At 66.9% G+C, this 115,343-nt stretch carries 100 protein-coding genes, 3 tRNA genes and 1 pseudogene (1 of these 104 running past the window's edge); 56 read left to right on the forward strand and 48 right to left on the reverse strand.

The window, feature by feature from the left end:
* Positions 1–148 precede the first annotated feature (148 nt).
* Entirely contained in the window at positions 149–646 is a 498-nt protein-coding gene (locus ACZYVJ_RS14850; protein WP_463831710.1) for a DinB family protein, read from the forward strand.
* Between the two features lie 44 nt (positions 647–690).
* Entirely contained in the window at positions 691–1,050 is a 360-nt protein-coding gene (locus ACZYVJ_RS14855; RefSeq protein WP_463831711.1) for a nuclear transport factor 2 family protein, read from the forward strand.
* 78 nt (positions 1,051–1,128) lie between these two features.
* On the opposite strand, the gene ACZYVJ_RS14860 is transcribed toward ACZYVJ_RS14855, so the two are convergent.
* Positions 1,129–1,211 (reverse strand) — tRNA-Leu (locus tag ACZYVJ_RS14860).
* Positions 1,212–1,464: 253 nt separating this feature from the next.
* Between ACZYVJ_RS14860 and ACZYVJ_RS14865 the strand changes: the two genes are divergently transcribed.
* The 7 genes from ACZYVJ_RS14865 (at position 1,465) to pknB (ending at position 11,240) form a co-directional block, all read left to right on the forward strand.
* A complete protein-coding gene (locus tag ACZYVJ_RS14865) occupies positions 1,465–3,102 on the forward strand; it encodes a DUF3662 and FHA domain-containing protein (protein ID WP_463831712.1) in 1,638 nt (545 codons plus the stop codon).
* 124 nt (positions 3,103–3,226) lie between these two features.
* Complete coding sequence (locus tag ACZYVJ_RS14870) at positions 3,227–3,694, forward strand: FHA domain-containing protein FhaB/FipA (protein ID WP_007771646.1); 468 nt, start codon at positions 3,227–3,229, stop codon at positions 3,692–3,694.
* Positions 3,691–5,199, forward strand: coding sequence for a PP2C family protein-serine/threonine phosphatase (locus ACZYVJ_RS14875; protein ID WP_463831713.1), 1,509 nt, complete (start codon positions 3,691–3,693; stop codon positions 5,197–5,199). The genes ACZYVJ_RS14870 and ACZYVJ_RS14875 overlap by 4 nt, the downstream gene beginning before the upstream one ends.
* A complete protein-coding gene (locus tag ACZYVJ_RS14880; RefSeq protein WP_463831714.1) occupies positions 5,196–6,605 on the forward strand; it encodes an FtsW/RodA/SpoVE family cell cycle protein in 1,410 nt (469 codons plus the stop codon). Before ACZYVJ_RS14875 ends, ACZYVJ_RS14880 begins: the two co-directional genes overlap by 4 nt.
* On the forward strand, positions 6,602–8,080 hold the full coding sequence (gene pbpA, locus ACZYVJ_RS14885) for a D,D-transpeptidase PbpA (protein ID WP_463831715.1): 1,479 nt from the start codon (positions 6,602–6,604) through the stop codon (positions 8,078–8,080). Before ACZYVJ_RS14880 ends, pbpA begins: the two co-directional genes overlap by 4 nt.
* Positions 8,077–9,363 carry a serine/threonine-protein kinase gene (locus ACZYVJ_RS14890; RefSeq protein WP_463831716.1) on the forward strand — a complete coding sequence of 429 codons (1,287 nt, stop codon included), beginning with the start codon at positions 8,077–8,079 and terminating at the stop codon, positions 9,361–9,363. Before pbpA ends, ACZYVJ_RS14890 begins: the two co-directional genes overlap by 4 nt.
* Complete coding sequence (pknB, locus tag ACZYVJ_RS14895; protein ID WP_463831717.1) at positions 9,360–11,240, forward strand: Stk1 family PASTA domain-containing Ser/Thr kinase; 1,881 nt, start codon at positions 9,360–9,362, stop codon at positions 11,238–11,240. The genes ACZYVJ_RS14890 and pknB overlap by 4 nt, the downstream gene beginning before the upstream one ends.
* On the opposite strand, the gene ACZYVJ_RS14900 is transcribed toward pknB, so the two are convergent.
* Entirely contained in the window at positions 11,218–11,904 is a 687-nt protein-coding gene (locus tag ACZYVJ_RS14900) for an aminodeoxychorismate/anthranilate synthase component II (RefSeq protein ID WP_463831718.1), read from the reverse strand. The two genes, pknB and ACZYVJ_RS14900, sit on opposite strands and share 23 nt — an antisense overlap.
* Positions 11,905–11,952: 48 nt before the next feature.
* Complete coding sequence (locus tag ACZYVJ_RS14905; RefSeq protein ID WP_463831719.1) at positions 11,953–12,696, reverse strand: DUF881 domain-containing protein; 744 nt, start codon at positions 12,694–12,696, stop codon at positions 11,953–11,955.
* Between the two features lie 129 nt (positions 12,697–12,825).
* Here ACZYVJ_RS14905 and crgA point away from each other — a divergent pair, with 129 nt between their 5' ends.
* On the forward strand, positions 12,826–13,107 hold the full coding sequence (gene crgA, locus ACZYVJ_RS14910) for a cell division protein CrgA (protein ID WP_463831720.1): 282 nt from the start codon (positions 12,826–12,828) through the stop codon (positions 13,105–13,107).
* A 155-nt stretch (positions 13,108–13,262) separates the two neighbouring features.
* Complete coding sequence (locus ACZYVJ_RS14915) at positions 13,263–13,688, forward strand: PH domain-containing protein (protein ID WP_463831721.1); 426 nt, start codon at positions 13,263–13,265, stop codon at positions 13,686–13,688.
* Positions 13,689–13,711: 23 nt separating this feature from the next.
* Here the strand turns inward: ACZYVJ_RS14915 and ACZYVJ_RS14920 are convergent, their stop codons facing one another.
* Positions 13,712–14,260: a peptidylprolyl isomerase gene (locus ACZYVJ_RS14920; protein WP_463831722.1), complete on the reverse strand. Its 549-nt coding sequence runs from the start codon at positions 14,258–14,260 to the stop codon at positions 13,712–13,714.
* 124 nt (positions 14,261–14,384) lie between these two features.
* On the opposite strand from ACZYVJ_RS14920, the gene cwsA reads away from it, so the two are divergent.
* Positions 14,385–14,819 carry a cell wall synthesis protein CwsA gene (gene cwsA / locus ACZYVJ_RS14925; protein ID WP_064883130.1) on the forward strand — a complete coding sequence of 145 codons (435 nt, stop codon included), beginning with the start codon at positions 14,385–14,387 and terminating at the stop codon, positions 14,817–14,819.
* Positions 14,820–14,823: 4 nt separating this feature from the next.
* Here cwsA and ACZYVJ_RS14930 read toward each other — a convergent pair whose 3' ends face one another.
* Entirely contained in the window at positions 14,824–16,038 is a 1,215-nt protein-coding gene (locus tag ACZYVJ_RS14930; RefSeq protein ID WP_463831724.1) for a cytochrome P450, read from the reverse strand.
* Positions 16,039–16,233: 195 nt separating this feature from the next.
* Between ACZYVJ_RS14930 and ACZYVJ_RS14935 the strand changes: the two genes are divergently transcribed.
* Positions 16,234–16,800, forward strand: a complete 567-nt coding sequence (locus ACZYVJ_RS14935) for a TetR/AcrR family transcriptional regulator (RefSeq protein ID WP_463831725.1) — start codon at positions 16,234–16,236, stop codon at positions 16,798–16,800.
* Between the two features lie 4 nt (positions 16,801–16,804).
* Here the strand turns inward: ACZYVJ_RS14935 and ACZYVJ_RS14940 are convergent.
* The 9 genes from ACZYVJ_RS14940 to dnaA all read right to left on the reverse strand — a co-directional run bounded on the left by ACZYVJ_RS14940 (position 16,805) and on the right by dnaA (position 28,008).
* Positions 16,805–16,877: transfer RNA gene (locus ACZYVJ_RS14940), tRNA-Ala, on the reverse strand.
* Between the two features lie 148 nt (positions 16,878–17,025).
* A tRNA-Ile gene (locus ACZYVJ_RS14945) sits at positions 17,026–17,099 on the reverse strand.
* Positions 17,100–17,170: 71 nt separating this feature from the next.
* Positions 17,171–18,061, reverse strand: coding sequence for a DUF3566 domain-containing protein (locus ACZYVJ_RS14950; protein ID WP_463831726.1), 891 nt, complete (start codon positions 18,059–18,061; stop codon positions 17,171–17,173).
* Positions 18,062–18,137: 76 nt separating this feature from the next.
* Positions 18,138–20,657: a DNA gyrase subunit A gene (gyrA, locus tag ACZYVJ_RS14955; RefSeq protein ID WP_463831728.1), complete on the reverse strand. Its 2,520-nt coding sequence runs from the start codon at positions 20,655–20,657 to the stop codon at positions 18,138–18,140.
* Between the two features lie 42 nt (positions 20,658–20,699).
* Positions 20,700–22,733, reverse strand: coding sequence for a DNA topoisomerase (ATP-hydrolyzing) subunit B (gene gyrB / locus ACZYVJ_RS14960; RefSeq protein WP_463831729.1), 2,034 nt, complete (start codon positions 22,731–22,733; stop codon positions 20,700–20,702).
* A 256-nt stretch (positions 22,734–22,989) separates the two neighbouring features.
* Positions 22,990–23,547, reverse strand: a complete 558-nt coding sequence (locus ACZYVJ_RS14965; RefSeq protein WP_463831730.1) for a DUF721 family protein — start codon at positions 23,545–23,547, stop codon at positions 22,990–22,992.
* Positions 23,544–24,701, reverse strand: coding sequence for a DNA replication/repair protein RecF (gene recF, locus ACZYVJ_RS14970; protein WP_463831731.1), 1,158 nt, complete (start codon positions 24,699–24,701; stop codon positions 23,544–23,546). The genes ACZYVJ_RS14965 and recF overlap by 4 nt, the downstream gene beginning before the upstream one ends.
* Positions 24,702–25,901: a DNA polymerase III subunit beta gene (gene dnaN / locus ACZYVJ_RS14975; protein WP_463831732.1), complete on the reverse strand. Its 1,200-nt coding sequence runs from the start codon at positions 25,899–25,901 to the stop codon at positions 24,702–24,704.
* Positions 25,902–26,472: 571 nt separating this feature from the next.
* Positions 26,473–28,008, reverse strand: coding sequence for a chromosomal replication initiator protein DnaA (dnaA, locus tag ACZYVJ_RS14980; RefSeq protein WP_463831733.1), 1,536 nt, complete (start codon positions 28,006–28,008; stop codon positions 26,473–26,475).
* Between the two features lie 598 nt (positions 28,009–28,606).
* Here dnaA and rpmH point away from each other — a divergent pair.
* The 9 genes from rpmH to ACZYVJ_RS15025 all read left to right on the forward strand — a co-directional run bounded on the left by rpmH (position 28,607) and on the right by ACZYVJ_RS15025 (position 35,052).
* Positions 28,607–28,750 (forward strand): 50S ribosomal protein L34, encoded by a 144-nt coding sequence (rpmH, locus tag ACZYVJ_RS14985; protein WP_003874369.1) that lies wholly within the window; start codon positions 28,607–28,609, stop codon positions 28,748–28,750.
* Between the two features lie 23 nt (positions 28,751–28,773).
* Complete coding sequence (gene rnpA / locus ACZYVJ_RS14990; RefSeq protein WP_463831735.1) at positions 28,774–29,133, forward strand: ribonuclease P protein component; 360 nt, start codon at positions 28,774–28,776, stop codon at positions 29,131–29,133.
* Positions 29,130–29,477 (forward strand): membrane protein insertion efficiency factor YidD, encoded by a 348-nt coding sequence (gene yidD / locus ACZYVJ_RS14995; RefSeq protein WP_463831737.1) that lies wholly within the window; start codon positions 29,130–29,132, stop codon positions 29,475–29,477. Before rnpA ends, yidD begins: the two co-directional genes overlap by 4 nt.
* Entirely contained in the window at positions 29,461–30,555 is a 1,095-nt protein-coding gene (gene yidC / locus ACZYVJ_RS15000) for a membrane protein insertase YidC (protein ID WP_463831739.1), read from the forward strand. The genes yidD and yidC overlap by 17 nt, the downstream gene beginning before the upstream one ends.
* 79 nt (positions 30,556–30,634) lie before the next feature.
* Positions 30,635–31,201 (forward strand): Jag family protein, encoded by a 567-nt coding sequence (locus ACZYVJ_RS15005; protein WP_463831740.1) that lies wholly within the window; start codon positions 30,635–30,637, stop codon positions 31,199–31,201.
* An 80-nt stretch (positions 31,202–31,281) separates the two neighbouring features.
* The gene (rsmG, locus tag ACZYVJ_RS15010; RefSeq protein ID WP_463831741.1) at positions 31,282–32,022 is read left to right on the forward strand and encodes a 16S rRNA (guanine(527)-N(7))-methyltransferase RsmG; all 741 of its coding nucleotides are present in this window, start codon (positions 31,282–31,284) and stop codon (positions 32,020–32,022) included.
* The gene (locus tag ACZYVJ_RS15015) at positions 32,019–33,023 is read left to right on the forward strand and encodes a ParA family protein (RefSeq protein WP_463831742.1); all 1,005 of its coding nucleotides are present in this window, start codon (positions 32,019–32,021) and stop codon (positions 33,021–33,023) included. Before rsmG ends, ACZYVJ_RS15015 begins: the two co-directional genes overlap by 4 nt.
* Before the next feature lie 23 nt (positions 33,024–33,046).
* Complete coding sequence (locus tag ACZYVJ_RS15020) at positions 33,047–34,033, forward strand: ParB/RepB/Spo0J family partition protein (protein ID WP_463831743.1); 987 nt, start codon at positions 33,047–33,049, stop codon at positions 34,031–34,033.
* Between the two features lie 266 nt (positions 34,034–34,299).
* Positions 34,300–35,052, forward strand: coding sequence for an acetyltransferase (locus ACZYVJ_RS15025; protein WP_463831744.1), 753 nt, complete (start codon positions 34,300–34,302; stop codon positions 35,050–35,052).
* Between the two features lie 3 nt (positions 35,053–35,055).
* Here ACZYVJ_RS15025 and ACZYVJ_RS15030 read toward each other — a convergent pair whose 3' ends face one another.
* The 10 genes from ACZYVJ_RS15030 to ACZYVJ_RS15075 form a co-directional block, all read right to left on the reverse strand.
* Positions 35,056–36,276 (reverse strand): N-acetylmuramoyl-L-alanine amidase, encoded by a 1,221-nt coding sequence (locus ACZYVJ_RS15030; RefSeq protein ID WP_463831745.1) that lies wholly within the window; start codon positions 36,274–36,276, stop codon positions 35,056–35,058.
* A 132-nt stretch (positions 36,277–36,408) separates the two neighbouring features.
* Entirely contained in the window at positions 36,409–36,762 is a 354-nt protein-coding gene (trxA, locus tag ACZYVJ_RS15035; protein WP_007769743.1) for a thioredoxin, read from the reverse strand.
* Positions 36,759–37,769 carry a thioredoxin-disulfide reductase gene (gene trxB, locus ACZYVJ_RS15040; protein WP_463831746.1) on the reverse strand — a complete coding sequence of 337 codons (1,011 nt, stop codon included), beginning with the start codon at positions 37,767–37,769 and terminating at the stop codon, positions 36,759–36,761. The genes trxA and trxB overlap by 4 nt, the downstream gene beginning before the upstream one ends.
* 90 nt (positions 37,770–37,859) lie before the next feature.
* Positions 37,860–38,630: a hypothetical protein gene (locus tag ACZYVJ_RS15045; RefSeq protein ID WP_463831747.1), complete on the reverse strand. Its 771-nt coding sequence runs from the start codon at positions 38,628–38,630 to the stop codon at positions 37,860–37,862.
* A gap of 70 nt (positions 38,631–38,700) precedes the next feature.
* Positions 38,701–39,288 carry an RNA polymerase sigma factor SigM gene (gene sigM / locus ACZYVJ_RS15050; RefSeq protein WP_463831748.1) on the reverse strand — a complete coding sequence of 196 codons (588 nt, stop codon included), beginning with the start codon at positions 39,286–39,288 and terminating at the stop codon, positions 38,701–38,703.
* A 79-nt stretch (positions 39,289–39,367) separates the two neighbouring features.
* The gene (locus tag ACZYVJ_RS15055) at positions 39,368–43,012 is read right to left on the reverse strand and encodes a lipid II flippase MurJ (RefSeq protein WP_463831749.1); all 3,645 of its coding nucleotides are present in this window, start codon (positions 43,010–43,012) and stop codon (positions 39,368–39,370) included.
* Positions 43,009–45,417 (reverse strand): hypothetical protein, encoded by a 2,409-nt coding sequence (locus tag ACZYVJ_RS15060; RefSeq protein ID WP_463831750.1) that lies wholly within the window; start codon positions 45,415–45,417, stop codon positions 43,009–43,011. The genes ACZYVJ_RS15055 and ACZYVJ_RS15060 overlap by 4 nt, the downstream gene beginning before the upstream one ends.
* Positions 45,414–46,148, reverse strand: a complete 735-nt coding sequence (locus tag ACZYVJ_RS15065; protein WP_463831751.1) for an NUDIX hydrolase — start codon at positions 46,146–46,148, stop codon at positions 45,414–45,416. Before ACZYVJ_RS15065 ends, ACZYVJ_RS15060 begins: the two co-directional genes overlap by 4 nt.
* Before the next feature lie 85 nt (positions 46,149–46,233).
* On the reverse strand, positions 46,234–46,533 hold the full coding sequence (locus ACZYVJ_RS15070) for a hypothetical protein (RefSeq protein WP_463831752.1): 300 nt from the start codon (positions 46,531–46,533) through the stop codon (positions 46,234–46,236).
* A 370-nt stretch (positions 46,534–46,903) separates the two neighbouring features.
* Complete coding sequence (locus tag ACZYVJ_RS15075; RefSeq protein WP_463831753.1) at positions 46,904–48,397, reverse strand: putative alpha/beta hydrolase; 1,494 nt, start codon at positions 48,395–48,397, stop codon at positions 46,904–46,906.
* Between the two features lie 172 nt (positions 48,398–48,569).
* On the opposite strand from ACZYVJ_RS15075, the gene ACZYVJ_RS15080 reads away from it, so the two are divergent.
* The 4 genes from ACZYVJ_RS15080 to ACZYVJ_RS15095 all read left to right on the forward strand — a co-directional run bounded on the left by ACZYVJ_RS15080 (position 48,570) and on the right by ACZYVJ_RS15095 (position 52,988).
* Positions 48,570–50,012 carry a CCA tRNA nucleotidyltransferase gene (locus tag ACZYVJ_RS15080; RefSeq protein ID WP_463831754.1) on the forward strand — a complete coding sequence of 481 codons (1,443 nt, stop codon included), beginning with the start codon at positions 48,570–48,572 and terminating at the stop codon, positions 50,010–50,012.
* Positions 50,013–50,036: 24 nt separating this feature from the next.
* On the forward strand, positions 50,037–50,546 hold the full coding sequence (locus tag ACZYVJ_RS15085; protein ID WP_463831755.1) for a pullulanase: 510 nt from the start codon (positions 50,037–50,039) through the stop codon (positions 50,544–50,546).
* Positions 50,547–50,572: 26 nt separating this feature from the next.
* Positions 50,573–52,543: a putative alpha/beta hydrolase gene (locus tag ACZYVJ_RS15090; protein WP_463831756.1), complete on the forward strand. Its 1,971-nt coding sequence runs from the start codon at positions 50,573–50,575 to the stop codon at positions 52,541–52,543.
* A gap of 115 nt (positions 52,544–52,658) precedes the next feature.
* Positions 52,659–52,988, forward strand: a complete 330-nt coding sequence (locus ACZYVJ_RS15095) for a DUF2563 family protein (protein WP_463831757.1) — start codon at positions 52,659–52,661, stop codon at positions 52,986–52,988.
* A gap of 200 nt (positions 52,989–53,188) precedes the next feature.
* On the opposite strand, the pseudogene ACZYVJ_RS15100 reads toward ACZYVJ_RS15095, so the two are convergent.
* Positions 53,189–53,308 (reverse strand): annotated as a pseudogene (locus ACZYVJ_RS15100) (hypothetical protein); the annotation flags it as partial.
* A gap of 1,303 nt (positions 53,309–54,611) precedes the next feature.
* Here ACZYVJ_RS15100 and ACZYVJ_RS15105 point away from each other — a divergent pair.
* The 7 genes from ACZYVJ_RS15105 to eccCa all read left to right on the forward strand — a co-directional run bounded on the left by ACZYVJ_RS15105 (position 54,612) and on the right by eccCa (position 65,709).
* Positions 54,612–54,869: a hypothetical protein gene (locus ACZYVJ_RS15105; RefSeq protein ID WP_463831758.1), complete on the forward strand. Its 258-nt coding sequence runs from the start codon at positions 54,612–54,614 to the stop codon at positions 54,867–54,869.
* A 397-nt stretch (positions 54,870–55,266) separates the two neighbouring features.
* The gene (locus ACZYVJ_RS15110; RefSeq protein ID WP_463831759.1) at positions 55,267–55,686 is read left to right on the forward strand and encodes a hypothetical protein; all 420 of its coding nucleotides are present in this window, start codon (positions 55,267–55,269) and stop codon (positions 55,684–55,686) included.
* A gap of 1,435 nt (positions 55,687–57,121) precedes the next feature.
* Complete coding sequence (locus tag ACZYVJ_RS15115; RefSeq protein ID WP_463831760.1) at positions 57,122–57,823, forward strand: DUF5631 domain-containing protein; 702 nt, start codon at positions 57,122–57,124, stop codon at positions 57,821–57,823.
* A 187-nt stretch (positions 57,824–58,010) separates the two neighbouring features.
* Positions 58,011–58,862, forward strand: a complete 852-nt coding sequence (locus ACZYVJ_RS15120) for a hypothetical protein (protein WP_463831761.1) — start codon at positions 58,011–58,013, stop codon at positions 58,860–58,862.
* Positions 58,863–59,134: 272 nt separating this feature from the next.
* Positions 59,135–60,001, forward strand: coding sequence for a transglycosylase SLT domain-containing protein (locus ACZYVJ_RS15125; RefSeq protein ID WP_463831762.1), 867 nt, complete (start codon positions 59,135–59,137; stop codon positions 59,999–60,001).
* 2 nt (positions 60,002–60,003) lie between these two features.
* Positions 60,004–61,491 carry a type VII secretion protein EccB gene (gene eccB / locus ACZYVJ_RS15130; protein ID WP_463831763.1) on the forward strand — a complete coding sequence of 496 codons (1,488 nt, stop codon included), beginning with the start codon at positions 60,004–60,006 and terminating at the stop codon, positions 61,489–61,491.
* Positions 61,492–61,494: 3 nt separating this feature from the next.
* On the forward strand, positions 61,495–65,709 hold the full coding sequence (eccCa, locus tag ACZYVJ_RS15135; protein ID WP_463831764.1) for a type VII secretion protein EccCa: 4,215 nt from the start codon (positions 61,495–61,497) through the stop codon (positions 65,707–65,709).
* Here the strand turns inward: eccCa and ACZYVJ_RS15140 are convergent.
* Together ACZYVJ_RS15140 and ACZYVJ_RS15145 are read right to left on the reverse strand one after the other, a co-directional pair.
* Complete coding sequence (locus ACZYVJ_RS15140) at positions 65,690–68,545, reverse strand: MMPL/RND family transporter (protein WP_463833002.1); 2,856 nt, start codon at positions 68,543–68,545, stop codon at positions 65,690–65,692. The two genes, eccCa and ACZYVJ_RS15140, sit on opposite strands and share 20 nt — an antisense overlap.
* Positions 68,538–68,918 (reverse strand): hypothetical protein, encoded by a 381-nt coding sequence (locus tag ACZYVJ_RS15145; RefSeq protein ID WP_463831765.1) that lies wholly within the window; start codon positions 68,916–68,918, stop codon positions 68,538–68,540. Before ACZYVJ_RS15145 ends, ACZYVJ_RS15140 begins: the two co-directional genes overlap by 8 nt.
* 132 nt (positions 68,919–69,050) lie before the next feature.
* On the opposite strand from ACZYVJ_RS15145, the gene ACZYVJ_RS15150 reads away from it, so the two are divergent.
* Together ACZYVJ_RS15150 and ACZYVJ_RS15155 are read left to right on the forward strand one after the other, a co-directional pair.
* On the forward strand, positions 69,051–70,268 hold the full coding sequence (locus ACZYVJ_RS15150; RefSeq protein WP_463831766.1) for a sensor histidine kinase: 1,218 nt from the start codon (positions 69,051–69,053) through the stop codon (positions 70,266–70,268).
* A complete protein-coding gene (locus ACZYVJ_RS15155) occupies positions 70,250–70,930 on the forward strand; it encodes a response regulator transcription factor (protein ID WP_463831767.1) in 681 nt (226 codons plus the stop codon). Before ACZYVJ_RS15150 ends, ACZYVJ_RS15155 begins: the two co-directional genes overlap by 19 nt.
* 4 nt (positions 70,931–70,934) lie before the next feature.
* Here the strand turns inward: ACZYVJ_RS15155 and ACZYVJ_RS15160 are convergent, their stop codons facing one another.
* The 5 genes from ACZYVJ_RS15160 to ACZYVJ_RS15180 form a co-directional block, all read right to left on the reverse strand.
* Complete coding sequence (locus ACZYVJ_RS15160) at positions 70,935–71,195, reverse strand: hypothetical protein (protein WP_463831768.1); 261 nt, start codon at positions 71,193–71,195, stop codon at positions 70,935–70,937.
* Positions 71,196–71,379: 184 nt separating this feature from the next.
* Positions 71,380–72,720, reverse strand: a complete 1,341-nt coding sequence (locus tag ACZYVJ_RS15165) for an aromatic ring-hydroxylating oxygenase subunit alpha (protein WP_463831769.1) — start codon at positions 72,718–72,720, stop codon at positions 71,380–71,382.
* 11 nt (positions 72,721–72,731) lie between these two features.
* On the reverse strand, positions 72,732–74,492 hold the full coding sequence (locus tag ACZYVJ_RS15170; protein ID WP_463831770.1) for an N-acyl-D-amino-acid deacylase family protein: 1,761 nt from the start codon (positions 74,490–74,492) through the stop codon (positions 72,732–72,734).
* 129 nt (positions 74,493–74,621) lie between these two features.
* Positions 74,622–75,758, reverse strand: a complete 1,137-nt coding sequence (locus tag ACZYVJ_RS15175) for a phosphotransferase (protein ID WP_463831771.1) — start codon at positions 75,756–75,758, stop codon at positions 74,622–74,624.
* Between the two features lie 101 nt (positions 75,759–75,859).
* Positions 75,860–76,480 (reverse strand): TetR/AcrR family transcriptional regulator, encoded by a 621-nt coding sequence (locus ACZYVJ_RS15180; RefSeq protein WP_463831772.1) that lies wholly within the window; start codon positions 76,478–76,480, stop codon positions 75,860–75,862.
* Positions 76,481–76,604: 124 nt separating this feature from the next.
* Here ACZYVJ_RS15180 and ACZYVJ_RS15185 point away from each other — a divergent pair, with 124 nt between their 5' ends.
* Together ACZYVJ_RS15185 and ACZYVJ_RS15190 are read left to right on the forward strand one after the other, a co-directional pair.
* The gene (locus tag ACZYVJ_RS15185; RefSeq protein WP_463831773.1) at positions 76,605–77,741 is read left to right on the forward strand and encodes an Rv3169 family protein; all 1,137 of its coding nucleotides are present in this window, start codon (positions 76,605–76,607) and stop codon (positions 77,739–77,741) included.
* Positions 77,738–78,823: a phosphotransferase family protein gene (locus tag ACZYVJ_RS15190; protein ID WP_463831774.1), complete on the forward strand. Its 1,086-nt coding sequence runs from the start codon at positions 77,738–77,740 to the stop codon at positions 78,821–78,823. Before ACZYVJ_RS15185 ends, ACZYVJ_RS15190 begins: the two co-directional genes overlap by 4 nt.
* On the opposite strand, the gene ACZYVJ_RS15195 is transcribed toward ACZYVJ_RS15190, so the two are convergent.
* Both ACZYVJ_RS15195 and ACZYVJ_RS15200 read right to left on the reverse strand, forming a co-directional pair.
* A complete protein-coding gene (locus tag ACZYVJ_RS15195; protein ID WP_463833003.1) occupies positions 78,824–79,294 on the reverse strand; it encodes an ATP-binding protein in 471 nt (156 codons plus the stop codon). It lies immediately after the preceding gene.
* Between the two features lie 32 nt (positions 79,295–79,326).
* The gene (locus ACZYVJ_RS15200; RefSeq protein ID WP_463831775.1) at positions 79,327–79,704 is read right to left on the reverse strand and encodes an STAS domain-containing protein; all 378 of its coding nucleotides are present in this window, start codon (positions 79,702–79,704) and stop codon (positions 79,327–79,329) included.
* Between the two features lie 359 nt (positions 79,705–80,063).
* On the opposite strand from ACZYVJ_RS15200, the gene ACZYVJ_RS15205 reads away from it, so the two are divergent.
* The 3 genes from ACZYVJ_RS15205 to ACZYVJ_RS15215 all read left to right on the forward strand — a co-directional run bounded on the left by ACZYVJ_RS15205 (position 80,064) and on the right by ACZYVJ_RS15215 (position 82,806).
* Positions 80,064–81,206 (forward strand): catalase family peroxidase, encoded by a 1,143-nt coding sequence (locus tag ACZYVJ_RS15205; protein ID WP_463831776.1) that lies wholly within the window; start codon positions 80,064–80,066, stop codon positions 81,204–81,206.
* Positions 81,203–81,775 (forward strand): cytochrome b, encoded by a 573-nt coding sequence (locus ACZYVJ_RS15210; protein WP_463831777.1) that lies wholly within the window; start codon positions 81,203–81,205, stop codon positions 81,773–81,775. The genes ACZYVJ_RS15205 and ACZYVJ_RS15210 overlap by 4 nt, the downstream gene beginning before the upstream one ends.
* Positions 81,776–81,912: 137 nt before the next feature.
* Positions 81,913–82,806, forward strand: coding sequence for a fructose bisphosphate aldolase (locus ACZYVJ_RS15215; protein WP_463831778.1), 894 nt, complete (start codon positions 81,913–81,915; stop codon positions 82,804–82,806).
* A gap of 1 nt (position 82,807) precedes the next feature.
* Here the strand turns inward: ACZYVJ_RS15215 and ACZYVJ_RS15220 are convergent, their stop codons facing one another.
* Positions 82,808–83,884 carry a DUF190 domain-containing protein gene (locus ACZYVJ_RS15220; RefSeq protein ID WP_463831779.1) on the reverse strand — a complete coding sequence of 359 codons (1,077 nt, stop codon included), beginning with the start codon at positions 83,882–83,884 and terminating at the stop codon, positions 82,808–82,810.
* A gap of 86 nt (positions 83,885–83,970) precedes the next feature.
* Positions 83,971–84,567: a TetR/AcrR family transcriptional regulator gene (locus tag ACZYVJ_RS15225; RefSeq protein WP_463831780.1), complete on the reverse strand. Its 597-nt coding sequence runs from the start codon at positions 84,565–84,567 to the stop codon at positions 83,971–83,973.
* Positions 84,568–84,738: 171 nt separating this feature from the next.
* Between ACZYVJ_RS15225 and ACZYVJ_RS15230 the strand changes: the two genes are divergently transcribed.
* Genes ACZYVJ_RS15230 through ACZYVJ_RS15240 form a run of 3 tightly spaced genes read left to right on the forward strand, consistent with a single transcriptional unit; the run spans position 84,739 to position 88,594 of the window.
* Complete coding sequence (locus ACZYVJ_RS15230; RefSeq protein ID WP_463831781.1) at positions 84,739–86,961, forward strand: acyl-CoA dehydrogenase; 2,223 nt, start codon at positions 84,739–84,741, stop codon at positions 86,959–86,961.
* A gap of 9 nt (positions 86,962–86,970) precedes the next feature.
* Positions 86,971–88,179: a thiolase family protein gene (locus ACZYVJ_RS15235; protein ID WP_463831782.1), complete on the forward strand. Its 1,209-nt coding sequence runs from the start codon at positions 86,971–86,973 to the stop codon at positions 88,177–88,179.
* 4 nt (positions 88,180–88,183) lie between these two features.
* Positions 88,184–88,594, forward strand: coding sequence for a Zn-ribbon domain-containing OB-fold protein (locus tag ACZYVJ_RS15240; protein ID WP_463831783.1), 411 nt, complete (start codon positions 88,184–88,186; stop codon positions 88,592–88,594).
* 1 nt (position 88,595) lies between these two features.
* Here the strand turns inward: ACZYVJ_RS15240 and ACZYVJ_RS15245 are convergent, their stop codons facing one another.
* On the reverse strand, positions 88,596–89,573 hold the full coding sequence (locus ACZYVJ_RS15245; protein WP_463831784.1) for a LacI family DNA-binding transcriptional regulator: 978 nt from the start codon (positions 89,571–89,573) through the stop codon (positions 88,596–88,598).
* Positions 89,574–89,860: 287 nt separating this feature from the next.
* Here ACZYVJ_RS15245 and ACZYVJ_RS15250 point away from each other — a divergent pair, with 287 nt between their 5' ends.
* Genes ACZYVJ_RS15250 through ACZYVJ_RS15275 form a run of 6 tightly spaced genes read left to right on the forward strand, consistent with a single transcriptional unit; the run spans position 89,861 to position 96,159 of the window.
* The gene (locus tag ACZYVJ_RS15250; protein WP_463831785.1) at positions 89,861–91,216 is read left to right on the forward strand and encodes an amidohydrolase family protein; all 1,356 of its coding nucleotides are present in this window, start codon (positions 89,861–89,863) and stop codon (positions 91,214–91,216) included.
* Between the two features lie 2 nt (positions 91,217–91,218).
* The gene (locus ACZYVJ_RS15255) at positions 91,219–93,552 is read left to right on the forward strand and encodes a CaiB/BaiF CoA-transferase family protein (RefSeq protein ID WP_463831786.1); all 2,334 of its coding nucleotides are present in this window, start codon (positions 91,219–91,221) and stop codon (positions 93,550–93,552) included.
* A 1-nt stretch (position 93,553) separates the two neighbouring features.
* On the forward strand, positions 93,554–93,895 hold the full coding sequence (locus tag ACZYVJ_RS15260) for a hypothetical protein (RefSeq protein ID WP_463831787.1): 342 nt from the start codon (positions 93,554–93,556) through the stop codon (positions 93,893–93,895).
* Positions 93,885–95,081: a thiolase family protein gene (locus ACZYVJ_RS15265; RefSeq protein WP_463831788.1), complete on the forward strand. Its 1,197-nt coding sequence runs from the start codon at positions 93,885–93,887 to the stop codon at positions 95,079–95,081. The genes ACZYVJ_RS15260 and ACZYVJ_RS15265 overlap by 11 nt, the downstream gene beginning before the upstream one ends.
* Positions 95,078–95,512, forward strand: coding sequence for a Zn-ribbon domain-containing OB-fold protein (locus ACZYVJ_RS15270; protein ID WP_463831789.1), 435 nt, complete (start codon positions 95,078–95,080; stop codon positions 95,510–95,512). The genes ACZYVJ_RS15265 and ACZYVJ_RS15270 overlap by 4 nt, the downstream gene beginning before the upstream one ends.
* Positions 95,509–96,159: a MarR family transcriptional regulator gene (locus ACZYVJ_RS15275; protein ID WP_463831790.1), complete on the forward strand. Its 651-nt coding sequence runs from the start codon at positions 95,509–95,511 to the stop codon at positions 96,157–96,159. Before ACZYVJ_RS15270 ends, ACZYVJ_RS15275 begins: the two co-directional genes overlap by 4 nt.
* Here ACZYVJ_RS15275 and fadD1 read toward each other — a convergent pair.
* The 3 genes from fadD1 to ACZYVJ_RS15290 form a co-directional block, all read right to left on the reverse strand.
* Positions 96,098–97,783, reverse strand: a complete 1,686-nt coding sequence (gene fadD1, locus ACZYVJ_RS15280; protein ID WP_463831791.1) for a fatty-acid--CoA ligase FadD1 — start codon at positions 97,781–97,783, stop codon at positions 96,098–96,100. The genes ACZYVJ_RS15275 and fadD1 overlap by 62 nt on opposite strands.
* Positions 97,784–98,205: 422 nt before the next feature.
* Positions 98,206–98,976, reverse strand: a complete 771-nt coding sequence (locus ACZYVJ_RS15285) for an SDR family NAD(P)-dependent oxidoreductase (protein WP_463831792.1) — start codon at positions 98,974–98,976, stop codon at positions 98,206–98,208.
* 39 nt (positions 98,977–99,015) lie between these two features.
* Positions 99,016–99,846 (reverse strand): alpha/beta fold hydrolase, encoded by an 831-nt coding sequence (locus ACZYVJ_RS15290; protein WP_463831793.1) that lies wholly within the window; start codon positions 99,844–99,846, stop codon positions 99,016–99,018.
* A gap of 67 nt (positions 99,847–99,913) precedes the next feature.
* Here ACZYVJ_RS15290 and ACZYVJ_RS15295 point away from each other — a divergent pair, with 67 nt between their 5' ends.
* Positions 99,914–100,522, forward strand: coding sequence for a TetR/AcrR family transcriptional regulator (locus ACZYVJ_RS15295; RefSeq protein WP_463831794.1), 609 nt, complete (start codon positions 99,914–99,916; stop codon positions 100,520–100,522).
* A gap of 118 nt (positions 100,523–100,640) precedes the next feature.
* Positions 100,641–103,889: an ATP-binding protein gene (locus ACZYVJ_RS15300; RefSeq protein ID WP_463831795.1), complete on the forward strand. Its 3,249-nt coding sequence runs from the start codon at positions 100,641–100,643 to the stop codon at positions 103,887–103,889.
* 69 nt (positions 103,890–103,958) lie between these two features.
* Here ACZYVJ_RS15300 and ACZYVJ_RS15305 read toward each other — a convergent pair whose 3' ends face one another.
* From ACZYVJ_RS15305 to ACZYVJ_RS15330, 6 genes are all read right to left on the reverse strand, one after another.
* Complete coding sequence (locus ACZYVJ_RS15305; protein WP_463833004.1) at positions 103,959–104,585, reverse strand: TetR/AcrR family transcriptional regulator; 627 nt, start codon at positions 104,583–104,585, stop codon at positions 103,959–103,961.
* A 9-nt stretch (positions 104,586–104,594) separates the two neighbouring features.
* Positions 104,595–105,884: a lipase family protein gene (locus ACZYVJ_RS15310; RefSeq protein ID WP_463831796.1), complete on the reverse strand. Its 1,290-nt coding sequence runs from the start codon at positions 105,882–105,884 to the stop codon at positions 104,595–104,597.
* A gap of 183 nt (positions 105,885–106,067) precedes the next feature.
* On the reverse strand, positions 106,068–106,877 hold the full coding sequence (locus ACZYVJ_RS15315) for a polysaccharide deacetylase family protein (protein ID WP_463831797.1): 810 nt from the start codon (positions 106,875–106,877) through the stop codon (positions 106,068–106,070).
* 260 nt (positions 106,878–107,137) lie between these two features.
* A complete protein-coding gene (locus tag ACZYVJ_RS15320) occupies positions 107,138–108,529 on the reverse strand; it encodes an alpha/beta hydrolase (RefSeq protein WP_463831798.1) in 1,392 nt (463 codons plus the stop codon).
* Between the two features lie 172 nt (positions 108,530–108,701).
* A complete protein-coding gene (locus ACZYVJ_RS15325; RefSeq protein ID WP_463831799.1) occupies positions 108,702–110,990 on the reverse strand; it encodes a heavy metal translocating P-type ATPase in 2,289 nt (762 codons plus the stop codon).
* Positions 110,987–111,199, reverse strand: coding sequence for a heavy-metal-associated domain-containing protein (locus tag ACZYVJ_RS15330; protein WP_463831800.1), 213 nt, complete (start codon positions 111,197–111,199; stop codon positions 110,987–110,989). Before ACZYVJ_RS15330 ends, ACZYVJ_RS15325 begins: the two co-directional genes overlap by 4 nt.
* A 192-nt stretch (positions 111,200–111,391) precedes the next feature.
* Here ACZYVJ_RS15330 and ACZYVJ_RS15335 point away from each other — a divergent pair, with 192 nt between their 5' ends.
* Positions 111,392–111,862, forward strand: coding sequence for an SRPBCC family protein (locus tag ACZYVJ_RS15335; RefSeq protein WP_463831801.1), 471 nt, complete (start codon positions 111,392–111,394; stop codon positions 111,860–111,862).
* Here ACZYVJ_RS15335 and ACZYVJ_RS15340 read toward each other — a convergent pair whose 3' ends face one another.
* A complete protein-coding gene (locus tag ACZYVJ_RS15340) occupies positions 111,863–112,423 on the reverse strand; it encodes a pyridoxamine 5'-phosphate oxidase family protein (protein WP_463831802.1) in 561 nt (186 codons plus the stop codon).
* Between the two features lie 162 nt (positions 112,424–112,585).
* Between ACZYVJ_RS15340 and ACZYVJ_RS15345 the strand changes: the two genes are divergently transcribed.
* Together ACZYVJ_RS15345 and ACZYVJ_RS15350 are read left to right on the forward strand one after the other, a co-directional pair.
* Positions 112,586–113,197, forward strand: coding sequence for a TetR/AcrR family transcriptional regulator (locus ACZYVJ_RS15345; protein ID WP_463833005.1), 612 nt, complete (start codon positions 112,586–112,588; stop codon positions 113,195–113,197).
* A gap of 69 nt (positions 113,198–113,266) precedes the next feature.
* The gene (locus ACZYVJ_RS15350; protein ID WP_463831803.1) at positions 113,267–113,752 is read left to right on the forward strand and encodes a YkgB family protein; all 486 of its coding nucleotides are present in this window, start codon (positions 113,267–113,269) and stop codon (positions 113,750–113,752) included.
* Here ACZYVJ_RS15350 and ACZYVJ_RS15355 read toward each other — a convergent pair.
* Positions 113,714–114,340: a TetR/AcrR family transcriptional regulator gene (locus tag ACZYVJ_RS15355; protein WP_463831804.1), complete on the reverse strand. Its 627-nt coding sequence runs from the start codon at positions 114,338–114,340 to the stop codon at positions 113,714–113,716. The two genes, ACZYVJ_RS15350 and ACZYVJ_RS15355, sit on opposite strands and share 39 nt — an antisense overlap.
* 134 nt (positions 114,341–114,474) lie before the next feature.
* Here ACZYVJ_RS15355 and ACZYVJ_RS15360 point away from each other — a divergent pair, with 134 nt between their 5' ends.
* Positions 114,475–115,098, forward strand: coding sequence for a TetR/AcrR family transcriptional regulator (locus ACZYVJ_RS15360; protein ID WP_463833006.1), 624 nt, complete (start codon positions 114,475–114,477; stop codon positions 115,096–115,098).
* Positions 115,099–115,189: 91 nt separating this feature from the next.
* A protein-coding gene (locus ACZYVJ_RS15365) for a flavin-containing monooxygenase (RefSeq protein ID WP_463831805.1) crosses the window boundary here: on the forward strand, positions 115,190–115,343 show its beginning. The gene runs 1,646 nt beyond the window's last position; the window shows 154 of its 1,800 coding nt (coding positions 1–154); it begins with the start codon at positions 115,190–115,192; the stop codon falls past the right edge of the window.

Genomic DNA, 115,343 nt, shown 5'->3' on the forward strand with positions numbered 1-115,343 from the left:
CTCGGTGTGCGCGCCCGCAAAGACCGGAGACTCGGGAATGGATTAGTCTAATTGCCGCCGGGCGCAACACCTTTCGAACTCTCCAATTCGGCGTCGCAAGCGCCATCGTTTCGCACGATGTGCAACACCGGTCTGAAATGATGGTCTCGTGACGGACCCCTGCGCGGGCTGTGGTTTCACCTATGACCTGCGGCAAGCCGCGACCGCCTGCGACGACATCTGTGCCGCCGCGGCCGAAGTTGTTGCACTTCTGTGTGATAGTGGCATCGACATGCGGCTGCGGGCACGACCCGACTTGTGGTCTCCGCTCGAGTATGGATGCCATCTGCGCGATGTGCTGCTCGTGCAACGCGAACGGGTGCTCGCGGCGCGGCGCGTCAACGGCGCCGACTGCGCGTCCATGGGCCGCGAGGAGCGCGCCGCGCACGACGGCTACAACGAGCAAGACCCCATCGCGGTCGCCCGCCAACTCGGCGACGCCGCAACGCTATTCAACAATGTGCTGGCACGGCTTGCAGCTGACGACTGGGATCGCACGGTGGTCTATCACTATCCCGAGACGAGTGAGCGGTCGTTGCGCTGGGTTGCGGTACACACCGCACATGAATTGCAGCACCACCTTCTCGACATTCGGCGCCAACTATGAGCCGGAGCCGCAAAGACACCCGACCCCGGCGCTACAGTGCCGGCATGAATGTCGATGCGGTCGCTTTCAGCGAACGGTGGGTGCACAACTGGAACGCTCACGACGTCGAGGCTGTTCTCGTCGACTTCCACGACGACGTCGTGTTCACGTCGCCAGTGGCCGCCAAACTCTTCCCGGAGACGCGCGGCGTGGTCCGTGGTAAGACCGCGTTGCGGCAGTACTGGACCGAGGCCGTGGCACGCATTCCGAATCTGCGGTTCTTCGTTGACGGCGTCTACGAAGGCATCGACACGATCGTCCTTGCGTACCGCAACCAGAACGGCGACTCGGTCAACGAGGTCTTGACCTTCCGGAACGACGCGGTCATCGAGGGCCACGGAACCTATCGCCTCGCCGGCTTCTAGCGCTGCGCCGCATCCGCCCGCAAACACGAAAGTCACGACCTCTTTCGAGGCCGTGACTTTTCGTTGAACCGCTCAGTGTGGGCGAAGGGGGACTTGAACCCCCACGTCCCGAAGGACACTGGCACCTGAAGCCAGCGCGTCTGCCATTCCGCCACTCGCCCGGAAAAACAACCGGTGGACCATATCACTCTAATGGCCTGATCCCCGAACTGCCGAAGCGGGCCCCGAAGCTGTACCGCACCGCGCACCCGTCGGCCCACACCTGCCTGAGCTGGGCCGATGCAATTCTCACGATTTCGGAAGTGCCGCGGCGGCATGGTGTCCCGATACCATGCGGAAGTGATCCAGCACCGGTGTGATTCGTTTGCCGTCCACGGGCAATACCTCAAGGCAAGTGCACGCGAACGGTAGGACATGAGTAGCCAACGGGGGCTGGTTGCGCGGATTGAGCGCAAACTGGAGTCGACGGTAGACAATGCCTTCGCCCGGGTATTCGGTGGATCGATCGTTCCGCAAGAGGTCGAAGTGGTGTTATGCCGCGAAGCGCGTGACGGGGTCCAGAAGCTTCACGGAAATCGCCTTTTGGCCCCCAACGAATACATCATTACCCTCGGTATGCACGACTTCGAGAAGGTGAGCGCCGATTCGGATCTCACGTCGAGCGCTTTCGCGAAGTACTTGGCTGACTACATCCACGAACAGGGGTGGCAAACGTATGGTGAGGTGGTCGTTCGGTTCGAACAGTCGTCGAACCTGCGCACCGGCCAGTACCGCGCCCGCGGTGCTGTCAACCCCGATGTCCAGCCCCGCCCGACGGTCGACGACCCCGTCCGGCCACAATCAAATAACGCGTTCGGCGAAGAACGAGGAGTAGCGCCAATGACTGACAATTCTGGCTACCGCGGGGCTCAGGGGCCGGGGCGATCCGGCGACGAGTATTACGACGACCGCTACGGGCGTCCGCAGGACGACGCGCGCGGTGGCCCGGACCCGCAGGGAGCACCCGACCAGCGGGGTGGATACCCACCCGAGCAGCAGGGCTACCCACCTCAGCAGGGCTACCCGCCGCCCCGTCAACCCGAGCAGGGTGGCTACCCGGAGCAGGGCGGCTACCCCGAGCAGGGGCACGGCGGCGGCTATCCCCCTCAGCAGGGCTACCCCGACCAGCGCGGCTACCCCGACCAACAAGGACAGGGCGGCTACCCCCCACAGCAGGGCTACCCCGACCAGCGCGGCTACCCCGAGCCGGGACAGGGCGGCTATCCGCAGTCCTACGAGCAGCGTCCGCCCGCTCCTGGCGGCTACGGCGGCCAGGGCTACGACCAGGGTTACCGCCAGGGTGGCGGCTACGGCCCTCCCGGGGGCCAGCAAGGCGGCGGTCAGCAGGGCTACGGCGGATACGGCGACTACGGTCGCGGTCCGGCGCGCCAGGACGAGGGCGGCTACGCCCCGCCCGAACACCGACCCGGCTACCCCGAGCAGGGCGGCGGGTACGACCAGGGCTACCAGCAGGGCGGCGGCTACGGCCGCCAGGACTACGGTTCCGCCGAGTACACCCAGTACTCCGAGCACGTGCAGGGCGGAACGTACGGCGGCCAGGCTGGGGGCTACCCCGAGGCCGCCAGCCCCGAGTACGAGTACGGCCAGCAGGCTGAGTACGGGCAACAAGCGGACTACGGCCAACCGGCTGACTACGGCCAGCCCGCCGACTACGCCCAGCCGGGCGGTTACGGCGGCTACGACCAGGGTGGCTACGGCGCAGGCGGAACCACGATCACCCTTCAGCTCGACGACGGCAGCGGCCGCACCTACCAGCTGCGCGAGGGGTCCAACATCGTGGGCCGCGGGCAAGACGCCCAGTTCCGGTTGCCCGACACCGGCGTGTCACGGCGTCACCTCGAGATCCGCTGGGACGGTCAGGTCGCGCTGCTGTCCGATCTGAACTCGACCAACGGCACCACGGTGAACAACGCACCGATCCAGGAGTGGCAGCTGGCCGACGGCGACGTGATCCGCTTGGGCCACTCGGAGATCATCGTCCGGATCCACTAAGCCACTGGGCTTAACGCTGCCGTGCTTCGCCCCGTGTCGTCCGCCGTCCAAGTATCGTGACGTAGCCGATGTGCTCGGAGTCACGGGCGCCAGGGATGCGACGCTAGGACGGAAAGGACGCCAGATGCAGGGACTGGTACTGCAGCTGACGCGCGCCGGATTTTTAATGTTGCTGTGGGTATTCATCTGGTCCGTGCTGCGAATCCTCCGGACCGACATCTACGCGCCCACCGGTGCCGTCATGGTGCGACGCGGTTTGGCACTGCGCAGCACGCTGTTGCCGTCGCGTCAGCGCCGGCACGCGGCCCGCTATCTGGTGGTCACCGAAGGCGCGCTGGCGGGGGGACGCATCACGCTGAGCGGACAGCCGGTGTTGATCGGCAGGGCCGACGACTCCACGCTGGTGCTCACCGACGACTACGCCTCGACGCGGCACGCCAGGCTGTCGCAGCGCGGCTCGGAGTGGTACGTCGAGGATCTAGGATCGACCAACGGCACTTACCTTGACAGGGCGAAGGTGACGACTGCGGTAAGAGTTCCGATCGGAACCCCGATTCGAATCGGCAAAACGGCGATTGAGTTGCGCCCGTGACCCTGGTCCTGCGATATGCCGCGCGGAGTGATCGCGGCCTGGTGCGTTCCAACAACGAAGACTCTGTCTATGCCGGCGCACGGCTGCTCGCGTTGGCCGACGGCATGGGTGGCCATGCCGCCGGCGAGGTGGCATCCCAGCTGGTGATCGCCGCGCTGGCCCACCTCGATGACGACGAGCCCGGCGGCGACCTGCTGGCCAAGCTCGACAATGCGGTGCGCTCCGGCAACGCGGCCATCGCCGCACAGGTGGACGCCGAGCCCGAGCTGGAGGGGATGGGCACCACGCTCACCGCGATCCTGTTCGCGGGCGACCGGATCGGGATGGTGCACATCGGCGACTCGCGCGGCTACCTGCTGCGCGACGGGGAGCTGACCCAGATCACCAAGGACGACACGTTCGTCCAGACCTTGGTCGATGAAGGCCGCATCACCCGGGAAGAGGCTCACAGCCACCCGCAGCGGTCGCTGATCATGCGGGCGCTCACCGGTCACGAGGTCGAGCCGACGTTGACCATGCGCGAGGCGCGCGCCGGGGACCGCTATCTGCTCTGCTCGGACGGATTGTCGGATCCGGTGAGCGACGAGACCATCCTCGAGGCCCTGCAGATCCCCGACGTCGCCGAGGCCGCATACCGCCTCATCGAGTTGGCGCTGCGCGGCGGCGGCCCGGACAACGTGACCGTCGTGGTCGCCGATGTGGTCGACTACGACTACGGGCAGACCCAGCCGATTCTCGCCGGCGCCGTATCGGGCGACGAGGATCAGATGACCCTGCCCAATACCTCGGCCGGACGCGCCTCGGCGATCCGTCCCCGCGACGAATCCGCCAAACGCGTTGCGCCGCAACCGGAGACGCCGAATCGGCCACGCTGGTCGCGCCACAAGATGTACATGGCCGTCGGCCTGGCCGTGCTGCTGGTGTGCGCGGGTCTCACCGTCGGATGGTGGGTCATTCAACGCAACTATTACGTCGCCGAATACAGCGGCAGGATCTCCATCGTCCGCGGGATCCAGGGCACCCTGCTGGGCATCCCGTTGCAGGAGCCCTACCTGGTGGGCTGCCTCAACGCCCGCAACGAGCTGTCCCTGATCAGCTATGGGCAATCCGGTGCCCACCCCAGTTGCCAGCTGATGACGCTGCAAGACCTGCGCCGCCCCGGACAAGTCCAAGTTCAAACCGGACTGCCGGGCGGCAGCCTGGACCAGGCCGAGTCACAGCTGCGGCAACTGTTGGCCGAATATCTGTTGCCGATCTGTCCGCCTCCGCGCGCGACGTCGCCGCCCGGCCCACCGGGCACCCGCAGCGGAACACCAGAATCCGGCACCACAGCATCGCCAGCACCACCGACCACCAGCTCTTCGAGCGCCAGCCCCTCACCGAGCACGAGCGCCAACGGCCCCGCGAACTCTGCGCCGGCAGGTCCGACGACCACGTCACAGACAGTCACCGCGCTTCCCGGGCCGCCACCTCAACCGGGCATCGATTGCCGGACGGTGGCATGACGACCCAACTTCAGCCGCCGGTCGCGGTCACGCCCCCGTTGCCTACCCGGCGTAATGCCGAGTTGCTGCTGCTGGGCTTCGCCTCACTGATCACCGTCGCCGCGCTGCTGATAGTCGAGGCCAACCAAGAGCGCGACCTGCACTGGACCGCGATCAGCTACGGGCTGGTGTTCCTCATCGTCTTCGGGTCGGCGCACATGGCCATCCGGCGCTTCGCGCCCTACACCGATCCACTGCTGTTGCCGGTCGTGGCATTGCTCAACGGCCTTGGCCTGGTGATGATTCACCGGCTTGACCTGGTAACCAATCAGCTCAGCGGTCGGCACCACCCCAGCGCGACCCAGCAGATGCTGTGGACCCTGATAGGCGTGGCGACCTTTTCGCTGGTAGTCACGTTCCTGAAAGACCATCGGCAACTGGCGCGCTACGGCTACATCTGTGGACTGGTCGGGCTGGTCTTTTTGGTGATCCCCGCCCTGCTGCCGGCATCGCTGTCCGAGCAGAACGGCGCCAAGATCTGGATTCGCTTGCCGGGCTTCTCAATTCAGCCCGCCGAGTTCTCGAAGATTCTGCTGCTGATCTTCTTCTCCGCGGTGCTGATCGCCAAGCGCGGCCTGTTCACCAGCGTCGGCAAGCATTTCATGGGACTGACCCTGCCTCGTCCTCGTGACCTCGCGCCCCTGTTGGCGGCGTGGGTGATCTCGGTCGGCGTGATGGCGTTCGAAAAAGACCTCGGCACATCGCTTTTGCTGTACACGTCGTTTCTCGTGGTGGTCTACCTCGCGACCCAACGCTTCAGCTGGGTCGGGATCGGCCTGGTGCTGTTCGTCGCGGGAAGCGTTGTCGCGTACTACATTTTCGCCCACGTCCGGGTCCGCGTGCAGATGTGGTGGGACCCGTTCTCCGACCCCGACGGCAGCGGCTACCAGATTGTCCAGTCGCTCTTCAGTTTTGCCACCGGCGGGATCTTCGGGACCGGCCTGGGTAACGGTCAGCCCGATACCGTGCCGGCCGCCTCGACCGACTTCATCATCGCCGCGTTCGGCGAAGAACTGGGGCTGGTGGGCCTGGCCAGCATCCTGATGCTCTACACGATCGTGATCGTGCGGGGCCTGCGCACGGCAATCGCCACCCGCGACAGCTTCGGCAAGCTGCTGGCCGCGGGCCTGGCGTCGACGCTGGCCCTTCAGCTGTTCATCGTCGTCGGCGGGGTAACCCAGCTCATTCCGCTGACCGGGCTGACCACGCCGTGGATGTCCTACGGTGGCTCGTCCTTGCTCGCGAACTATGTGCTGCTGGCCATCCTGGTGCGCATCTCGCACAGCGCCCGTCGCCCTCTGCGCAGCCGCGCACGCAGCGCGCCGGCGATCGCGGCGGCCGGCACCGAGGTGATCGAGAAAGTATGAACGCCTCCCTGCGCCGGATCTCGGTGACCGTGATGGCGTTGATCGTGTTGCTGTTGATCAACGCCACGATGACGCAGGTCTTCGCCGCCGACTCCCTGCGTGCCGACCCGCGCAACCAGCGGGTCCTGCTCGACGAGTATTCGCGCCAGCGCGGCCAGATCGTGGCCGGCGGCCAGCTGCTGGCCTATTCGGCCGCCACCGACAACCGCTACCGCTTCCTGCGCGTCTACCCCAACCCCGCGGAGTACGCGCCCGTCACCGGCTTCTATTCACTGCGTTATTCCAGCACCGGCCTGGAACGTGCCGAGGATCCGCTGTTGAACGGGTCCGACGCGCGGCTCTTCGGGCGCAGGCTGGCCGACTTCTTCACCGGGCGTGACCCGCGCGGCGCCAACGTCGACACCACCATCAAGCCACGCGTCCAGCGCGCCGCCTGGGACGCGATGCAACAGGGCTGCGGCGGTCCGCCGTGCAAGGGCGCCGTCGTGGCCCTCGAGCCGTCGACCGGCAAGATCCTGGCGATGGTGTCCTCGCCGTCCTATGACCCCAACCTGCTGTCGTCGCACGATCCCGAGGTGCAGGCGCAGGCGTGGCAGAAGCTGCGTGACGACCCCAACAACCCGATGACCAACCGGGCGATCTCAGAGACTTACCCGCCCGGGTCCACCTTCAAGGTGATCACCACCGCGGCCGCGCTGCAGGCCGGGGCCTCCGACACCGAACAGCTGACCGCCGCCCCCTCCATCCCGCTGCCCAACAGCACGGCGACTTTGGAGAACTACGGTGGGGAATCGTGTGGAAACGAGCCGACGGCGACGCTGCGGCAGGCCTTCGCCCTGTCCTGCAACACCGCGTTCGTCCAGCTCGGCCTCCTCACCGGGTCCGACGCGCTGCGCAACATGGCGCAGTCGTTCGGGCTGGACAGCACACCCAGCGTCATCCCGCTGCAGGTCGCGGAGTCGACCGTGGGGATCATTCCGGACGCCGCGGCGCTGGGAATGTCGAGCATCGGCCAGAAGGATGTCGCCATGACACCCCTGCAGAACGCGGAAATCGCCGCGACGATCGCGAACGATGGGGTGACGATGCAGCCCTACCTGATCGACAGCCTCAAGGGGCCCGACCTGACCACCATCAGCACCACGGCACCGTATGAGCAGCGGCGCGCCGTGTCGCCGCAGGTCGCCGCTAAGCTAACAGAGCTGATGGTCGGCGCCGAGAAGGTCGCACAGCAGAAAGGGGCCATTCCCGGCGTGCAGATCGCATCGAAAACTGGTACCGCAGAGCATGGCAGCGATCCGCGGCACACCCCGCCGCACGCGTGGTACATCGCTTTCGCGCCCGCACAGACCCCGAAGGTCGCTGTGGCGGTGTTGGTGGAGAATGGCGCCGACCGCCTGTCCGCGACAGGGGGTGCACTCGCCGCGCCGATCGGACGGGCTGTGATCCAGGCTGCGCTACAGGGAGGACCATGAGCCCGCGAGTTGGTGTGACGCTGTCTGGCAGATACCGCCTGCAGCGCCTGATCGCCACCGGCGGCATGGGTCAGGTGTGGGAGGCGGTAGACAGCCGGCTGGGCAGACGCGTCGCGGTCAAAGTGCTCAAGCAGGAGTTCTCCCAGGACCCCGAGTTCATTGAGCGGTTCCGCGCCGAGGCGCGTACCACCGCGATGCTCAACCATCCCGGGATCGCGGCGGTCCACGACTACGGCGAAAGCCAGCTGGACGGGGAAGGCCGCACCGCCTATCTGGTGATGGAGCTGGTCAACGGCGAGCCGCTGAACTCGGTGCTCAAGCGCACCGGCCGGCTGTCGCTGCGCCACGCACTGGACATGCTCGAGCAGACGGGACGCGCGCTGCAGGTGGCACACGCCGCCGGGCTGGTACACCGCGACGTCAAACCGGGCAACATCTTGATCACCCCGACCGGCCAGGTGAAGATCACCGATTTCGGTATCGCAAAGGCCGTCGACGCCGCACCGGTGACCCAGACGGGGATGGTGATGGGTACCGCCCAATACATCGCCCCCGAGCAGGCCTTGGGCCACGACGCCACCCCGTCCAGCGACGTGTACTCGCTGGGAGTCGTTGGCTACGAAGTTGTTTGCGGCAAGCGGCCGTTCACCGGTGATGGCGCGCTGACGGTGGCGATGAAGCACATCAAGGAACCGCCGCCGCCGCTGCCCTCGGAGCTGCCGCCCAATGTGCGCGAACTCATCGAGATCACGTTGGTGAAGAACCCCGCGATGCGGTATCGCAGCGGGGGGCCGTTCGCCGACGCCGTGTCCGCGGTGCGCGCCGGTCGTCGTCCGCCGCGGCCCAGCGCGACACCGCCTGCGGGCCGGGCCTCGCCGGCGGCCATTCCGTCCAGCCCGACGACCCGCGCGGCCGCGGTCTCGCCGAGCCGAAGCGCGGCCCCCCGCCGGTCGCGGCCGACCACCGGCGGGCACCGTCCACCCCCGGCCCGGCGCACCTTCTCCTCGGGTCAGCGCGCGCTGCTATGGGCGGCCGGGGTGCTCGGCGCGCTGGCGATCATCATCGCGGTGCTCATCGTCATCAATTCGAAGGCCGACCAGCAGCAACAGCCACCGACGGTGACCGACACCGGCACCCCGCCCGCCTCGGCGCCACCGGCGCCGAGCAAGACGCCGAACGGTTCGGGTGCCCGGCCCGAAATGCGACTCGATTGGCCGGATGACGGGACAATAGGGGCTTCCGGCTTCCACAACGTGCCGGCCCGACACGGAACACACCAATGACCACGCCGCAGCACCTGTCCGACCGTTACGAACTGGGCGAAATCCTCGGCTTCGGGGGTATGTCCGAGGTTCACCTGGCCCGCGACGTTCGTTTGCATCGCGACGTCGCGGTCAAGGTGCTGCGCGCGGATCTGGCCCGCGACCCCAGTTTCTACCTACGCTTCCGGCGCGAGGCGCAAAACGCCGCCGCGCTGAATCACCCGTCCATCGTCGCGGTCTACGACACCGGCGAAGCCGAGACACCCACGGGGCCGCTGCCCTACATCGTCATGGAGTACGTCGACGGTGTGACCCTGCGCGACATCGTGCACACCGATGGGCCGCTGCCGCCGCGCCGGGCGATCGAGATCATCGCCGACGCCTGCCAGGCGCTGAACTTCAGCCACCAGAACGGCATCATCCACCGCGACGTCAAGCCGGCCAACATCATGATCAGCACCACCAACGCGGTCAAGGTGATGGACTTCGGTATCGCCCGGGCGATCGCCGACAGCGGCAACAGCGTCACCCAGACCGCCGCGGTGATCGGAACCGCACAGTATCTCTCGCCCGAGCAGGCCCGCGGCGACACCGTCGACGCCCGTTCCGACGTGTACTCGTTGGGCTGCGTTCTTTATGAAATCCTCACGGGCGAGCCGCCTTTCACCGGTGATTCGCCGGTTGCCGTTGCCTACCAACATGTTCGGGAAGATCCCGTCCCGCCGTCGCAGCGGCACGAGGGCATCTCGGCCGACCTCGACGCCGTGGTGCTCAAGGCGCTGGCCAAGAATCCGGACAACCGCTATCAGACCGCGGCGGAGATGCGCACCGATCTGATCCGGGTGCACAACGGCGAAAAGCCCGAAGCGCCAAAGGTGCTCACCGATGCAGACCGGAGCTCGCTGCTGGCTTCGGCTACCGGGCCCGCCGGCCCGTCGCGGACCGATCCGCTGCCGCGTCAGGTGCTCTCCGACGCGGGGGAGGACCGCAGCGTCGGCTCGGTCGGCCGCTGGATCTTCGCGGTCGCCACGCTGGCGGTTCTGACGATCGTTGTCGTCATCGCCTTCAACACTTTCGGCGGCGGCGCCCGCGACGTGCAGGTGCCCGACGTGCGCGGGCAGGTGTCCGCCGACGCCATCGCGGCGCTGCAGAACCGTGGCTTCAAGACCCGCACCCTGCAGAAACCGGATTCCGCGATCCCGCCCGACCATGTCATCGGCACCGACCCGGGCGCCAACGCGTCGGTCAATGCGGGCGACGAGATCACCATCAACGTCTCCACCGGGCCCGAACAGCGCGAGGTGCCCGACGTGTCGTCGCTGAGCTACTCCGACGCGGTCACCAAGCTCAAGGCTGCTGGATTCAGCAAGTTCAAGCAGGCCAACTCGCCGTCGACCCCGGAACTGCTGGGCAAGGTGATCGGAACCAACCCGCCGGCCAACCAGACTTCGGCGATCACCAACGTCGTCACCCTCATCGTCGGCTCCGGCCCGGAGACCAAGCAGGTCCCCGATATCGCGGGCCAGAACATCGACATCGCGCAGAGGAACCTGACCGTCTACGGCTTCAGCAAGGTCACCCAGGTGCAGGTGGACAGTTCCCGCCCGGCCGGCGAGGTGATCGGCACCAATCCGCCCAAGGGACAGATGGTTCCGGTCGATTCGGTGATCGAAGTGCAGGTGTCCAAGGGCAACCAGTTCATCATGCCCGACCTGTCCGGCATGTTCTGGACCGACGCCGAGCCACGGCTACGCGCGCTGGGCTGGACGGGCATCTTGGACAAGGGCGCCGACGTCGACGCCGGTAGCGCCCAGTCCCACCGGGTGGTGTATCAGAACCCGCCGGTCGGCTCCGGGGTCAACCGGGACGGCATCATCACGCTGAAGTTCGGTCAGTAGCCGTCGGGTCGGCCGGGAAATACGGTCGCACCGCGGCGTGCACGTCATTTTCGAGCCGGCGCACCAACGTGTCGTTGCGCTCCCATCCGCAGTCGGCGAGCCAGTTCGCCAGCATCCGGTGGCCACCCTCGGTCAGGATCGACTCCGGGTGGAACTGGACACCGTGAATCGGTAATTCGGTGTGGCGCACCCCCATGATCACGCCGCTCTCGGTGCGGGCCGTGACCTGAAGCACCGGTGGCAGCGACTCGGGCAGGATGGTCAGCGAGTGGTAGCGAGTCGCCGTAAAGGGGTCCGGAAGTCCTTGCAGCACACCGGTATCGCCGTGGTGGACGCTGCTGGTCTTGCCGTGCAGCAGCTCGGGGGCGCGGTCGACAACGGCGCCGAATGCGACTCCGATGGCCTGGTGCCCCAGGCAGACCCCGAGCAGCGGGGTCCGTTCGGCGGCACACGCGCGAACCATCGGAATCGATGCGCCCGCGCGTTCCGGGGTCCCCGGCCCCGGACTGAGCAACACCCCGTCGAACTGGCGGGCGGCGGCGGCCTCGTCGGAGAGCCGGCTGTCGTCATTGCGCCACACTTCCGCGTCCACACCCAGCTGACCGAGGTACTGCACCAGGTTGAACACGAAGCTGTCGTAGTTGTCGACGACCAGGATCCGCATCGTGCCAGGTTACCGTCCGCCCGCACTCGCGCCGCTGGTCACTAGCCGTCAGTAGCCGATCGGGCCGTTGGGCTGCGCGAAATGCAGCCGGTCGGGCTCGAAATGACCCACGACCTGCACGTCGGGCTTGACCTCTTCGGTGTAACCGAGGCCGAAGCGAACAACGTACTGCTTGTACAGGATTACCAGGGGTGCGGCCGCGAGGGCGGCCTGCATGGCCGCCGCGTTGCCGATCGCGGTGATCGTGTACGGCGGGCTGTAGGTGCGCCCGTTCAGCAAGAGGGTGTTGCCGACGCAGCGCGGCACCGAGGTCGCGATGATCCGCTGGTCTTGCATCTGGATTGCCTCGACGCCGGCGCTCCACAGCGCGTTGAGCACGGCCAGGATGTCTTGCTGGTGCACCACCAGGTCGTCCGGCGAGGCATCGCGGGGGAAACGGCCGTTGGCGTCGCGCTGCGCGTCCGCGAGGGTGACCAGCATGCCGGGCCCGTGCACCGGGGTCATGTCCGCCTCGCCGGCGAGCTGGCTCGAGCGCCGCAGCATGGCCGCCAGCGCGGCATCGGACGACCTTCCGTGGGCGGCGTCGATCTTGCTCGCCAGCGCCTCGCGTTGGGCGTTGAGACGATTCACCGACGACTGCGTCTCGCGGACCAGGTCCACCAGCCGCGGGGCGTCACTGCGGCGGATTTCGGCGCCCCCGGAGACGCCGTGGGTGGCGGCGAGCAGCAGTCCGGCCAGCAGACACACGACCGGGACGCCCAAGCGCCATGGCGACCGGCGCGTCTGGATCATCGCCTCTCCATTTCCTGGTCACCGCTCCAGGTGAGTTAGTCTCGTAGCCAAGCTATGGGTGCAGCTGCAGTGTTTATCGTTGCACCCCGTCCCGCTCACCGTGTCGTTGAGGTAATCCGCGAGGTAATCATGCCCAAGTCCAAGGTCCGCAAGAAGAACGACTTCACCGTCGGTGCGGTCAGCCGCACCCCGGTGAAGGTCAAGGTCGGACCATCGAGCGTGTGGTTCGTCGCGCTGTTCGTCGGTCTCATGCTGATCGGCCTCGTCTGGCTGATGGTGTTCCAGTTGGCCGCCGTCGGGAGCCAGGCACCGGCTGCGCTCAATTGGATGGCCCAATTGGGTCCATGGAACTACGGGATCGCGTTCGCTTTCATGATCACCGGTTTGTTGCTCACGATGCGCTGGCACTGAGCAGGACACTCGCCATAATGAATTCATTTTTGGCCTGATCTGTGACTGCGTCAGCAACTTTGTAACCACCCAATCACACGCGTGTGATTTATCCCCACTGTTGATAGCTGATGTGGATAACTGCATAGGCCGTGGTCGGAGGGGCTAAGGAGCGCATGCAGCAAACACAATGGCAGCCGCACACGGCGGGAATCGCTGGTTGTGGAGCCGCGGGTGTTGTGATGGCTATCGCCGCTGTGACCGTGGTCACAGACCCGCCGGGGCGCATTCTGGCGGGCGTTGCCGCGGCGGGTCTGATCTTGTTTGCCGGCGTGTCGTGGCACGCGCGTCCCAAGCTGGCAATCACGACTGGCGGCCTGATGCTCCGCGGCTGGTTCCGGACGCAGGTATTGCAGCATTCCGACATCAAGATCATCCGCATCATCGAGTTCCGCCGCTACGGGCGCAAGGTGCGGTTGCTCGAGATCGAGACGGCCCACGGCGACCTGGTGCTGTTCTCCCGCTGGGACCTCGGGACGGATCCGCTGGAGGTGCTCGACGCGCTCACGGCAGCGGGCTACGCGGGCCGCCAGCAAGGCTGATCGGCCCGCGGCTTACCGCCGGCTCAGGAGATGGTGATCGACTCGATGACGACCGGCTCGGTGGGACGGTCGTTGCCGTCGGTGCCCGTCGTCGCGATCGCCTCAACAACCTTCTGCGACTCGGGGTCGGTCACCTCGCCGAAGATCGTGTGGCGCCGGTTCAGGTGCGGGGTTTGACCGACCGTGATGAAGAACTGCGAGCCGTTGGTACCCGGGCCTGCGTTCGCCATCGCCAGCAGGTAGGGCTTGTCGAATTGCAGTTCGGGGTGGAACTCGTCGGCGAACTTGTAGCCGGGGCCGCCGCGACCGGTTCCGGTCGGGTCGCCGCCCTGGATCATGAAGCCCCGGATCACCCGGTGAAAGACCGCGCCGTCGTAGAACGGGCCGGACGAGCCTCCCGATGCGTTCTGCGTCGAGTACTCCTTGGTGCCCTGCGCCAGGCCGACGAAGTTGGCGACGGTCTTGGGCGCGTGGTTTCCGAAGAGGGCGACCTTGATGTCGCCGCGGTTGGTGTGGAGCGTGGCGGTAGCAGTCTGAAAGGGGCTGTTGGTCACGGCAACAGAGTCTGCCACTACGGGCGGGCGTTGCCGCACGCGGTGTCACCCAAGGCGACGCCGACGTCCCTATGCTGGCAGTCTGTTCGAATACCGGGCCGGCTTCACGGCAGGCCCTACCCACGGGACAGGAAGGCGACAGATGAGCGCGAAGACGGATTCCCGGCTGACCCCGCGGCAGCGACTGGCGCGTGGCCTGTCCTATTCGGCGCAGGGACCGGTGGACGTCACCCGGGGAGTGGTCGGCCTGAGTGTCCAGTCCGCGCAGTCGACCGCCTCGCAGCTGCGTCGCCGGTATCAAGAGGGGCGGCTGGCGCGAGACCTCGCCGCGGCGCAGGAAATCCTGGCACAGGAGCTGGCCGCCGCGCAGGAAGTGGTCACGAGCCTGCCCCAGGCGCTGCAGGACGCGCGCCGCGCGCAGCGTCGCGGCAAGCGCCCGTTGGTCTTTGCGGGGGTCGCCGTCGCGGTGCTCGCCGGGGGCGCCGTCGCCTTCAGCATCATCCGGCGCTCCGTGCGGGCGAAGCCTCAGGATCCCCAGTCGCGGCCGCCGAGCGTCGACGTGCAGCCGCGTCCCTAGGGTCTCAGCGCACAGCCAGCTGCAGCCGTTCGCGGCGCCGGACCAGGATGCTCGGCAGCCAGTCGCCGATGTCGGCCGCGTCGATCCACGACGTGCGCTCGAGCAGCATCCGCAGCACGATGTGGGCCTCCAACCGGGCCAGCGCTGCACCTACGCAGAAATGCACGCCCTTGCCGAAACTCAGATGGCTCTTGGTCGCGGTGCGGTCGAGGCGGAATTCGTTGGGGGCTTCGACGTGTGCCGGGTCGCGGTTCGCCGCTCCCCACATCAGCAGCAAGTGTGCGCCACCCGGCACCTCCACCCCACCCAGTGTGGTGTCGCGCCACACGTGGCGGTAATGACCGCGAAACGGCGCCTCGAAGCGCAGCGTCTCTTCGATGAAAGCGCTTAGTAGTTGCGGGTTTTCGCGAAGCTGCTGTTGGATCGCGGGGCGGTCGGCTAGAACGCCCGCCGCGCTACCCAGCAGCGATGCCGTCGATTCTCCGGCGGCACTGAAGAGGGTCAGCATGATGCCCAGCGCCGGCAGCTGCTCAATTTCGCCCGACGCGTAGCGTGCGGCCAGGTCGGATATCAGCGCCGATTCTGGCTTATCGCTTGCCTTTTCGAAATGCTCCAGCACGTAGCCGCCCAGTTCCATCGCGGCCAGTCCGGCCAGTTCGAGCTGTTCGGCAGCGACAATCCCGTCGAGCAACGCGGTGGTGGCGTAACCGAGCCGGATGAGTTTGTCGACATCATCATCGGGCAGACCCAGCAGCTTGCAGACCACCATCATGGGCAAGCGGTTGGCGATCGCGCTCATCCATTCGATCTGACCATCGCGCAGATTCTCCTCCCAGAGACGGTCCGCGGTCTGAGCGGCGAACTCTTCGATGACCCGAATTCGCTTGGCCGACAGGTGTGGCAGCAGGATCTTTCGGTGCATCGCATGAATCGGATCGTCCGCCGTGGCCAATGCATGCATCGGGGTCCCCGGCGCGCCCATGTCGAACGGGGTAACGGTGCCGTCTTCGTGAAAAACCATGGTCGCCGTGAGGTTCGACGAAAAATCTCCGACCCGATCGACGGCGTCATGCACCGCATCCCAACCGCATACCGCGTAGAACACCGAATCGCCGATGCGGTGCACCGGCGCCTCGGCGCGCATGCGGTCGTACAGCGGGTAGGGGTCCTGGATCGCCTCGCCGCTGAAGAACGGGACCGCACTGTCCAAGACCGTCATGCGTTCAGGCTCGATGCAGCTCGCCGCAGCGTCAACGGGATTCCGATAAGTTGAGGAACCGTGGCGGCCGGAGTCGACGACGGACGACCGCGCATACCCGTCACCAGCAGCCGATTCGCCTGATAATTTTTGCCCCTGATTTCTCACGCTGCGAGAAGTATTTCTACATCGTGCAATGTGGTGGAACATGGGGGGATGCCGGGTGACGACTGGTTGGTGGGCCGCGATCGCGGCAGCGAGGCCGCCGAACGGATCTACACCGCGGCGGCGGACCTCATCGCCCGCCGTGGATACGACGGATTCACGATCGAGGCCTTGGCAGCCCGGGTGCACTGCTCGCCCGCGACGATTTACCGGCATGCCGGCGGCAAAGCGGCCATCCGCGACGCCGTCGTCGGTATTCAAGCGGCTCGCATCGTCGACGCCACCCGGGTAGCCATCAAGGACCTTCGGGGCCCCGAGCGGGTCGTGACCGCCACGATTATGGCTTTGGAAAGCCTGCGTTCCGATCCGCTGGCTCAGCTCATGCGGTCGATCCACGCGGCCCCGGTCAGCGATTGGGTTATCAGCTCACCCACGGTGACCGCCCTGGCCGCCGAGATGCTGGGGCCTGGCAACGACGACCCGCTGGCGGGGCAGTGGCTGATCCGCGTCTTCCTGGCACTGTGGGGCTGGCCGCTCAAAGATCCGACCGCTGAGCGCGCCTTGGTGGAACGCTTTCTCGGCTCGTCGTACACCGCCAGGGCGGGGAAAGGGACTTGACTTGTGGAGCCTAGGGGAATCGAACCCCTGACACCCGCCTTGCAAAGGCGGTGCTCTACCAACTGAGCTAAGGCCCCTCATCGTGACTGAGTGGCTGACCTTGGTCATCCACAGCCACGTGCCAGACCTCGACCCCACGTCGTGACCACGCCACCGCTGCCAACACGGCGATGAGTCCCAGTGGCAGTGCGAGCCTTACGCAACGTCTTGACGGGCACATGGTTGTGGGCCTAGGAGGACTCGAACCTCCGACCTCTTCGTTATCAGCGAAGCGCTCTAACCGCCTGAGCTATAGGCCCGTACTCGCGTACGGCCGAGCGACGAGATTACCGCAATCCCCGCCTTACTCCCAAAAGTGCAGCATCCACTGCTAGTCGCGGTCCGCCAGCGTGACCTCGACGCCGCCGATCAGATCGGTCGTCAGGTTGTAGACGAAGGCGGCGATGGTGGCCATCGCCGTCAGCAGCACGATGTTGACCAACCCGATCAGGACGGCGCCGCCGAAAATCGTGCCGCTGGACACCAGTTCGCCGCTGCTGCCGCTGGTGTTGTTCAGCAGGTCGCCGACGTTGCTGTTCAGCTTCGACCACACGCCCATGCCGCCGAGCACCAGGTATAGAAACGCGACGGCGATCATCCAGACGAAGAACAACGCCACCGAGAGCAGCAGCGACACCTTCAACGTGCTCCACGGGTCGATGCGACGGATCTGCATGCTCGCGCGCACCGGGCCCCGCGTCCGCCGGGACACCTGCACCCGGTTGTCGCGGCTCTCCCGTCCCTCCCTCGTTTCGGCGGTGGCCGAACGTCCGGGGCCCGACGAGCTCGACGACTCCGCGGGCCGCTCGGGCGTGGGCTTGCGGTGCGGGCCGCGCGGGACCGGGCCGGACAGATCCGGTAGCTCGCTGGCGTAGGCCTCTGTCGGCGATGCCTCACTACGCGTGTGCTCGGGCTCTTTGGCATGCGACGGGGCGCCGGGGGCCGTGGTGCCGGAGATGAAGCGGTTCAGCCGGGCTTCGACACCGCCGGCCTGACCGGCCTGACCGGAGGGCCGCTTTTCGGTGGGCGGCTCGCTCTGCCGAGGTCCCGGCTGCTGGGGCCGGGCTCCGCCGCCCTGCCAGGGCGGTCCATCCCCACCCTCTTGGCTGCGGCCACCCTGTGCGGGCGGCGCCGCCCGGCGCACCCCGGCACGCTCGACCGAACCATCCCCGTTGGGGCCGTCCCCCTTTTTGGGGGCGCCCGGCTCGTTCGGTGAGGTCACCCCGACTCCTTAGGTCTGCGCGGGCCGCCACGCGGCCCGCATCGTCATCGGGCCGAGTCTAGTGGCTTGGTGCCGGCTACTTGTCCGACTCCGCGGCACCGTCGCTTTCCTCGCCGACTTCGTCCGCGTTTTCTTCCGCGTTGCGGGCGATGGCCAGCAGCGTGTTCTCTTCACCCAGGTTCATCAGGCGCACGCCCTTGGTTTGCCGTCCCGCCTTGCGGACCTGGCCCGCTGCGGTCCGGATGACGCCGCCTCCCGAGGTGATCGCGTACAGCTCGCTGTCCTCATCGACAATCAACGCACCCACCAGCTTGCCACGGCGGCGGTCGTACATCACGGTCAGGACTCCCTTGCCGCCGCGGCCCTGCACCGGGTACTCCTCGATCGCCGTGCGCTTGGCGTATCCACCGGACGTCGCCACCAGAAGGTACGTGCCCTCGCGGATGACGTTGAGGGACAACAGGTAGTCGTCGGTGTTGAACCGCATGCCCTGCACCCCGGAGGTGGCGCGGCCCATCGGGCGCAGCGCCTCGTCGGTCGCCGAGAACCGGATGGACTGGCCGTTGGCCGAGACCAGCAGCAGGTCGTCGTCGGCGGAGCACAGCACCGCGCCCACCAGCTCGTCGCCGTCGCGCAGGTTGACGGCGACGATGCCACCCGAGCGGTTGGAGTCGAAGTCGGTCAGCCTGGACTTCTTGACCAGGCCGTTGCGGGTCGCCAGCACCAGGTATGGGGCGTCCTCGTAGCTGCGGATCTGGATGACCTGCGCGATGCGTTCCTCGGGCTGGAAGGCCAGCAGGTTGGCGACGTGCTGACCGCGCGCGGTCCTCGAGGCCTCGGGCAATTCGTAGGCCTTTGCGCGATACACGCGGCCCTGCGTGGTGAAGAACAGGATCCAATCGTGCGTCGAGCACACGAAGAAGTGCCGCACGATGTCGTCCTGCTTCAGGCCGGCGCCCTGCACGCCCTTGCCGCCACGTTTCTGGCTTCGGTACAGGTCAGTCTTGGTGCGTTTGGCGTAGCCGGTCTCGGTGATGGTGACGACGACGTCCTCACGGGCGATCAGGTCCTCGTCGTTGACGTCACCGTCGGCGGCGATGATCCGGGTACGACGCTCGTCGCCGTACTTGTCGACGATTTCGCTCAGCTCGTCGTGCACGATCGCGCGCTGCCGCTCGGGCTTGGCCAGGATGTCTTCCAGGTCCGCGATCTCTGCTTCGATCTTGGCCAGGTCGTCGACGATGCGCTGGCGCTCCAGGGCGGCCAACCGGCGCAGCTGCATGTCGAGGATCGCCTGGGCCTGGATCTCGTCGATGTCCAGCAGGTCGATCAGGCCGGCCCGCGCGATCTCCACGGTCTCCGACGCGCGGATCAGGGCGATCACCTCGTCGAGCGCGTCGAGCGCTTTGACCAGACCGCGCAAGATGTGCGCGCGTTCGTTGGCCTTGCGCAGCCGGTAGGTGGTGCGCCGGACGATGACGTCGAGTTGATGCGCGACGTAGTAGCGGATCATCTGGTCGAGCCGCAGCGTGCGCGGCACCCCGTCGACGATCGAGAGCATGTTCGCGCCGAAGCTGGTCTGCAGCTGGGTGTGCTTGTAGAGGTTGTTCAGCACCACCTTGGCCACGGCGTCGCGCTTGATCTCCACCACGATGCGCAGACCGACGCGGTCACTGGACTGGTCTTCGATGTTGGAGATGCCGGCCAGCTTGCCGTCGCGGACCTGCTCGGCGATCGAGGTGATGAAGTTGTCATGGTTCACCTGGTAGGGCAGCTCGGTGATCACCAGCGAGGTGCGCCCGCGTGAATCCTCTTCTACCTCAACGACTCCGCGCATCCGGATCGAGCCGCGGCCGGTGGTGTACGCGTCGTGAATGCCTTGCGATCCGACGATCAGACCGTGGGTGGGGAAGTCGGGCCCCTTGACCCGCTCGCGGACCGCGGCCAGCGTGGCCTCTTCGTCGGCCTCGTGATTGTCCAGGCACCAGTAGACGGCTTCGGCCAACTCGCGCAGGTTGTGCGGCGGGATGTTGGTCGCCATGCCGACCGCGATGCCGCCGGATCCGTTGGCCAGCAGGTTGGGAAACCGGCTGGGCAGCACGGTCGGTTCCTGCACACGGCCGTCGTAGTTGGGGATGAAATCGACTGTCTCCTCGTCGATTTCGCGCAGCATCTCCATCGCGAGCGGGGTCAGCCGCGCCTCGGTGTACCGCATGGCGGCTGGCGGGTCGTTACCAGGCGAGCCGAAGTTGCCCTGCCCGTCGACCAGCGGATAGCGCAGCGACCACGGCTGCGCCATGCGCACCAAGGTGTCGTAGATCGACGCGTCACCGTGCGGGTGGTAGTTACCCATCGTCTCGGCCACCGACCGCGCCGACTTGGCGTGGCTGCGGTCCGGGCGGAATCCGGAGTCATACATCGCATAGAGCACCCGGCGGTGCACCGGCTTGAGACCGTCGCGCACCTCGGGCAGCGCGCGGCCGACGATGACGCTCATCGCGTAATCGATGTAGCTGCGCTGCATCTCCTGCTGAATGTCGACCGGCTGGATGCGGTCGACGGAGTCGTCACCTGGCGGCAGCGTGGTGTCAGTCATGTATTCCTCGTTGGTCGGTCAACGGTGGCCGGGTCTGATCGCTCAGACGTCCAGGAAGCGAACGTCCTTGGCATTGCGGGTGATAAAGCTGCGGCGCGCGTCGACATCCTCGCCCATCAGGATGGAGAACAATTCGTCGGCGGCAGCGGCGTCGTCGAGCGTGACTTGGCGAAGCACCCGGACGGTGGGATCCATTGTGGTCTCCCACAATTCCTTGGCATCCATCTCACCGAGACCCTTGTAGCGCTGGATCCCATCGTCCTTGTTGATCTTCTTGCCCGCCTTCTGGCCCGCCTCCAGCAAGCCGTCGCGCTCGCGGTCGGAGTAGGCGAATTCGGGCTCGGTGCGCTGCCACTTCAGCTTGTACAGTGGCGGCTGCGCCAAAAACACGTGCCCGTTCTCGATCAGCGGGCGCATGAACCGGAACAGCAGCGTCAACAACAACGTCGAGATGTGTTGGCCGTCAACGTCTGCGTCGGCCATCAGCACGATCTTGTGATAGCGCAGCTTGGTGAGGTCGAACTCATCGTGGATGCCGGTGCCCAGGGCGGTGATGATGGCCTGGACTTCGGTGTTCTTCAAAACCCGGTCGATACGGGCCTTCTCCACGTTGATGATCTTTCCGCGCAGCGGCAGGATGGCCTGGAACATCGAGTCGCGGCCGCTCTTAGCCGAGCCGCCGGCCGAATCGCCCTCCACCACATACAGTTCCGACTTGCGCGGGTCGGTGGAGCGGCAGTCGGCGAGCTTTCCGGGCAGCCCGCCGAGGTCGGTAGCGCTCTTGCGGCGCACCAACTCTCGCGCCTTTCGCGCGGCGATGCGGGCCTGCGCCGACGACACCGCCTTGTTCACCACGACCTTGGCGTCCGCGGGGTTGGCCTCGAACCAGTGCGTCAGCTGCTCGTTGCAGACCTTCTGCACGAACGACTTGACTTCGGTGTTGCCCAGTTTGGTCTTGGTCTGGCCCTCGAACTGCGGCTCGCTGACCTTGACCGAGATCACCGCGGCCAGGCCCTCGCGGATATCGTCGCCGGTGAGGTTTGGATCCTTTTCTTTCAGCAGCTTCTTGTCTTTGGCGTACTTGTTGACCACCGTCGTCAACGCGCTGCGGAAGCCCTCTTCATGAGTGCCGCCCTCGTGGGTGTTGATGGTGTTGGCGAAGGTGTGCACCGATTCCGAGTAGCCGCCGTTCCACTGCATCGCGATTTCGACCTCGTGGCCGGGGCCCTTGCCGTCGAAGTCGATGATGCTCTGCTGGATCGGGCTCTTGGTGCGGTTGATGTGCTTGACGAAGTCGACGAGCCCACCGGGGTAGTGGAAGGTGCGGTGCTTAACCTTATGCGGCGCAGTCGATTCCGCCGCCTTTTCCTCGGCTGACTTGGGCGCTTCGGCGGTGTCGCTGACGACCTCGTCGACTACCTCCTCCTTGGTCACCCGCTCGTCGGTGAGGTTGATGGTCAAACCCTTGTTGAGGAACGCCATTTCCTGCAACCGGCGCGCGACGGTCTCGAAGTCGTAGTCGGTGGTCTCGAAGATGTCGGAGTCGGCCCAGAATCGGATCGTGGTGCCCGTGCGCTTGGTGGCCTCACCCTGTTTGAGCGTTCCGGGCACGGCACGGTCGTAATACTGGGACCACTCGTGGCCGTCGCGGGCGATGTCCACTTCGAGCCGCTTTGACAGCGCGTTGACCACCGAAACACCGACACCGTGCAGACCACCGCTGACGTTGTAGCCACTGTTCTCACCGCCGAACTTGCCGCCGGCGTGCAGTTGCGTCATCACCACGTCGACGGTGGGGGCGCCGGTGGCGTGCATCGCCACCGGGATACCGCGCCCGTTGTCGGAGACCTCCACGCTGCCGTCGTCCAGAATGCGGACGTCGACCTTGTCGGCGTAGCCGGCCATCGCCTCGTCGACCGAGTTGTCCACCACCTCCCAGATGAGGTGGTGCAAACCACGCTCACCGGTGGACCCGATGTACATACCCGGGCGTTTGCGGACGGCCTCGAGGCCTTCGAGCACGGTGATCGCTGAGGCGCCGTAATCGTCTCGCGCCTTCTTCTTCTGGGCAGCCACGGTCGGAATGCTCTCCTTGGGGTTTCATGCGGGCGGTTCCAGTCACCGCAACAGTCGCATCCTGCCAGTCTAGCGTGAACGGGCGTCCGCACCGATTTTCTGGCCGCGTTTCTGCCCAGCTAACCGCGCCGTGCGCACGATTTCTTTATTCTGGCCGCGTCCCGACGTGCGTCGAGGTGGTCCGCGTCGTCCTGGCGGATTTCAGAGGCCTGTGGCCGAACCCCGCACGGGGATCCGCGGACGGGAATCGAACGCCCTAACCGTAGGTGTCGCGCGGGCCTCTTCCAGCAATATGACGCGGCCCCTTGCGCCACGAGGGCGCGGCCGGCCCCGTGATTCTCAACGACGTCACCACCCCGTTGCCGACGGCGGCGGCGATCTTGGCCAGTAACTGCGACTGAATCATCCGCAACTGGGTGGCCCACGCCGTCGATTCGGCGGCCACGCTCAGCACACCATCGTTGAGGGCGGTCGGCGTCGCATGGTCGGCGATCTGATGTCCGACGACGGTCGCCCAGTTGCCCAGCACGGTGCCCTCGGCGACTTGCGCCGACCAACCCCGTTTTTTCGCCAGGTCACGCGCGAGGCTGCCCAGCGGTTGGGGATCGCGCACATCTGGCCCGGGCCCCGACCACCTGCGTCGTTGGCCCGCCACCCGGCGCGGGGAGGGGGCCACCGCGCGGCCTCGGCCGGCGTCTCTTCCTTGAGCCCGCGCGGCGGCGCGAGCCTCCTCGAGGGTGCGCCGCACCAGATCGATCCCACTCAGCGCACTGAGCGGCTCGGTGGGACGCGGACCGTCATCCGTGCCGGTCATGAGCGCATCTCCGATGCCGGTCCCGAGTCGCTGTCACGCAAGTCGACGTACACCTGCCGAGCCTCCCAACCCGCCGGAACGTCTTCGGGGACCGCCGCGGTGACCAACACCTGTTCGGCCGATTCGGCCACCGTGGCCAGGGCTTGGCGCCGCGCCGCGTCGAGTTCGGCGAACACGTCGTCGAGTAATAACACCGGATCGCTTTCTTCATCGCGCAGTAATTCGTAAGCGGCCAACCGCAGTGACAACGCGAACGACCACGATTCCCCATGGCTGGCAAAGCCTTTCGCAGGCTGGTCGCCGAGCCACAATTCCAAGTCGTCGCGGTGCGGGCCGACGAGGCACATGCCGCGTTCCAGCTCCGCATCGCGGCGCGCGGACAATGCCGCCAGCAAGGCGGCTTCCAGGAACTCGCGGTCGGCACCAGCGATATCCGCCGCGGCCTCGGCGCCCAGGCTGCATCTATAACCGATGGAGGCAACGCGCGATCCCGGCGCCAGCAGCTGATAGGCCTTCTCGACCTCCGGGGCCAGCTGGTTCACCAAATCGATACGGACAGCCATCAATTGGGCACCGTATTCGGCGAGACGACTGTCCCAGACGTCCAACGTGTCCAGTGCGCTCCGATCGCCGCGGTAGCGCCCACCGGACAGCGATTTCAACAACGCCGTGCGCTGCCGCAAGATCTTTTCGTAGTCAGCCCGGACCCCCGCCACCGCCGGCCGGCGCACCGTCGCCAAATCGTCGAGATAGCGCCGCCGGTCCGACGGGTCACCGCGGACCAAGGACAGATCCTCGGGAGCAAACAACACCGCGCGCAAGACCCCGATCACCTCGCGCGTACTGCGCACCGGTGAACGGTTCAGCCGCGCCTTGTTCGCCCGGCCGGCCGCGATTTCCAGATCGACCGCGCACTCCCTGCCCTCGTTGACCACGATCGTGGAAACCACGGCGCGAGCGGCGCCAGCGCGGATCAACGGGGCATCCGTACCCACCCGGTGTGAACCCATGGTGCTCGAATACCACAGCGCTTCAACAAGATTCGTCTTCCCATACCCGTTGGAACCGATGAAGACCGTCCGACCAGGCTGTAGTTCGAGGTCGGCGTGTGCCCAGGACCGGAAGTCGCGCAGTCCCAAATGCCGGACGTACACCTAGCCAGGCAACCGGACGGGCATCAACAAGTAGACGTAATCGGTCGGCAGGGCGCTGTAGGGGCCCGTACCGGTCGGGTGGCTGTCGTCATTCAACGCCGGACGCAGCAACGCCGGCTTACCAGGCGTTGTGAAACCGAACGACACCCGCTCGGAATGGACCGATCCCAGTCCGTCCGTCAGATAAGTCGGGTTGAAGGCGATGGTCAGCGGTTCCCCAACGAAATCGACCGCCAAGTCCTCCTCGGCTCGGCCGACGTCATCGGCGCCGGCGGACAGGCGCAGCGATCCCTCGCTGAATTCCATCCGCACCTGGGCGCCCCGATCGGCCACCAGCGCCACCAGCTTGATCGCCTCGGTCAACTCCGCGACGTTGATGGTCGCGACCGCCGTGTGCTCTGCCGGCAACAGCTGGCGGAACTTCGGGAATTCCGCATCGAGCAGACGGGTGGTGCTGCGCTTGCCGTTACCGCTGATGCCGAGCAATCCGTCCTTGCCCACGCCCGACCCCGCACCCAATGACAGCCGGACCTCGGAGCCGTCGGCGCCCGTCCGCGCGGCTTCGGCCAGCGTCTTGGCCGGGACCAGAACCGCGGCTTCGATATCGGGCGCGGCCGCCGACCAGGTCAGCTCGCGAACTGCCAAGCGGAACCTGTCGGTAGCGGCCAAAACCACCGTGTCACCCGAAATCTCAACCCTGATTCCGGTCAGCATCGGCAACGTGTCGTCGCGGCCGGCCGCGATGGCGACCTGGCTGATCGCCTCGGCGAACAGGTCGGCGGGCAGCGTCCCGGTCTCTTCCGGCAGCGCCGGCAGCGTCGGGTAATCCTCAACCGCCATCGTCGGCAGCGAGAACCTGGCGTTTCCGCAGTGCAACGCCACCCGGTTACCGTCGACGTAGAAGTCGATCGGCTTGTTCGGCAGCGCCCGCACAATGTCGGACAGCAACCGGCCGGATACCAAAACGCTTCCCGGAGAAGCGATTTCGGCTGCCACCTGTGCTTCGGCGGATACCTCGTAGTCGAATCCGGAGATCGTCAGGCCCTCATCGGTTCCCGAGAGCAGCACACCGGAAAGCACCGGCACCGCAGGCCGGGACGGCAGGTTCTTCGCCACCCAGGACACCGCGTCTGCGAAAGACTCCCGCACCAAACGAAATTTCAAGTCGCTGAGGCCAGCCGTTGTCGTCGCCGCGTCCATAGCGTCCCTTCACCTACCCAGCGTTTTCAAAATCCATTGGCTAGCCGCCCCCCGCTAGCACGGGGCTCCGCTACGAACGCTGATGACACGTAATGCCAACGACGAACGCAACGGCAGTCGAAGATCAACCGTAGATCCTCCGGCGCCATCTTGAAAGCTAATCGCAAAGCCCGACAACCCCAGCTGACGAAGGCTTGAAACGACGGCCGTGCACCGTGCGTCCCCAAGCCTGTATTTCAAAGAAGAACCGATGAAGAGATCTCAGTACCAGTATTAAGGCCTGTGCATTCTGGGGACAGCACGGTCTCGGCGCAGCTAAGGGCCACGATCGGGTTGTGCATCGCGGCGTGCAGGCCTGTGGGTGACATGTTGGGCCGATGGGGACGAACGACGGCTGTGCACGCAAGGCTTGTTACTACACCGGCGTTTAATTGCGTTGTGCACACCCCTGCGCACATCCCCTGGGTGTGGCGGATGTGACAGACGGGCATGAAGTTTCTCGAAAAAAATCTCAAGCACGGGCAGCGAAAGCACGAAAATCAGCGCCGGCAGCGCTGGGGGAGCAGAGAACTCAGCGCTTGGAGCGCTGACGGATGCGAGTGGTGAGCTCCTTGACGTGATCAAAAACCTCACGCCGCTCGGCCATCTCGGACAAGATCTTGCGCTGCGCATACATGACCGTGGTGTGATCACGGCCGAATGCCTGCCCGATCTTGGGCAGTGAGAGATCAGTGAGCTCGCGGCACAGATACATGGCGATCTGGCGCGACTGGGCCAGCGCCCGGGTCTTGCCGGGGCCTCGGAGTTCTTCCACGGTGGTATCGAAGTATTCGGCGGTGGCCGCCATGATGGTGGCCGCGCTGATCTGCATGGTGCTGGCATCGGCGATCAGGTCGCGGAGCACAATCTCGGCCAGCGCCTTGTCGATCGGCGTCTTGTTCAGCGACGCGAACGCCGTAACACGGATCAGCGCGCCTTCGAGCTCTCGGATGTTGCGCTCGATGCTGCTGGCGATCAGCTCGAGGACGTCGTCGGGGACCGCGAGCCGCTCCATCTGCGCTTTCTTGCGCAAGATGGCGATGCGGGTTTCCAGCTCCGGGGGCTGCACATCGGTGATCAAGCCCCATTCGAATCGCGTCCTGAGCCGGTCTTCGAGGGTGGCCAACTGTTTGGGCGGCCGGTCGGACGAGATGACGATCTGCTTGTTGGCGTTATGCAGGGTGTTGAAGGTGTGGAAGAACTCTTCCTGAATACCTTCCTTGCCCTCGATGAACTGAATGTCATCGACCAGCAGCACGTCGACGTCGCGATAGCTGCGCTTGAACGCGACCTTGCGGTCGTCGCGAAGCGAGTTGATGAAGTCGTTGGTGAATTCCTCGGTGGAGACGTACTTGACCCGCATCCCGGGGAAGAGCCGCTGCGCGTAGTTGCCGGCGGCGTGCAACAGGTGGGTCTTGCCCAGACCGGATTCACCCCAGATGAACAACGGGTTGTAAGCCCGGGCCGGCGCTTCGGCGATGGCCAGGGCGGCGGCATGGGCGAACCGGTTGGAGGCGCCGATGACAAAAGTGTCAAAGGTGTAGCGCCGGTTGAGGCTCGTCCCGGCGGCGACGGCCGGATCGATCGCGTGTGGACGCTCGGTGAAGTAGTTGGGCCAGCCAGGCTGGTTATCGCTGACGGTTTCGCTGTTTTCGAAAGCTTCCTCCGTCTCGACGGCTGCGGCGTCGGCGGGGAAGGACGGGTCGGATCCGGGGAACGGCTCCGCCGGCGGGATGAGCGCGTCTTCGACATCGTCGGGCGGGGGAGCGATGCGGACGCCCAGTTGGATCTGCTGCCCGAGCCGGCGGCTCAGCGCATCGGTGATGGGAGCCCGCAGATGTCGTTCGATTTCGTTTTGGACAAAACTGCTCGGCACTGACAGCAGAGCAAATCCCTCGACGATGGTCAGCGGGCGAACCAGATTCAGCCACGCACGTTGCTGAGGGGTGAGGGGAGTGACCAGAGTCGTGCGGTTGGCGGCGATGCCGTCTGCGGTGGGCTCTCCGTTGAGTTCGGATACGACCGCATTCCACACTGTTGTGAAACTGGAACCGGGGTCATCGGTCAACGACGCATCTCCCTGGTTCTCGAACATCCCGACCCGAGTTACACACGCTTGGCGACGAAACAACTGTCCACATAGTTATACACAGGTGTGGACAGGGTGATCGTAGGCGAGCCACAACCTACCGGCGACGGCTCGCGATCTCCGCGCTGGAAGAGAACCTCGAAAGGTTGTCTAGGCAGCTAGTCGATCCACCATCCTCGCTTCGTTGTCGAGTGCTGCTTCAGTCTAAAACGACTTCGCAGAAGCTAACAGTTTTCCGTTCGGCTGCCAACAGTTCCGCTGCATTCCAATCGGGTCATTTAGGGTACGTGGGGCTTGCTTCGGCTCGTTATGGTAGCCACGTCGGTGGTGGGTGTGACCGAAACGGGAATCTTTCTTCGGCCCTCCCGGCGGGTCCGTTGTGGGAAGCCAGGTTTGACCAGGCGAAGCCTCGTCAGTACCCTCAAACAGTCGCCCGAAAGTCGGCGATACGGCTGCGACCCGAACCACTTGGGGACCGCGCCGGCCAGCAGCACCAAGACCACCTCCGGTCGAACCGCAGACGAGCCCGATGCGAAACGTCTGAGCGGCCGGATGGCAACACAACGAGGAGAACGTCGTGGCCAAGGGCAAGCGGACCTTCCAGCCGAATAACCGGCGCCGAGCCCGCGTGCACGGTTTCCGCCTGCGGATGCGCACTCGTGCCGGACGTGCGATCGTGTCCGGCCGGCGCCGCAAGGGTCGCCGCGCGCTATCTGCCTGATCGCAACGTCAGGTTTTTCGGCGGTGCTTCCCGCGCGCAACCGCATGACGCGGTCAATTGACTTTGACGCGACGGTGAAGCGCGGGATTCGTCTGGCACAGCCCGATGTCGTCGTGCACCTTCGTCGTGCAGTGGACTGCGACGAAATCAGTGCGCCGCGCGTCGGATTGGTTGTGGGCAAGCCCGTCGGGTCCGCCGTGGAACGCCACCGGGTTTCGCGCCGGCTGCGGCATGTGGTCCGCACGCTGCTGAGTGAGCTCGGCCAATCCGATCAGCTCGTCATCCGTGCACTGCCCAGCAGCCGCACCGCGTCCTCGGCCCGGCTCGAGCAGGAACTGCGCCGGTGCTTACGACGGGTGCCGGCGGCGGGGAGTAAGTCGTGACAGCACTGGCGTGGCTGCGGGTGTTCACCCGTAGAACCGGAAGGGCCGCCGCGCGCGGAGTGATCTTTCTGATCCAGCTGTACCGCCATATGGTGTCGCCGCTACGCCCGGCGACGTGTCGCTTCGTTCCAACATGCAGCCAGTACGCGGTCGATGCGCTCAACGAGTACGGCCTGATTCGGGGGAGCTGGTTGGCTGCGGCCAGACTCGCCAGGTGCGGACCATGGCATGAAGGCGGATGGGATCCGATACCGGACCGCCCCGGAAGCCACGTGAATTGCCAAAACGCCAGCGGCGCTTGGGTTGTCCCAGCGCCGCGAGGGGAGAGTGGATCTTTTGTTTGATTTCTTCAGCCTCGACTTCGTCTACTACCCGGTGTCGTGGATCATGTGGGTTTGGTACAAGTTGTTCGCCTCCATGCTGGGGCCGTCGAACTTCTTCGCCTGGGCGCTGTCGGTGATGTTCTTGGTCTTCACCCTGCGGGCGCTGCTCTACAAGCCCTTCGTGCGGCAGATCCGCACCACGCGCCAGATGCAGGAGCTGCAGCCACAGATCAAGGCGCTGCAGAAGAAGTACGGCAAGGATCGCCAGCGCATGGCGCTCGAGATGCAGAAGCTGCAGCGCGAGCACGGCTTCAACCCGATCCTGGGCTGCCTGCCGATGCTGGCGCAGATCCCGGTGTTCCTGGGTCTGTATCACGTGCTGCGTTCGTTCAACCGGACCACTGGCGGCTTCGGTCAGCCCCACCTGTCGGTGGCGCAGAACCGGCTGACCGGAAACTACGTCTTCACCCCGACCGACGTCGCGCACTTCCTGGACGCCAATTTGTTCGGTGCACCCATCGGTGCCTCCATGACGCAGCGCACCGGTCTGGATGCGTTCACGTTCTTCGACCGACCGGCCGTGATCGCGGTGGGCCTGCCGGTGATGATCCTGGCCGGCGTCGCGACCTACTTCAACAGCCGGGCGTCGGTGGCGCGGCAGAGTCCGGAGGCGGCGGCCAACCCGCAGACCGCGATGATGAACAAACTCGCGCTCTACGTCTTCCCGCTCGGCGTCGTGGTCGGTGGCCCGTTCCTTCCGCTCGCGATCATCCTGTACTGGTTCGCCAACAACATCTGGACCTTCGGGCAGCAGCATTACGTCTTCGGGATGATCGAAAAAGAGGACGAAGCCAAGAAGCAAGAAGTGATCCAGCGCCGTGCGGCCAATGCGCCGGCGCCGGGAGCGAAGCCGAAACGGAATCCCAAGGCCGCTGCGCCGGGTGGGAACGGCTCGTCGACGGCCGACGACGACAGTGATGCGTCCGGTTCCACGGCGATGGATTCCGATGTGGCCGACGGGCCGGCCGCTGACGCGGGCAACGGCCCAACCAACCGGACGCCGCGGCCCGGGGCGCGGCCGAAAAAACGCAAACGCTGATCCGGGCGGAATAGCTATCAGGGCCGCCGGACAGGGCGACCCCAATTGGGCTGGGGCCCATGGAAGAGGGAGAGAAGACATGACAGACGCCGACACCACCGAGCGCGACGTCGATACGGAGCTCGACGCGCAATCGGCCGCTGAGGATGCCGCGGAGTCCGGTTCGGAGGGAATCGATGATCTTGAGGAGCGGTTGGTCGCCGAGGGCGAGATAGCCGGCGACTACCTCGAAGAGTTGTTGGACCTGTTGGACTTCGACGGCGACATCGACTTGGACGTCGAGGGCAGCCGCGCGATCGTCAGCATCGACGGCAGCGACGACTTGAACAAGTTGGTCGGCCGCGGCGGCGAGGTGCTCGACGCGCTGCAGGAACTGACCCGGCTCGCGGTGCACCAGAAGACCGGGGTGCGGAGCCGGTTGATGCTGGACATCGCCAGCTGGCGCCGGCGGCGCCGAGAGGAACTGGCGGCGCTGGGCGACAAGGTCGCGCGCCGGGTGCTCGAATCCGGGGAACGTGAAGAGCTCTCGCCGATGACTCCATTCGAACGCAAGATCGTCCACGACGCCGTCGCGGCGGTCGCCGGAGTGCATAGCGAGAGCGAGGGCGTCGAGCCCGCGCGCCGCGTGGTCGTCCTGCTCGACTGATCCCGCCCAGAGTTACAGCCATGTAGTTCCCGTCGCCCGTCCGGCCTCCGAAGGTTGCAAGTGTGCGCTCCAACTAGAGGATGTTTCACGTGAAACATGTCGGTCCCGCCGATGCCGCGACGGGCCCACCGGGGGAGGGCGCCGGGACCCGCGCCGCCCCCGACTCCGCGGCCGCGATCTTCGGCGACCGGCTCGGAATCGCACGACGCTATGCAGAACTGCTCGCGACCGCCGGGGTGGAACGCGGGCTGCTCGGCCCGCGCGAGGTCGACCGAATTTGGGACCGCCACATACTCAACAGCGCGGTCCTCGGCGAACTCCTGGGCTCGGGCGAGCGGATCATCGATATCGGCAGCGGGGCAGGCCTGCCCGGGATACCGTTGGCGATCGCGAGGCCCGATCTCGACGTCGTATTGCTCGAGCCGCTGCTGCGGCGCAGCGAATTTCTCAACGAGGTCAGCGACGAACTAGGGTTAGCCGTCGGGGTGGTCCGTGGCCGTGCGGAAGAGCCAGGAGTACGCAACCGGTTCGGGGAGAGGGATGCTGCGGTGTCGCGAGCGGTTGCATCGTTGGACAAGCTGACGAAGTGGAGCTTGCCACTATTGCGCCCGGGCGGACGGATGCTCGCCATCAAGGGGGAGCGGGCTTCGGATGAAGTTGAACAGTACCGGCGTGTGATGGCAGCATCGGGCGCCGCTGATGTCAGGGTGGTGACATGTGGCGCGACCTATTTGCGTCCCCCCGCAACCGTAGTTTCAGCGCGACGCGGAAAGCCGCCACACCACAAGCCGGCACGGACCGGGAAGGCCGGAACCCGATGAGTTCTTCACGAGATTGGCCGGTGGCTCCGCAGGCGCCGGCAGACTTTCAGCACGCGGCAGCGCCGGCGAATCCGGACGTGTCCGTACCGCCGCGGGTTGCATCCACGCCGACCGCCGCAACGAATGTTTCACGTGAAACAGCGGACGAATTCGACACCCCGATCGGGGCGGCCGCCGAGCGGGCGATGCGGGTGCTGCACACCACCTACCCGCCGCTGCGCCGGCCGTCCCATCGCCGGGTGTTCACGGTCGCGAATCAGAAGGGGGGCGTCGGGAAAACCACCACCGCCGTCAACCTCGCGGCTGCCCTGGCGCTGCAGGGACTCAAGACCCTCGTCATCGACCTCGACCCTCAGGGCAACGCCAGCACGGCACTCGGTATCACCGACCGCCAGTCCGGCACGCCGTCGTCGTACGAGGTCCTACTCGGCGAGGTCGCCGTGCACGACGCCCTGCGGCAAAGTCCGCACAACGAGCGTCTGTTCTGCATCCCCGCAACGATCGACCTGGCCGGTGCCGAAATCGAATTGGTCAGCATGGTGGCGCGCGAGAACCGACTGCGCACCGCGCTGGCCGACCTGGACAGCCTCGACTTCGACTGCGTCTTCATCGACTGCCCGCCATCGCTCGGATTGCTGACCATCAACGCGCTCGTCGCTGCGCCGGAGGTCCTGATCCCCATCCAGTGCGAGTACTACGCCCTGGAGGGCGTGTCGCAGCTGATGCGCAACATCGAGATGGTCAAGGCCCACCTCAATCCCAAGCTCGAGGTGACCACCGTCGTGCTGACCATGTACGACGGCCGCACCAAACTCGCGGACCAGGTCGCGGAGGAGGTACGCCGATACTTCGGAAGCAAGGTGTTGCGCACGGTGATTCCGCGCAGCGTCAAGGTTTCCGAGGCGCCGGGCTACAGCATGACAATCATCGATTACGACCCCGGCTCACGCGGGGCGATGAGCTATCTCGATGCGAGCCGCGAACTCGCCGAGCGCGATTGACCACCATCCGCGAAGGGACGACCATGACGCAGCCGTTACGCAAGAAGGGCGGCCTCGGCCGGGGCCTGGCTTCGCTAATTCCGACCGGTCCCGCGGAGGGTGACTCCGGGCCGGCGACGCTCGGCCCGCGGATGGGTGACGCCGCCGCCGACGTGTTGATCGGGGGACCGCCGCCACAGGACGCCTCCCCGATGGGAGCGGTCTATCGCGAGATCGCACCGGCGGACATCGAACGCAATCCGCGTCAGCCCCGGCAGGTCTTCGATGAGGAAGCGCTGTCGGAACTGGTGCACTCCATCCGCGAGTTCGGTCTCTTGCAGCCGATCGTGGTGCGGCCCGTCAAGGATTCCGCGAGCGGTGCGCGTTACCAGATCGTGATGGGGGAGCGGCGCTGGCGCGCGGCCCAAGAGGCCGGCCTGGCGACCATCCCGGCCATCGTGCGGGAGACCGGCGATGACGATCTGCTGCGCGACGCCCTATTGGAAAACATCCATCGGGTGCAGCTGAACCCGTTGGAAGAGGCGGCCGCCTACCAACAGTTGCTCGACGAGTTCGGGGTCACCCACGATGAACTGGCCGCCCGCATCGGTCGGTCGCGGCCGTTGATCACCAACATGATCCGGTTGCTCAAGCTGCCGATCGCGGTGCAGCGGCGGGTGGCCGCCGGCGTGCTGTCCGCCGGCCACGCGCGCGCACTGCTGTCGCTGGAGGCGGGCCCGGAAGCCCAGGAGGAGCTGGCCACCCGGATCGTCGCCGAGGGGCTGTCGGTGCGGGCCACCGAGGAGGCGGTCACGTTGGCCAACCGGGGTGGTGCGGCCACGCCGACGGCCCCGCGGCGCAAGCCGATCCAGATGCCGGGTCTGCAAGACGTTGCCGACAAGCTCTCGACGGCCTTCGACACCCGCGTCACGGTCAGTCTGGGCAAGCGCAAAGGCAAGATCGTCGTGGAGTTCGGCTCGGTGGACGATTTGCAGCGAATCATCGACGTCATGTCCCCGCCCAAGGCATGAACTAGGACACCGTGTAATTACGTCACTGTGACACCGGCGCCGTTTTTGTGGGGAATGCACCTGTCCCAGGTGTTGCGGCCCGACGAAATAGCATGCGCATCAACACCTTTCGACCATAGGCGCGTTGCGGCGCCGCAGTGCCGGCCGTTCGGGCCGCCCAACCCCCCGCGGCCACGCCAAAGCTGGCCCGATCACGACCACCTCTCTTATCCTGGAGGGGTTGCCGGTGCAGATCGCGGCAGTACCGCACAGGAGCCAGGAGGCTAGTGTCCGCTCGAATCATGCCGCTACGGCTCGAGGCGTTCGAGCAGCTTCCCAAGCACGCACGCCGGTGCGTCTTTTGGGAGGTTGATCCCGCGACCCTCGGTAAGCAGGACCACCTCGCCGACCCCGAATTTGAAAAAGAAGCGTGGTTGTCGATGGTGATGCTGGAGTGGGGCTCGTGCGGGCAGGTCGCGACCGCCGTCCCGGACGAGCGAAGCAAGGCCGAGCCACCGTGCCTGGGCTACGTGTTCTATGCGCCGCCGCGGGCGGTGCCGCGGGCACAGCGATTCCCCACCGGTCCGGTGTCCGCGGACGCGGTGTTGTTGACGTCGATGGGCATCGAACCCGGGCCGGCGGCCGACGACCTACCGCACGGTTTGATTGCCCGGGTGATCGACGAACTGGTGCGCCGCGGCGTCCGCGCGCTCGAAGCGTTCGGCCGCACGCCGGCGGCTTCGGAATTGCAGGATCCTCGCCTCGTCGCTCCGGACGTGCGGCCAGTGCTGGAAGCCGTCGGCGACTGTTCGGTCGACCACTGCGTCATGGCTGCGGAATTCTTGAAAGACGCGGGTTTCGTTGTGGTGGCGCCACATACGTACTTCCCACGACTGCGGCTCGAGCTCGACAAGGGCCTCGGGTGGAAGGCGGAAGTGGAGGCGGCCCTCGAGCGCCTGCTTGAGAACGCGCATCTGGAGCAGCCGGTGGGCGCTGGGTCCACGACGGCGAATGCGTTGAAAACCACCCAGGGCGGTTAGAGCCTAGGAACCGCCGAGTTGGCTGGTGCGCTCCACCGACAGTTCGTGGGCCAGTAATTCGGCGAAAGTGAATGTGCCAGTTGGCCGGTCGTTCTTGCCCAACAGGTAGAGCCGCTTGACCGCTGCGAGGATTCCCTCGGCGATGGCGTCACGGGTCTGGGTCGAGACCAACATCGAGCGATCCCGCGGGTTGGTGATGTAACCGACGTCAACCTGTACCGTCGGCATCCGGGTCAGGCGCAGCAGGTCCCATGTTCGGCCGTGCGTCCGGCAGTCCCGTAAACCGGTGCGGGCCACAACTTCTCGCTGGATGAAGTCGGCGAGATTGCGCCCGATGGTCGAGACCGATCCATGCGAGTTGCCGAAGTGAAAGGAAGCCACCCCATTGGCGGCGGTGCTGATCTGACTCTCGCAGCGCAGGCTGATCATCAGGTCGGCGCCGACGTTGTTCGCGGTGGCGGCGCGTTCGGCATCGAGGGGACTGCGGCTGACCGGTCGGGACAGGAAGGTCTCCATGCCGATCGCGGCCATCCGTCCCTCCAGGCGGCTGGCCAAGTCCCACAACACATCTGCTTCGCTGACGGGTCCCGACGGGCCCTGCATGATCGTGCCGTGGTCCGCGCCACCGCGGCCCGGATCGATGATGATCCGCTTGCCCGACAGTTTGGGACCGGATGAGCGAACCAGCTCCTCCTCGCGCAGCGCGTGCGGAGATCCGCCGGTGACCCGTGAACTCAAGAAGTGAAAGGAGCGCAACGTTTCCGGGCCGCAGATGCCGTCGGCGGACAGCCCGTACTCACGCTGATATGACATCAAGGCGTTGTGGGTCTGCAACCCGAAGTAGCCGTCGACCAGACCGGTGTAGAAGCCGAGATCCTGCAACCGGGCCTGCAGCGTGGCGACGTCATCGCCGAACAGCGGGGCCCCGAATTGGTGATACAGCGTGCGCGCACCGAGACGGTACGACGCCTCCTTCAGCGCGCGGTAGGTGGCCTCGCCCACGATGCCGTCCACCAGCAGACCGCGATGCTGTTGAAAGGCGCGAACCGCCTGGTCAAGCTCGGAATCGAAAAGTTCGAGGGCCACGTGCCGCCCGGTGTTGAGATCGTCCTCGAGGCTATCCAGCAGGCCCAGTGTGGCCAGCGTTGCCCGGATCTCGGTCACAGCTGCGCTGCGGTCACCACAGCGCAGCGCGTCGCCGTATTCGCGGCGCGGACTCGGCATACCAAGGGCCCTCCGGGACTAACTGACAAGCTCAGATGTAGGCAACAGCTAACCGTATTGTCGCAGACGCTTCGTAAATTCAGGAAAACCCCAGGCCATGCGCGGGGCGTGGGGTGACGATTTAAATAAATGTCAGCCCAGGTCGGGAACCGCGTCCGAGAGCTCACGCAGCAAGGACGCCTTGCCCTTCGCGCCGACGATCCGCTTCACCGGCTGTCCGTCTTTGAACAGGATCAGGGTGGGGATGGAGACCACCTGGAAGTTCTGCGCGGTTTCGGGGTTGGCATCGACGTCGAGCTTGGCAACGGTGAGGTGTTCGCCCCGTTCGCTGGCGATCTCTTCGAGAACCGGCGCAACCATCTTGCAGGGGCCGCACCAGGTCGCCCAAAAGTCAACCAGCACAGGCTTATTGCTGGACAACACGTCGGTGGAGAATGACGCGTCAGAGACTTCTATTGTGGCACCGGCTTTTTCGGCGTCGGTCATTGTGGCGCTCCAATCAATGTGTCGTTACTGCCGGGAAATTCGGTGGCGGCGCCTTGTGCGGCGGCGCTGGCCTCTTCGTGGTCGGCGAGCCATCGTTCGGCGTCGATGGCGGCCGCGCAGCCGCTGCCGGCGGCGGTGATGGCCTGGCGATAGGTGCGGTCCACCAGGTCCCCGGAAGCGAACACCCCCTCAATCGAAGTAGCGGTGGTGCGGCCCTGGACTAGCACGTAACCCTCGGGGTCGGTCTCGAGCACCTCGCGCACCAACTCCGAGCGCGGGTCATGCCCGATCGCCACGAACACCCCGGTCACCGCCAACGTCGACACCTTCCCGGTGATGGTGTCACGCAGCCGCACACCGGTCACGGTCTGCTCACCCTCGACCGCCTCGACCGCCTTGCTCGTCACGATGGTGATCTTGTCATTGGCCTTCGCGCGCTCCAGCATGATCCGCGAGGCCCGAAACTCCTCACGCCGGTGCACCAACGTCACACTGCGAGCAAACCGGGTCAAAAACGTGGCCTCCTCCATCGCCGAGTCCCCACCCCCGATCACCGCAATATCCTGACCCTTGAAAAAGAACCCATCACAGGTCGCACACGATGACACACCGCGGCCCAGCAACTCCTGCTCACCAGGTACCCCCAAATACCGCGCCGCAGCACCCATCGCCAAGATCACCGACCGCGCCCGCACCGTCTCACCCTCAGCGGTCGTCACCGTCTTGACCGCACCCCGCAACGACACCGATTCGACGTCTTCCATCCGCAGATCCGCCCCGAACCGCAACGCCTGCTCACGCATCTGATCCATCAACTCTGGACCCGTGATCCCATCCCGAAACCCCGGGAAATTCTCCACCTCAGTGGTCGTCATCAACGCCCCACCAAACGACGTCCCCTCAAACACCACCGGCGCCAACTGCGCCCGCGCCGCATACAACGCCGCGGTATACCCAGCAGGACCCGAACCAATAACGATCACGTCATGCACTGTGTCGGTGGTCATGAAAACCTTTCAAGCGATTCGTCTCTGGACTTGTGTAAACGCCAGCGTAGGTACGGCTGTTCCCGGGTGTGCGGTACCCATGGGACCACATTAAGGGCGGGGGACCTGGGTATTGGCCAGTAGTCCGGTATCGGCGGCGCTGCAGTTCGGCGATACCGCGAACACGGCCAGGAGGTGCGGGCTGTCGCCGGGTATCACCAGAACGATGCCGGGGCGGGCGTTGATCTCGACGGGGCGCGCCCCGAGGACCTGGGTGGACGCGGGATAGCCGAGACCGGTGAGGCACGATGCGCGCCGCGCCGGGTCGTTGAGCGCGCCGTAGTCGGGGCCGTGGTCGAGCAGGCCGAGGATTTCGTTCTGCGAAAGCGGGATCTCCATCGGCGGCGTCGACACCGTGATGTGCGCGACATCGCCGGGGGTGTCCGGGGCGGGTTCCGGGGCGTGCAGGAGGGCGACGGTCCCGAAGCCGATCGCGGCGAGCACGGCGCACACACCGGCGGCCGCCGCGATGGTGCGGCCGGGGCGGATGTGCGGGCGGGCGGCGTGATCGGCGGGCCCGGTCGCGTCGGTGTACACAGGCTCCGCTGAGCGCAAGGCCGCCGAAATTCGGCTGGTGACCTGCGGGGGAGGGTCGGGCGGCGCGCCTGGGTCGGCACCGGCGGCGGCGACTTCGCGGCGGACCCGATTCAAGGCGCGCAGCACGTCGGCGGCGTGCGGGTCGGCGCGGACTTGGCTGCGGACGCGGGCGGCGGCCTCGTCGTCGAGAATGCCGGCCTGCAGGTCGGCGAGCAGTTCAACGGTCAGCGGTGGGTCTGATCCCGCGCTGCGGTCATCCGCCGCGTCGTTGTCCGCTGCGTTCATCGGACCCAGTGTCCGTCATGCACGCACCGATGGCCACGCTGGCCCGCGGGGGCGGCTGCCGGAGAAGCGGTCAGGCCTGGCCGGCGGTGGCGTCCGGCAGGGCGTGAGCGCCGGCGTTGAGGTAGCCCAGCAGTTCGGCGAGCCGCACCCGGCCGCGAGCGCAGCGGCTTTTGACCGTGCCTTCGGCGACACCCAGCAGGCGGGCGGTGTCGGCCACCGAGTAACCCTGCATGTCGACGGCCACCACCGCGGCCCGCTGCTCGACCGGCAGCCGCATCAAGGCGCGATGCACCGCCATTGTGGTCTCGACCTGAGCCGTGCGATCGGCGACCGGATAGATGTCTTCCAGCGGCACGGTCGGGTGCGCTTTGGTGCGGCGCAGCCGGTCCAGGCAGGCGTTGACGACGATGCGATGTAGCCAGCTGCCGACGGCGGCGTCATGCCGGAACGCGCCGGCACCGCGATGCGCGGAGAGCATGGCGTCCTGCAGCGCGTCTTCCGCGTCCTCGCGGGTGCGGGTGGTCAGCCGGGCGAGCCGGTGCAGGTGCCGCTGGTGACGGAGGAAGAGCTCGCTGAAGGCGTACCGGTCGCCGGCCACATGGGCTGCCAGCAGCTCGGCGTCACTGCGCTCGCGCTTGGCGTTTCTCCCGAAGCCCACGGCCGGACATTAACCAATTGCGTATGGCGCGGCACTTCACTCGCAACTGCTGATGTGAGTGTGTGGAATGGGCCGCGGATCAGGACGCGGCCTGGACCGTGATCTCCGAAAAGCCCGCCTGGTTCTTGCCGCTGGTGGAACCCAGCGTCGAGATCCAAACCAGCAGATTCGACGTCGGCGAGCCGGCCTTGACCGGGATCACGTTGTGGCCGGGTTTGAGCGTGAAGGCCGGTGCCAGGACTGTGGTGTCGTTGAGGCTGGACGGCGTCGCCGAGGAGGCCGCGCGGATCTCGACCTTCGTTCCGTTGCTGGGCGTGTCGATGCTGACCTGGCCTATCACGGTGGGGCTGGGCAGCTGCAAGATCAGCCCCTCACCCTGCTTGAAACTGGGGAATGGGACGGCGTCGGTGTAGACCTCGGTCGCCCAGGCCGTCGTGGGATCGCCGTCGATCGCCTGCCCAGCCGTCCCCGCATTGTCGGCGTCGCCGTCGGGGGAGAAGGCGGTCGCCTTGGTGGGTTTGACGACGCTGCCCGCGGCCGCGGACGGGGCGCTCGACGACACCGACGCGGACGACGACGAGGGGCTGTTCAGCCCGAGCTCGTCCTTGTTCAGGCCACCGCCGACGTTGCCGAAGATCTTGCTCACGATCGACGCCAGCACCAGCAGGGCGACCACGATGACGGCGAGGCCGGCACCGACACCGATGAGCACGTTGCGCCGCCGCCGCGCGAAGGACGCCTGCTCCTGACCGGATGAGATCAGCGCCGTCGACGGCGAGGGCGAATCGTCGATCGGGCCGAGGACCTCGGTGCGGTCGGCGACCGCGGTGGCCTGCTGGAGCAGGTTCAAAAGCGTTGAGGCGCTGCGTATTCCGCCGTCTTCCTGAACCGCGCGGACGGCGACCGCGGAGATCTGGAAGGGGATATCGCGGTCGAGCGACATGGGTTCGACGGGATTGCCCGACGAGTCGCGCTCGGCCGCCGCGAGGCCGCTGCGCACCCCGCTCTCCACGATGGGCCACCGGTTGACCAGCAAGGCGTAGAGCGCGGCGCCGATGCCGCGGATGTCGTCTTGCGGGTTGGCGTCGGGCATGGTGGCCGGGTAGGCCAGCACCACGTCGCCCTCGATGCTGACCCGCACCCGGCTTGGGTGGTCGATCGACAGGGCGACACCGGCTCGGTGGGCCGCGTCGGCGGCGGCGGCCAGCGACTGCATGGCCCGCACCGCGCCCACCGGTGAGGGCGCGGTGTCGGCCACCTCCTGCAGCGAGCCACCGCGAATCCACTCGGACACGACGAGGCCGCCGGAGCCGGTGTGCACAACGTCGAGCACGCGAGCGATGCCGGGTTTGTCGATGCGGCTGAGCCGCAGGGTGCGCGACAAGATCTCCTGCAGGACCTCGCCGGACAGGGCACCGTCCGGATCGACGAAGGTCAGCGCCACCTGCCTGTCCAGCGCGGTGTCCAGCGCCTGCCAGAACTGCAGTGGCGGGGCGCCGCCGTGGAACACCAGTAGGCGGTAGCGGCCGCCGGCGATGCGGGCGCCGGGGACCAGGTGCACGTCGTCTCCGGCCGGATCCGCATGACGTTCGCGCGGCGCTTCGAACGGGGTCGGTGCGCGGCAGACGTCGCCGGGGATGTCGCCGTTGGCCTGGTCGGACGGGCGCGGGGCGGGCCGTTTGGGCTCGCCAACGGCGGGGATGTCGGGCTGGAAGTCGTCGGCGACCGACCGTGGCAGCGGAGTACCTGAGCCTGCGCCAGGCCCAGCGCTGGGGGTTGCGCTCTCCATCGGGCGGTCGGTCACCTCCGGTCCTTTCGCTAGCCGGGCTCGGTTTGCCCGCTCCGGAGGCCTGCGCCGGATCGGCTCCTGGACCGCATTTGCCCCAGGCGGGGACGAATTCCTCTGCTCAGGGTACGTGACCGGGCGCCGGTGAGACGATCGATCCTTGGCACTCGGTTTGCGCGGGCGCGGTCCGCGGCCCGTGATGCGGTAGCGGAGGGCGTCCAGCGCCGCCCGCGCCTCGGGGACCTGTGCGCGCAGCATGACGGCGGCCGTGATCGGCAGCATGATCAGCCCCAGCACCAGCAGGCGAAGCACCGAGCCGGCGCCGCCGTGCTCGGTGAGCCCGTCCAGCCCGAGCAGCCGGTCGATCACGTGGGCGATCAAGCCGGCCAGCATCGACGCGGTGAGCGTCACCAGGATGGTGCGTGCTTCGCCGACGCCGATCAACTGGCCACCGGCCGGCAGCAGCGTGCGTCGCAGCAGGACATAGCCGATGACGGCACCGGCCAGGAACCCGACGCCGTTGGCCAGCCCCAGGAAACCGGCCACCAGCTTGGGGTCGTCGGTGAGGTGCGGCGCCAGCACCGAACCCACGATCTTGACGGCGGTGATGACGAGGATGATGACGATCGGGGTCCACGGCTGTTCGCGCGCGTAGAACACCCGCAGCTGCAGCAGCACCAGGCCGTAGGGGATCAGCGTGAAGGCCGACAGCGTGATCGCGGCGCCCAGGTATCCGGCGTCGACGTTTCCGAAATGGCCGTAGGCGAACAGGGCGCTGCCCATCGCGGGGCCGCCGACGGTCATGAACGCCACGATCGGGATCAGCGTGATCAACGTCAGCCGGGTAGCCAGCGACAGGTCGCCGAGCACGGCCTTGGTGTCGTCGGCGGCGGCGTTGCGGCTCAGCCGCGGCATCACCACGGTCAGCACCGTCACGCCGATCATGCCGAACGGCAGCATCAGCACCAGCCAGGTGTAGTTGTAGATCGCGGGGCCGGATGCCGCTGCGGTGCTGGCGATCTGGTTGCCGACGACCAGGCCGAGCTGGCTGATCAGCACGTAGAGCACCATCGCGGCGGCCATGGTGCCGAAGCGCTTGAGCCGCTGGTCGATTCCCCACAGGGGGCGCAGGTCGACGCGCTGGCGTCGCAGCGCCACCAGCAGCAGCCCGGTCTGAGCGAACACGCCCAGCGTGGTGCCGACGGCGAGCACCAGCAGCTTGGCGTTGCCCATCCGGACGGGATCGACCGACAGCTCGCCGGGAACCAGCGCGTAGACCGCGAGGGTGACCAGCGCGACGAGGTTGTTGAGGACCGGCGCCCACGCGGTGGGCCCAAAGACGTTGCGGGTGTTCAGGATCGCCATGAATACCGACGTGAGGCCGTAGGCGAGGACCTGGGGGAGCAGCAGGTAGGCGAATGCGATGGTCAGCGGCTCGTTGACTTGCGGGTTGCGGCCCAGCATCAACCGCACCAGCAGCGGGGCGGCCACCACCGACAGCACGGTGGCGAAGACCAGCAGCGCCGTCGTCAAGGTGACCAGGCGCCGCACGAACGCCGCGCCGCCGTCGGGGTCGCTCTGCTCGGCGCGCGCCAGCACCGGCACGAAGATCGCGGTGAAGGTCGCCTCCAGCACCAGGGCCGCCACCAGGTTGGGCAGCTGGTTGGCCACCGAGAACGCGCTGGACAACGCGGCGCCCAGGATCGCGGCCAGCAGCACCACCCTGGCGAAGCCGGTGAGCCGGCTGATCAACGTGGCGAAGGCCATCCCCCACGACCGCGACACCAGCGCCGCGTCCGACAGCTCGGGACGCCGACGATCGATCTCGGCGGCAACGGGCGGCAGCGGGCCGGTCGGTGGTGAGCCCGACGTCCGGGAATGGCGCGGCGGATCGGGCAGGCGGTGGTCTGGTTGGGCCTGCCGATAGGCGGGGGTCATACTCGGTGCTCTTGTTCGACCGGCTGGTCGGCCTCGTCGGGCGCCCGGCCGACTTCGGCGGCGTGCCGGGCATCGGGTGGGTCGGGGCGGTCCAGGTCGGCGCGGTCGGGTTGGCCGCGGAAGCGGTGCCACAGTCGGCGGCCGGCTAGCAGGATGAGCACCGCCGCGGCGGACAGCGTAATAGCGAACAGGACCTTGCCGTAGGCGTTGGAATGCACCGACAACCGCACCGGTTCACCCAGCCGCAGACCGTCCGCGGTCCGCAGAGTGACGTCGACGGCGACGCGCTGGGTGAAGTTCACTTCGACCGGAATGCGCAGCGGCAGATAACCCGGTGGCAGTTCGATCTGGCCGACGTCGGTGACGTTCATGCCCGGCGGCGCGTCCACATGCAGCCGCACCCGGATCGGGACCGCCAGCCCGTTGTGCAGCGCCAGCGGCAGCGGGCTGTGCTCGGTGGCCAGCGTGTAGGAGCCGCCCGGGTTGACGATCGTCACCGCGCCGAACAGGTCGTTGACCGTCTTACCGACCACCGCTAGGCGCTGCTGGGCCAGCCCGTTGCGGGTGTCCGGCGGTTCGGACTGGCTCAGCGCGCGCAGCATGTCCTCGCGCAGCGGGGCGGTGTACTGGACGCCGGTCAGCCCGGTGCGATCGTCGGTCATCAACGATGACGTCAGGCCCCACAGCCGGCCGATCTGCCCGGTGATGCCGGCGGTGACGTCGTCGCTGAACTGGCCGCGCGCGGACGTGTAGTCGCCAACCTCCTGCGGGGGTTCGGGGTGGGCTTGCGCAGCCTGGTTGGCCTCCGCGATCACCGCCGGCAGCGGTCGCGGCACCGCCAGACCGGACCGGATGGTGGTGGTCAGCGCGGTCAGGATGACCTGGGCGTCGTCGGCCTGCAGGTTCCACGTCGTCGGCGGGACCAGGATCTGGGTGCGGGGGTCGTCGCGGCGCAGCGCGTGCCAGAAGATCGAGCCCAACGCGTCCTGGCGGCGCGCGGTCACCGAATCGTGTCCGAGCCGAACCGTCAGGGACGAGTCCAGATACGTCGGCACCTCGGGGGTGGTTCCCGCTCCGGCCAGCGCGGCGCCGACGGCGGGGTCGAATGGCGCGGCGACGACCTGCGGGGACAACCGCCGGGGTGCGGTGTCGACGGCGGTCTCGGAGCCCTCCGCCTCGGCGGCCGGCAGGCCGGTGGCGGCGATCGCGACGGTGTTGTCGTTGGCGCTGAGCAGCTTGACCGCGCGGCTGGTCAGCGGGCCGTCGGGCACCAGCGTGACGCCGCGGATCGAGGGGACGTCCAGGATCTTGTCGATGATGCTGTTGGCGCTCGTGGTGGCGATGGCGCTCAGGCCGGGATCGTTGACGCGCTGCACGGCATCCAGATCGGCCTGTGCGTAGGGGAGCGGGGCCACGCAGGTCCGGTGTGCGAGGGCGCGCAGGCGGTTCAGCCATTCGGTCGCGGTGGCCTGTCCGGCGCCCGGGTGGGTGGGGGTGCCGGACAGCTGCGCGGGGGCGTCGGGCGAGTTGGACACGACATAGCCGGCGGTCATCGCGTTGACGGTGACCAGCAGATCCGGGTCGATCGCCAGACACAGCGCGCGGCCGACGGCGCCGTCGGGGTCGACGTCGTGACTGGTGGCGACTTCGGCCGAGGCCAGCAGGATGTCGAGCCGGCCGCCGCTGGCCAGCGAGGTGGCCAGGTCGTCGTCAACCAGCCGCACCGGGATGGTTCCGCCCGGGACACCGGGAGCCAGCCGGGGCCGGTCGGCCAGCGGCCAGAGCATGGTCATCAACACCGGTTTGGAGGTGTCGGGCGCGACGGCCGAGCCCACGTCGTCGGCGCGGTCGGGTGGTACCCCTACCACGGGCAGCAGGAAGCGCGCGTTGTCCAGCCGGGCGGGCGCACCATAGTCGGGCGTGCCGTTGACATTGACCAGGACGGGATAGATGCCGGGCTTCTCCACGCCCAGCGACGGCTTGGTCAATGCGCGCAGCGGGGCCGACAGGGTGAAACCGACCTCCTGCCCGCGCTGGAGTTCGGGCGCGACGGTGAGGAAATCCGCGGCGGCCTGATACCCATCGGTCTCGCCGTCCAGGGTGGTGCGCAACCCCGCGGAGGCGGTGACCGCGCCGGCATGCTCGAGCCGAACCATGACGTCGCGGACCGGACGGTCGCCGATGTTCGTCACCATGCCGCTGACGGTCACGACGGGCGGACTGGTCGTGGTGACCACATCCGGGGTGACTTGATCGATGCGGACGCGGACGAATGGCGTCACCCCGGGCTCGCCCGCATCCGCACGCGGCATCACCGGCCCGGTGAGCACCGCGAGTCCGGCCACGATGGCGAACACGGCGGCGATACGCATCAGGCCGGCCCAATGCAGACGTGGAGCTGTCACGGCCCCGGTCCGTGGCCGTTCTTCCGGCCCGCGGCCGGTTTGTCAGAATGCCGGGTCCGCGAATGGGTCTGCGGGCGGCGCCGCGGCGAGCTGGGCGGCAACGGCGGAAGCGAGGCCGGACCGTCGCTCTGCAGCTTGTCGATCAGCTCGTCGGCCACGCGGGCCAGGCGGCGCTCGTCGGCGTAGGCCAGCCGGGACGGCAGTTCGCCCATCGGCACCCAGGCCACCTCGGCGACTTCGAGATCCTCGTCGGACAGCTCGCCGCCGGAGAAACGCATTAGATAGTGGTGCACGGTCTTGTGCACGCGACGGCCGTCGGTGACGAACCAATAGTCGATGCGGCCCAGCGCGGCCAGCACGCTGCCCCGGATGCCGGTCTCTTCGGCCACTTCTCTTATAGCGGTCTGCTCGGCGGTCTCGCCGAGTTCAATGTGCCCTTTGGGCAGCGACCACAGCATGCGTCCCCGCCGGTCGATGCGTCCGATCAACGCGGCGACCTGCGACTCGCGGGGTCCATCGAGACCGTCGATGACCAGCCCTCCGGCCGAGGTCTCATGGACGGTGCGCAGCTGATCCGGTCCGCGGCGCGACCCCCGGGATCGGCGCGACTTGGTGGCCGTCGAATCACCCGTCACTTGACCGGCGGTTTGATTCTCGGACGAAGTCGGGGTGCCACGGCCGCGGCGGCGCCCCCGGCGCCGACGTGGTTTGCCCTTTTCGCCGTCCGACACCCAAGCGATAGTAGCTGGCACGGCATATTCTCCCCGAGATACTCGCCGCGGATGGGTGCGGGAGGACGCGACGGAAGTCCTGGCGTCAGATCGGACCGATCGCGTGGGCGATAGCCCACGCCGCACCAAAGATAATCAGTGAGAGCGGTCCGGACAGGCTGCCGATGAGCATTCCGCGCCCGATCTTGCCCATCGTTCCAGAGGCCTGCATAACCAAAGCTGCGATCGCCATGTAGATCAGAACGACCGGAAGTACAAAGACAATCGAGTACGGCATGAAGAGCCACGTGGTGAACTCGACGACGAAAATATGTAGCATCGCTACCCCGAAAGTGACCGGGCCATAGCGCGAGTTCAATGCAGGGATTACCGATTCATCGGTCATCACAAGACCTTTCAGCGCAATACCAGATAAGCGTAAACAATCGCACCGACTAGCACTGTCGCGGAAGATCCCGCGACGCTGAGCGCAAGACCGCGGTTACGCGGTGACGAGGACCGCATCAGGAGCGCTGCGAGCGCAAGCGACACCAGTGTGGTGATTACGGCGGCGACGAGCATCCAACTGCGTTCGGTATGTCCGCGTGCGGTCGTGAAGGGCCCCTTGCCTAACACCCACATCGTGGCGAGCAACAACCCTAGGACGATCTGCACGACAAAGGGCGCGGACACCGTCGCCGTGCGCCACGCGCTTGCGTCCAAGTCGCGAACTCGAAGGAAAGACGGCATCGGTGGTCGCTTTCAGTTGATCGTGGTCATGCTGGGACCGCGGTGCCAGTGGGCAAGGTTGGGACGGAAGGGATGTCGGTAACCGAGCCAAAGCCGGTTGCGGGCAAAGGAGCCGGCACATCGTATTTCGTGCTCCACCCACCCGTGTCGAACGGAGCGAATGCCTTGCCGCCGAGGGGGCCCACGTCGTGATGGCCGGGCAAGTTGAAAGCCGGTCCCCACGATCGGCCGGATTGAGCGGGGTCAATCAATACCGTGCGGGTGCCTCCGTTTGGCAAGTCCTGGTACACCTCCAAGGACGGGTAGTCAGTGCGCGTTCCGTTAACTTGCACACCTCCTGCTCCGGGCGTGAAAACGAGGTCGCCGTTGACCGTTACTGTATGGCCCGCAAATGGTCCGGAGGGATCTCCCGTGATCTGGGGGGCGAACGGGTTGCCCGCGTCGTATTTGATCCGAACCGATCCATCGGGAAGTTGCGTCACGCTGCCTTTGGGTATGCCGACTTTCACCTGGCCTGGCCCGCCGGTGGAGTTCTCCTCGACTGAAGGATTCTGCCGTAGCACGACGATGCCATTTTCGTAGTCGATGTATGTGGTGACCTTGGTGTCTTCCGGGTCGAAATTGGCATTGGGTCCCCGGTTGTTCCCAAGGTCTCGCTTCCACGGTGGAAAGCTGGTCACGTCCCGTTGTTCGATCCACTGCGAGGCACGGACCACTCCCTGCCCGGGTACCGGGCGAATCCTCACCACTCGGATCTCCGATTTGGCGCCGTTGAACTTGGGGTCATAGGTCTGCGAATCCAGCGCGGCGGCGGTCTCCCAGTCTGCAGCCGACGCTGGCTCGCGGCCGAAGACCTGCTTAAACGCCTCGATCTGGTTGTGGCGACGTTCTTCATCGCTCACAAAATTTGGAGAATCCTTCGGAACGTCGCCGTCGAAGGCCTGTATGGGTGGCGCGTACCCGTCCTGCTTGCGCAGGTTGGCCAACGAAGTGTGCAGCTGTTGAGAATACTTGCCGCGAATTTGCGTGAGACTCTTCAGCGAAGCCTTGGTGTCGTCGATCGCATGCTTCTCGAGGCCGTCGATGTAGTGGTCGAGCAGCTGTCTCTCCTGGGCCGTTAACTGGGGGTCTTGCTCCAGGTGGACAGCCTCACCGATTTGATCGTCGAGACCTTGAAGCGCGCCTTCGAGCGACGAAATCTCGCCCTTTCCTAATCGTTGGGCCTCGGTCAGTGCGGCTGCGACGTTTTCTAGACCGGCTCCAATTTTGGGCAATTGCGCTGCTTGTAGCCCGAGCAAGGTCGTGGCCCGTCGAACCTCGGCCGAGTCGTTGATCGGATTCTCGCCGTTCTCGTGGGTCCAAGCCTTGTCGAAGCGACTCCGCGCCAGCTGGAATACGGCTTCCGCTTCCCCCGTGGATCGCGCGGCGTTGCGAAACGCTGTCGCAAGGATCGAGATCTGGGCTGGCCGGCCGCTCTGCAATGTGTCGTTAATCTTCCACGGGTCCCCGCCCGCGAACATGATCAGTGCGCCTTTGCTTATGTATCGCAGATGCACCGCACCGTCCCGCCGTTTCACCCTGTCTTTTCGCACGTAACGCTACGGACGCGTCGCTCCGGGTCAATTCACCTTTGATGACGTGCGAGGCTCCTCACAGGGGCTTTTCGCTCACGGCCGACTAGGCTGATCGAACGTGCCAGACGCCGCCCAGGATGCCGACCTGCTGACCGCCGCCGCGGTCGCCCTGAATCGGCATGCGCCTATGCTCGCCGAGCTCGGCTCCGCGTTCGGCGCGGCGGGCCACGAGCTGTACCTCGTTGGCGGCTCGGTGCGGGACGCGGTGTTGGGCAGGTTGAGTCCCGACCTGGATTTCACCACCGACGCCCGCCCCGAGCAGGTGCAACAAATTCTGCGGCGGTGGGCCGACAACCTGTGGGACACCGGGATTGAATTCGGCACCGTCGGGGTCGGCAAGGGTGACCATCGCCTGGAAATCACCACTTTTCGCGCCGACACCTACGACCAGGTGTCGCGGAATCCCGAGGTGCGCTTCGGTGAACGCCTCGAAGACGATCTGGTGCGCCGCGATTTCACGGCCAACGCGATGGCCGTGCGGATCACCCCCGAGGGGCCGGGCGAATTCCTCGACCCGCTAGGCGGTTTGGCGGCGCTGCGCGCGCGGATCCTGGACACCCCCGCCGCGCCGGAGGTGTCCTTCGGCGACGACCCGTTGCGGATGCTCCGCGCGGCCCGGTTCGTCTCGCAGCTCGGCTTCACCGTCGCGCCGCGGGTGCGTGAGGCGATCGACCGGATGGCCCCGCAACTGTCCCGGATCAGCGCCGAACGGGTGGCCACCGAGCTGGACAAACTGGTGCTCGGCGACGACCCGACGGCCGGCATTGATCTGCTGGTGCAGACCGGCATGGGCGAGGTGGTGCTGCCCGAGGTCGGCGGCATGCAGATGGCCATCGACGAACACCACCAACACAAGGACGTCTACCAACACTCGCTGACCGTGCTGCGCCAGGCGATCGCGTTGGAGGACGACGGCCCGGATCTGGTGCTGCGGTGGGCCGCGCTGCTGCACGACATCGGCAAGCCCGCCACGCGGCGCCACGAAGCCAACGGCGGTGTGAGCTTTCACCACCACGAGGTCGTCGGCGCCAAGATGGTCCGAAAGCGGTTGCGGGCGTTGAAGTATTCCAAGCAGATGGTCGAGGACATCTCGCAGCTGGTGTATCTGCATCTGCGGTTTCACGGCTATGGCGATGGAAAGTGGACCGACTCCGCGGTGCGCCGCTACGTCACCGATGCCGGGCCGCTGCTGCCACGGCTGCACAAGCTGGTGCGAGCCGACTGCACGACCCGCAACAAACGCCGGGCCGCGCGGCTGCAGGCCAGCTATGACCGCCTCGAGGCGCGCATCGCCGAGCTCGCCGCCCAGGAAGATCTGGAGCGGGTGCGCCCCGATTTGGATGGCAACCAGATCATGGAGCTGCTCGGCATCCCGGCCGGCCCTCAGGTCGGGGAGGCATGGCGATTTTTGAAGGAGCTTCGGCTGGAGCGAGGCCCGTTGGACAACGACGAGGCAACCGCGGAACTGTTGGCGTGGTGGAAGTCTCGGGGGAACGACTAGACGTAAACGCGCGTCCGAATACGCATGGACTACTGCTTATCTGGCGATAACGGGGCGGCCGCGATTTGGCACGGGCAACCCGACCTCGACCTGGACCACGACGGGCGCTTCGAATCGATCGGGCTGGATTTCGACCACGACGGTCTGCGCGACGACGCTCTCGCGGATCTCGACGGTGACGGACTCGTCGACCACGCCGTGCTGGACATCGACAACGACGGAACCCCCGAGGCGTACTTCACCGACGACGGATCCGGGACGTGGGCCGTGGCCATGGACCGGGGCGGCCAGTTGCGGTGGTTCGGCCTCGACGGTGTCGAGCACACCGGCGGCCCCATGGTCGACTTCGACGGCCACGGGAGCGCCGACGCACGCCTGGTCGACAGCGATGGCAATGGGCTCGCCGACCGGGTGCTGCGCTCCGACGAAACCGGCGTGACCGGATATGTCGACACCGATGGCGACGGCAAATGGAACGTCCGGCTGACCGACACCGACGGCGACGGTCTCGCCGACGGCGCGAGTGCTTTGTGAGGCATTGCTGACGTAGCGACGTCGCAATGTTACTGCGCTACTTGAGCGTTCCCTTCCTGGTTGCCGAGGCCGGCGGTGATCCGTGGTCGATCAACGCCAGCCTGCAAGCCGGTCGCCCGGGGCAGATCTCGACCCTTGCACAGGCTTTCCGCGACGCCGGGGCCAGCACCGCTGAGGCAGATCTCGCGTTCGAGGCGGCCCGGCTTCGGTTCGAGGCGGCGTGGGATCATCAGAACGGCGAGCATCCGATCAATGATGCCGGCGAGGTGCATCGAGTGACCCGGTCACTGGGTCTGCAGGCCGAGCAATTGCCGCGGATCGCAATCGATTTGGAGAGCATCGCCGCAGCGCTGGCCGAGGCCCAGCGAACGTCCGGGTGGTACCTGGCCGCGCTGGAGTACGACCTCGAGGACATCGACGACGAGATTTGCGAGGCCCGCGCCGACGACGACGGCTGTGCTGCCGACGATCTGCGCACGGATGCCGTGGTCGAGACGAAGGCAATCATGCTGGTGCTGCGGCAGATTCGGGAACGGTATTCGACGCTGCTCGACGCTGCTCTAGGCGTCCTCCGGGCGGACGGGGCCGACCCGATGGAGCTGCAGGGTGTGGACGAGTTGCCGGTACCGCTGCAGGATAGCGACCCGGAGCAGGTCAGGCGGTGGTGGGATTCTTTGAGCGCCAGCCAAAAACGGTTGCTCACCGACCAGCATCCCAACCAGTTGGGCAACCTCAACGGCGTACCCGCCGACGTGCGTGACTCGGTGAATCAGGCGGCGATGAATGACGATCTGCGCAGGGTCGAAGACGCTGCCCGCCGGCGCGGACTGGTTCCCTCGACGCTTCGGGATAGCGCACTTAACAACCGAGACACCGATGTCTTCAGCAACCCCGGCGACTACGGGCTGTGCGCCACCGACATCACCCGATACCAGAACGCGGTGAAAACCAACGAGTTCCTCGAACGCGACGAAGGGCATGGCGGGCTCCCCGTCATGCTTTGGGCGTACGACCCGCTGGCGTTCAACGGCAAGGGCAGGGCGGCCATCGCGATCGGCAACCCGGACAAATCCCGCAACACGGCGGTCATCGTCCCGGGCACCAACAGCAGCGTGCGGGGCGGATGGATGTCCGACGGGACGGACGACGCGATCAACCTCTACCAGCAGGCTGCCAGAGCCGACCCCCAGCGTTCCACCGCAGTGCTGGCCTGGATGGGTTATGACGCACCCGAATTCGGCCAACCGCATTGGCAACATGCCATCACCGACCCCTCTGAATTGGAACAGGTTGGCACCCCGTGGCGGGCGAGGCAAGCGGGTGCGCTCCTGGCCGCCGATGTCAACGGCCTCGCCGCGACACATGATGGACCGACTTCAGCACATGTCACCGTTCTCGGACACTCCTACGGGTCTACGACCGTCGCCGACGCATTCGCGAACAGCGACATGCGCGCCGACGATGCGGTGCTAACCGGTTGCCCGGGAGGCGATTTGGCGCGCAGCGCCGCGGATTTCAATTTGGCGCGCAGCAGGCTGTATGTTGGCGCCGCTTCGACCGATGCGATCAGCTGGATCGGCGAGGCGGGCAGCGGCCTCCCGAACGGACTGAACGAGACGCTAGGCGAACCGGTGGGACCGTTGGCCGGGCTGGGCAGCGACCCGGCGCATGCGGGCTTCGGGGCGGTGCGGTTCCGTGCCGAGGTTGCCGGCTCGCATAGCGTCATGCCGTGGTTCACCGACCACTCGCACTACTACGACGTGGGCAGCGAAGCGCTGCACAACATGACTGAGATCGTGACCGGGCATGGCGACCGTCTGGCCGGCGAGGGCATGCTGGCGTCAGACCGAGCCGCGGCGCGGATCGCCGTTCCCCTCCAGGTGCACACCCCCTTGGGGACGGTATCGCTACCGCATATCGGGATCCAGATGCCGATCGCCGTCGATCCGGAATGGGATCGGCCGGCGCGATCGGTCACCAATGGCCATGCGTTTTAGGCGCGGGTCTGCTGGGTCGGCGGTAGTGAATTGACCACTCGCGAATCGGTATTTAGCCTGATCAAAGGGACTATGTCGCGCGTCGAGAATCGGTTGCGACTCGGAAGGAGTGCCGATGTTCGTTGATACAGAGCTATTGCATTCCGGAGGCAACCAGTCACACCGCGCGGGTGGGCACGCCCAGGAGGGCGCCGATCAATTAGCGGGCGGAACGGTGGCATCGGGGATGTTCGGTGACTTCGCCGCGGCCGACGCCTTTCACAGCGCGGTCGCGGCCGCACACGGCCAGCACGTGAAAACCCTTCAGGGCCACAGCGAGACGCTCACGGGGGTGGGCACCAAAGCGCACACTGCAGCCAACGGGTTCACCAACATGGACAAGAACAACGCCACCGAAATGCAGGCGCTGCGACCGAGTTCCGGTCCTTCAACACAGAGCGTCTAAGAGATGCCCGTTACCGACGGCCCGCCTTCACATCCGGGTGCGGGGCCGCATGCCGGTCCGCCGGTGGGGCAGTGGGCCCCAAGCTATCCGGCGATACAGGCGGCACGCTCACGGATGTGGCCGGTGGTTGCTTTGGTTTTTGCGACGTCGCGGTCGTCGGGTTCGAGTGGTACGCCCTCGCCGGCCGCACCCACCTACTCCGCGGCCGAAGCGTCTGCGGCGCACCAGAAGTTGTGTGACGCGTACAAGCTCGCCGCTCGTGCTGTGCAGATCGAGGCGAATGGCAACAGCCCGGAACGTGCGGGGATTGCAACCGTCAACGGTGCGGTGCTCCTCGGGCGAGCATTAAGCGGGACCCCAGCGCTTACGGTAAGTGATCGCAACACCGCCGCGGCACTGGCCGACGCATACACCGATGCCGCGGGCGAAGCTAGCTTGAATGACCCTGTCGCGTGGCAGTCGACCATAGCGGATGTCAACGCGAAGGATGCTGGGATGAAAAGCTATGCGGCCTCGGATGATTTCTTATCCGCACGGCCGCGGTGATTGCTCGTTGCGGGGTTAGCTGGTCAACTATTGAAGCAAAACCTTCGGGATGCGATCCCGAAAGCTTCTGCCCGACATGAGGAGGACGCATGGTCGGCGATTTGCCTCCAGCTCCGGGGGAAGGGCCGACCACCGGCCCACCGCCAGGTTCAACGCAATCGGTGCCAGCGTTTCCCGTGCAGCCACCGCCGCGTCCACGGCCATGGCCGGCCATCGCCTTGGCGGCGGCTGCCGTTGTTCTGGGCGTCGTCGCACTCGTTGTCGGGTTGATCCGGCCTTCAACCAATCAGTCAGTGCCCTCCTCAACTACGTCGATGACACCTTCGTTCACTGCGGATCAAACTGCAGCTGCGCACCAACAGGTATGCGAGGCATACAAACTCGCCGCACGTGCGGTCCAGATCGACACAAATGGAACGAGCCCGGAGCGGGCAAATATCGCCACTGTGAACGGGGCGGTCATGCTCGCACAAGCTGTGAATTCGGCGCCTGCGGTCGCGCCGAATGATCGCGCTGCAGCCCTAGCGCTTGCTGCGGCTTATAGCAATGCTGTCGCGGTGTCTAGTACTGCTGGGGGCGACGATGCGGCGTGGCGAGCAGCAATCAATGACGTAATCGCCAAAGACGCTCCAATGAGGAAGGTGTGCGGCGACGGGTGAGGTTCCGCCCACAGTGGCGCGGCAATTGCTAATGGCCTGGTTAGCTGTTCCACTTTTGGGGACACGCGGCACAAAAGTCTTCGGCGGCCGACGTCGAGCGCCGCTACAGAATTGAGGAGGACGCATGGCGGGGGATTTGCCTCCAGCTCCTGGCGAGGGACCGAGCGTCAGTCCGGCTGGCCCAACGCAGTGGGCCCCTATATTTCCGACGCAGCCACAAGCTCGTGCGCGGACATGGCCGGCAGTGGTGTTGGCCGGAGCAGCCATGGTCGTGGCGATCGCTGCACTGATTGCGGCGCTGACTCGACCGACAGCTATGAAGCCAGCAACGACGAGCACTCCGCCGACGTACAGTGCTGCCGAGGTGTCCACAGCTCAACACCAATTGTGCGATACATACAGACTAGGTGCACGAGCTGTGCAAGTTGATACCAACGGCCACGATGTGGCGTTGGGTCGTATCGCGCTGACTAACGCTGCGGCCATGCTCGATGACGCAGCCGCCAACCCAGCCCTCAGCTCAACTTATCGCGACCCCGCCCATGCTTTGGCCGCGTCATACCGTCAGGGAACGGCAATGGGAAATAGGGACGTCGCGACCGATGCACAGTTTCAAGCCACGCTTGACGACATCAACGCCAAGGATGCAGCGATGAAGAAGGTGTGTGGTTCGTAGTGCTCCTAACGGCTCAGTGAACGGAGCTGGTGCGCAGCCTGATCGCCAGGCCGTCGGCAGGGCGGGCTTGAGGCGAGCAATTCGGGACTTCCGCGGCGCGGTTCAGCATTCATGCAAGGTGCCGCGGGATGGCATCGGAACTCTGGCTCGGCGTAGGTGAATAACCGTGCAGTGAATTGCTGGCGTGCCGTCGCCTGGCGCACCATTGGGATTGACAGTGATTGGGCTACCGGGAAGCGCCGGTGCTCGTGACGAGTAGGGAGTGGCCGTGGCGGGGGAGGTGCCTTCCGGGCTTGCTGGGGAGCCAACTGCGGACCCGCACATGGGGAATTCGGCATCAGCTCGTGCAAGGCGTTCCGGATCTCGCTCAAGCAGATGGCTGGCGATCCTGATCAGCGTGACTGCGGCAGTGGCTGTCGGCGCGTTGATTATTGCGCTGACGCGACCGACATCACCGCAAAAGTCGGCGACCTCTACGCCGCCAACTCATAGCACCGCGGAGCCTTTAGCGGCAGAACGGCGGCTCTGCGAGACCTACAAGGTGGCTGCGCGGTCTGTACAAGTTGATACGAATGGCAGCGACAAGGCGTTCGCGCGCATCGCGCTTACGAATTCCGCCGTCTTGCTTTTCACCGCATCTAACGACCCCGCTCTCAACGAGCAGCACCGCAACGCGGCGCAGGCTCTAGCAACCGCATACCTGATGGATACGGCGAAAAGCAGCGATGGGGCCGCTACCGAAGCCGAATTTCAGGTGGCGGTGGCCGAGGTGAACGCCAAGGATGCTGCAATGAAAAGGGCATGCGGTGGCAGCTGATCTCCCACCGGGTACCTGGACAGCCGCGCTGATCGGGCCCTGGTGGCCAGCACCGTCGACGGGTTTACGCGCCGGCGCTCAACACTGGAGCCAAGAATGCGCGGAGCAGCAGCTGTATTCGCAGAACTTGCGCACCCAGTGGACAGCCTTTGCTGCGAGCAATAAGGGACATACTGCAGACGATCTCATAACCAGATTCCAGCAAGGGGAAAAGCTCCATCTGGATCTTGCCGAGAAGTACCAGACAAAAGCATCCGCGTTGAATGCGGGCGCCGATGCCATCGACTATCTGCGAAGTCGCTTGTCGGACATAGCGAATAGAGGCAATCAAGAAATTAATGAGATCCTCAGTTCAAAAAAGCCACTGCCGGAAAAATTAACGGAAGTGCAAGCCGTCCAAGCTCGCTGCAACGCTGATGCCGCAAACGCCAGCCGCGACGCGCTCGACAAGATGATGGCGGCTACCCAGAAGATCCTCGATGCTGAAGGAATTGGTGGCAACGCGCGGAGCTGGGCGCAGGCAAACGGGTTCGATGTTGGCGATGCCCAGCCGCCGAAGCCGATCAGCGAGGCGGACCTTAATTCAACAGGCGGCGGCGTAGGCGGTGGCGGGGTGCGCGGCGATGGAGGATCGCCGGGTGGCTCGCCAGGGCAGGCTTCGCCATCAGCGGCAGGTGGTGGCGGCATACGCGGTGGCGGGGGCGGGCCGCCAGGGGCGCCGTCGGGTGGGTCCGTGCCGGGCCCAGTCAGTGGGGATGGTGTGCGCGGTAGCGTCCCGGCCGCGAGTTCTCCGGTATCGCCCGCTGGCGTGCAAATGCCCGGCGGCGGCGGAACCGTATCGCCAGGAATACCAGGCGTACACGGCGGCGGAGCGCCAGTGTCACCGGTCGGTTTAGGTCAAGGCGGCCAGCCCGGACTAGGGCAGGCGTTCACGTCCGGCATCGCGACAGGGCAGGCGACGGGCCCTGGCGGTCAAGCGTTTACGGCGGGACCGCTACAGGCAATGGAGGCCGGGGGACCCCAAACTCCACAGGCGACACCGGCAGTGACGCCGACAGTACCGAGCGCGGGGGCATTCATACCGACGGGCACTCCGGTCGACGCACCGCCGGCCGCGTCCCCGGTTCCAGCGGCTACCGGGGGAGGCACTTCCGTGGCGCCGGTAATGACCGGCGCGTCGTGGTCGTCGCCCGCACCGACCCTCGGTGGGGGATCTTCTATCCTATCGGGATCGCTGCCCGCCTATGGTTCCGACCTGCGTCCGCCGGTTGTGGCGCCCCCATCCGTGCCTTCTGCGCCGGTCGGTCCCGTGTCGGGTGCACCCGTAGTTTCTTCGCCGGCGTCATCCCCGTCCGCCGGTGGGCCACTTGTCTCTCCGGTGGAGCGGACGGCCGCCGGGGCTGCCGCGGGTCAGGCAGGCGCTGGATCGTCGACCATGGCCGGTGCATCGGCAGCATCCGCAGCAGCAGGAGCGACCGCCGGCACGGTATCCGCGAGGACGGCCGAACAACAGCGGCTACAGCGGATCGTCGACGCGGTGGCGCGTCAGGAGCCGCGGCTTTCGTGGGCGGCGGGGCTACGAGATGACGGCACCACAACTCTGCTGGTCACCGACCTCGCCGGCGGGTGGATTCCGCCGCACGTCCGGTTGCCCGCCCACGTGACCTTGCTTGAGCCGACAACACGACGCCACGACGCCAACGTGGTGGATTTGCTCGGCGCTATCACGGTTGCGGCTGCCCATCACGCCAACACGTATGTAGCCGAACCGGGTCCCGATGAGCCCGCGCTCAGCGGCGATCGGCCTGCTCGCTCGGCCGCGCCTGACGTCGAGGAGCTCGGGCCAACCCTGGTCGATGCCGTGCGACGCCGGGACGGCCTGCCGCGTATCGCCCAGGCTGTCGCGGCACCTGCGGTGCGAAAAACGGGTGTCCTCGACAGCGAATTCGAGTTGTTGCGCGAATGCGTCGCTGAAATTCAGCACTCTGTGCTGAATGCATACCCTAACCACGACCAAGCGGCTGTTGGGGATTGGATGCTTTTGTCAGCTATCGAGGCGCTGATCGAAGGGCGTGGTTACCTCGCGAATTATCACCTCGCCTGGTTCGAGGCAACCAGTCACCGGAACGCATCGTAGTTGCCCGCAGTTGTCGGGTGAATAGCGTTACCGGCAGTTTGTGCCAAAATTGTCCTACTGGCGCTCGCTGCGCAGAATGGTGCGCATCAAGCGCTGAGGCACTACCAGTGATGGAGGTGACATCGTGAATTACGGCCCCATCAGCAGTGATCTGACAACCACGTACGTGTTAGTCAACGGAGTGCCAGTGCCGGCCCCAAAGCCCGGCCCCGGTCACCCGCCCGATAACTCTCCCGGGGGCGGTTTTGGTGGCGGTGCACTAACCGGCGCCGGCAACGCCGGTGTCCCCAAAGACGCCGCTGACGTCGAGGCCGCCGACGCTGATCGTCGCGCCCATGCCGCCGACGCCGCCGCCAAATTCCCGGCCAACGAAGCCAACAGCCAGCAAGACATGCAGATGATCCAGCAGATGCTGCAGAGCGTCACCGGCGCACTCGGCGGCGCCATCGGCGGCGTCATGGGGCCGCTGACGCAGCTCCCTCAACAGGCGATGCAGGCCGGTCAGAGTGCACTCCAGCCGCTGATGAGCGCGGTGCAGGGCGGCGCCCACGGCGCCGGGCTCGCCAACGACGCGCATCTGGTCGACAGTGTCGGCAGTGGTGGCGGCGCCGGATTGGGCGGGGGTTCCGGCGGCGGTGGTGCAGGCCTCGGCGGTGGCGGCACCACCCCGGCCAGCTCGCTCGGCCCGCCGCCCGTGCCCACTTCGTCCCCGCCGACCACTCCGGCGGGCGCCAAGGCACCCACGATGCCGCCGACCGGTGGCATGCCCGCGATGCCCGGGCAATCCGGTATGACCGGAATGCCGATGATGCCGCCGGGCGCGATGGGCCATGGCGGTGAAGGCGGCAAGAAAGACACCCCGGTCGAGAAGCGGGTGATGGCCCCGGGTGTGCCTAACGGGCAACCGATCAAAGGCCGCTTGACGATCCCGCCGAGCGCCCCGGGCAACAAATCCGGGGAGGCCAAGCCGACCGTCGTCACCAATAGGCCCAACCGCCGGATCGTGATAATGCCGTCCGAGGACGAGCTGAAAGAATAGGACGCGTTCCCAGCCGGCCGAAAGAGTGAGTGGTCGGGCGGTTCGTCCGGCAGTAGTGTCGCTACGTAATCGCGGCCGGGCCGATCCCAAATGTGCGGGTCAAATTGGGTTGTCCGTTATTGACAGCAGAACTGTCGATGCGTGCATGCTATTGGTACGTCTGCAGCGACCGCGGAATACGCGGCCAGGAGGGTGTGGGAGTACGAGCGCGAAGTGTCCGGCAAGGATGCGGCGCCGCGAGGGCGCACAAATGGATCAGGGCGGGGAAGCCGGTGACCGATCCCCTTAAAATTCAAGCGGTCGCGGCACTGACGCGCGCCCACAATCTGTTCGGGGAAGCCACGGCCGGTGACGGCGTCGGTGACGCGCCGGTGCGGACGCAGGCGCAGGCGCAGGCGATATCGCGTCGCAGCGGCGGACTGCCCGGCGCAGCGGCCCAGCGGTCAGGCGCCTCGGTAACGCAGTTAAGCCGGCTGGCCCACACCGACCGGACGCTGGGGCAGGTCATCTCCGCGGCGCGAGCCGATCACACCCACGGCCACATAGCGACACGGGCAACCTTGGACGCAGCCTTGACCGACACGACACCGGCCGTCGATACGCCGCTGGGCCGACGCGAGGCGGCCGCCCGCATGGCGGCCCGGCTGCGGACCCAACATCGGCACGTCGCCGGATCACGCCGGCGGGCAAGGCTGCTCGCGCGCAGGCTGCGACGCTTGCACTACCTACGAGGGCGGTCGATGCACAGCAACCAGGGCAGCGGACGCCCGGCGGTTTTGGCGGCCATCCGTAAAGCCCTGGACATCAAGGGCATTCACAACCCGACGGCTCGCGCTCGCTGGGAACGCGGCATGGACCTGGTGGCGCGCCGCGAGTCCAACTACAACGCCAACGCGGTCAACGACTGGGATTCCAACGCGGCACGGGGCACACCGAGCAAGGGTGCCTGGCAATTCATCGCGCCGACGTTCGCGGCCTATCACCAGCGAGGAACCTCGCGTGACATTCACAATCTGGTGGCGCAGGCGTGCGCATTCATCAACTATGCGATGGGCCGTTACGGGGTGGCCGTCGACGCGTCGAATCTGGCCGATCGGATTCAGCAGGCCGATCCTCACCGAGCGCCCAAGGGGTACTGAGCATGCCGCTGAGTTTGTCCAACCGCGACCAGAACTCTGGGCACCTGTTTTACAACCGTAGGCTTCGCGCGGCGACCACCCGCTTCTCGGTGCGCATGAAGCACGATGACCGCAAGCAAACCGCCGCGCTCGTACTGTCGGTACTCTTGGTGGCGATCGCCTCCGGCTGGATGCTACTGCTGAACGTACTGAAACCCACTGGCATCGTGGGCGATTCGGCGATCATCGGCGACCGCGATTCCGGGGCGCTCTACGCCCGGATCGACGGCCGGCTCTACCCGGTGCTGAATTTGACGTCCGCGCGGCTGGCGACCGGCACGGCGAATCAGCCTACGTGGGTGAAACCCGCTGAGATAGCGAAATATCCGACCGGACCACTGGTCGGCATCCCGGGGGCACCGGCGGCGATGCCGGTCCATCGGGGCGCGACGTCGGCGTGGGCGGTGTGCGACACGGCGGGACGACCGCGCAGCCCCGAACGGCCGGTGGTGACCTCCATCGCCGGCGTGCTCGACGGCTTCGACCGCGCCACACCGTTGAGCGACGACGCCGGGGTGCTGGTCACGTTCGAGGGCAACACCTTCGTGATCTGGGGCGGCAAACGCTCGCAGATCGATCCGTCGAACCGGGCGATCACGCTGAGCCTGGGCCTGGACCCGGGAGTCACACTGCCGGTGGAGATTTCGCGAGCCCTCTACGACGCACTGCCCGCGACCGAACCGCTCGGCGTCCCCGCGGTGCCCCTGGCGGGCACGCCGTCGACGTGGGTGTCGGGCTCACAGGTCGGCGCCGTGCTGCAGGCCCAGACCGCCAGCGGCGGCAAGCAGTTCTACGTGCTGTTGCCCGACGGCGTGCAAAAGGTCACCAGCTTCGTCGCCGACCTGTTGCGCAGCGCCAACTCCTACGGCTCGACGGCGCCCCGCGTGGTGACCCCCGACGTGTTGGTCAATATCCCCGAGGTGTCCTCGCTCGCGGTCGACTACTACCCGACGAAGCGCCTGAATTTCATTGACACCGCGGCCGATCCGACCACCTGCGTGGGGTGGGAGAAGGGGTCCACGGATCCGCAGGCGCGCGTCGTGGTCTACAACGGGCGCGGACTGCCCACGCCGTCATACCTGGACAACCGCATCGTGCACCTGGTGCGTGACGACCGCGACCCGGCCTCGGTGGTCGCCAACCAGGTGCTGGTGTTGCCGGGCGCGGCGAACTTCGTGACGTCGACCAGCGGAGTGGTCACCTCCGACTCCCGGGAATCGTTGTTCTGGGTTTCGGACAACGGGGTGCGGTTCGGCATCACCAACGACGACACGACGTTGCGCGCGCTCGGCCTTGACGCGGGGTCGGCGGTGCAGGCGCCCTGGCCGCTGCTGCGGACCTTCGCCGCGGGCCCGGCACTGTCAAGGGAGGCAGCGCTTTTAGCCCGGGACACCGTCCCGGCGCTCGGCAAGGTTGCTGTGGTGACGACATCGGCGAAGCCGGGAGGCTAGAGAATGTCCAAGAAAGCGTTCCCCATCAACCGCATCAAGATCGAGCCGCCGAAACCGGTTCGGGTAGCACCGAGCGCGCCGATCGCGCTGCCGGAACGCGAACCGCGCAACATCTGGGTGATGATCGGTGTGCCGGCGCTGATCGTGGCGCTCATCGGCACCATCGTCATGCTCTACGTCTCCGGCGTGCGCAGCCTGACCACCGGCTTCTTCCCCCTCATGGGCATCGGCGCCTTCAGTATGCTCGCCTTCTCCGGCCGCTTCGGCCGAGCGCGCAAGATCACTTGGGGCGAAATGGAAAAGGGCCGCCGGCGCTACCTGCGTGACCTCGACGGCAACCGCGACGAGATCCAGACCGCCGTGTGCGCGCAACGCGAATGGCAGAACTCCGTGCACGCCGACCCCCGCGGTCTGGGCGCCATCATCGGTGGTCCGCGGATGTGGGAACGAGGGCGCGGGGACGCGGACTTCCTGGAGGTGCGGCTCGGCACCGGGGTGCAGCACGCACCGGACTCGGTGCTATCGGTGACCTGGCCAGACATCGCCTCCGACGAAGAACTCGAACCCGTCACCGGGCAAGCGCTGCGCGATTTCATCTTGGAGCAGCGCAAGATTCGCGACATCGCCAAGGTGGTAAACCTGCGCTCGGCGCCTGGCTTCAGCTTCGTCGGCGAAGACCTGGACAAGCTCCGGTCGCTGATGCGCTCGGTGCTGTGCTCCCTGGCGGTCTTCCACAACCCGCGCGACGTCAAGCTGATGGTGGTGACCCGCAACCCCGAGGCGTGGTCGTGGATCGTGTGGCTGCCGCACAACCTGCACGACGAACTGTTCGACGCCTGCGGGTTTCGGCGCCTGGTCTTCGCCACACCCGAGGAACTCGAAGAGACACTCGGAGCCGAGCTGCACATGAAGGGCAAGCGCGGCGCCTGGACGCCGCTGGCCGCGGCCAGCCCTACCGCGATGGGCTCGACCCTGGAGACCGGTGCGGACTCGGTCGACCTGGGCCCGCACCTGGTGATCGTCGACGACAACACCGGCAGCCCCGACGCCTGGGAGAGCGTCGTCGGCCAGGTCGGCAAGGCGGGAATCACCTTGCTGCGCATCGCATCCCGGATCGGCACCGGCGTGGGCTTCGCCAACGACCAGGTGTTCGACCTCAGCGAACGCCACAGCTCACCCAACGGCTCGGTCAACGGCCAAGTAACCCTGCACCGCAACGGCTCCGACGCCGACGGCGAGGACGACCGCCCGGCACCACTGCTGCGGGTCCGCAACAAGTTCTTCGCCCACGCCGACCAGCTGTCGGTGCACCGCGCCTACCGATACGCGCGGGCGATGGCCCGCTGGTCACCGACCAGCCGCAGCGAGATCGCCGACTCGGTCAGCGGCGCAACCGAATTGCTGCGCGCCCTGGGCATCAACGACCCCCGCAACCTGGACGTCGACCGGCTGTGGGCCGAACGCCGCGGCCGCGGCGACGAGCGCTGGTGCGAGGTCCCGGTCGGCGCCAAACCCAACGGCGAGCTGCAGAACATCACCATCCGCGCCAAGGACTTCGGCGGCTTCGGGTTCCACTCCGTGGTTATCGGTACCAGTGGCTCGGGTAAGTCGGAGTTCTTCCTTTCGTTGGTCTACGGCATCGCGTTGACCCACTCGCCGGAGACTTTCAACGTCATCTTCGTCGACATGAAATTCGAGTCGGCGGCGCAGGACATCCTGGGCATCCCGCATGTGGTGGCCGCGCTGTCGAACCTCGGCAAGGACGAGCGGCACCTCGCCGAGCGGATGCGCAGGGTCATCGACGGTGAGATCAAGCAGCGCTACGAGCTGTTCACCTCGGTGGGTGCCCGTGACGCCAACGACTACGAGGAGATCCGGCTCGCCGGGCGCGATCTGCCGCCGGTGCCGGTCCTGCTCGTCATCGTCGACGAGTACCTGGAACTGTTCGCCAACCACGAGAAGTGGATCAACCTCATCATCCACATCGGCCAGGAAGGCCGCGGCGCGAACGTCTTCTTCATGCTGGGCGGCCAGCGGCTGGACCTGTCCTCGCTGCAAAAGGTCAAGTCCAACATCGCCTTCCGCATCGCGCTGCGAGCCGAGTCCGGTGACGACAGCCGCGAGGTGATCGGTTCGGACGCCGCCTACCACCTGCCGTCCAAGGAAAACGGTTACGGTCTGCTCAAGGTCGGGCCGCGCGACCTCGAGCCGTTCCGCTGCTTCTACCTGTCCGCCCCATTCGTGGTGCCGAAGACCAAAGAGGTCGCCACCACCGTCGACATGACGCTGACCAAACCGCGCTTGTACAACTGGCAGTTCCAACCGCTGGACGCCTCCGACGCCACCGCACTGCAGGCCGCCGCGGCCGTCGACGCCGAGCCCGACGAATTCCTATACTACGACGACGGTTTCAAGCGCAAGAAGATCGTCGACGTGCTGCGGGAGTCGCTGCACGACGTGCCGCACCGCTCACCGCGCCGGCCGTGGCTGGAGCCGCTGGAGGAGCCCGAGTCCATCGATGCCCTGGTTGCGGGATACCGCGGCAAGCCCTGGCACGTCGACTATGGGCGCAACCCGGGCCTGATGTTCCCGGTGGGCGTCATGGACATCCCGGAAGAGTCCAAGCAGGTCGTGCACGCGGTGGACGCGTTGCGCAGCAACGTGATCGTGGTGGGCGCCAAGCAGCGCGGCAAGACCACCACGCTGATGACGCTGATGTGCTCGGCGGCAACGATGTACAGCCCGTCGCGGGTGACGTTCTTCTGCATCGGCGGGGCGACCCTCGCCCAGGCCGCCTCGCTGCCCCATGTCACTGACATCGTGTCGCCGAAGGACGCCGAGGGCATCGAGCGAATCCTGAGCAGCATGGACGCTTTGATCGATGCCCGCGAGGATTCGTTCCGGCGCCTCAAGATCGACCTCGACGGCTTCCGCGAACGCCGCTTCGCGCCGGGCAGCGACGGCCTGGGCGGCACCGATGCAAACGACCCATTCGGCGACGTCTTCGTGGTGGTCGATGACTACGACGACCTGTACTCGAAAGACACCGTGCTCGGTGACCGCATCATCTCGTTGAGCAGCCGTGGCCCCGAATACGGGGTGCACGTGATGTGCAGCGCCGGCGGCTGGATTCACGGGCAGCGGCAGAGCCTGCTGCAAAACGCCACGGCGCGAATCCAATTGCGGTTGGCCGATCCCAGCGAAAGCCAGATGGGCCACTCGTCGCTGGAATCGCGCGACGCGGCCCGGCGGACACTGAACCGGCCCGGCTTCGGTCTGACGGACAGCCTGCACGAGCTGCGGGTGGGCGTGCCGGCGCTGACCGACCCCACCACCGGCGCGATGGTCAGCATCATCGATGTCGGCGCGCGCATCGCGGACGTCGCCGGAGTGACCAAGCACGCCACCCTGCAGCGCCTGCCGCAGCGGGTGGCGCTGAAGGCGATCCTGGACTACGAGGCCGCGCACCCCAGCGGCGACGACCTCTCGATCAGCTTCGCCATCGGCGAGCGTCACGAACTGGGCCCCGTCCCCATCAAGTTGCGCGAGAGTCCCGGATTGATGATCTTGGGACGGCAGGGCTGCGGAAAAACCATGTCGCTGGTCGCCATTGGCGAGGCGATCATGAACCGGTTCAGCGCCGAAGAAGCGCAGCTGACCCTGATCGACCCCAAGACCGCCCCGCACGGCCTGCGCGACCTGCACGGGCCCGGCTACGTAAGCGCCTACGCTTACGACCAGGACGAGATCGACGAGGTGATCACCGCACTCGCGCAACAGGTCCTGCTGCCGCGGCTGCCTCCGAAAGGCCTGAGCCAGGAGGAGTTACGCGCGCTCAAGCCGTGGGAGGGTCCGCGACACTTCGTGCTCATCGACGATATCCAGGACCTGCGCCCGGATCAGAGCTACCCGCCCAAGCCCCCGGTGGGCGCGGCGCTGTGGAAGCTGATGGAGCGTGCCCGGCAGATCGGCTTGCATGTCTTCACCACCCGCAACAGCGCGAACTGGGCTACGCTGCAAATGGATCCGTGGATGCGGTTCCAGAACTCGGCGAAAGTGGCCCAGCTCTATATGGATAACGACCCGCAGAACCGGATCAACCGGAACGTCCGGGCCCAGACGCTGCCGCCGGGGCGTGGCCTGCTGGTGAGCGTCGACGGCGACGTCGAAGGCGTGCTGGTCGGATTGCCGTCCTCGGTCACACCGCCGCAGCAGTAACCAGCTGCGGCTCAGGCGTTTTCACCGGTGGCGTGGCGGCGCGGCGGGGGAGTGGGCTCGGCCACCAGAACCACCGGCCCAGCAGGGCCACGATGGACGGCACGATGAAGGCGCGCACTACCAAGGTGTCCAGCAACAACCCGACCGCCACGGTCGTACCGATTTGGGCGACGCTGAGCACGCTGCTCGTCAACAACGCCAGCATGGTCAACCCGAACACGATGCCGGCGACCGTGACCACCCCGCCGGTGCCGCCGAAGGCCCGGATGATGCCGGTCTTCAGACCCGCCGCCGCTTCCTGTTTGATGCGCAACGCCAGCAGCAGGTTGTAGTCCGCGCCGACGGCGATCAGCGCGATGAACGCGAAAGGCGCCACGGCCCAGTGCAGGTCTTGATGCAACAGATGTTGCCAAATCAACACGCTGGCGCCGACGGCCGAGGCGTAGGAGGTGACGACCGTCCCGACGACGACCACGCCCGCCACCGGGCTGCGCAGCATGGCCGTGACGATCAAGAAGATGAGGACCAGCGCGGCGCCTGCCAGCAGCGTGGCATCGCCCGCGACGAAGCGCTGCAAATCGGCGGTCACCGGGCCCACGCCGGCCAGGTCGACCTCGGTCGGGGTCAGGGTCCCCTCCTTGGTGGCCTCCTTGATGGCGGTGCGCACCTGATCCGCCCGCTTGGCACCGTCGGCCCCCCATTCCGAACCGTCGCCATACACCAGCAGGTATGCGGCGCGGCCATTTTCGGAGACGAGGTGGCGCAGCGCGGTGGTGTACCGCGGGTCGGTCAACGCCCGCTGCGGCATGTAGAAGTCACCGGCGGCGCTGTCCTGGAATTGCGTGGCGATCTCGTTCAGGTAGTCGGTCAACTGCCGCATCTGTGGCCCGAGCGTGTCGGACAGACTCAGCAAGTCATGCGTGGCCGAACGAGCCTGTCCCAACGCGTCTTTCATCGATGTCACGCTCTGCGGCAGGGTGGCCATGGCGGTGGCGGCCGTGCTCGACCCACTGGTGAGCTTCGCGGCGCCCGAACCCAGTCGCGTGGACGTCTGCACCAGGCTGTCGACGGGCTGCAGCACGCGGTCCACCGTCGAGCAGATCGGATTGGTGGCGCAATCGGGGGTCCGCCCGACGAAGTCGCGCAACGGGTCGAGGTAGCCCGACACCGTCGTGACGTTGCGCTGCAGCCCGTCCATGCCTGCCCGCATGTCGTCCGCGGCGCCGGACATGTCCGCCAATCCGGCACTGCCACCGCGTAATCCGTTGCCCAACCCGTCGACAGCAAGCTGGGTCTGCGCCAGCGCGCTGTCCAGCTGGGAAACCCGCTTGAGGCGCTGGGTCAGCGAATCCATGCTGTCGCCGAATTGACGGCCGAGGACACCGGCCTGGTAGCTCAACGTTGCCTGCTCGGGAACCTTGCCGTCGGGCCGGCTGGCGGACTGCACCGCCCGCACACCCGGCACGGCCATGATGTGGCGGGTGACGCGCTCGATGGCGATCAGGCCGGCCGGGTTGCGCAGGTCGTGGTCGGCCTGCACGGCGACGACATCGGGCAGCAGGGCGTTGGCCGCGAAATGCCGGTCGGCGCTGGCGTAGCCGCGGTTGGAGTCGGTGGACGACGGAGTGGCGGCGGGTTCGTTGAAGCCGACCCGCATGCTGACCAACGGCAGTGCGACCAGCAGGGTCAACGCCAGCGCGGCGACCAGGACCGGCCCGGGCCAGCGTGCGACCGTTGTGCCGACGCGGCGCCAACGCCGCGCGGTCGTGGACGGCCGCGGCTCCAGATATCCGCGGCGTATCGCCAAACTCATCAGCGCGGGTGTCAGGGTCAGCGCGGCCACCATGGTCGCCAGAATCCCGATGGCGCAGGGCAACCCGGCGCTGCGGAACGAACCCACCTTCGCGAACACCAGGCACGCCAGCGCCACCGATACCGTCAGCGCCGATCCGATCACCACGGGCGCGATGGAGCGGTAGGCCTGCGTGAGCGCCTGGGCCGGCTCGACACCACGGCGCCGGCCCTCGTGGTAGCGGCCGACCAGGAAGATCGCGTAGTCGGTGCCGGCCCCGAGTGTCATGGCCGCCATGAGGGCCACCGAAAACAGTGACACCTCAACCACATTGGCCTGACCCAGGGCGGCGACGACGGGGCGTGCCAGGGCCAGGGCGAGCCCGACCGAAATTAGCGGGATCGCCGCCGCGACCGGCGATCGATAGACCAGCAGCAACAGCAGCAGGATGAGACCGATGGTGGCGGCGGTGATGCCGAGCATCTGGCGGTCGATCGCGGAGAATTCGTCGACGATCGTGGCGCCGGGGCCCGTGACATGGACTTGCAGACCCGTCGGTGGTGAGAGCCGGTGGACGGTGCCGCGCACGGCGTTCACCGAGTCGCGCGCCTGCGCGGTGCCGAGCATGCCGGCCAGCCGCACCATCACGCTGACCGCCTTGCCGTCCGAACTCTGCGCACCCGCGGCCGTGGCCGGCTGCGACCACAGGTCGGTCACCGCGTACACGTGACGCTGATCCGAACCGAACGCTGTCGTCAGCGCGTCGTAAAACCGGCGATCCTGCGGTGTCAGCCGCTGATCACGTTCCAGCACAACGTAAACGAAGTTGTTGCTGGGCGTCTGGTTGAACAACTCGGCGGCCCGTGCCGCGGCCACCGCGCTGGGCGCGCCCGGGGGCATGAAGGACCGGGCGTGGGAGTCGACGACGCGCTCCAGTTGCGGGACAGCCAGATTCGCGGCGCCGGCCGCCAGTATCCAGAGGCCGACGATGAGGACCGCGTACCGGGTGGTCAGGCGCGCGAGGCTGCCCATGCGGTCATGCAACGGTCTGCCGATCACTGGTGGACCCGCCGAACAGGCCCACGGCCACGTGCTCACCGCGGGTGAGCGAGCGCACTCGCAGCGACCGGCGGGTGCCGATCCTCACCAACGCGTGCAGTCCGGGCTCGGCGGCTGCCAGATCGGCGCGCACCTGTTCGGCCGACGTGCCCTCGTGGGCGGCCTGATCCAGCTTGGCCACCAGCATGGTGATCCAGCGCTGGCCGAGCGAAAGCATCAGGCCCTCCTCGTCGCCGAAGAGCTCGGCCACCTCGGATGAGTTGTGGATCAACGCAAGTGCCGCCTCGGGGTCCGTCTCGGCGGCCTTGATCACCTCGGCCATGAAGGCCATCCGGTCGTGCAGCAGTGTCCATGTCATGACTCGACGTTAGGAAACGGCCACCCACCGCGCGTCGTGCCGAAGTGCAGTCTTTGCCTCCTACCACGGGCGGAGACGTCTACCGACCGCGGAAGGATGTGACGAGGCGCCGAGCTCTTCTAGGATTGGACGATGTCGCACGCCGCAGCGAATTACCTGCGGGAACAGGTTCGCCGACGCAGCGAGCTGATTCCCGTCGGTATCACCTGGGCGGCGCTGATCTCCGTCGACGCCGCCCTCGTGCTCGGCGGAGTGATCGGGACACTGCAGCGACCCGCCACGGACCTGCCCGTGTCGCTGACCGCGTTCGCCATAGCCCTATCGCCCTCGGTTGCGTTCATCGTCTTCAACATGAAGATGACCCCGGGGCCGTTGTGGGCGACCTGGTTGGCCTCCTCCGCGCTGACGCTGTTTGGTACGTCGACGCCCATTCACGCCGATTTCGCGCCGGCGTTGTTGGTCCTGATGGTCTTGGTTGTCGCGACATTGGCTTCGGTTCTGGGCGGCTTCCTCGCGACCCTCTCGGCGGCGGGGTTACTGCTCGCCGCGTCCGCGCTGCACCGCCTCGACACGGTGGTGTTGTACCTCGGTTTCATCGCGGTGGGCTGGCTGCTCGGCTACCTGATGCGCACCCAGCGGCTGTTGCTGGCCGAACAGATCGAGGCGCACGACATGCTGGCCGAGCACGCCGCGGCCGACGAGCGGCGGCGCATCGCGCGCGAGGTGCACGACGTCATCGCACACTCGCTCAGCATCACCCTGCTGCATGTGACCGGCGCGCGCCGCGCACTGCAGCAGGACCGCGACGTCGACGATGCGGTCGAGGCGCTGGAGCAGGCCGAGCGGCTGGGCCGCCAGGCGATGGCCGATATCCGACGCACCGTCGGGTTGCTCGACAACTGGCCCACCAAGAGCGCGCAGACCACGCCCGAACCCGGCATCGACGACCTCGGGGTACTCGTCGAGGGTTTCCAGCGGGCCGGCCTGGCCGTCGGCCTGTGCGTCGAGGGCCCCACCGATCACGTGTCGCCCGCGGTCGGCCTCGCGCTGTACCGCATCACCCAGGAGTCGCTGGCCAACATCGCCAAGCATGCGCCGGAGTCGAAAGCCGGTGTGGTGCTCGATATTTCGCCGGTATCGGCGCGGCTCGCCATCACCAATCTGCTTCCCGTGGCGGTGACGGCCGCGCAATCGCCCGAGGGGCGCGGCCTGCGCGGCATGCGCCAGCGCGTCGAGCTGCTCGGCGGGGCCATCGACGTCGGCCCCACCCGTGACGGTTGGTCGGTGTGCGCCGAAATCCCGCTGCAGGAAGGCGATACGGCCTGGCGCCCATGGTGGTGCAAGGCGTGATCCCAGATCACTCGGCGACGCCCGACATCACCGTGCTGCTGGTCGACGACCAGGACCTGGTGCGGTCGGGCCTGCGCCGGATCCTGCGCCGCAAGGACGGGTTCGTCGTCGTCGCGGAATGCGCCGACGGTGACGAGGTGCCCGCGGCGGTGGCCCAGCACCGGCCCGACGTCGTCGTGATGGATCTGCGGATGCGCCGTGTCGACGGCATCGAGGCGACGCGCAGGCTGGGCGGCCGGCCGCCGGTGCTCGCGCTGACCACCTTCAACGAGGACGAGCTGTTGTCGGGGGCGCTGCGCGCCGGCGCGGCCGGCTTCGTGCTCAAGGACTCGTCGGCCGAGGAGTTGATCCGCGCCGTGCGGGCGGTCGCCAGGGGCGACAGCTATCTCGATCCCGCGGTGACCTCGCGCGTGCTCACCACGTACCGCAAGGCGGCTCCCGGGCCGCGCGGCACCGCGATCGGCGAGCTGACCACCCGCGAGCTCGACGTGCTGACGCTGATCGGCCAGGGCCTGTCGAATACGGAGATCGCCGATCAACTGTGCATCTCGGGCGTCACGGTCAAGAGCCACATCGGGCGGATATTCGGGAAGCTCGATCTGCGCGACCGCGCCGCCGCGATCGTCTACGCGTACGACAACGGCATCGTCGCGCCACGCTGAGGAGCTACAGCGGCGCCGATTGCTCCGCCAGGTTGAGCAGCAGGTAGGCCATGCACACCAGGAAGTTCAGCACCACCATGACCAGACCGGCGAACATCAGCGAGCGGATGCCCCGTTGCTTGAGCCTCTTGTAGCGCGCGGCACGCAATTCGCGGTCGAGCCGGATCGCGATCAACGCGAAGTTCACGTTCATCAGTTCGTGCGTGGCGAGCGGCGCGCCCTCCAGCATTCGGCGCAACCGCTCCGGTGCCGTTCGAACACCCACCCGCTCGAAACTGTGGCACAGACGTAGCGCCCGCCGCCGGCGGAGCGCTTCATATGGCAGCCGAAGCCGCCGCGCAAGTTGCCCTCGATCGTCCCCCCAGGGGTAAGACGGGGTCATCACAAGCGGGATTGTAAATCGCTCGGCGCCACTTTCGCGCGGTGAACACGAATTATGTTGTGAGATATCACTTCGGCACACCGCCGCTCATTTGCTGGGACGTGGGCAACTCGAGGTAGCGCTCCAGGTTGCGATGCATGTTGATCACACGCCGTTCCTCGCTGGACAACACCATGTGGGTGAAGCCGGGTTGATGCATGCCGCGCTGCAAGCCGGGAAGCACCGCGATGTCTTGGGTCAGCACCACACCGGGATCGGCAGCATCGGCGGCCATGCGGACGTCGGTCGGCTTGGTACGCGGCGAGCCCGGCGGCATTCGCGTCATCAGGAACATGATCAGCTCGCCCTTGTCGGGGGAGGGGTCGGAGGCGGGCCGCGAGCACATGACGGTCAGGTGGTCGGCGTTGGTCAAAAGCGTCATGTTGGGAAACACGTTGTACTGATGCAAGCGGGTCATCCGATCGGTATCAGCCCAATTGAGATCGACACCGCGGCTCGCGGCGAACGCCCGGGTTCGGTCGGCGATGAGGTCGGCAACCGTCTGGCCGGGCCGGCGTTCGTCGGCGGGGAACGGCGTGCCCTCGGCCGCGCCCATCAGCGCCCCCTGCGTGTAGACGTAGGCGTTCCAGACCTCTCCGTCGGAAAGGGCGCCGTCGAAGCGTGGGCTTTGCACACCGTAGGGCTGATCCGACTTTCCGGTATGGCCCCAAATGCGTTGCGGCGCATGGATATCATCGACACAGCGCAGCAGTTCGGGATGCAGGGTCTGGATGTGGTAGGTCTCGCTGTACCCGTCGGCGATCGTCTTCCAGTTGGCGTCGACCTCGACGGTGAGCGTGGCGTAGCAGCGGAAATCCTCCAGGTGGCACCAGGCGATGTCGTCGGGCACCGCCTCCAGGTATTCGGTCAACGACACCGCACCCGGATCGAGGTTGACGAAGACGAGCCCGGCCCAGGTGTCGATGCGAGCCGGTATCAGTGGAAAGTCGGACATCCGCAGCGAGCCGAAGCCCTTGCGGTTGGGCACCCGCTTGAGCGCTCCGGCCAGGTCCCAGGTCCATCCGTGATAACCGCACTTGACCTCGCGAAGGCCCGAGCCGGATCCGGTGCACAGTGAATTGCCGCGATGCCGGCAGACGTTCTGGAACGCGCGGAGCGCCCCGTCGTCGTCCCGGACGATCAGCACACCGTAAGGGCCGCAGCGGTATTCGAAATGGTCGCCGGGTGCCGCGACGTGGTCGACCATGCACGCCAGTTGCCACACCCGCGGCCACATCCGCTGTGTTTCGAGCGCGGCGAAGGCGGGGGAGTAGTAGCGCTCGGCGGGCACCAGCGCCGGGTTCTCCGGCGGGGTGCCGATGGCGTCCTCGTCGCGGGTCCGCGCCGGATTGCCGGCCGCCGTTGCCATCGAGGGATTTCTCAGCGGGCTCCGCGGACCAGGCGTCCGGGGCGGGCGCCGGTGTCGACGTCCCTGCGGCGGGTCACCGTTCCGCTGACGATGGTCGCGGCATAACCGCTGGCGCCCTGCAGGATTCGGTTCCCACCGGCGGGCAGGTCGAACGCCATCGCCGCCGGGTGCAGGGTCAGGGCGTCCATGTCGATGACGTTGATGTCGGCCTTCTTGCCGGGCTCGATGGTGCCGCGGTCGGTGAGGCCGAACAGGTGCGCGGTGTCGCGGGATTGCTTGCGGATCACGTACTCCAGGGACAGCTTCTCGCCCCGGTGCCGGTCCCGCGCCCAGTGGGTGAGCAGGAACGTCGGGTAGGACGCGTCACAGATCATCCCGCAGTGGGCGCCGCCGTCGGAAAGTCCGAGCACGCCCGCCGGGTGCAGCATCATCTCGCGGATCGCGTCGTGGTTGCCGTCGGCGTAGTTGAACAACGGCAGCATCAACATGTTGGTCGCGTTGGACTCCAGCATGAGGTCGTACAGCGTGGACAGCGGGTCCTCGCCGCGGGCCTTCGCGATCGCCGCGACGGTGCGCTCGGGGGTCGGCTCGTAGTCCGGCGGATTGCCCAGCGCGTACAGCCGTCCCAACGAGTGCTGCACCAGGGCGAACATCCCGTCGAACAACAAGGTGGGGTCGGGAGGCAGGTCGTCCTCGGACAGGATCGCGGCCTTCACCGCGGGGTCGGCCAGCCGCTGGGCGAGCTCGTCGCGGCCGCACTCGGCCTTCAGCTGACGGAAGGTGGGCCGGTGGCTGAACCCGTGATGCCCTTGGAAGCCGATCATCATGCCGAATGGCCGCGCCGCGATCTGCGGATAGAGACGGGCGCCCGCCGCGTGCGCGTCCGCCGACAGGTCCAGCATCTCGCGCCACAGTTTCGGATCGGCGTCCACCTGGATCAGCGCGAAGGACACCGGGCGGTCGATCTCGGCGCTGAGCCGGCGCATCCAGTCCAGTTCCTTTTTGGGACCGATGATGTCCTCGCCCGCGGCCCCCTGCGGCGCGAGCTCGAACACCGCTTGACCGCCGGCCGCCATGGCGCGGCCGAGGCCGAACAACTCTTCCTCGGCTGCGAACGTGCCGGGGACCGGTTCGCCATCCATCGCGCGGTGGCCCATCGTGCGCGACGTGGAGAAGCCGAGCGCCCCTGCCTCGATCGCCTCACGAACCAGTCGGCCCATCGCCTCGATGTCCTCGGGGGTGGCCGGCTCGTTGCGCGCTCCCCGCTCGCCCATCGCGTAGGCGCGGACGGCGCCGTGCGCGACCTGGCTGCCCACGTCGACGGAGAACTTCTTCTTGCCGACCGCGTCGAGGTACTCGGGGTAGGTCTCCCAGCCCCAGGTGATGCCTTCGGTGAGCGCGGTGCCCGGGATGTCCTCGACGCCCTCCATCAACTCGATCAGCCATTGCTCGCTGCCTGGCCGCACGGGCGCGAAGCCGACGCCGCAGTTGCCGGTCACGATCGTCGTCACGCCATGGCCGCTGGACGGCTCCAGCAGGCTGTCCCAGCTGACCTGTCCGTCGTAGTGGGTGTGGATGTCGACGAAGCCGGGAGCCACCACATGCCCTGTGGCATCGATGGTTTCGGCCGCCTCCCCGCTCATCGCGGGACCGTCGGCGGTGCGGCGCACGACGTCGACGATCTTGCCGTCCTTGATGCCGATGTCGGCCGGGTAGCGTTCCGCGCCCGTGCCGTCGACGACGGTTCCACCGATGATCTTGAGGTCGAACATGAGACTCCTCTTCGCCGCCGTGGGCTGTCTGGGAAGGGCTGAGCCGTAAGGCGCGCAGCATTTCGCTACGGTAGGTAGCGTAACTCTTGGCGCGACGAAGGCAATAGCCTCAGCCGAATTGGGTCGCGCTTACAAGGAACTCTTCAGGGCGGCGACGGTTTCCAGATCGTCGAGCGCCGCGACGCCCCGGCGCAGGCCTTCCATCGCGATGTCTTCGACCTGCATTCCGCCCATGCCGGTGGTGATCAGCGGGGCGACGTATGCGTACAGCGCGCCTTGGCGAAACCGCAGCCACAGGTCGTCGCGGTCCAGGTCGGGACCGCCGGCCGCGACCAGCGCCCGCCGGTAATCGTCGAGGAGTTCATCCTGGTTGGCCAGCCGGTCCTCCGGGGTCAGGCTGGTGATCAGCGTGTAGGCCAGTTCGCGGGAGGGGTGTCCCCTGCGCACCGCCTGCCAGTCCAGCAGTCCGGCCTTGCCGCCGTGGAAGTACATGTTCCCCGGGTGGGCGTCACCGTGCATGACGGTGTGCGGGGGAGTGTCGATGAGTGCCGCGACGGCGCGGTAGTTGTCCGCGATGAAGCGGCCGTTGTCCACCGGGATCGTCGTGCGCTCGGCGAGGCGCTTGATCGAGGTGTGCATCAGTGAACCGGTCAACAGCGACGTGACGTCGCCCGACGGGGTGTACAGCCAGCCCGTCGGGCCGCGTCCGTTGCGCGGCAGCCGGCCCCAGAAGGTGGCGTGCAGCTCGGCCAGCAGCTCGATGATCAGGCTGGCCTGGTCGGCCGACAGCGGGTGCAGGGTGTCCGGGAACTCGCACGACTCGGCCGGGAGGTCCTCCAGGACCAGCAGGTAGCGGCCCGTGGAGGCGTCGAATGCCGCGCCGTAGCAATAGGGGACACCGATGACCTGTGGCGCGAGCTCACGATAGAACCGCACCTCGGTTTGTCCGAGGCGTCCGAGCTCGCCCATCAGCCGGGTGGCGGCGGTCTGCGCCGCGACCTTGACGAACACCGATTCGGGGACGTTCTTGCCGGTCAGCACCAGCCGGCCGCGCGAGGACGTTCCGGCGTCCCTGCTCAGGACGCGAATCGACCGAACGGTGGTTCCCATCACCCGGGACAGGACCGCCGCTTCGATGTCTTCGACCGTCCGCGGTAGGCCGAACCGGCCGCCCACTACCGCGTCGGTGGCTACCCGACCCACGCCGCGGCCCAGGTGAGCGGCCAGGCCGAGGACAGAGAACGCTTGTGCCACGGGAGTTTTCATGTCCATCCATCCTGATTTGCCAGCCGGCAGCGGTGCTGTGTGTTAACACCGGTGGCGTCGGACAAAACCAATTGAACGTCTGGACATCAGACAATATACGATTATTGTCTGATCTGTGGCACCAGGGCCCTCACCACGAACTGCTCGACGAATTCTCGTTTGTCCGCGGCGGGGCGATATCGCCAGGACGGAGCCAGTAAAAACAGGGTTGTGGTGTGCAACCACTGGACGATCGACCGGAAATCGACGTCGGGGTAGAGCAACCCTGCCGCCTTCCAGCGGTCCAGCAGCGGCCCGTAATGCCGCAGCAGCAACTCCACGATGGGTTCCGAACCCTTCTCGAGGGCCGAGGCCACCGCGGTGCTCTCGGCGGCGAACAACGCTTCGTTCAGCGCGTTGCCGTCCACCGATTCCACCCGGGCCAGCACCATCTCGGGCACCGATCGAACGGGGTCGTCGGGGGCGGGCAACGAGCGCACCAAATCGGAGAGCGCGCTGTCCACGCGCGTCAGCATCAGGCCCAGCAGGACATCGTCGCGGGCAGGGAAGTACCGGTACACCGTCGACCGTGACACCCCCGCCTCGTCGGCCACCTCGCCCATCCGGAACTGCGTGTTGCCGCGCCGGACGATGCAGCGGCCCGCGGCGTCCAGGATTCGGCTGCGGGCCTCCTCGTCGTCCAGGATCGCGCGGTCGTCGCCCCACCGCCGGCTCGGTTCCATGGCGGCGATGTTACGGGATGCGTTGTGCTGCTTTGTTATCTGACGCGACCAGCATTCGGCACGATCCGCGCCGCTATTGAATCCCATTGCAGCACAAAGACTTCGACAGCCAGAAAGGGCGATCATGGGGTACTCCGCCGCGGACGAGTCCTTCACCCACCAGCTTCCGACGACGTTCGACCAGGTGCACAATTCCGACCCGACGTGGTCGGATCGGTGCTATTTCTTCGCCGCCTCGCCGGACGGCACCATGCTGCTGGCCAGCGGCTACGGAAATAATCCCAACACCGCGAGCGGGCTGGGCTACGCCAAGGTCAGCCTCGCCGACGGCCGGCACTGGGATCTGTTGTCCGGGCGCCCGGTCAGCGGCGGCGACCGCGGCGACCTGAGCGCCGGGCCGATGCGCTGGACCTGCGTCGAGCCGCTGAAGAAGTGGCGATTGGACATCGAGCCCAACAACTCCGGAATCGAGTGGGAGCTGTATTACGAACCCACCGCGCCGATGTGGGAGCTGTTGCCCATGAAGGTGCATGGCAAGGACGGCGAATTGCTTGCCGACATGTACCACATGAAAGAACCGGGGCGCCTGCGCGGATGGGTGCAGATCGACGGGGAGCGCATCAGCGTCGACGGCTTCCATGGCGGTCGCGACCGCACCTTCGGGGTGCGGATCTCCGACAAGATCGACTTCTGGTTGTGGCTCGACGCCGGTTTCGACGACCATGCCATCGAGGCCTGGGTCATCGAATCATCTGACGGCACGGTCAATTACGTCGACGGCGGCATCACTTACGCAGACGGCACCTTGTCGAAAAGATTCGTCCAGATCGAGCACGAGGTCGAATTCGACGGCGACCGCAAGCGACCCACCCGCGCGGTGCTCGTCTTCACCGACGAGGACGGCAACGCCCACCGAGTGTTCGCCGACACGCCCCATCCGGAGGTCAACGCCTATTACGGCCTGCCGATGACGCACTGCCAATACGAAGACCTGGGCGATGGGGCCTACTTCATCCATTTCGCATGGGACAGTGCCAATCCCGAACAGCTGACCGAGACCGAGGGCAAGTCGATGGCCCTCGACCAACTGATGCGGTTCGAGCGTGACGGCGAGACCGGTTGGGGCATCTTCGAATTGCTGCTCGGCGGGCAAGGCTATCACCGCTACCCCAACTGGACGGCAATGGACATGTCCGCGTTCACCCAGGACAAAACCCCGGTCGATCGGCTTCCCGCCGACGGCGAAGGGGCTCGCCAATGACGCTGGGAGCCGAGCTGGAACAACGGTTATGCGGCTGGCTGACCACGCAGGTGCCCGGCGCCGACGACGTCCGCCTGGAGGGCATCGACCGGGTGAGCTTCGGGCACTCGGCCGAGATGATGACCCTGGGCATGGTCACCCGGCGCGGCGGTCGGGACGACCGCCAGGACGTCGTGTTGAGGCTGCGCCCCCGGCCGCCCGCGCTGCTGGAGCCCTACGACCTTGCCCGCCAGTTCACCATCCTGCGGGCCCTGGCCGATACGCCGGTGCGGGTCCCCCGGGCGTTGTGGCTCGAGTCGACCGGCGACATCCTCGGCAGGCCGTTCTTCGTGATGGTGCGGGTCGGCGGCGACGTCTACGAGATGGAACCGCCGGCCGACGCCGCCGAGCAGACGGTGGTGCGGATGTGTCAGAGCCTGGTCGAACAGCTGGCCGCGATTCACGCCGTCGACCTGGGCAGGACCGGCCTGTACAACCTCGACGACGGCGCCGACCACCTCGACCGCGAACTCGGGCACTGGGCCGCGGAGATGAACCGGGTCAAGCGCGGCCGCCTGCCCGCCCTGGAGCGGCTGCACCGGGAACTGGTCGCCGGCAAGCCGGCGCCGTGCCCCACGGTCACGCTGGTGCACGGCGACGCCAAACCGGGCAACTTCGCCTTCGCCGGCGGCGAGGTCAGCGCGGTCTTCGATTGGGAGATGACGACGGTCGGCGACCCGCTCACCGACATCGGCTGGCTGGAGATGCTGTGGATGCAGCCGGTCGGGCTCAACAGCCACCCCGCGGCCCTGTCCATCGATGCCCTGCTTGCGCATTACGAGTCGGCCAGCGGAATCACGGTCACGAACCGGGCCTGGTACCGGGCGTTCAACGCCTTCAAGATGGCCGTCATCTGCCTCATCGGCGCGATGCTGGTCGAGGAAGGCCACAGCGACGATCAGAAACTCGTGCTGGCCGCCTACGGCACCTCGCTGCTGACCGGCGCCGGGCTCACCGAACTCGGAATCGCCGAATCCCTCGACGACGGGCCGGTACTGCCGCGCGAGGAACGCATCCAGCAGGTGCTGGGGCAGTCGGGCTGATCAGGCGCTACGGCCGGTACCCATCAGGCCGCTCCAGGTCAGCGTGACGCGGGTACCCTGCGGCGTGCGATCGATTGCGACGTCGTCGGCCAGCGCTTCCATCAGCGGGATGCCGCGGCCGCGCATCTGCTGCTGGTACCGGACCGGCTTCTTCTGCCGCCAGCGGCCGCGGTCGTCGATGATCACCGCCAGGGTGTCCGAATCGCGGTCGTAGGCCGCTCGCACGTCGACCGTCCCGCGGTCCGCGGCGTCGACGTAGGCGAATTCCGCGGCGTTGGCGATCGCCTCGTTCACCGCAAGCAGCAGGTCGTTGAAGCGGTCGTCGTCAAGGGAGAAGTACCGTCCGAGCCACACCCCAAACTCGGCACGGGTCCGCGCAGCGTTGCGCGCGTCGGCGGCCACTCGCGTCCGCACGAAGCGGGATCGATCATCGATGTTCGATACGTTCTGCGGCTGATCAGAGCGTCCCATCGTCTCCGGTTGCGTCCCCACCCTGTCGAGGCTCACTCACCGCTGATACCGCTCAGCGCACCGTCAAGGCTGCTGTAGAGCGAGAGCACGCTGTCGATTCCCATGAGTTTGATCGGCCGGCTGGTGGCCGAGCCGTTGGCAACCACCGCGAACTGCGTCGGCGGCTCAACATCCGACTGCGCGGTCACCAGGACGGTCATCCCGGCCGAGGCCAGGAAACCGACTTTGGAGAGATCAACGATCAGCGCCGCGGGCTTGGTGGCCAGCGCGGTCTGGATGGCATCGGCCAGCAGCGGCGAGCTGAGCATGTCGACTTCGCCGGAGACGGTCAGCACGACTGCCTGATCTACCTGGTGTTTGCCCACTTCAAAAGCGGTTGGATCGACGACTTCGCCGGATTGTTCGCCCATGGTCTTTCACTCACATTCGGTCCCGTGCGGGACACCGCTAGCTTTCGAAAATAGCAACTGCCATACCGAGGGCTGTGGATTCAACCCGTCGGGAACACGCTTTGCCTACGGAGGAAACGCACCCCGTCGATCTGCGCTACCAAATGCAGATACAGCTACAAGTGTTTAGCCAATGGTAGGACACGCGGCGTACCACGCTCAAAACGCTGAACGATTTCGGGCGCCGCGACGTAGTCCGGATGTGCGTGACGGCCGGCGCAGAAGTTGCACGGGGCATCGGCCCGTGCGTGAATTGCTTCCACCGGTTTCGTTCCCAGCCGGCACGGTGTGGCCTGCACAAACGGGAAGGACGGTGGGCCGTGGAACCCGGTGATCGCGGCGTCGGACAACACGGTGACGAGCGGCCCGACGACCCCGCGGAGCCCGCGCCCCCGCCGCCGCAGTTCGGCGCGCTGAATCGGCGACGCGCGCTACTGGGCATGGGCGCGGTAGCCGGAGTCGCGGCGGTCGACGTGGGCGGCTTCGCCTATGCCGGCGGCAGGTTGCGCCCCGGCGCGCTGACCCCGCCCCGGTTCACGGATCGCTTCGAGCACGTGTACGGCCGTCATGACGGCTTCCGGCGAAACCACGCCAAGGGCCTGAGCGCCACCGGAACGTTCGTCAGCAGTGGAGCGGCCGCGGCGATCTGCCGGGCCGCGGTCTTCCGGCGCGGGAGCGTTCCGCTGATCGGCCGGTTCTCGCTGTCCGGCGGGCTGCCCGACCAGCCCGACAAGCTCGACACCGTGCGCGGGCTGGGGCTGCTGTTCGACGGGCCCGACGGTCGGCAGTGGCGCACCGCGATGATCAACATTCCGGTCTTTCCGGACAGCACACCCCAGGGGTTCTACGACCGGTTGCTCGCATCCAAGCCGATGCCGGGCACGGGCAAGCCCGACCCGCAGCAGATGGCGGCCTTCCTGCAGCGCCATCCCGAGACCGCCGCGGCCATGCGCATCATCAAGCAGGCACCGCCGAGCGCGGGATTCGCCGACAGCGCTTTCCACGGGCTGAACGCCTTCCGGTTCACCAACGGTGTGGGCGCGACGGTGCCGGTGCGCTGGTCCGCGATTCCGCAGCAAGGCCCCGATGTCACGGCGCCCGCACCGGCCAAGGACTACCTGTTCGACGCCGTGATCCGCACGCTGGCGCACACGCCGCTGAGCTGGCAGTTGGTGCTCACGATCGGTGAGCCGGGCGATCCGACCCACGACGCCACCAAACCCTGGCCGGCGACACGACGCACCGTCGACGCGGGCACCATCACCATCTCCGCGGTCCAGACGGAGGAGGCCGGCAACGCGCGTGACATCAACTTCGATCCCCTGGTGCTGCCCGACGGCATCACGGCCTCCGACGACCCGCTGCTCGCGGCGCGGTCGGCGGTGTACGCCCGTTCGTTCACGCGTCGCGCCCAGGAGCCCAAAACGGCCAGCGCGGTCGACGTCGAAGCGGTCCTGCAATGACGCCGGCGCCCGTCGCGACGCGGTTCACCCTGCCGTCGCGTGTTCTGCACTGGCTGATGGCACCGATGGTCATCACGCAGCTATTGATCGGCGTGACCATGGTCGCCGCGCTGAGCTACTACCCGTTGCTGCTGGCCATCCACCGGCCCCTGGGCCTGCTGATCCTCGCCTTCGCCCTGGTCCGGCTGGGGAACCGGCTCAGACACCGGCCACCGGCGTTCCTGGCCACCATGAGCAAAACCGAACGCCGCATCGCGACGTGGTCGGAGTACCTGCTCTATGGCCTGCTGCTGGTGCAGCCCGTGACGGGGTGGGCCATGCTGTCGGCGGCGCGGTTCCCGATCACCCTTTTCGGGCCGCTCGCGCTGCCCGGCATCGCGCCGCACAGCATCGACGTTTTCGCGCTGCTCCGGGAGTGCCACGGCGCCCTCGCGCTCTTGCTGTTCCTCGCGTTTACCGCCCATATGACGGCGGTACTCTTCCACACGCTCGTCTTGCGTGACCGGCTCCTGGACCGCATGGCGCTGTGGCGAACCAAGGCCGGCGCCGGGCAGCCAGACCGGGGCTGAGACCGAAATCGCAGTCCGCCGACCTGCCTGCTCGGGCTCGAAGTGGCCGAATATGATCGGCACGATTCAGACTTGAGCGCGCGGGCACGGGCCGGGCGTGCGTGCCCGTGAGGGCCATGAGGAACCGGGAGAGTTCAATGTCGAACCAGCAGCAAGCGGAACGGATGACGTCGGGCAAGGGATTCATCGCAGCCCTCGACCAAAGCGGCGGTTCGACGCCCAAGGCGCTGCGCCTCTACGGCATCGAGGACAACGCCTACTCCTCCGAGAAGGAGATGTTCGACCTCATTCACCAGATGCGTTCGCGGATCATCACGTCCCCGGCGTTCACCGGCGACCGTGTGCTGGCGGCGATCCTGTTCGAGCAGACCATGGACCGTGAGATCGCGGGCAAGCCGTCGACCACCTACCTGTGGGAGACCAAGGGCGTGGTGCCGTTCCTCAAGATCGACAAGGGCCTGGCCGACGCGTCCGACGACGTTCAGCTGATGAAGCCCATCCCCGGCCTCGACGAGCTGCTGGACCGGGCCGCCGGCCTGGGTGTCTTCGGCACCAAGGAGCGGTCGGTGATCGGCGGCGCCAACCCCAAAGGCATCGCGGCCGTCGTCGCCCAGCAATTCGAGCTGGGCCACCAGGTGCTCTCGCACGGTCTGGTGCCCATCATCGAGCCCGAGGTCACCATCTCGATTTCGGATAAGGCCGAGGCCGAGGGCATCCTGCGCGACGAGATCACCCAGCAGCTCGACGCCGTCCCCGAGGGCCGGCGCGTCATGCTCAAGCTGAGCCTGCCCACCGAGGTCAACTTCTACCGTCCCCTGATCGAGCACCCGAAGGTGATGCGGGTGGTCGCCCTTTCCGGCGGCTACTCCCGCGAGGAGGCCAACGACCTGCTGGCGAAGAACACCGGGTTGATCGCAAGCTTCAGCCGGGCGCTGACCGAGGGCCTGACCGCCGACCAGTCCGACGAGCAGTTCAACGCCACCCTGGACAAGGCCATCCAGTCGATCTACGACGCGTCCGTCGCCGGCTGAGCTAGTAGCGGTGCTGGGCCATGCGCGGTGGCCCGGCGTCGCCGTCGCCTTCGTCGGACACCAGAGCCGGCACCGTCTCGCTGGTCACCAGGCCCTCGTGTTGGGTCAATTCGTCGATGATGGCGAACGATTCGGCGATGTTGGCCGGGGTGTCGATCACGATGGTGACGACGGGCACCCGGCGGGTCAGCGAGAACAGGGCGTCACCGTGGGGCGGGTGGTCGCCGTGAAAACCCCAGACCCCGCGCAGCACCGTCGCGCCGTCCGCGGTCTTGGCCTGGCGCAGCCGCTGGACGATCGCGCGGTGGATCGGCACACCGCCGTGGTGGGCCGACTCGGAGGTGTAGATCGTCAGCTGCTGGAACAGCCGCAAACCCCGCTCGTCGACGCCGGGCAGGGCGTGCGGCCGCTCCAGGAACTCGCCGTCGCGTTTGCACACCCGAACCCGCTCGAGGGTGAACAGGGGCCTGCGCAGCAGCTCGCCGAGCTCCGGGAGCACGCGACCGATCCGCTCACCGGATCCGACGACGACGATCATCATCGGGACGTCGGCATTGCGCCCAAAGAAGTTGGCGCGCTGGCGTTCTCCGTGCGCGACGCCGTCCACTCCGAGCAGCACCGTGGCGCCGGCGAGGCCGCGCCGGTGCATCAGGTCGCAGAGGGCGATGTAGACGGGTGAGCCGTTGACGCGTTGCTTGCGGCCGACGTAGATCGTCAGCTTGACGGCGTCGCGCAGATCTTCGGGCAGCTGCGGCGTCCCGATGTGCTCATGGAGCAGCCGGGCGCGCTCCAGTGTGACCAGGCCGCGCTGCTTGACGGACAGCACCGAGTCGAGCAGGGCCTCGATCTTCGCTCGCGTGTCGACCGCGATGATCGCCACCGGCGGGTCCTCCGACAACGTCAGGGACTCGTCGGTGCGCAGGTAGTGACCGGTGCCGAACCCGCCGATGCCGCGCAGCAGGACGCCGCACGCGATGCGCTGCTGTGCGTACAAGCCGAGCAGGACATCGGAGACAAAGCTGTCCCCGGTCCGCCTACGCTCGGCCAAGTAGGTGGTGAGCTTCAGGCAATCGTCCATCGCCGCTCCCGTCGCCTCTCGGCGAGCCTACCCGCTCGCAGACACCAAGCGCCGCAGCGGTGTTCGCTCACGGTCGGCGCAACCGCTCAGCTTCCGGTGAGGGCTGCCACGATCAGCCGGGTGGTCCGTTCGGCTCGCCGGCGTGAATAGGACTGTGCGCCGGACAGGATCGGGTACACCACCCCGCCCACGATCGCGTCCGCCGCCGACTCGGCGGTGGCCTCGTCGATGCCGTCGACCAGCAGCCGGGCCCGCACCCTCTCATGTAGGGGCGCACTGAATCCGGCGCGCAGTTTGACCGCGGTGTCCTCGTGTTCCATGCAGGCGACGGTCAGCGTGCGCAGCATGGCCGAACCCCGCGGCGTCGTCAGGCTGGCGAACAGCTTGCCCACCCAGCCGACCAGGTCGGTGCTGAGGTTGTCGCCGTGGTTGACCTTCGAGAGCAGCTTGTCGGCGTCTTCGAGCATGACGTCGGCTACCAGCGCGGGGCGCGTGGGCCACCAGCGATAGATGGTTTGTTTGCCCACGCCGGCGCGCGCGGCGACCGCCTCGATGGTCAGCCCGTCGAATCCCCGCTCGAGCAGCAGTTCGCGCGTCGCGGTGACGATCGCCGTGCGAGACTTCTCGCTGCGCCTCCTCGGCGAGCTCTGCTGCGCGTTCACCCCGCTCAGATCGGTTGGCATCGGGTGGTCCTCGCTTCTGCGAACTCAGATCGAAAGCCGCGAGCCGGGGATCGGGCGCGCTTTACATATCCTGACTCGCGCCGGTACTCTTCCACAAGACGAGACGGTCCGTCTTGTGACGAAAGGATAGCACTTCGTGCGGCCCACGCCAGTTATCTCTCGGCCGTCCTCGTGACCCTGGGACTGAGTCCGGAGCAGCAGGAGCTCAGCGACGCGGTGGCGCAGTTCGCCGCCCGCAATGCTCCCATTGCCACGACGCGGGAGCACTTCGACGACCTCGCGGCCGGTCGCGTACCCGGCTGGTGGGATGCCCTGGTCGCCAACGGTTTCCACGCCGTGCACCTGCCCGAAGATCTCGGTGGTCAGGGCGGAGGGCCGATCGACGCGGCGTGCGTCCTGGAATCGGCGGGCAAGTCTCTGCTGCCCGGACCGCTGCTGCCGACGGTGACCACCGGAGCCGTCGCGCTGCTCGCCGAACCGACGCCGCTCGCGGAGTCTTTCCTGCGCGACCTGGCGGGCGGCGCCACCGCGGCGACCGTGCTTCCCGGCGACAACCTCTGTGCACGCGTCGACGGCGGGCGGTGGCTGGTCACTGGCGCCTCGCCGGTCACTCAGGGTGTGTGTGCGGCGCGCACAATCCTGGTCGGCGCCCAGAGCGATGACGGCGACGTCGTCTGGCTGCTGGTGGACCCCGAAAATCCTGCGGCCACAGTGGAACCCGTGTCCGGCACCGACCTCGTCGCCGACGCCGGGATCCTACGGCTCGACGACTACCGAGCGACCGAGACGGAGGTGCTGAGCGGCATCGACCCCGACCGCGCGCGGTGCATCGCCGTGGGTCTGGTGGCCAGCACGATGGCCGGCATCGCGCAGTGGTGCGTCGAGGCGGTCACCGCGCACTTACGCATCCGAGAACAATTCGGCAAGGTGATCGGGACGTTCCAGGCCTTGCAACACAACGCCGCCATGCTGTTGGTCAACAGCGAGCTGGCCACCGCGGCGGCCTGGGACGCGGTCCGCGCCGTCGACGAATCGCTCGACCAGCACCGCCTCGCGGCGGCCGGGGCGGCGACCATCGCGGTCTCGCCGATCCCGGACCTGGTGCTCGACGCCCTGACGATGCTCGGGGCCATCGGTTTCACCTGGGAACACGACGTGCACCTGTACTGGCGACGGGCCATCAGCCTGGCGGGATGGATAGGTCCGGCGAATCGCTGGGCGCGGCGGCTGGGGGAGCTCGCGTGCACGCAGACGCGCGACATGTCGGTGAATCTCGGCGACGCGGAATCAGAATTTCGCTCCTGGGTCGCCGAGACGCTGGACGCGGCAATGCAATTGCGCAACGACAAGCCCGCACCGCACGGCGACTACGCCGACCAGGCCTCCGGGCCGCAACGCACGTTGATCGCCGACGCCGGTCTCATGGCGCCGCACTGGCCGGCGCCATGGGGTGTGGATGCGGGCCCGTTGAAACAGCTCATCATCGACGAGGAGTTCGCCAAGCGGCCCGGGCTGGTTCGGCCGTCGCTGAACATCGCCGAGTGGATCCTGCCCTCGGTAATGGCCGCCGCGCCAAAAGACCTGCAGGAAAAGCTGATCCCGCCGACTCAACGAGGCGAGATTCATTGGTGCCAGCTGTTCAGCGAGCCGGGCGCCGGCTCCGACCTCGCGTCGCTGACCACCCGGGCGACCAAGGTGGACGGCGGCTGGCGGATCAACGGTCACAAGATCTGGACGTCGTTGGCGCAGTACGCCGACCTGGGTGCCCTGCTGGCGCGCACCGACCCCGAAGCCGCCAAGCACCGCGGCATCGGTTACTTCATCCTCGACATGCGATCGCCCGGCATCGAAATCCAGCCGATCAAGACGGCCACCGGACAGGCCCACTTCAACGAAGTGTTCCTCAACGACGTCTTCGTCCCCGACGAGATGCTGCTGGGCGGCGCCACCGACGGCTGGAGCCTCGCGATCGCCACGATGGCCGAAGAGCGTTCCGCCATCAGCGGATACGTCAAGTTCGACCGCGCCATCGCGCTCCGCCGGCTCGCCGCCCAACCTGGACCGGACCGTGACGACGCCTTGCGCGAGCTCGGCGAGCTCGATGCCTACACCAACGCCATCAGGGCGCTCGGGGTGCGGGAAACCATTCGGCTGCTCGACGGGCAGGCGTCGGGTCCGGCGTCCAGCATCGCCAAGGTCGCGATGAACGTGCTGCTGCGGCGGACCTTCCAGGCCACACTGCAGTTGACCGGACAGGTTGCGATGGTCGACGACCCGGACGCCGCGGTCGTGGAACCCTACCTGCACCTGCCGGCCGAGCTGATCGGCGGCGGGACCAGGGAGATCCAGCTCAACATCATCGCGCAGATGATTCTCGGTCTGCCCCGGAAATAAGGTCACAGCATGGGATTACGCGGAGAAGCCGCGATCGTCGGATACGTCGAACTGCCGCCGGAACGCATGACCAAGGCGTCACCCGCGCCGTTCGCCATCGAACAGTGGGCGGAACTCGGCGCCGCCGCCCTGGACGATGCGGGCCTGCCCTTCGAGATCGTCAACGGGATCGTCGCGTCACACCTGGCCGAGTCGGAGATCTTCGTCCCCTCCACGATCGCCGAATACCTGGGCGTGGGAGCGAGATTCGCCGAGCACGTCGACCTCGGCGGGGCCAGCGCCGCCGCCATGGTGTGGCGGGCGGCCGCCGCCGTCGAACTCGGCATCTGCGATGCGGTGCTGTGTGCGCTGCCCGCCCGCTACATCACCCCGATGTCGCCGAAGAAGCCAAGATCGCTGGGCGACGCGTTGTACTTCGGTTCGTCGAGCAACCAATACGGCTCTCCGCAAGCCGAATTCGAAATTCCGTACGGCAACCTCGGCCAGAACGGCCCCTACGGCCAGGTGGCCCAGCGGTACGCGGCGGTCTACGGTTACGACGAGCGGGCGATGGCCAAGCTGGTCGTCGACACCCGGGTCAACGCCAACCACACCGACGGCGCGATCTGGAAGGACAAGCCGCTCACCGTCGACGACGTGCTCGCCAGCCCGGTGATCGCCGACCCGCTGCACATGCTGGAGATCGTCATGCCGTGCGTCGGGGGCGCGGCGGTCGTCGTCGCAAGCGCGGACGTCGCCAAGCGGTCGCGCAATCGTCCGGTGTGGGTCAAGGGATTCGGTGAGCACGTGCCGTTCAAGACCCCGACGTATGCCGAGGATCTGCTCAACACCCCGATCGCCGCCGCGGCCGACACCGCATTCGCGATGACCGATCTGAGCCGTGACCAGATGGACATGGTGTCGATCTATGACTGCTACACCATCACTGTGCTGCTCTCGCTGGAGGACGCCGGCTTCTGCGCGAAGGGCAAGGGCATGGAATTCGTCGCCAACCATGACCTGACCTTCCGCGGCGACTTCCCCCTGAACACCGCCGGCGGGCAATTGGGTTTCGGCCAAGCGGGTTTGGCGGGCGGGATGCACCACGTCTGCGACGCCACCCGCCAGATCATGGGCCGCGCGGGTGCCGCGCAGATCACCGACTGCAACCGGGCCTTCGTGTCCGGCAACGGCGGCATCCTGTCCGAGCAGACCACCCTGATTCTGCAAGGGGACTGAGGCGATGAATTTCGAACGACCGATGCACGTCAAAACACCGACCAGCGCACCCTTTTGGGATGCGCTGGTACAGCATCGCATCGTCATTCAGTACTCGCCGTCGCTGCAGGCCTACGTGTTCTACCCGCGGGTGCGCGCGCCGCGCACACTGGCCGACGACCTGGAATGGCGCGAAATCTCCGGGATGGGGACCCTGTACTCCTACACGGTGGCCCATCGGCCGGTCAGTCCGCATTTCGCCGACGCCGTGCCCCAGCTGCTCGCCATCGTCGAATGGGACGAGGGCCCAAGGTTTTCCACCGAGATGGTCAACGTCGACCCGGCCCTCCTGAAGGTCGGGATGCGGGTGAAGCCGGTGTTCTGCGACTACCCGGAACACGAGGTCACGCTGCTGCGTTACGAGCCCGCCGACTGACCTAGGTCGAGGACCGCACCACTAGGTGGGCGATGTCGGTCAGCTCGGGAGACGGCGGCGCGGGGTGACCCAGCCGCTCGAAGATCGCGGCAAGCGCGGCGTCGGCGACCGCGGAAGGATCGAATTGCACAGTGGTCAATGGCGGCGTGCTCACCATGCCCATCGGGGTGGCGTCGACGCCCATCACCGCCAGGTCGCCCGGACAGCGCAGCCGCGCTTGATGAATGCCGTACAGGACGAGGCAGGCGATCTCGTCACTTTGCGCGCATACCGCGGTCACCCCGGCGCCCACCCAGCTGGCGACCACGTCGGCGGCGTTGTCCAGGGTGACCTCGTCGACTCGCACGGCGGGAAGGCCGCGCAACTGCGCCGCCCGTGAAACACCCTCGAACCAGTAGTCGCCCAGCGGGCGCCATCTTGCAATCCCGGTGTAGGCGAACGCGATCCGGCGATGGCCCCGCTCGACCAGGTGATCGACCCGCATCTCCCCGACGGACAGATGCGGGTCTTTGAGCGCGGGCAGTGTGCCGATCGCGATATGGGGGATGCCCGCGTTCGTCACCGCTTGCCGGGCGGCCGCACTCAATGGGAACAGGCTCGTGACCGCGACGGGATCCAGATTCTCGATCGCGTCGACCACGAGCTGGTCGTCGTCGGTCTCGAAGATCTGCACCTGAAGGAAACCCTCGCGCGCCAGCGCGGTCGTCATCCGGCTGCCGGCCTGCATCGGCATCTCGCCGACGGCCACGTGCGGCACCACGTAGAGCACTACTCCGCTTTTGCCGCGCGCGAGGTTGCGGGCGGCCAGGTTGGGCCGGTAACCCAGCAATTTGGCCGCGCGGTACACCGCGTCGCGGGTCTCCGGAGAGATGCGGCGGCCCCGGGCGTTGTTGAGCACATAACTGACCGTGGCGGTCGATACGCTGGCCAGTCGGGCCACGTCGGCGGTGGTCGGACGCGCAGCTTTATTGGTGCTCAACTTCCGCTACCTTCCGGGCCCGGTCATGCCCCATGGTGGCACGAGGCGCCGAACGGCATCGCGCCCTACCGCCGCGGGAGTTCGCACCGGACGAAAACTTGGCGAACTAATAGTCCGTACCTGCAGGGGCGCCCGGACATGATCGACCCGTACGGTGCACGTAGCAGCGCCGTTGCTACGGCCCGGATTAAGCGGGATAAGCCGTCATCCATGCCCCGCGTCGACGGTTGACACTGTGACTCACACCATTATCTACTAGTCACTAGCTGTCGATCGAGGAGCGCGGGATGAACAAGGACGATCTGATCCTGATCAGCGTGGACGATCACATCGCCGAGCCGGCCGACATGTTCGACGCGCACGTTCCCGCGACCTTCAAGGACCGCGCCCCGCGGGTGGTCATCGAGCCCGACGGCATCCAGCAGTGGTACTACGGCGAGATCCGTGGACGCAACATGGGACTGAACGCGGTCGCGGGAAAACCGCGCGAGATGTACAACATCGACGCCTCACGCTACGACGAGATGCGGCCGGGCTGCTTCAACGTCGACGAGCGGGTGCGGGACATGAACGCCGGCGGACAGCTGGCGGGGTTGAACTTCCCGAACTTCACCGGCTTCTCCGGCCAGGTCCTCAACCAGGGTCCCGACCGCGACACGAACCTGGTGATGATCAAGGCCTACAACGACTGGCATGTCGACGAATGGTGCGGGGCGTATCCGGGCCGATTCATCCCGTGCGGCATCCTGCCGCTGTTCGACGTGGCCGAGGCCGCCAAGGAGGTCAAACGGCTGGCCGACAAGGGATGTCACGCCGTCACGTTCTCGGAGAACCCAGAGGCGTTGCAAATGCCCAGCATTCACACCAAGTACTGGTACCCGCTGTTGGAGGCAGTTTGTGAAAGCAACACGGTGCTGTGTACCCACGTGGGCTCCGCGTCGCGCTCCCCGCAGGTATCGACTGACGCCCCGCCCAGCGTGCAGATGACCGCCTCGTCGATGATGAGCATGTTCACCTTCACCGAACTGATCTGGGCGCAGTTCTGGGCGGATTTCCCGCAGCTGAAGTTCTCGCTGACCGAGGGCGACGTCGGCTGGATCCCATACTTCCTCTGGCGCGCCGAGCACGTCTACAACCGGCACTCGGGTTGGACGCTGGCATCTTTCCCGCCGGGATACGACGGGCCGACCGACGTCTTCAAGCGGCACTTCTACACCTGCTTCATCAGCGACAAAGTCGGTGTGCAGAACATGAATTGGTTCAACGAAGACATGCTGTGCTGGGAATCCGACTTCCCGCACTCCGACAGCAACTGGCCATTCGCGCCCGAGGACGTCATCGCCACCATGGGCCACCTCGACCACGCCGTCATCGACAAGATCACCCACCAAAATGCCATGGCCGCATACTCATTCGACCCGTTCCGATACATCCCGAAGGAGCATGCGCGAGCCGGCTACCTGCGCGCACAGGCCACCGACGTCGACGTGGTCACCCATGTCGGCCGGCAGGCCAGCCAGCGTGACCGGGACGCGTGGACGCGGATGACGCAGTTCGCCCTGCAGGCGCAGGCTTCGGCGCAGACCCCGGTGACGGCTGAGGTGTCCGGCATCGCCGGGCGCGCCACCACCCTGGGCAACTGAGCGTGGCAGCCGAGGCGCCGTTCGCGCAGTGGCGCGTGCTGGAGTTGTGCAACGGCCTGGCGGCGTCGTACTGCGGCAAGATGTTCGCCGACGCCGGCGCCGACGTGGTGAAAATCGAATCACCACAGGGTGATTCGCTGCGCGGCCGGTCGGCGGGCGGACCGCCAGGGGCGCTGTTCGGCTACCTGGCGGCGGGCAAGAAATCGGTCGTCAGTCATGGCCAGGCCGAGATCACCTCGCTGCTGGCCGGCGCCGACCTCGTGGTCACCGACCTCACCGACGGCTGGACATTGGACGTCATCACCGCGCACACCGCGGCGCCGGCCGTGGTCGTGGCCATCACACCGTTCGGCGCCAACGGCCCCTACGTCGAAAACCAAGTCGTCGCCAACGAATTCATCCTGCAGGCACTGTGCGGATCGATCGCCGGCCGCGGCTGGCCGGACGACGAGCCCGTACAAGCCGGCGGCCGGCTCGGCGAGTGGCTGGCGGGCACCTTCGCGGCCGCGGTCGCCGCGGCGACAACGCGGCATGCCGCCCGCAGCGGCCGCGGCGAGGTCATCGACGTCTCCACGTACGAGGCCATGGCGATCGCCATGGGCGGTCTTTCCGCCATGTCGGCCAGCGTGCTGGGCGCCGATTCACTGTTGCACGAACGCAGCCTGGAGCTGCCCTCGATCGTCCCGACGGCCGATGGCATGGTCGGGTTCTGCACCATCACCGCGCAGCAGTTCCAGGACTTCCTGGTGATGATCGAGCGCGCCGATCTGGTCGATGACGCCGAGCTGGCCTCGTTCGCAGGCCGGGCCGAGCGCCGCGATGAGTTCCTGGGCATGGTCACCGAATGGACGGCGAGCCGAACCACCCAGGAGGTCGTCGATCTCGCGGTGGCATTCCGGATTCCGGTCGCCCCCATCGCGACTCCCGAGATGCTCCCCAAGATCGACCACTTCGTGGAACGCGGCGTCTTCGTCGAATCGCCGGCCGGGGTGCTGGGCCCGCGGGTGCCGTATCGCAGCGATGCGATAAGGACCGCGGCGCCCGCAGAACCGCCGCAACTCGGCGCCGATACCGGGCGCGTGCACTGGCCGGCGCGCCCGGACTCGCCGCGCGGACAGGACGCCGACGCGCTGCCGTTGTCCGACGTCCGGGTCACCGACTTCACCGCCTTCTGGGCCGGGCCGGTCGCCACCCAACTGCTGGGCGCCCTGGGCGCCGACGTGATCAAGATCGAGGGCGTGCGCCGCCCCGACGGCATGCGGTTCTCCGCGGGCCGCCCGCCCGACTGGGACCAATGGTGGGAATGGGGCCCGGTGTTCCTGTGTAGCAACAACAACAAGCGCGACGTCAGCATCGAACTAGGCACCGATGGCGGGCGCAAGCTCGCGCTCGACCTGATCGCCGTGAGCGATCTCGTCGTCGAGAACTTCTCACCCCGGGTGATGGCGAACTTCGGCCTGGAATGGGACGCGGTGCGCGCGGCCAACGCGCGGGCGATCATGGTCCGGATGCCCGCGTTCGGCCTCGACGGCCCGTGGCGCGATCGCGTCGGCTTCGCGCAGACCATGGAACAGGCCACCGGCATGGCGTGGATGACCGGACACGCCGACGGCCCACCGGTGATCCCGCGCGGTGTGTGCGACCCGATCGCCGGTCTGCACGCGGCCTTTGCCGCCGTCGCGGCGCTGGTGATCCGTGACCGCCGGGGCACCGGAATGCAGGTGGAGTCCATCATGGTCGAGGCCGCGCTGAACGTGGCGGCTGAAATGCTGGTCGAGTATTCGCGCAACGGAATCGTGATGCGCCGCAATGGTAACCGCGGCCAGGAAGCCTGCCCCCAGGGGGTTTACCGGTGCCGCGGTGACGACGAATGGGTCGCGCTGGCCGCGATGGACGCCGCCGCCCGCGCGTCGCTGGCCGGCCTCCTCGGACAGCCCGGGCTGGAGGAGTCCGGCTGGGCCGAGCGGGCCGACGACATCGACAAACTCGTCGCCGCCTGGGCCGCAGCACATTCGGTGACCGAGGCCGTCGATGCATTGCGCGCTGCCGGCGTGGCCGCCGCGCGCGTCACCCCGGCCGCGGCGCTGCTGACCGATCCGCAGCTGCGGGCCCGCGGCTTCTGGGAGACGGTCGACCACCCCGTCGCCGGCACATTCCTGTGCACCGGAATGCCTTTCGCGTTCCTCGGCAAGCCACGGCGCTGGATCCGGCGGGTGCCGCCGCTGTACGGCCAGCACACCGATGAGGTGCTGACCCAGGTCCTGGGGCACAGCCGGGACGACCTGGCCGCGCTGCGGCGGTCGGGAACAATCAGCGCCCGGCCGGCGGGCCTGTGACGTGGCCGTCAGCCTGTGCGTGGCGCCGCGGGCCGGCGAGCTGTGTGCACCCGTGCGTTTCCTGTTGCGGCAGGACTCCGTGGTGATGGAGCTGACCGCGCGGCACCGCATCACCAGCGTTGAATGGGACGACGACGAGCACGCCGTCGCGATGGTCGTCGAGATCACCGACCCGCAGACGGCACGGCCGGTGGATGTGCGCATCGATGTCGTGGAATCGGGTTCGGCGGCCGACACCGAGAACACCGACACACACGGCAAGACCATCGGCACCATCACCCGCGATGGGCGGCAATACGACGTCCGCGGCACCTACCTGGGCGTCGTCGCGGATGAAAACTGAAGGGCTGCAGCGGAATGAATTGTCAGTGACGACGGCGAAGCGCACCGCGGCGATCGTCGGAGTACATAACACCCGGCAGGGACGCCGCCTGGACGGTGAAACGTCGCGCGGCCTGGCGATCAAGGCGATCCTCGGCGCGCTCGACGACGCTGGCCTGACCCTCGACGACGTCGACGGCATCAGCGCCAGCCCACACTCGACCTCGTTGATCTACGACCTGAGGATCGGGCCGGCCTGGCAGGGCCTGGCGTTCGGGGTCGGCATGATCACCGAGGCGGTCACCGCCATCGAGCACGGCATGGCCGACGTGGTGGTGCTGGTAGCGGCCCAGGCCGGCGAGTACCGCGACCACGAGGCCACCGCACCGTGGACCCGCCCCGAAAACGAATTCGTCGCCCCCTGGGGCATGTTCACCACCGCCGAATTCGCGCTCATCGCGCGCCGCCACATGCATGTCTATGGCACGACGCGCGAACAACTTTCGATGGTGGCAGCGACCATCCGCAACAACGGCTCACGCAATCCCGAAGCCGTCTACTACGACCGTGGGCCGTTCGCCCCGGAGGACATCACCGCGTCCCGGCCCATCGCCGACCCGTTCCATCTGCTGGATTGCGCCACCACCTCCGAGGGAGGGTGTGCGCTGGTCGTGGCCAACATCGATGCCGTCGACGTTGCGGGCCAACCCATTTACGTGCTGGGCAGTGGCGCGGACTTCCATGGCCCGTCCTACCAGCATCCGCCCGCGTACGACCTTGCCGGGCGGCGCGGGGATCACGTCAACGGTGTGGTGGGCCGGCGCGCCGCCGATTGTGCGTTCAACCACGCCGGACTGCGCCGCGACGACGTCGACGTGCTGGAACTCTACGACCCGTTCTCGTTCGAAATCATCCGGCAACTCGAGGCTTTCGGCTTCTGCGGTGACGGTGAGGGCGGCCCCTTCGTGGCCGACGGTCACATCGCCATCGACGGCAGCCATCCGGTCACCACAGACGGGGGAACCATGTCGTTCAGCCACGCGGGCGCCAATCCGCAGATGATGCAGCGGGCCGTCCGCGCGGTGCAACAGCTGCGCGGACAGGCCGGGGACCTTCAGGTCCCCGGCACCCATGTCGCGTTGTGCAGCAACGGGGGAGCCGGTGCCCTGTTCACGACGGTGCTGATCCTGGGAGACGAACCACGATGACGTCCGATCCGTTGCGGCCCCAGGCCGGGCCCGTCCCCCACGCGAGCAGCCACGTCAGCGGGCCGTTCTGGGAGGGTTGCCGGTCCCACGAGCTGCGCTACCAGCGCTGTGCGGCTTGCGGATCGGCGAACTTCCCCCCGACCGAGCAATGCCGCCAATGCCTTTCGGAGGACATCAGCTGGCAGCAGGGCAGCGGCCGCGGCGAGATCTACAGCTGGACGGTCGTATACCGGCCGGTCACAGCGGAATTCGAGCCGCCCTACGCGCCCGCCATCGTCACCCTGGACGAGGGCTACCAGATGTTGACCAACGTCGTCGGCGTACCACCGGAGGACCTGGACGTCGGCATGCGGGTCCAGGTGGAGTTCCACGCCACCGGGTCCGACGTGACGCTGCCGTACTTCACCGGCGCGGAGACGGACAGCCAGTGAGCCCCAGGACCGCCAACGGTCTGCCGGTCACCGCCTACCTGGTGCTGGGGGTGCTGGCGGCCAACGACGAGCAACTCACCGCCGGCGAGATCAAGATGCGAGCGGAACTGTCGGTCGGGCACTTCTATTGGTCGCCGTCGGTCAGTCACGTGCGGCGCGAACTGACCCGTCTGCTGCAGCGGGGCATGGTCAGCGAGACCGGCGCGCAATCCGGCAAGCGTGCCATCACGCTGTATGAGACCACCGATGCCGGCCTCGACGCGCTGCGCCGCTGGGTCCAGCACTTCCCGGGTCAGGATCAGGTGGTCATCAAGCATCCCGTCATCCTCAAAACCTGGCTGGCCCGCGGGCAGGACCCCGAACACGTCCTCGACACTTTGGACCGGCACCTGGAAGCGACCCGGGCCCGGCTGGACGAGGCATTGTGGTCGCGGCAGCGGTCGGTCGAGCTCGGCATCACCGAAGATCCCGAGCAGCGCTACTCGTTTGCGGTGCTGGACTACGCGATCCGCGGGCTGTACGCGGAGATCTCCAACATCTCCCAACTGCGTGACGAGATCGCCACCGGCACAACCCGGGACCCGGTCAAACGGGTGCGACGGTCGAAGGGGCAGATCCGGCGCCGGGCACCGAGGAGCCCGGCTTAGCCGATGGTGGCGACCCGCCGAACCCGGCTCCGCCCTTGCGATCGCCACGAACCGTGTAGGTAGTGCCCCGTGGTTCGCGCTCCCACAGAACCTCATCCGCCCCGACGTTCGTTCCCTGAGCGATCAACTGGCGCTTGAGCACCTTGTGCGTGGCGGTGCTGGGCAGGTCGGCCGCGATGCGGACGTAGCGTGGGCGGGCCTTGGGGGACAGGTCGGGCTGCGCGTCCAGGAACGCTTCGAATTCGGCGGGCGCAAGGGTGCGGCCGTCGTTGAGGACGATCGCGGCCATCACCTGATCACCGACGTGACCGTCCGCGACGGCGTAGACGGCAATGCGGCTGATCGCACTGTGGCGCAACAGAATCCGCTCGATCGGCGCCGCGGCCAGGTTCTCGCCGTCCACCCGCATCCAGTCCGCGGTACGCCCGGCCAGGTAGATCCAGCCGTCGGCGTCGCGGTACGCCAGGTCCCCGGACCAGTACATGCCGTGGCGCATCCGTTCGGCGTTGGCGTCCGGGTCGTTGTAGTAGCCGGTGAAGAAACCCGAACCCGCGGTGTTGACCAACTCGCCGATCGCTTCGTCGGCATTAATCAGCGCCCCGTCGGCATCGAACCGGGCGACCGCACATTCGGTGACGGTGTCGCTGTTGTAGATCGCGATTCCGTCAATGCCTTTGCCAATCGAGCCTTTGGGGGTGCCTTCTTCGCGGATCACGATGACGGCGTTCTCGGTGGAGCCGAAGCCGTCCTCGACTTGAACACCGAAGCGGCGGGCGAATTCGTCGATGTCCTTGTCGTTGGCCTCGTTGCCGAAGGCCACCCGCAGGGGATTGTCGGCGTCGTCGTCGCGTTCGGCTGTGGCGAGGATGTAGGCGAGCGGCTTGCCGACGTAGTTCATGTAGGTGGCGCCGTGGCGGCGGATGTCGTCGAGGAAACTGCTCGCCGAGAACTTTGCCGGCACCATGGCGGCACCGGAGCACACCGCGGGCGCCCATCCGGCGACGACCGCGTTGGAGTGAAACAGCGGCATCGAGACGTAGCAGGTGTCCTGTTCGGTGAGGGCAAAGCGCTGGACCAGATTGAGTCCGGCGAACGTCGCCATGAGGTGTGATACCTGCACCGCCTTGGGATTTCCGCTCGTCCCCGAGGTGAAGATCATCATGAAGGCGTCCGTTGCGGTGACCTCGCGGTGCGGCTTCAGCTCACCGGCGTCGTCGAGGAACTCGCTCCATTGCGGTGTCGAGGAGTCGAGGATTTGCGTGGCACCGAGGTCCAAGCCGTCCAGCAGCGGCCGGTGTTCGGCGTCGGTGACCACGAACTGGCAGTCCGCGCGCCGGACGTCGGCGGCCAGCGCCTCACCGCGCCGGGTGGTGTTCAGCCCGCACAGGACGTAGCCGCCGAGTCCGGCCGCCGCCATCTGGCTGACCATCTCGGGGGTGTTTCCCAGCAGGGCGCCGATGTGTATCGGACGCTGTGGGTCGGCGGCGGCCAGCAGGGCGGCGGCCCGCGCCGCGGCGCCGGTCAGATACTGACGCCAAGTCCATTGCGCGTCACGGTATTTCACCGCGACCCCGGGATCGGATAATCGCTTGCGCAGCAGCGCCTGAATCGTGTCGTCAGCCATCGGTCGAATTCACCTTCACTCTGCCCGTACTACGAGACGAGACGGTCCGTCTTATGGTAGCGGGCGCCTCGGCGGCGCCAAACCGCACCGGCCTGCCGTGCCGGCGGCCGCATGCTCCGCACCACCTCGTGTTGCGGAAATTCATGCCCATTTCGCCCAGGATTCCCGATCGAGGACCGCGTGTATAGCGGGTGCGTTCACGTCCACGGGCCATCATTGGACCATGTTCTTTGAGTTGCACAGGTCGCTGATCCTGCTGAGGAATCGAGCGCGCGAATATCGTCTCGAAGTCGCACAATCGCGGTCGATGGGCGGATCCGGCCGGCGGCGTCGCCGCGGTCATTCGGCCGCGCCGAATGACAACGACCAAAGCTGATGTTGCGGGGTGCCGTTGGCCACCGAGGCGATCGCCAGCCGGCTGCCTAACCGCCCACCATCATCAAGCCGCCGTCCACGGCCAGCAGTTGACCAGTGATGAAGCCCGAGCCGGGGCCGGCCAGGAACACCAGCATCGGACCGACGTCGCGGGCGGGCTCACCCAACGTGCCGCCGAGCGGGATCATCATCTGCATCTGCTGATCGATCAGGGCAGCGGCGTCCGGACCGAGGAAATCGCGGAGCCGGTCGGCGCCCGCCGTCTGCACCGCCGGGGCGAGGGCGTTGACGGTGATGTTGTCGGAGGCCCAGGCCTTGGCGGCCGATCGGGTCCACGCCTGCACCGCGCCCTTGGTCGCGGCGTAGACCGCCGAGATCGGGCTGCCCATCACGGCCTCGGAAGACCCGAAGTTGATGATGCGACCGCCCTTCGGAGCTTGGTCCTTCATCACCGCGTAGGCGGCCTGGTTGGTGAGGATGGTGGCCTTGATGTTGGTGTCCAACAGGAATGAGATGTCGTCGGCGCCGATGTAGCCGGGGATCCCCGCCTGCCACAGCCCGGCGGCGTTCACCAGCACGTCGAGTCCACCGAGGCGCTGCGCCGCCTCGTGGACCATCGCCGAGACGGCCCCGGCCTCACGCACATCGCACTGCAACCACTCGGCCGCCAGGCCTTGCGGCGGTGGCGTCTGGTGATAGGTCGCGGCGACCCTGGCCCCCGCCTCCGTCAGGACGGAAACGGCGGCCGCGCCGATACCGGTGGCACCGCCGGTGACCAGGATTCGCCGGCCGAGCAGGGGTGACGTCGCGTCTGACATGGCCAAGACGCTACCGCGAGCGTCGAGGCGCCTGCCCGGCTACGTGCGCACCGCGATCGTCGACAGCAGATCGGCGAGCCGGTCGGGCTGATCGACCATGGAAAAGGTCCTGGCCCCCGCGATGACTTCGAGGCGGGCGTTGGGAATGGTTGCCGCCAGCCTCGCCCCGTCTTCCTGCTCGAAGAACACGTCGTCGGCTGACCAGGCGATGAGCGTCGGCTTGTCGAAGTCGTACAGCCGGGCCGCCACCGTCGTCGTCACCTCGGTGCGCATCGAAAGGGTGAACTGCCGCAGGTCTTCGGCGACCGCGGGCAGCGATAGCGCCGGGCGCACCCAGTCCTTGGTGAGCTCATCGATGTTGCTATGCGCCAGGCCATTGAACGCGCGGGCGCGCACGACCGGCGCGCGCACCGCCTGAATCGCGGTGCGGAACAAGGTCTTCGACTTGGCCGCCAGGAGCAGGGGCCGCAGGATCGGCGGCGGAAAGTGTTCGAACGCATCGCAACTCGTGAGCACCAGCGCGCCCAGCCGCTCGCGATGATGCACGGCCACCAGCTGGGTGACGACTCCGCCGGTGTCGTTGCCGACCAGCACCACGTCCCGCAGGTCGAGCGCGGCGAGCACTTCGGCGACCATGCCGGCAACACCGGTGATGGTCTGGTCGGCGCCGCGGCGCAAGGGCTCCGGATGCGCGCCCAACGGCCACGTCGGCGCGATGCAGCGCAGGCCGCGTGCGGCCAGGCGCTCGCTGAGCTGGCGCCACAATTGCCCGCCCATCATGTATCCGTGCACGAAGACCACCGGCCTGCCGTCCTCGGGTCCGGTTGCTTCGTAATGGATGGTTCCGGCACTAATGTCGATCGTCGACATAGCAAACTCCTACTTCAGAGATAGACTTACAAACAGGCTGTCTGTTCGTAAGTTACCAACAGGTTGTATGGAAAGCAAGAGACGGACCCAGGAAGAGCGCTCCGCGGCGACCCGCGACGCGCTGATCTCGGCTGCCCGCAAGCTGTGGGGGCTGCGGGGATACACCGACGTGGGCACACCGGAGATTGCCACCGCCGCCGGGGTCACCCGCGGCGCGATGTATCACCAATTCGCGGGCAAGGCAGCGTTATTCCGCGAGGTCGTCGAGGTCGTCGAGCAGGATGTGATGGCGCGGATGGCCGTCGTGGTGGCCGAATCCGGGGCCACCACACCCACAGAGGCGGTCCGGGCCGCGGTTGACGCGTGGCTCGACGTCTCCGGCGACCCCGAGGTGCGCCAGCTGATCCTGTTGGATGCCCCGAGCGTGCTCGGCTGGGCCGAGTTCCGTGATGTCGCGCAGCGGTACAGCCTCGGCATGACCGAGCAGATGCTCAGCGAGGCCATCCGGGCCGGCGAACTGGTCGAGCAGCCGGTGCGGCCGCTGGCGCACGTGCTGATCGGCGCGCTCGACGAGGCGGCCATGGTCATCGCCACCGCAGACGATCCGCAACGGACCCGTCGAGAAGTCGGCCAGGTGCTGCACCGGCTCATCGGCGCGATGTTCGACGGCCGCTGACGGCCGAAACCCCAAACGTTGATCCGGTCGCTGGCCCGCTGTGGACACCCCGGGCGCTGCTCTCGAGGCTGCTGATTTCCAGGGTGCGCAACCGTCGAGGGATGAGACGATATTCCTCGTGACGGACGGCCGGGGCATACCGGCGGAGAGCGAAAGTACCCAAAGCGAGCTTGACGTATCAATCGACGAGCTGGTCGATCGCGCCGTGTCCGCAATCAACCGCGGTGACTCTACGACTGCGACGGCCTTGGCCGGTCAGCTCCTTGCCATCGACCACGGAAACGCCGACGCCGAGGACTTGCTGTCAGCCGCGCCCGGCGTCGGCGGGGAGATCCGGCGGCTAACGATTCTGTTCGCCGACGTGGTCGATTCAACCGTGTTGTCGACCCTCGTGGAGCCGGAGATTTATCGACTCGTGGTCGGGGGATATCGGGACATCGTTTTGCACGCGGTCGACCGCTATGAGGGACACATCGGTTCCACCAAGGGCGACGGGTTGTTGGCGGTGTTCGGTCACCCGACTGCACATGAGAACGACGTCCAACGCGCGGTTCACGCGGGGCTGGAGATAGCGCGTGGCGTGGACCGGCTCAGCCAACAGACCCAGCGCCGTTTCGGAATCGGAATCGCGGCCCGCGTCGGGGTGCACCGCGGGCTGGTTTACCTGGACACTGCACAGGACGACGTGTACGGGTTGGCGGCGAACTTAGCCGCTCGCCTCTCGGGACTTGCGGCACCTAATTCGATGGTTGTGTCGAATCCGGTTGCGGCGCTTGTGGGTAACGATTTCGAGCTTGAGGAGCGGCCCGCCGCGCCGGTGAAAGGTGTGGCGGGGGTGATCGCTCATCATCGCGTCGTCGGCGAACGTGCTGAGCGGCCGGCGCGGGTGAACGGTCCGCTCGTGGGTCGTGAGCGTGAGTTGGCGCAGCTGCACGCGTGCTGGGAGGAAGCGCGAACCGGCACGTGCACAACCCGCGGCCTGTTCTTCTATGGCGAACCGGGCGTCGGGAAAAGCCGGCTGGCGGCTGAAGCCGCAAATTTGGTCAAGCACTCCGGCGCGGTGGTGCTGGAGCTGTCCGGGTCGCCCTTTCACACCCATGTGGGCTTGCACCCCGTCCGGGCGTTGCTTGAGCGGCGGTGCGGGATATCTCGTCTGACAGATGCACGGGAGCGGCTGGAATTACTCCAGGCCGAAATAACCGCGCGTGGACTAGATCCCAGCGCCGCGGTGCCGGCACTCGCGCCGGTTCTGGCGATCGGACCCGAGCACGGCTACGAGCCGGTCCCAGCCGAGGGCCACAGGCTGGAGGAGTCGATCGCCGCGACGGTGCGCGCATATCTGATCGCCTGCTTGAGCGATGGCCCGGCGCTGCTCGTCGCCGAGGATTTACAGTGGTTCGATCAGTCGACGCTGGAAGTGGTCGGTGCGATGCTCGACGCCGCCGAGGGCCGGCTGCTTGTCGTGCTTACCGGTCGTGACGAAAACTGCTTGCCGACCCAGTGGCAGGTAAAGCGATTCGACTTGGCGCCGTTGACGGACGAGGAGACTGATGAGCTCATCGTCACGCTAGAGCCGACCGTCAGCGACGAGGAGCGTGCAGCGGTGCGAGCACGCTGTGACGGGGTGCCTCTCTACATCGAGCAGGTCGTGGCAGGGCTACGCATGCCGGCGCCGGACGGGATGCTTGTGCCCGATGCGCTGTACGAACCGTTGTTCGCGCGCCTGCGTGCCGGCAAAAACGTCGTGCCGGTGGTAGAGGCCGCCGCAGTCATCGGTCGCCATATCGACCGAACGCTGTTGATTACGGTGGTCGACCTCGACGAGCGTCAGGTCGACGAAGTCATCGACCAGCTGACTGAGGCGCACGTGCTTGAGCGATCTGGTGAGGGCATTTGGCGTTTCCGCCATGAGCTGCTCCGAGAGGTCGCCGGGGAACTAGCCCCTCCCAGCGTGCGGCAGGGGTTACACGCCAAGGTGGCCGACGCCGTGGTGAACGCCATGACCGGTGACCCCGACTGGCCGCTGGTCGCCTCACATTACGAGCAGGGTGGCCGGCACGCCGATGCCGCGTCGGCGTACCAACGGGCGGCGGCCGCTGCCCGTCGCCGGGGCGCTCTCGCTGAAGCCCGGACATACCTGACCAACGCCGTCACGCAGGTTGAGCAATGCCCGCCCGGCCCGGACCGCGACCAGCGCGAGATCGCCCCGCGACTGGAGCGCGGCTACCTTGTCGCCACCGCCGAAGGCGCCCAAAGCCGGGTTGCCGCTTCAGATTTCGAACGCTGCCTACAGCTGGCCGGCACAGACCTGCACGACGATGAACTGTTCGCGACGCTGCTCGCCGTGGGTGCCTACTACCTCTGGCGCTCGGACCTGCGCCGGGCGGATGCGGTGATGATGGCCCTACAAGCGGCCACCGAGCGCGGCCGCCAATGGTTTCGGCCCGCCCTCGGGGGTTCATCGGGCATCGTGGCGTGGCTGCGCGGCGAATTCGATAGCGCTAGACAGTGTTTCGAACAGGCAACGACAGGTCACGCCAAAGATTATGAAGAACGGATACAGGCAATATGGTTCGTCCCGCACGACCCGGTGGCATTGGCGCATGAACACCTGGCTTGGATCCGCCTGGTGCAGGGGGACCTCACGGGTGCTGAGGCGCAACTGAAACGGGCCGTGCACCGGGCAAGCCAGCTGGGCTATCCCCAAAAGCCTTACAACCACCTCTACGCCATTGACATGGAGATCTGGGTTCGCGCCGAAACCGGTCAGTACGACCGCGCCCGCGCACTGGTCCGCGAGATAAACGAAACATCCGACCGATACGGCCTCGACTCTTTGTACTGGCAGCTGCTTGGGGCGACTGAAAAGGCGATGGTCGACGGGCAAGAGGCTATCGCTGCGCGCAATCCCGACCCTGCGTCGTTGTCACCCCACATTGAGGCCATGACCCAGGTAATCGAGATCTGGCAGGCGCTGGGAGCCAGCACGTACCGGCCGTTCTACTGGTGCGTCCTCGGACGCATTTTGGCCGCGGCTATGCAGCCCGTCCAGGCCCGTGCCCGTCTCGATGTGGCGCTGCAATTCGCGGCGGACTCCGGCGTGCGTTTCTACGACGCCGAGCTGCTGCGGGCCCGGGCGCAAACTCACACAGAGCCGGATGCGCGCGCTGACGACCTCGCCGCCGCCCGCGACGTCGCTCGCCGCCAAGGCGCGCGGCTTTTTGAAATCCGGGCAAGCCTCGATGATTTCGTCCTGCGCGGGGAGCCGGCACGAAAGCATCTCGTTGATGCCGTCGCGAAGATACCGAAAGGCAGTCCGCTCCCCGAGCTCGCACGAGCGCGAGCAGTCCTTCAAGTCCTTCAATAGCCCTGTGCACCGGTCTTATTAGCTGCCGACGGGCGGGGTGATCTGACTCAGCGTGTCGCACTAACGCCGTCAGTCGTCGCGAACGTCTGCGACGCCCGCGATGACGCCCTGGATCAGCCGGTCCAGGTGCTCGGCATCGTCGACGGCCGGCTGGCCCGCGACGAAGGTCAGCATGATGCCGTTGATGAACGCGAGCGTGGCGATCGCCTGGTCGTCGACCAACGCCGGATCCGGGGCGCTGCCATCGGGATGCCACTGGGTCACGACGTTGCGCGCCAACGCGTAGAGGCGGTCAGCGGAGTCGTTGAGGGCCGCGGCCAGTTCCGGGTCCCGGCCGGCGAGCAGCGCGAGTTCATAGCGGGCCTTGGCGCGCGTCAGCCATGGTTCGCTGTTCACGTACATGACGATGCGGGCCAGACCCGCGGTACCGGCGAACTGGGTGGCGTTGTCCTCGGCGAGTTCGGCCATCATCGAGAAGTCGGCGACGTCGAGTTCGGCCAGCCGCGTCGCGATGGCGTGCATCAGCGCCTTGCGGGTCCGAAAGTAGAACGACGTGGTGCCGGGGGGCACGCCGGCGTGCTCGTCGACTTTCGGGTGACTGACGCCGTGCACCCCGTTGCCGCCCAGCAGTTCGATCGCGGCGTCGGCGAGCTGACGGCGCCGCTCCGCCGCGTTGTGCTTTCTACGTGCAGCGATACCCCGAGTTTAGAACTGGCCACAGTTCGGTGCGGTGGGCACGCCGTTGAAGCGGGCGGCGATCCATTGCATGGCCGGTTCACCGTCGACCAGCATTGGCAGCGCGTGGTTGATGACGAGCTTGTTGAGGAAGGGCGGCTCTTCGTTGGTGCGGAATTCCACGTCGGCGCCCTGGGCGCACCAGTCGCGGCCCAGCTGATTGGCCGCGGTCCAGGGCACCAGCGGGTCGTAGCGGTTGCTGTCGATCAGCACCGGTGCACTGGGCTTGAAGCGGCCGATCCGCTGCGCATCGAACAGGGTGTTGAACGGCTCCTCGTTGACCAATTTGTAGATGTCTTCGGTGAAGTACGGCTGCAGGTGACGAAACATGAAGTCCAGCAGGGTCTGTCCCACACACTGGCGCGATACCGACTCCAGCATCGCCAGGCCGCGCGGCGTCATCTTGGAGCGGATGGTATCGGCGAACTCCGGGTAGGCGGCCATCACGCTGTTGAGCGCGTATCCGACGACACCGACCAGGACGCTGCCGTCGGCGTAGGGGAACAGCTCTTTGAGGTCGGCCGGCGGCGCCCCGGCGTAAGTGCCCACGATATGAAGGTCGGGGGCATACTGCGAGGCGAGTTCGGCGGCCGACGCCGAAGCGCCACCCCCCTGTGAGTAGCCCCAAAAGGCCACCGGCCCATGCGGATCCAACGACGTTCCGGGCAGGCGCATGGCGGCGCGGGCGGCATCGAGCACGGCCTGGCCCTCGGCCACCCGGCCCACGTAGGTGTGCATCGACGGGGTGCCCAGGCCCTGATAATCGGTCATCACGATGGCAAAGCCACGGGCGACCATGGTGGCGACGAAGAGCTCCTCGTAGTTGAACATGATGTCCCAGCCACCCGAATAGTGGATGCCCTGGTTGAACATTCGCGACGGGGCGCACTGATTGCCCTGGCCCTGGGTGCCAGGCGCGTAGCTGATCAACGGCCGAGGTCCACCGCCGGGCCAGTCGTTGTAGGGCTCGAAGTAGGTGCCGGTGACCGCGATCGGGTTGCCCCGGGTATCGGTGCTGCGGTACATGATCCGAGTGCCGGTGGCCATGATCGCGCCCAACTGGCCGGAGGGCTCCAGCACCAGCCGCGACGGCTCGGTGCGGATCAGGTCGCCGGGCTGGCCGGGCGGCAGGGGATCCGGCGGCAGGTAGAAGTCCGCATACTGCGGTTCGTCCCCGCCGTCGGCCCGCGCATTTGCGACCCCCACGAGTGCGGAAACAGTCATCAGCAGTGCTGCGAGAACTCCCCCGGCCCGACGCATTACGGAACGGTAACAATCGCGGGGTCGCCAGCGGAAGAGCAATCTCTAAATTTTTAGAGATTGGTTTTGAACCTACCGCTGTTTCTGGCTGAAGAATTGCCAGATGGCGTCCGTGGCGTCCAGGGCCGTCGTCGGCGCCGGAATAGGCCGGGGCGACGCCGAAATCGGTTGACTAGCCGGGCGCTACGGCGTCTTGAGGAACACGTCGTTGAGCGTGACGGTACGAAGGTTCCGGTCACGGATGATGTCGATGAGTTGCGGATAGACATGCGTCACCGGCAGATGATTGAGGTGCCCGATCACGATGGACTGCGGTGTGAAGTACTGATCGGCCATCTGCACGATGTACTCCTCGGTGATCAAGGTCGAGTCCGACAGCGATCCCGACCACAAAGTCGGGACCTTGTAACCGAGGTCGGCGGCCACCGCGTCGACGGCGGCGTTGCGCTTCGCGTACGGCGGCCGCCAATACGGTTTCGCGCCGATCCCGTACTTGTTCTTCAGAAACACATCATTGCGTGAGAGCTGTTCGGCGACTTGCTCTTTCGACAGCGTGGTCATGTCCGGGTGTGACCAGGTGTGGTTGCCGAGCTGAATTTGCCCGCTGTCCACCAACGGCCGCAGCATGTCCAGGTTCTCGGTCCACGAGTCGTAGATCCCGTTGACGAAATAGGTCAGCCGGATGTCGGTGTCCTTGGCGAACTGCGTATAGGCCCGCACCACCTCGCTGTTGACGCCGTCGTCGACGGTCAGCGCGAGCAGATCGCCGTCGCCGGGGATCTTCATCAGGGCACCGCCGCCGGGCAGCGGGATGCGGGCGCTCGGTGGCGGGGGCGGCAGCAGGGCCTGCGGGGCGGTCGGGCCGGAGGTCGGTATGTCGGCCGCCGGGGTTTGGGCGAACGTGCGGGGCTGCGGATCGACGATGAGCCGGGCCGCGCCCACGCCGGCCACGACCGACGCGGCAAGCGATCCGAGGAATTGACGACGGTTCATAGCTGACAAGCGAGGGCGTCGAACAAATCATCACGCGATAGCAGAAATGGCGAATTCGGCCCGGGTATTCGCCCATTTATTGTGGCGTGCTGCGCAACTAGCGGGTCCGCATGGGAACCGCCGTGGGTGCAAAACATCGATGCCACAGCAGCGAACCGTACCATTCGCGCTGCCCATATGTCGGCTGCGTTACGGGAGGGTCAGCTGTGAATTTCGCCGACTCCGGTTATCGTCGGTGAACGCGAGCCGACCAGGGGAAATTAACGCGGTTCGCCGGCGGCCCGTTGCGGCAGCTGGACCGGTTCGGTATCGGGCGTACCGAGCGTCGAGGCCAGCCAGGGTAGCGCCGTGGCAAACGCCTCGGCGGCGAACGGCCAGTCGTGTTTGCCCGGCTGGGCGACCACCGCGCAGGCGATGCCGTTGGTGGCGCCGACGGCGCACAGCGAGTTCGCCGCGACGTCCTGGCCCTCGGGGTTGGCGGCGGGGTCGCTGCTGGACGCGATCAGGGCCGGATTGCCCTCCTGCGCGACGTTGTGCGCCCCGTCCGAGCCGGGCACGTCGAACCAACCCGACAGGCCGTCGTAATGGCCGTGCTTCGTCATGACGGTGACCGGGTCGAAGGCGGCCCAGGCGTCGTGATTGCCGCCGAACAACCGGGCGATGGTTTGATCCTTGGAGCCGCCGTTGGGCCCGCGGTCACCCGCGATGTCCACGAACGCGCTGAACAGCTCGGGGTGCATGACGGCCAGGGTCACGGCGCAGGTCCCGCCCATCGACCATCCGGCGACGCCCCAGTTGGCCCGGTCGGCGCTGACGCCGAAGTTCGACACCATGAAGGGCTCGATGTCCTTCGTCAGATGGTCGGCGGCGTTGCCGCGGGTGCCGTTGACGCACTCGGTGTCGTTGTCGAAGGAACCGGTCGGATCGACGAACACCAGCACCGGGGAGAAGCCGTGGTGTGCGGCGGCGAAGTTGTCGATCGCGGTGAACGCGCCGCCGGGGCCCAGCCAGTCGGCCGGGGTGTTGAAAGCGGAGCTGATCATCATGACCGCCGGCAGCCGAGGCGGCGGATTGGTGTTGAACCATGCGGGCGGCAGGTAGACCAATTCCCGGCGGTGCGCGAAGTGCGAACCGTTGTCGTCGATGTCCACCGGTACCACCACGCCCTTGGTCGGCTTGGTCCCGGCGACCTGCATCTCGGTCACCCGCAGCCGGTCGATCTGGTCGGGCAGCGGCACGGACGTCAGCTGATTCCACGCGGCGAGCGCGGTGGGGAAGTAACCCACCCAGCCGTTCAGCGCCATGCCCGCGCACAGAACACACAGCGGTATCGCCAGCACCGCAATCCCGCGTCGCCACCAGCGGATCCCACGCCACCCAACCAGGAGGACCGCGGCGGCCAGGCCGCTCATCGCGATCCAGAGCCACAGCGTCGTCGGTGCCGGGTCGCCGGCGACCCCGAGCGAGGTGATGTACCACCGGGCCAGCAGGGTCACCGCGACGGCCGCGATCAGCGCGACCGGCAGCACCCGCTTGAGCCAGCTTCGTGTGCGCCATTGAATCGCGACGAGCAGCACGAGCAGCGCCAGGCCCTGCACGGCCGGCGGAAACCAGCCGTGCAACAGGGACAGTTGTCCGAAGAACTGCTCCAACGGTCGTGACCTTTGCTAGATCGATCGCTGCGGGCGGGTGAGGTGAGTATCGAAGGGCCGGTCGGGGTCACCGAAGGCGCGGCCGGACCAACTATCCCATATGAACGTGGCCCGTCAGCCGACCGTTTCTGCGTGTGGGCCGACCAGATGTGCGTGGTCCCGGGTCCACCGCTCATGCGCCGCCGATGACGCTGGTGAACGAGCGCAGTCGCAGGCTGTTACCAACGACGAGAAGGCTGGAGGCTGCCATCGCGGCGCCGGCGAACATCGGGTTGAGCATGCCGTTCGCCGCCAGGGGGATCGCGGCAAGGTTGTATCCGAAGGCCCACAGCAGGTTGGTCTTGATGGTGGCCAGGGTTCGCCGGGACAGCCGGATCGCGTCGACGGCGGCACGCAGGTCGCCTCGGATCACCGTGAGGTCGGCGGCCTGGATTGCGACGTCGGTGCCGGTGCCCATGGCCAGGCCCAGGTCGGCGGCCGCCAGCGCCGCGGCGTCGTTGACGCCGTCACCGACCATGGCGACCGCCTTGCCCTCGGATTGCAGGCGTTTGACGGCGGCGACCTTGTCCGCGGGCGTCGCGTCGGCGATGACCTCCGCGATGCCGAGTTCGCCGGCGATATGGGCGGCGACGCCTGCGTTGTCGCCGGTCAGCAGCACCGGGGTCAGGCCCAGCCCGATGAACTGCCGCACCGCCTCGGCGCTGGAGGGTTTGACGGTGTCGGCGACTACCAGGATGCCCCGGGCCAGACCGTCCCAGCCGACGGCGACGGCGGTCTTGCCCTCGCCCTCGGCGCGGGTTTTGGCCGCCGACAGGTCCGCGTCGAGGCGGATTCCGCAGTCGGTCAGCAGGCTCTCGCGCCCGACGACGACGGCGCGACCGTCGACCGTGCCCCGCACACCCTCGCCGTTCACCCCGGTGAAGTCGGCGGGTGCCGGGAGCGCGCCAAGTTGTGCCGTGGCGGCCCGGGCGATGGCGCGCGCGACCGGATGCTCGGAGGCGTCTTCCAGGGCGCCGGCATAACGCAACAGCGTGGCGCGGTCGGTCCCGGCCGCGACGATCGCGTCGACCAAAGTCATCTTGCCGGTAGTGACGGTGCCGGTCTTGTCCAGCACGATCGTGTCGACGTCGCGGGTCGACTCCAGCACCTCGGGCCCGTTGATGAGCACGCCCAGCTGAGCGGCGCGGCCGGTGCCGACCAGCAGGGCGGTCGGAGTCGCCAGCCCCAGCGCGCACGGGCAGGCGATGATGAGCACCGCGACGCCGGCCGTCAGGGCGGTGGTGAGCGAGTAGCCCGCCGCGAGCCAGCCGGCCAGCGTCGCCACCGCCAGCGCCATGACCACGGGTACGAACACCCCCGAGACGCGGTCGGCGAGGCGCTGCACGCGGGCCTTGCCGGATTGCGCCCGCTCGACGAGCCTGGCCATCTGCGCGAGCTGGGTGTCGTCTCCGACCCCGGTGGCCCGGACCACGAGCCGACCACCCGCGTTGACGGTGGCGCCGGTGACGACGTCACCCTCGCCGACCTCGACCGGGACGGACTCGCCGGTCAGCATGGAGGTGTCCACGGCCGAGGAACCCGCGACGACGATCCCGTCGGTGGCGATCCGTTCGCCGGGGCGCACGACGAACTCGTCGCCGACCGCGAGCCGTTCGATCGGGACGCGGAATTCGCTGCCTTCGCGCAGCACCGCCACGTCCTTAGCGCCCAGCGTCAGCAGCGCGCGCAGCGCGGCGCCGGCCGTGCGCTTGGACCGCCTTTCGAAAAAGCGCCCGGCGAGGACGAACAGGGTCACGCCCGCGGCGACTTCGAAGTAGACGTGGCACGGGGCGCCGTCGCGCCCGACGGTCAGCTCGAAGTGGTGCTGCATGCCCGGCTGGCCCGCCGTCCCGAGAACCAGGGCGTAGACGGACCACAGGAACGCCGCCAGCGTCCCGAGCGAGACCAGGGTGTCCATGGTGGCCACGCCGTGTTTGAGGTTCGTCCAAGCGGCCGCGTGGAACGGCTGGCCGCACCACACGACGACCGGTGTGGTCAGGGCCAGCGAAAGCCAGTGCCAGTAGGGGAATTGCAGGGCGGGGACCATGGCCATGGCGATGACCGGGCCGGCCAGCACGACCGCGGTGACCAGACGCCGGCGCAGCGAGGTCAGTCCGGGGTCGTCCGGCGTCGCCGCGTCCGGCGCGGGCTGCGGCGAGCACTGCGCAAGGGTGGCCCGGTAACCGGCCTTTTCGACCTCGCCGATGAGAATCTGCGCGTCGTAACCGGCGGGGGCCGTCACGGCGGCTTTCTCGGTGGCGTAGTTGACCGTCGCGGCAACGCCGTCGAGCTTGTTCAGTTTCTTCTCGATCCGGGCCGCGCAGGAGGCGCAGGTCATCCCGGTGATCTCCAGCGCGATCCGGGGCGATGCCGGGTAATCGGGGAGGGTGCCCTCGTCGATCTGCCGCGGGGGCGTGCTCATGCGACCAAGACGGCCTCATAGCCGGCCTCGTCGACGGCGCCGAGGACGGCGTCCGCGTCGACGGGCTGTGCACTGGTGACGACGAGCTTGCCCGTGGCGGCGCTGACCGTCACGTGGTCGATGCCCGGGATCTGGGCCACCTCGCTACGGACCGCGGCCTCGCAGTGGCCGCAGCTCATTCCGCTCACCCGATATTCGCTGGTGGGCATGCCGCTCCTTCTCGATCCCCCGGCAGTCTTGACCACACCATTCTGCCTGCTGGGCGGAGCGGCCTATTGCCGCAGGTGCGATCCGCCGCCGATGTACCAGATCAGAAAGCCCTGCTGCAACGTGTGGGATCCCAACATCCCGGATCCGCAGAACTAGACCGGATTACGCTGCCGGTAGCGGAAGGAGACATCATGACCGTCACTGTCGTCGACCGGGGGCCCCGCCAGGTGAGCCGCAGGGTCGAGGTGGCCGCCCCGGCCGCGGAGCTGTTCGCCCTGGTGGCCGATCCACGCCGTCACCACGAGCTGGACGGGTCGGGCACCGTGCGCGACAACATCACCGTGCCGGAACAACTGGTTGAGGGCTCGAAGTTTTCGACGCACATGAAGATGTTCGGGCTTCCGTACCGGATCACCAGCACGATCACCGAACTGACGCAAAACGAACTCATCGAATGGCGCCACCCGTTGGGTCACCGCTGGCGGTGGGAATTCGAGAAGCTGTCGCCGACGCTGACCCAGGTCACCGAGACGTTTGACTACCGCGATGCCGGTGCGCTGAAGAACAAGCTGAACTACTACGAGCGGATGGGCTTCGCAAAGGCGAACGCGACGGGCATCGAAGCGACGCTGAGCAAGCTGCGCGACCGCTACGCGGGGTGATCAGCCCGCCGTCGGATCGGCTGCGTCCCAAGGCATCACGCCGGACACCCAGTGGCTGAGTTCGTTGGCCTGGTCGTTGCGGTGCAGATGGCGTGGCGGTGTTGCGAAGGTGGAGTAGGGCCGGCAGCGGATGACGACGCGGTTCTCGCGTTCGCACATGTCCCGGATGTGCGGGCGGGCCTCGTCGCCGAGTGGTTGGCCGGACATCCGGCCGCCGACGGCCATCATCACGTCGACCGCCAGATCCCGGTCGTGGTCGATGATGGCGTCGGCGTAGACCTGCAGATAGGCGAACGGCCAGCGCTCGTCGAGGACGCACAGGCTCACCTTGGGATCGCGTTCGACGATGCGGGCCTTGCCGCGGCCGGCCATGGTGGAGACCAGCAATTCGCCTGTGTCGGTGGGGATGTAGTACACGATCGACATCGCCGGGCCGTCGTTCCGGCGGCGGTAGCCGAACACGCAGGTGCGATGCGTGCGCACGAACTCGCGCCGTTCGGAGGGCAGCATGTCGCGGTCGGTGGGGGCGGTGAAGGGCTCTGCCGCCAAGGGGAGGAGCATGACGAATGTTCCTTGCTGTCAAGGTTGTTGATCGATCCAATATTTATGGATACAGTGTCTCCGTAATGTACGGGGTTGTCAAGCGGCGGGAGCGCCACGGTGAGTGATGTGAGCGACATCAACCGGCCACAGCGCCGTTCCCGCGGCCGCCCGGCCCTGCCGGTGGACCGCATCCTGGCCGCGGCCGTCGCGATCGTCGACGAGCAGGGGCCCGAGGCACTGTCGATGCGCTCGCTGGCGCAGCGCCTGGAGTCGGGAACGGCGACGCTGTACCGCCACTTCTCCAACCGGTCACAACTGGTCTCCCTGGTGATCGACCACATCCTCGGGGAGGTCGACCTCGACGCGAAAGCGCTCGCCGCATTGCCGTGGCAAGAGGCCTGTACCTTGTTCGCGCAGCACATGTTTGACGCGCTGAGCCGGCACGGCAATGTCGCACCCCTGTTGATCGAATACACCCCGATGGGGCCGAATGCGTTGGCTAACCGTGAGCGCTGCCTGGCGGTCTTGCTGGACAACGGCTTTCCGCCGGCGGTGGCGGCCCACGCGTATGCGACGCTGGCCCGCTACGTCCTGGGCTTTGCGGTACAGCTGTCCGGCGCGGCGGGCGATGGTGAACGAGACGCCGAACTCTCCGCGGCGTTTCACCGTCTGGATCCGTCCCGCTTTCCCGCGACGGTCACCGTCGCCGACGATCTGCCCGTGCCGTTGGCCGACGAATTCACTTTCGGGTTGGGGCTCATCGTCGCGGGCCTCGAGCGGTTGCGGAAGTGAACGCGAGCGCGGCCTGAACCGTGGGTTGGGTGGATGCCCGCGTTTGTGCCCCCGAAAGGACTTCGCCCGATGATCGATCACACCCTTGCTCCAGCGACGGCGCCCACGCTGACCCGGTGGGGCCACCACGTCAGCCGCTACGGCCTGGTGATCGTCCTGGCATGGATCGGAGTTGGCAAGTACGTGAAAATGGAATCCCGCGTGCTGATTCAGCACAGTCCACTGATGAGTTGGGTCTACGACATCTTCAGCTTCACCTTCGTCGCGCGCGCACTCGGAACGATGGAAATCGTTGCCGGCCTTCTCATCGCGCTGCGGCCGCTGTGGCCGCTGGTCTCGGCTGTGGGCAGCGCGCTAGCGGTGGTGATGTTCTTGGGCACGCTGAGTTTTCTGTTCACCACCCCCGGCGTAGTGATGACGTACACCCACGGCCTTCCGGTGCTCTCGGCGCTGCCGGGCCAATTTCTGCTCAAGGATCTGGTCTTGCTCGGCGTCGCATTGTGGACGTTGGGCGATTCACTGACGGCCGTCGGCAAAGAGCGTTCCCCGCAGTAGTCCCTTGGCCGAATCGAGCGTCGCGGCGTAAGCATTCGGGTGCAGGCTGGCCGCCCGTTCCGTCAGACCGCGGGCCAGTGCATGGATCGCATTCACCGCGGCACGCGGATCGGTGCCCTCAGGCAACGCGCCCTGCGCTCGGGCGTCCCCGATGACCTCAGCGATGGTGTCGCGCAATGCTTTCGGTCCGGGGTGCTGCAACCGGTTGCCATGTTCGTGGCCGATCACGCGCATCGCGCGCTCGAAGGCGGCCAGATCGGGATAGTCGCGCATCAACCGGCTTGACTCGTCGAGCACAGCGGCGAGCCGATCGACGACGGTGTCGGCCTGCGCGGCGGCGGCCCGCAGCCGGGGGAGTGCGATCCGGTCCATCTCACCGACGGTGGCCTCGAGCAACTCGGACTTGTTCGCAAAGTAGTGATACAAGCTGCCGCTGGTCATGTCTGCGGCGCGGGCGATCTCACGAATCGTGGCGCGGGTGTGGCCCGCCTCGGCCACACAGCGCATCGCCGCGCTGATGATCCGCGCCCGGGTCCGCTCGGCATCGGCGCCCACCGGCCGGCCCAATTGCGGCCGAGTGACGGTCATCCCGCGCCTCGGGTCCGTGGGTCACGCACCGCGCACCTCCGCGCCAAGACCAGAGAAATTGATCGTCCGATTATATTCGATATGTTCCGAACCATCAGCCGACGGACAGGATGCGACCAGTGCAGGCAGCACCCGTGACGCGGGCGCAACGCGGGCGCCCGGTCGGTGCCAGCGGCGAGGAGACCCGCCGGCGGATCATCGCCGCCACCATGCGGTGCGTGGCCACGGCGGGGTACGCCCGCGCGACGATTCGTGAGATCGCCCGCACCGCGAACGTGACGAGTGCGAGCCTCTACAACTACTTCCCGAACAAGTCCGAACTGATGAAGGCCGCGGTGGCTGCGCGGACCGACATCGCGGTGCCGCGACTGCGCCGGGCGGCCGCGCGCCCGGGCGACGCGATCGCGCGACTGGAAGCGGTCCTCGACGAATCGGGACGGTTGATGCGTGAGTACCCCGACCTCGCGGCGTTCGAGTGGGTGATCCGGGCGGAAAACGCGGTCGCCGTAGACGCCACTGCGACGGGCGGGTTTCAGGCGTTCCGCGAAATCATCGACGGGATCGTCGAGGACGCATTCCGCGAGGGCGGGCTCGCCGTGGGTACCGACCGGAGCGGCGTTACCGAGGCGGTCTACGCGCTGATCTACGGCCTGACCGAGTTGGCGGCCACGCTGGCGCCCCAGGACTATCACGCGGCGCTGGCGTCGGCCAGGCAGCTGGTCGGCGGCACCCTGCTCGCCGCGGCTTCGCGGGCATAGCCGCCGGTGAACGGCCATTTGCGCGGCCATGCCCTTGATATGATCAAGCGATTGATTATAGGGTCGAGGCCACGGAGAGGAACCCGAGGCCGTGACCGAGACCGTTGGCCAGGCGCTTGATGTCGACGCACTGCGACGCAAGTACGCCGAAGAACGTGCGCGCCGCATCCGCGCGGACGGTATCGCCCAGTACGTCGAGATGACCGGCGCGTTCGCCCGGTTCGCCCACGACCCGTGGACCAACG

The sequence above is a fragment of the Mycobacterium sp. IDUB_3 genome (assembly GCF_055419585.1).

Excerpts from the sequence above, each read along its gene's own strand:
- ACZYVJ_RS14855 (WP_463831711.1), top strand. The coding sequence starts at position 691 with ATGAATGTCGATGCGGTCGCTTTCAGCGAACGGTGGGTGCACAACTGG.
- ACZYVJ_RS14865 (WP_463831712.1), top strand. The coding sequence starts at position 1,465 with ATGAGTAGCCAACGGGGGCTGGTTGCGCGGATTGAGCGCAAACTGGAG.
- ACZYVJ_RS14870 (WP_007771646.1), top strand. The coding sequence starts at position 3,227 with ATGCAGGGACTGGTACTGCAGCTGACGCGCGCCGGATTTTTAATGTTG.
- ACZYVJ_RS14880 (WP_463831714.1), top strand. The coding sequence starts at position 5,196 with ATGACGACCCAACTTCAGCCGCCGGTCGCGGTCACGCCCCCGTTGCCT.
- pbpA (WP_463831715.1), top strand. The coding sequence starts at position 6,602 with ATGAACGCCTCCCTGCGCCGGATCTCGGTGACCGTGATGGCGTTGATC.
- ACZYVJ_RS14890 (WP_463831716.1), top strand. The coding sequence starts at position 8,077 with ATGAGCCCGCGAGTTGGTGTGACGCTGTCTGGCAGATACCGCCTGCAG.
- pknB (WP_463831717.1), top strand. The coding sequence starts at position 9,360 with ATGACCACGCCGCAGCACCTGTCCGACCGTTACGAACTGGGCGAAATC.
- ACZYVJ_RS14900 (WP_463831718.1), bottom strand. The coding sequence starts at position 11,904 with ATGCGGATCCTGGTCGTCGACAACTACGACAGCTTCGTGTTCAACCTG.
- ACZYVJ_RS14905 (WP_463831719.1), bottom strand. The coding sequence starts at position 12,696 with ATGATCCAGACGCGCCGGTCGCCATGGCGCTTGGGCGTCCCGGTCGTG.
- crgA (WP_463831720.1), top strand. The coding sequence starts at position 12,826 with ATGCCCAAGTCCAAGGTCCGCAAGAAGAACGACTTCACCGTCGGTGCG.
- ACZYVJ_RS14915 (WP_463831721.1), top strand. The coding sequence starts at position 13,263 with ATGCAGCAAACACAATGGCAGCCGCACACGGCGGGAATCGCTGGTTGT.
- cwsA (WP_064883130.1), top strand. The coding sequence starts at position 14,385 with ATGAGCGCGAAGACGGATTCCCGGCTGACCCCGCGGCAGCGACTGGCG.
- ACZYVJ_RS14930 (WP_463831724.1), bottom strand. The coding sequence starts at position 16,038 with ATGACGGTCTTGGACAGTGCGGTCCCGTTCTTCAGCGGCGAGGCGATC.
- ACZYVJ_RS14935 (WP_463831725.1), top strand. The coding sequence starts at position 16,234 with ATGCCGGGTGACGACTGGTTGGTGGGCCGCGATCGCGGCAGCGAGGCC.
- gyrA (WP_463831728.1), bottom strand. The coding sequence starts at position 20,657 with ATGACTGACACCACGCTGCCGCCAGGTGACGACTCCGTCGACCGCATC.
- ACZYVJ_RS14965 (WP_463831730.1), bottom strand. The coding sequence starts at position 23,547 with ATGACCGGCACGGATGACGGTCCGCGTCCCACCGAGCCGCTCAGTGCG.
- dnaN (WP_463831732.1), bottom strand. The coding sequence starts at position 25,901 with ATGGACGCGGCGACGACAACGGCTGGCCTCAGCGACTTGAAATTTCGT.
- ACZYVJ_RS15005 (WP_463831740.1), top strand. The coding sequence starts at position 30,635 with ATGACAGACGCCGACACCACCGAGCGCGACGTCGATACGGAGCTCGAC.
- rsmG (WP_463831741.1), top strand. The coding sequence starts at position 31,282 with ATGTTTCACGTGAAACATGTCGGTCCCGCCGATGCCGCGACGGGCCCA.
- ACZYVJ_RS15015 (WP_463831742.1), top strand. The coding sequence starts at position 32,019 with ATGAGTTCTTCACGAGATTGGCCGGTGGCTCCGCAGGCGCCGGCAGAC.
- ACZYVJ_RS15020 (WP_463831743.1), top strand. The coding sequence starts at position 33,047 with ATGACGCAGCCGTTACGCAAGAAGGGCGGCCTCGGCCGGGGCCTGGCT.
- ACZYVJ_RS15030 (WP_463831745.1), bottom strand. The coding sequence starts at position 36,276 with ATGCCGAGTCCGCGCCGCGAATACGGCGACGCGCTGCGCTGTGGTGAC.
- trxA (WP_007769743.1), bottom strand. The coding sequence starts at position 36,762 with ATGACCGACGCCGAAAAAGCCGGTGCCACAATAGAAGTCTCTGACGCG.
- trxB (WP_463831746.1), bottom strand. The coding sequence starts at position 37,769 with ATGACCACCGACACAGTGCATGACGTGATCGTTATTGGTTCGGGTCCT.
- ACZYVJ_RS15045 (WP_463831747.1), bottom strand. The coding sequence starts at position 38,630 with ATGAACGCAGCGGACAACGACGCGGCGGATGACCGCAGCGCGGGATCA.
- ACZYVJ_RS15055 (WP_463831749.1), bottom strand. The coding sequence starts at position 43,012 with ATGACCCCCGCCTATCGGCAGGCCCAACCAGACCACCGCCTGCCCGAT.
- ACZYVJ_RS15070 (WP_463831752.1), bottom strand. The coding sequence starts at position 46,533 with ATGACCGATGAATCGGTAATCCCTGCATTGAACTCGCGCTATGGCCCG.
- ACZYVJ_RS15075 (WP_463831753.1), bottom strand. The coding sequence starts at position 48,397 with ATGTTCGCGGGCGGGGACCCGTGGAAGATTAACGACACATTGCAGAGC.
- ACZYVJ_RS15085 (WP_463831755.1), top strand. The coding sequence starts at position 50,037 with ATGGACTACTGCTTATCTGGCGATAACGGGGCGGCCGCGATTTGGCAC.
- ACZYVJ_RS15090 (WP_463831756.1), top strand. The coding sequence starts at position 50,573 with ATGTTACTGCGCTACTTGAGCGTTCCCTTCCTGGTTGCCGAGGCCGGC.
- ACZYVJ_RS15095 (WP_463831757.1), top strand. The coding sequence starts at position 52,659 with ATGTTCGTTGATACAGAGCTATTGCATTCCGGAGGCAACCAGTCACAC.
- ACZYVJ_RS15115 (WP_463831760.1), top strand. The coding sequence starts at position 57,122 with ATGGCCGGTGCATCGGCAGCATCCGCAGCAGCAGGAGCGACCGCCGGC.
- eccB (WP_463831763.1), top strand. The coding sequence starts at position 60,004 with ATGCCGCTGAGTTTGTCCAACCGCGACCAGAACTCTGGGCACCTGTTT.
- eccCa (WP_463831764.1), top strand. The coding sequence starts at position 61,495 with ATGTCCAAGAAAGCGTTCCCCATCAACCGCATCAAGATCGAGCCGCCG.
- ACZYVJ_RS15145 (WP_463831765.1), bottom strand. The coding sequence starts at position 68,918 with ATGACATGGACACTGCTGCACGACCGGATGGCCTTCATGGCCGAGGTG.
- ACZYVJ_RS15150 (WP_463831766.1), top strand. The coding sequence starts at position 69,051 with ATGTCGCACGCCGCAGCGAATTACCTGCGGGAACAGGTTCGCCGACGC.
- ACZYVJ_RS15155 (WP_463831767.1), top strand. The coding sequence starts at position 70,250 with ATGGTGGTGCAAGGCGTGATCCCAGATCACTCGGCGACGCCCGACATC.
- ACZYVJ_RS15165 (WP_463831769.1), bottom strand. The coding sequence starts at position 72,720 with ATGGCAACGGCGGCCGGCAATCCGGCGCGGACCCGCGACGAGGACGCC.
- ACZYVJ_RS15170 (WP_463831770.1), bottom strand. The coding sequence starts at position 74,492 with ATGTTCGACCTCAAGATCATCGGTGGAACCGTCGTCGACGGCACGGGC.
- ACZYVJ_RS15175 (WP_463831771.1), bottom strand. The coding sequence starts at position 75,758 with ATGAAAACTCCCGTGGCACAAGCGTTCTCTGTCCTCGGCCTGGCCGCT.
- ACZYVJ_RS15180 (WP_463831772.1), bottom strand. The coding sequence starts at position 76,480 with ATGGAACCGAGCCGGCGGTGGGGCGACGACCGCGCGATCCTGGACGAC.
- ACZYVJ_RS15185 (WP_463831773.1), top strand. The coding sequence starts at position 76,605 with ATGGGGTACTCCGCCGCGGACGAGTCCTTCACCCACCAGCTTCCGACG.
- ACZYVJ_RS15190 (WP_463831774.1), top strand. The coding sequence starts at position 77,738 with ATGACGCTGGGAGCCGAGCTGGAACAACGGTTATGCGGCTGGCTGACC.
- ACZYVJ_RS15195 (WP_463833003.1), bottom strand. The coding sequence starts at position 79,294 with ATGGGACGCTCTGATCAGCCGCAGAACGTATCGAACATCGATGATCGA.
- ACZYVJ_RS15200 (WP_463831775.1), bottom strand. The coding sequence starts at position 79,704 with ATGGGCGAACAATCCGGCGAAGTCGTCGATCCAACCGCTTTTGAAGTG.
- ACZYVJ_RS15210 (WP_463831777.1), top strand. The coding sequence starts at position 81,203 with ATGACGCCGGCGCCCGTCGCGACGCGGTTCACCCTGCCGTCGCGTGTT.
- ACZYVJ_RS15215 (WP_463831778.1), top strand. The coding sequence starts at position 81,913 with ATGTCGAACCAGCAGCAAGCGGAACGGATGACGTCGGGCAAGGGATTC.
- ACZYVJ_RS15220 (WP_463831779.1), bottom strand. The coding sequence starts at position 83,884 with ATGGACGATTGCCTGAAGCTCACCACCTACTTGGCCGAGCGTAGGCGG.
- ACZYVJ_RS15225 (WP_463831780.1), bottom strand. The coding sequence starts at position 84,567 with ATGCCAACCGATCTGAGCGGGGTGAACGCGCAGCAGAGCTCGCCGAGG.
- ACZYVJ_RS15235 (WP_463831782.1), top strand. The coding sequence starts at position 86,971 with ATGGGATTACGCGGAGAAGCCGCGATCGTCGGATACGTCGAACTGCCG.
- ACZYVJ_RS15240 (WP_463831783.1), top strand. The coding sequence starts at position 88,184 with ATGAATTTCGAACGACCGATGCACGTCAAAACACCGACCAGCGCACCC.
- ACZYVJ_RS15250 (WP_463831785.1), top strand. The coding sequence starts at position 89,861 with ATGAACAAGGACGATCTGATCCTGATCAGCGTGGACGATCACATCGCC.
- ACZYVJ_RS15265 (WP_463831788.1), top strand. The coding sequence starts at position 93,885 with ATGAAAACTGAAGGGCTGCAGCGGAATGAATTGTCAGTGACGACGGCG.
- ACZYVJ_RS15270 (WP_463831789.1), top strand. The coding sequence starts at position 95,078 with ATGACGTCCGATCCGTTGCGGCCCCAGGCCGGGCCCGTCCCCCACGCG.
- fadD1 (WP_463831791.1), bottom strand. The coding sequence starts at position 97,783 with ATGGCTGACGACACGATTCAGGCGCTGCTGCGCAAGCGATTATCCGAT.
- ACZYVJ_RS15285 (WP_463831792.1), bottom strand. The coding sequence starts at position 98,976 with ATGTCAGACGCGACGTCACCCCTGCTCGGCCGGCGAATCCTGGTCACC.
- ACZYVJ_RS15290 (WP_463831793.1), bottom strand. The coding sequence starts at position 99,846 with ATGTCGACGATCGACATTAGTGCCGGAACCATCCATTACGAAGCAACC.
- ACZYVJ_RS15295 (WP_463831794.1), top strand. The coding sequence starts at position 99,914 with ATGGAAAGCAAGAGACGGACCCAGGAAGAGCGCTCCGCGGCGACCCGC.
- ACZYVJ_RS15310 (WP_463831796.1), bottom strand. The coding sequence starts at position 105,884 with ATGCGTCGGGCCGGGGGAGTTCTCGCAGCACTGCTGATGACTGTTTCC.
- ACZYVJ_RS15315 (WP_463831797.1), bottom strand. The coding sequence starts at position 106,877 with ATGAACCGTCGTCAATTCCTCGGATCGCTTGCCGCGTCGGTCGTGGCC.
- ACZYVJ_RS15325 (WP_463831799.1), bottom strand. The coding sequence starts at position 110,990 with ATGAGCACGCCCCCGCGGCAGATCGACGAGGGCACCCTCCCCGATTAC.
- ACZYVJ_RS15330 (WP_463831800.1), bottom strand. The coding sequence starts at position 111,199 with ATGCCCACCAGCGAATATCGGGTGAGCGGAATGAGCTGCGGCCACTGC.
- ACZYVJ_RS15335 (WP_463831801.1), top strand. The coding sequence starts at position 111,392 with ATGACCGTCACTGTCGTCGACCGGGGGCCCCGCCAGGTGAGCCGCAGG.
- ACZYVJ_RS15340 (WP_463831802.1), bottom strand. The coding sequence starts at position 112,423 with ATGCTCCTCCCCTTGGCGGCAGAGCCCTTCACCGCCCCCACCGACCGC.
- ACZYVJ_RS15350 (WP_463831803.1), top strand. The coding sequence starts at position 113,267 with ATGATCGATCACACCCTTGCTCCAGCGACGGCGCCCACGCTGACCCGG.
- ACZYVJ_RS15355 (WP_463831804.1), bottom strand. The coding sequence starts at position 114,340 with ATGACCGTCACTCGGCCGCAATTGGGCCGGCCGGTGGGCGCCGATGCC.